Genomic DNA, 86,116 nt, shown 5'->3' with positions numbered 1-86,116 from the left:
AACTTGCATGTGTTAGGCACGCCGCCAGCGTTCATCCTGAGCCAGGATCAAACTCTCAAATAAAAGTTTATCAGGCTCAGATACTATTGTTATCTAAATATCTGGCTTTATGGTTTGTTTCTTGTTTATAAATTAACCTACTGTTTAATTTTCAAAGTTCTTTTGTCTTATTTTTGTGCTCCTTTTGGGCACTCATATATAATACCATCTATGTTATTCCAAGTCAACGCTTTTTTAACTTTTATTTTAATTATTTTTTTGTCAAAACAAAAATAGCTTATATTAGTGCATTTTTAAACACCTCAATACAAGCTATTTACATATTTAGACTTATTTTTATAATTATTTCAACTTAGATATTTCTGTATACCTATGTATATTGCCCATGCTATCTTTTCTTGATATGTTTCATCTGTCAAAAGTTTACATTCTTTTTCATTTGATAGAAAACCACATTCTATTAATACTGATGGAATATTATTTTCTTTCAAAAGGTATATGTCATCTCGTGGCTTAACTTCTCTGTTATTTGTTTTATCTACTACTCTTTTAAGTTCTTCTTGAATACACTTTGATAATTCCTTGCTATCTTGCTTATCTTTAGGATAAAATGTCTGAGCTCCATAGTATTTAGATTGTTCGAATGCATTTAGATGTATGGATACAAACATATTAGCATTGGAATTAGAGATTATTTCTTTTCTATTTTTCAAGTTCTCATTATATTTTTGTCTTGTTGTTTTATTATTTTCTTCTTTATAGAGGCTACTGTCATCTTCTCTAGTTAATATTACAAGACCTCCACTTGATTCTATAAGCTCTCTAAGCTTAAGTGTTATTGCTAAGTTGATATCTTTCTCAGATGTGCTCTTATCCTTGTTTAATGCGCCTGGGTCAATACCTCCATGACCAGCATCTAGAATTATTGTTTTATTTGTTATTGGCATATATTTAATAACATCTTCAGAAATATTTTTCACTTCAAATATTGATACTATTACTAGACATACCATAACAAAACTAAAAATTATATGTTTTATGTACTTTCTCACAACATCACCCTGTATATGTATACTTATAAAAACACTATAATATTCCAAATATTAGTACAAACATTTAAATTTCACTTTAGTATTTATCTATCTCTATTTTTTAATATTAATATATGATTACATAAGTATGCTATATTCACATATACTCTAAATTCCCATTTTTAATTAGTATCGTATAACAGGTATAATAAATTATGACAATTTACATTATGAATTATATTATTTAATAACCTAAATTCTATTACTTATAAAATGTAAAATTTTTAATTATATTTACTGTAAATTTCTTTATCCATTTCTCAATAGAACTATAATCTCAATAACTTTAACATATAATCTTTTATTACAATAAAAAGGATGTTTTTCAATAGAAAAACATCCTAATAAGATATCTTATTATTTTATTGTATATCAATCATTAACTTAAACCCAACATTTCAACATGCTTCCATATTTTCTGGATAACAGAAAATAAAGGATTTTGCTTTTCCAAAAAGATAAATAATTATCTTTTTGAGAATTGTGGAGCTCTTCTTGCTGCTTTTAATCCGTATTTCTTTCTTTCCTTCATTCTAGCATCTCTAGTTAAGAAACCTTCTTTCTTTAAAGCAGGTCTTAAATCTAAATCAGCTTTTAATAAAGCTCTAGATATACCATGTCTTATAGCTCCAGCTTGTCCAGTGAATCCTCCACCTTCAACTTTTACTATAACATCATATTTATTTTCATTACCAGTTAAAACTAATGGTTGTTTAACATCTCTTATTAATGTTTCATAGTTAAAATAATTTTCTAATGCTCTTCCATTTACTAATATATTTCCTTCACCTGCAACTAGTCTTACTCTAGCAACAGAACTTTTTCTTCTTCCAGTTCCATAATATTGAACGTTAGCCATTATAAACTCCTCCTTTCACCTATTAATCTTATTTAAAGTTTAAAACTTCTGGATTTTGAGCTGCATGAGTGTGTTCAGCACCTGCAAATACTCTTAATCTAGTCATCATTCTACTTCTTAATTTGTTTTTAGGTAACATACCATTTACAGCATGTGCTATAACTTCTTCTGGTTTTTTATCCATCATATCTCTATAAGATATTTCTTTTAATCCACCTACATAACCAGTGTGGTATCTGTAATATTTTTGATCTAATTTTTTTCCACTTAAAACTACTTTTTCTGCATTTACTACAACAACAAAATCTCCACCATCAACGTGAGGAGTAAATGTTGGTTTATGTTTACCTCTCAATACTGTCGCAATTTCTGTTGCTATACGACCTAATGTTTTTCCTTCAGCATCAACTAAGTACCATTTTCTTTGTACATCAGCTGGCTTAGCTATATAACTTTTCATAACTGTCCCTCCTTAACTACTTTTCATAAAAATTTTTTACCGTTTATGTCAAGTCCGGGGCAAGTGGACTTATTAACACATTCTCATATATTTTAATACATGTAGCCTGGTGTGTCAAGTTAATAATGAACTTTTTTAAGAAATAATCCTTGTGCTGGAGCTGTATGTCCACATCTTGATCTGTTTTTAGATTCTATTATATCTAAAAATGATTCATTAATTCTACCACGTCCTATATCAACAAGTGTTCCAACAATAATTCTCACCATATTATATAAGAACCCATCTCCACTAATTTCTAAAGTAATCAAATCATCTGTTTTTTTTATATTTATATCATATATTGTTCGTATTGTATCTTTTACAGATGAACCAGAACTCATAAAACCTTTAAAATCATGTGTACCCAATAGACTTTTTGATTCTATACACATTTTTTCAAAATCAAGTTCATACTTTACTTGATATGATATGCTGTTAAGTATTGGGTGTCTAAACTTACTGTTATATATTAAATATTTATATGTTTTTCCTTTTGCACTATATCTTGAATGAAAGTCATCATTAACTTCACATGCTTCTATAACTGATATGTCTTTTGGTAATTTAGCATTTAGTGCCATTGGTACACTTTCTATACTTATACTTGAACTAATTTTAAAATTTGCAGTTTGTGCAAGAGCATGAACCCCTGAATCAGTTCTACCTGAGCCTATAAGTTTAACTTCTTCATTCATTATCTCATATATAGCCTTTTCAATTGTACCTTGTATCCCTAGAGAATCTGGTTGCTTCTGCCATCCACAATAATTTCTACCATCATATTGGATTGTAATCTTTATATTTCTCATATTTTACCTCACCTATATGCTTCTATTAAATCGCTATAAATCTAGTAGCTATGATTAATCCTAAATAAATAACTTGAAACACACATGCTATATAATCTGCTTTTACTATAACAGACTCCCTCATTTTTGTTCTATTGTGTCCACCTCTATAACATCTAGCTTCCATGGCCATAGCCAATTCATCAGCTCTTCTAAATGCACTAACAAATAGTGGAACTAAAAGAGGTACTAGATTTTTAGCTCTATTTATAAGATTTTTACTTTCAAAGTCTGCACCTCTAGACATTTGAGCCTTCATTATTTTATCTGTTTCGTCTAATAATGTAGGAATAAAGCGCAAAGCAATTGTCATCATCATTGCAAGCTCATGAACTGGTAAACCAATTTTCTTAAAGGGATTCAATAATCGCTCTATACCATCTGTCAATTCTATTGGTGAAGTTGTTAAAGTAAGTAATGATGTCCCAATTACTAAAAATATAAGTCTTATTGCCATAAAAATTGCTTGTCTCAAGCCTTGACTTGTTATTGTTAAAAATCCAAATGACCATATCTCATCACCTGGTAAGAAAAATATATTTATAATAAATGTAAATAAAATAATCCACTTAAGAGGTTTTACACCCTTAACAATATACTTAACAGGTATATTAGCTAACTTTATCATACCTAATAAACATAATAAAACTATCATATAAGGCCAAAATTTATTTACTACAAATATAGATACCATAAATACAATTGTTGCTACAAGTTTTATCCTTGGATCTAATTTATGAATAGCAGAACTTGTTGGGTAGTATTGCCCTATAGTTATATCTTTTAACATAATCCTCGCCCTCTCACAACTCTTAATATTTCCTGTTTTGCTTCTTCTAAAGTCAATATGTCTTCACTAATGTCAAAACCTTGTTCTCTTAATTTCAATGCAAGCTCTAAAACCTGTGGAATATCTAAACCAATTTCTTTTAATTTAATAGCATTCGATTTAAATACATCTCTAGGAGTACCCATAAATTCTATTTTACCATGATTCATAACAATTAACGTTTGTGCCAACTTTGCCATATCATCCATACTATGTGATGACAATATTATAGTCATATTGTTTTTTTCATGTAAGTTTTTTATTAAATTAAAAATTTCATCTCTTCCACCAGGATCAAGACCTGCAGTTGGTTCATCTAATATAAGTACTTCTGGGTTCATTGCTATAACTCCAGCTATTGCAACTCTACGCTTTTGACCTCCTGATAATTCAAATGGAGATTTATCTTTAAATTCCTCATAGTCAAGTCCTACAGCTTCCATCGATGCTTTTACCCTATTATGTATCTCAACCTCTTCTAAACCTAAATTAGCGGGTCCAAAAGCTATATCCTTATCAATTGTTTCTTCAAATAATTGATATTCTGGATATTGAAATACAACACCTACTCTTTTTCTTATCTCAGTTAAGTTTAAATTCTTATCTGTTATGTTAAAATCATTTATAAAAATCTCTCCTGAGGAAGGTTTTAATAATCCATTTAGATGTTGTATCAATGTAGACTTTCCTGAACCTGTATGACCTATAAGTCCAACAAAATCTCTATCTTTAATCTCAAAAGATACATCATCAAGTGCTTTACTTGCAAAAGGCATCCCTTCATTATATATATGTGTTAAGTTCTTTACTATAATTGACATAATTCCATCACCATCTCATCCACAGTTAATATATCACTACTAATATTTATACCTTCTTCTATTAATAAACTAGACAACTCTGTCATACAAGGCACATCTAAACCGATTTCCTTTAACATCTCTATTTTACTAAATACTTCTTTAGGAGTCCCTTCTAAAAGTTTCTTACCTTTCTCCATAACGACAACTCTATCAGCTTCTACAGCTTCTTCCATAAAGTGAGTTATATGTAAAACAGTTATATTTTCTTCTTTATTAAGTCTTTTTATTGTTTTCATAACTTCTTTTCTTCCAGATGGGTCTAACATCGCTGTTGCTTCATCAAATATTATACACTTGGGTCTCATGGCAATTATGCCTGCTATTGCAACCCTCTGTTTTTGGCCACCTGATAACAAATGCGGTTGTCTACCTCTCAAATCATACATACCTACACTTTTTAAAGACTCTTCTACAATTCGTCTTATCTCTTTTGGCTCTATACCTAAGTTTTCAGGACCAAAAGCTACATCTTCTTCTACTATTGTGGCAACAATTTGATTATCTGGGTTTTGAAATACCATACCTGCTGTTTGCCTTATATCCCATAATCTTTCTTCTTCTTTGGTGTCCATTCCATCAATGAGAATATTTCCTTCTGTAGGCATAAGAATAGCATTTAAGTTTTTAGATAAAGTAGACTTGCCAGAACCATTATGTCCTATTATCGCAACAAATTCTCCCTTTTTAACATCTAAGCTTAAATTATCTATTGCTTTAAGTTTTGCTTCATCTGTAATATACTCAAATGAAATATTGTTTACTTTTATTATATTATCCATTAATTCATACTCCTTTTAGTAAGCAATAACTTATAAAAATCATTTTACACATTATTATATCACACCTTAGTCAAAAAAATAAAAAAAAGATTAAGCCATCAAGCCTAATCCTTTCCTTACTATACTAATTCTATAAAAGCCATTTCAGCAGCATCGCCTTTTCTTGGCCCTATTTTTATTATTCTAGTGTATCCACCATTTCTCTCAGCATATTTTGGAGCTAAATCTGTGAATAAGTTATTAACTACTGTTTCATCCATAACATAAGCTAAAACTTGTCTTCTAGCATGAAGATCTCCTCTTTTAGCAAGAGTTATCATCTTTTCAGCCATTCTACGAGTTTCTTTAGCTCTAGTTACTGTAGTTTCTATTCTTCCACTTCTTAGTAAACAAGTTACTAAGTTTCTTAACATAAGGTTTCTGTGAGCTGTTTCACGTCCTAATTTACGGTACTTAGCCATTCTTATCCCTCCTTTGCTCGCTATTCTTCACTTGGTTTTAATCCTAGCCCAAGTTCCTCTAGTTTTTGTATTACTTCTTCTAATGACTTTTTACCTAGGTTTCTAACCTTCATCATATCGTCTTCAGACTTATTAGCTAATTCTTCAACTGTATTAATTCCCGCTCTCTTTAAACAGTTGTATGATCTAACTGATAAATCTAATTCTTCTATAGTCATTTCAAGAACTTTTTCTTTTTGATCTTCTTCTTTTTCTACCATGATTTCAACACTACTTACATGTTCAGTTAAGTCTATAAATAGATTTAAATGCTCAACTAATACTTTTGCAGCTAATGATATACCTTCTTGAGGGTTTATACTACCATTAGTCCAAACTTCTAGTACTAATTTATCATAATCTGTTTTTTGACCAACTCTTGTGTTTTCTACATGATAACTAACTTTCTCAACAGGAGTATATATTGAATCCACAGGTAAAACACCTATTGGAACATTCTCTGTTTTATTTTCTTCAGCAGAAACATAACCTCTACCTTTATCTACAAATATTTCCATATTAAACTTGGCATTATCATCTAATGTAGCTATTGCTAAGTCTTTGCTTAATATTTCAACATCTGGAGGACAGATTATATCTGAACCTGTGATAGAGCATGGTCCTTGAGCCTCTATTTTAAGTGTTCTACTTCCTTCACCATCTATAGTTGCTGAAAGCTCTTTTAAAGTTAATATTATCTCTGTAACATCTTCTTTAACACCAGGTATTGTAGAGAATTCATGAAGAACTCCATCTATTTTTATAGCATTTACTGCTACACCTGGTAAAGATGATAATAATATTCTTCTTAGTGCGTTACCTATAGTTATTCCATATCCTCTTTCTAGAGGTTCTATAACAAACTTACCATATCTATAGTCTTCGCTAAGCTCAACTATATCTACTTTTGGCTTTTCTATTTCTATCATGGACAAAACCCTCCTTAAAATTCAGTAATCCACTGAGGGTAAACAAAATTTTAAAATAATTTTTAAAAGTGTGCTTATTATTTAGAGTAAAGTTCTATGATTAAGTGCTCTGCTATTTCAAGATCTATATCTTCTCTTGTTGGAACACCAACTACTTTTGCTGTCATTCCTTCTACATTAGCTTCTAACCATTTAGGAGCTATTCTTGAGTTAACTTCTACTAAATTTTTGAATTTTGCAGAAGATCTTGATTTTTCTTTAACTTCTATCACATCTCCAACTTTAACTGTTAATGAAGCTATATCTACTTTATTTCCATTTAAAGTGAAATGACCATGAGTTACTAATTGTCTAGCTTCTTTTCTAGAAGATGCTAGTCCCATTCTGTAAACTACATTGTCTAATCTTCTCTCTAATAAACTTAATAAATTCTCACCTGATTTTCCAGGCATGTTTTCAGCACGTTCGTATAAGTTTCTAAATTGAGTTTCTAAAACTCCATATATTCTTTTAACTTTTTGTTTTTCTCTTAATTGTAATCCATAGTTAGAAACTTTCTTTCTCCCTTGGCCATGTTGACCTGGAGCATAGTTTCTTTTAACTATAGCACATTTATCTGTATAACATCTATCACCTTTAAGGAATAATTTCATTCCCTCTCTACGGCATTGTCTACATGATGCACCTGTATATCTTGCCATTTATCTACACCTCCTATTTGTACTCTTATTAATTACACTCTTCTTCTCTTTGGTGGTCTACATCCGTTATGTGGGATTGGAGTAACATCTTTTATCATAGTTACTTCTAGTCCAGTTGCTTGTAAAGCTCTTATAGCAGCTTCTCTTCCTGAACCTGGCCCCTTTACGAATACCTCAACACTTTTTAATCCGTGTTCCATCGCAGCTTTTGCAGCTGTTTCAGCAGCCATTTGAGATGCAAATGGAGTTGATTTTCTTGACCCTTTGAATCCTAATTGTCCTGAACTTGCCCAAGATATAGCATTTCCATGAACGTCAGTTAAAGTTATTATTGTATTGTTGAAAGTTGACTGTATATGAGCATGACCACGTTCTATATTTTTACGTTCTCTTCTTCTAACACGTGTAACTTTCTTTTTTGGTTTAGCCATTTTCCTTTTCCCTCCTTCATCTAATTATTATTTAATTATTTTTTCTTTTTACGAGATACTGTTTTTCTAGGACCTTTTCTAGTTCTAGCATTAGTTTTAGTTCTTTGTCCTCTTAATGGAAGACCTTTACCATGTCTAATTCCTCTATAACATTTTATATCTCTTAATCTCTTTATGTTTAAAGCAATTTCTCTTCTTAAGTCACCTTCAACTAAGAAATCGTCATCTATAACTTTTCTTAACTCATTAACTTGATCTTCTGATAAATCTTTTATTCTTGTATCTGGATTTATCTCAGCTTTAGCTAATATTTCGTTAGCAGTTGCTTTACCTATACCATATATATAAGTTAAGCCTATCTCCGCTCTTTTTTCTCTAGGTAAATCTACCCCAGCTATTCTTGCCATGATCGCACCTCCTACACATAGTTTTTAGTGTTTAAAACTTCATATCATATATCAATCCTACGTCAGATTGTTCAACGATTTTAACGTTCTTTTGTTAACATCACAATATAGTATTATACTATAAAATTTAACAAAATACTAGTAATAATTTCTTATCCTTGTTTTTGCTTATGCTTTGGATTTTCACAGATAACCATTACTTTTCCTTTTCTTTTTATTACTTTGCATTTTTCACATATTGGTTTTACTGATGGTCTAACTTTCATTATTAATCCCTCCTTAGACTAAATATCAAGATAGTCTACTTCTTACGCCAAGTGATTCTTCCTCTTGTAAGGTCATATGGAGAAAGTTCAACATTCACCTTATCACCTTCAAGAATTCTTATGAAGTTCATTCTTAGCTTTCCAGAAATGTGGCATAATATCTCATGTCCATTTTCTAGTTTAACTTTAAACATAGCATTAGGTAAAGCTTCTGAAACTGTACCTTCTAATTCTATAACATCTTTTTTGGCCATTAACTAACCAGCCCTCCATTTCAATAAGTTAAATTATCTAATTTAACTTAGTAAGTTCAGCTCTTAAAAAAGAATCTGTAATCTCTTGTCCAGATACTACTCTTTTTCTAACTTCATCATTAATAAAATTATATTTTTTTAAGTGCTTAACTTTCTTTAACTTAGGTTTGTCAAGTTTTCTTTTCTTTCCATCAGCTATTAATACATATTCATTATTAATTATCTTGACTACGAAAAATAAATTTCCTTGATCTCGACCTAATGAAACCTTAACAACTTGACCTATACTTAAATTATCTGATAGCACTTTTTTCACCTACTTCTTAATTTACAACTTTGTCAATATCAAAGGTTCATGTTCAGTAATTGCTATCGTATGCTCATAATGAGCTGATTTTTTTCCATCTATTGTAACAGTCGTCCACCCATCTGATAGAGTCTTTACATGATAACGACCTGCATTAACCATTGGCTCTATAGCAATAACCATTCCTTCTCTAAGTCTTGGTCCTTTTCCTGGGAGTCCATAATTAGGTACCTGTGGATCTTCATGAAGATTTGCTCCAACTCCATGTCCTACCAAATCCCTAACTACTGAGAAACCATGTTTCTCAACGTGTGTTTGTACTGCGTGTGAGATATCCGAAAGTCTATATCCTAATTTAGCAAATTTTATTCCTTCATAGAAGCTTTCTCTAGTTACTTCTATTAATTTCCTATCTTCTTCAGATATCATGCCTACTCCATGAGTTTTCGCAGAATCACCATGATATCCTTTATAATAGGCTCCTATATCTAAGCTTACAATGTCTCCTTCCTTTAATAGAGTCTCACCTGGAATTCCATGTACAACTTCTCTATTGATAGAAGCACATATACTTCCTGGAAAACCTCCATATCCTTTAAAAGAAGGTTCAGCATTGTATTTTCTTATATTCTCTTCAGCTATTTTATCTAATTCTAAAGTAGATATTCCCGGAGAAATAGCTTTTCTTAAAACTTCATGAGTATCAGCAACAATTTTGCCTGCTTCTCTTAAAAGTTCTATTTCTTTCTTTGATTTCAAGATAATCATTTATTTTCCACTTCCTAAAGCTGCAACAATATCTTCAAATACTTTATCTATTGCTTGGTCACCTTTTATATCAGCTATTATACCTTGTTTGCTATAATAATCTACTAAAGGCTTAGTTTCATCTAGATAAACTTGTATTCTCTTAGATACAGTTTCTTCATTATCATCAGCTCTTTGATACAATTCTCCTTGGCATACATCACATACACCTTTTACTTTAGGAGGATTAAACTCAACATGATAAGTAGCTCCACAAGACTTGCATATTCTTCTACCAACTGCTCTAGATACTAATATGCTCTTATCAACTTCAATATTGACAACTTTATCCAGTACTATACCAGCATTTTTTAAGAATACATCTAAATGCTCACCTTGTGCTACATTTCTTGGAAATCCATCTAACATAAATCCATTTTTACAGTCTTCTTGAGATATTCTATCAGTAACTAAACCTACAGTTAACTCATCTGGTACTAATAAACCTTGATCCATGTATTCTTTAGCTTTTTTTCCAAGTTCTGTTCCCTCTTTTATATTCTTTCTGAATATATCTCCTGTTGATATATGAGGTATATTGTATTTTTCTACTATTCCTGCCGCCTGAGTACCTTTACCAGCACCTGGAGGTCCAAGTAATATTATTCTCATATTATCCATCTCCATTTTATTTTAAGAAACCTTGATAGCTTCTCATAACTAAGTTTGACTCTAACTGTCTCTTAAGCTCCAAAGCAACCCCAACAACGATTAGCAATGAAGTTCCAGCTAGACTCATATTGACATTCATATAATGTGTTGTAAGAGCTGGTACCATAGCAATTATTGCTAAGAAAGTAGCTCCAGCTAAAGTTAATCTTGTTAAGATTCTATTTAAATAATCCATAGTAGGTTCACCTGGTCTAATACCTGGTATAAATCCACCATTATTTTTCATATTTTTAGATATATCTTCTGTATTGAATGATACAGTTGTATAAAAATATGAGAAGAAAATTATAAGTAGAATTTCAATTGATCTGTATGTCCAAAATCCTTGTTCTGTTGCCATACTTAAGTATTTTTGAACAAAAGCTTGAGCATCTGCCCCCATAAACATAGCTATTGTTTGTGGAAAAGCTAAAAGTGAACTAGCAAAAATTATAGGCATAACTCCTGATTGGTTAACTTTCATTGGTATATGAGAACTTTGTCCTCCATACATTTTTCTTCCAACAACTCTTTTAGCATATTGTACAGGTATCTTTCTAGTCGCTTCTTGTATAAATGTAACCCCTGTAACTGTAAGTAATATAACTACAATTAGAAGTATTATTACCCAAGGTGCAACTTGACCAGATTTAACTTGTTGTGCGATTTTAATAACATCTGTTGGTATTCTTGATATAATACCTGCAAATATTATTACTGAACTACCATTACCAATTCCTTTTTCGGTAATTTTGTCCCCAATCCACATTACTAACATACTTGCTGAAACTAATGTTATTACAACAGTTGTGATAAAAAACACACTATTTGATATTAAAGCACTTCTTACAATTCCTAATGTAATTCCCAAAGCTTGTACAACTGCTAGAGCTAGTGCTGTATATTTAGTGTACTTATTGATTTTTTTCTTTCCTTCTTCACCAGATTTTTGAAGTTCTGCTAAACTTTCAAAACCTACTGTTAGAAGCTGTATTATGATTGATGCAGTAATATATGGACTTATACCCAAAGCAAATAGTGAAAAGTTACTAAATGCTCCACCAGTAAACATATTATACAGAGAAAGTAGACTATTGCCGCCTACCATCTTTTGTATAATACTAGTGTCTATACCTGGAACTGGTATTGTAGTACCTATTCTGAATATCACGATCATCATAAGTGTATACATTACTTTTTTTCTTACTGCTTTAATCTTCCAAGCTTGTTTTAATTTTGACAGCACGCTAATTCACCCCGCCTGTACTGGCTAGGAGATTAGCAGGTTATTATACTAACTCTGCTTTTCCACCAGCTTTTTCTATTTTTTCTTGAGCTGAAGCTGTAAATTTAGCAGCTTTAACAGTTAAAGCTTTTTCTAAATTACCTTCACCTAAGATTTTAATTCCATCTTTACCTATTTTGCTTATAGTTTTAGTAGATTTTAATAATTCTGCAGTTATTTCTGTTCCATTTTCAAATCTGTTTAAAACTTCAACATTAACTTCTGTGTAAACTTTCTTAAATATGTTATTGAAACCTCTCTTAGGAAGTCTTCTAGCTAGTGGCATTTGTCCACCTTCGAACCCTACTCTTACTCCACCACCAGAACGAGACCATTGACCTTTTTGTCCACGTCCTGCAGTTTTACCTTGTCCAGTTGCAGTACCTCTACCTAATCTTCTCTTAGCTCTCACTGCACCTTCAGCAGGTTTTAACTCATGTAACTTCATGGATTGCACCTCCTTGCACTACTTTTTAAAAATTATTCAGCTATTTCAGTTACTTCTAATAAATGACTTACTTTTTTTATCATACCTCTTACTTGAGCATTGTCTTCTTTTACAATAACTTGTTCTCTTTTTCTTAATCCTAACGCTTCAACATTCTTTTTTTGGTTAGGAGTAGTTCCTATAACACTTCTAACTAATTTTATTTGTAATTTAGCCATTTTACACTACCTCCTTACCCTAGAAGTTCTTCAACTTTTTTACCTCTAAGTTTAGCTATATCTTCAACTGTTTTTAGAGAATTAAGTCCTTCTATTGTAGCATTTACCATATTTCTTGGATTGTTAGATCCTAAAGATTTAGCTCTAACGTCTTTTAGTCCAGCTAACTCAAGTACGGCTCTAGCAGGTCCCCCAGCTATTACTCCTGTACCTTCTACAGCAGGCATTATTAATATATTTCCAGCACCAAAGTGTCCGCGTACTTCGTGAGGAATTGTAGTCCCAACCATTGGCACTACTATTAGATTTTTCTTAGCATCTTCAACTGCTTTTTTTATAGCATCTGGTACTTCCATTGCTTTCCCAGCACCTATACCAACGTGTCCGTTTTCATCTCCAACAACTACTAACGCTGCAAATCTGAAGTTTCTACCACCTTTTACAACCTTAGTAACACGTCTTACTTCAACAACTTTTTCTTGTAAGTCAAGTTGTCCTGCATCTATCGGCTTACGACGTAGCATGTATTTTTCCCTCCTTCGTATTAGAACTTAAGACCAGCTTCTCTAGCACTTTCAGCTAATTCTTGAATTCTTCCATGATATAAGTATCCACCTCTGTCAAATACAACTTCAGTGATTCCTTTTTCAACAGCTTTTTTAGCAACTAATTCTCCAACTTTCTTAGCTGCTTCCTTATTTCCTGTATGATTAACAGCACTCTTAACTTCTGCTTCTAAAGAAGATGCAGCAACTAGAGTTACTCTGTTTGTGTCATCTATTATTTGAGCATATATATTGTTAGCACTTCTAAATACACATAATCTTGGTCTTTGAGCAGTACCGCTTATTTTTCTACGAACTCTCTTATGTCTTTGAAGTCTATTAGCATTTTTATCAGCCTTTTTTAACACCTAGCTCACTCCTTTCTAGCGTTTAAGTTTTGGTATTATTTTTTACCAGTTTTTCCTTCTTTACGTCTGATTACTTCATCAACGTATTTTATACCTTTACCTTTGTATGGCTCTGGCTTTCTCCAAGCTCTTATTTTAGCAGCATAGTTTCCTACTAATTGCTTGTCTATACCTTTTACTATTAACTCAGTTTGGTTTGGAGCTTCAACAGTTATTCCTTCTGGATCTTCCATTTCAACTGGATGAGAGAAACCTAAGTTCATAACTAATTTTTTTCCTTGTTTTTGAGCTCTGTATCCAACACCTTTTAGTTCTAATTTCTTTTCGAAACCAGTATTTACACCTACAACCATATTATCTAATAAAGTTCTAGTTAATCCGTGTAAAGATCTGTGTTTTTTATTATCAGTTGGTCTTTCAACCATTATTGTATTTTCTTCTTTTTTTATATTTAACTCAGCACTTAATTGTTTAGTTAAAGTTCCCTTTGGACCTTTTACTGTAACTAAATTTCCTTCAGCTATAGTAACTTCAACACCTGCTGGTATTATTATTGGCTTAACACCTATTCTTGACATGGTCGCACCTCCTTACATTGTTCATATTAATTACCAAACGTAGCAGATTACTTCTCCACCAACATTTTCTTTTCTAGCTTGCTTGTCAGTTAATATTCCTTTTGAAGTAGATATTACTGATATTCCTAATCCATTTAATACTTTTGGTATTTCGTGGTTAGCAGCGTAAACTCTCATTCCAGGCTTAGATATTTTCTTAAGACCTGTGATAACTCTTTCGCCTTCTTGTCCGTACTTTAATTGTATTCTTATGATACCTTGTTTTCCATCTTCTATAACATCATAACCTCTTATGAAACCTTCTTCTAATAAGATTCTAGCTAACTCTTTCTTCATATTAGAAGCTGGAACATCTACAGTTTCATGCTTAACAACATTAGCATTTCTTATACGAGTAAGCATATCTGCAATTGGATCTGTCATTGTCATTTTGTAGCCCTCCTTCCATTCTAATCAAGCTTCTACCAGCTTGCTTTTCTAACACCAGGTATTTGACCTTTATAAGCTAATTCTCTAAAGCATATACGGCATATACCAAATTTTTTCAAAACTGAATGCGGTCTTCCGCATATAGTACATCTAGTGTATTCTCTAGTAGCGTACTTTTGCTTTCTTTGTTGTTTAACAACCATCGCTTTTCTAGCCACGGGAATCCCTCCTTTGCTTACTTAGAAAATGGCATTCCTAATAATTTTAATAATTCACGAGCTTCTTCGTCAGTTTTTGCTGTAGTAACGAATATTATATCCATTCCTCTTACTTTATCAATTTTATCATATTCTATTTCAGGGAATATTAATTGTTCTTTAACTCCTAAAGCATAGTTTCCTCTACCATCAAAAGCATTAGGGTTAACACCTCTAAAGTCTCTAACTCTTGGTAAAGAAACTGATACTAATTTGTCCATAAAGTAGAACATTTTGTCAGCTCTTAATGTAACTTTTGTTCCTATTGGCATTCCTTCTCTTAGTTTGAAGTTAGCAACAGATTTTCTAGCTTTAGTTATAACAGGCTTTTGTCCTGATATTATTTCTAATTCTTCAACGCCTTTTTCTAATCCTTTTGGATTTTCTCTAGCGTCACCTATACCCATGTTAATAACTATTTTGTTTAACTTAGGTATCTCCATTACGTTTTTATATCCAAATTTCTCCATTAAAGCAGGAGCAACTTCTTTCATGTATTTTTCTTGTAATCTAGAAGCCATTTAAGGTCCCTCCTTTCAAGCAATATTTATTATAATTCTTTTCCGCTCTTTGCTGATACTCTTACTTTTGTGCCATCTTTTACTTCATATCTTACTCTAACGCCTTTTCCTGTTTCAGGATCAAATGGCATTACATTAGATATGTGTATTGGGGCTTCTTTGTTTATTATTCCACCTTGTTGGTTCATAGCACTTGGTTTTTGATGTTTAGTTATTACGTTTACACCTTCAACTAATACTTTATCAGCTTTAGGGTATACCTTTAAAACTGAACCTTTTTTACCTTTATCTTTACCTGCTATAACTACAACAGTGTCACCTTTTTTAACACGCATCATGTCCTATTGCACCTCCTTAATTATAGTACTTCTGGAGCAAGAGAAACTATTTTCATGAATTCATTGTCTCTTAACTCTCTAGCAACAGGCCCGAATATACGAGTTCCTACTGGAGTTTTATCGTCCTTTATTATAACAGCAGCATTTTCATCAAAAGATATATAGCTTCCGTCATTACGTCTTACGCCTTGTTTGCTTCTTACTATAACAGCTTTAACAACCTTACCTTTTTTTACAACTCCACCAGGTGTTGCACTTTTAACAGTAGCAACTATAACGTCGCCTATGTTACCATATCTTCTTTTACTTCCGCCTAGAACACGTATACATAAAAGTTCTTTAGCTCCTGAGTTATCAGCAACTCTTAGACGTGATTCTTGTTGTATCATATCGTAATCCCTCCTTCTTCAAAAACTACTTAACTTTCTCAACAACTTCAACTAGTCTGAATCTCTTATCTTTAGATAAAGGTCTAGTTTCCATTATTTTAACTCTATCTCCGATGTTACATATATTCTTTTCATCATGAGCCTTAAATTTCTTAGTTCTCTTAACACGTTTATTATATAGTGGATGACGTACGAACTCTTCAACAGCTACTACTATTGTTTTATCCATCTTATCACTAACAACACGGCCTATTCTAACTTTTCTTCTTCCTCTTTCCATGTTTAAAAAGCCTCCTTTCCAAATTAAGCTCTAGTTTCGTATAACTTTCTTTCAGCAAGAACAGTTTTAACTTTTGCTATATCCTTCTTAACAAACTTTATTCTAGCTGTATTTTCTAATTGACCAGTAGCTAATTGGAATCTTAAGCTAAATAATTCACTTTTGAAGTCGTTTAATTTGTTCATTAGCTCTTCGCTTGTTAAATCTCTTAATTCTTTAGCTTTCATCCTATTCACCACCCTTTACTTCTAAATCTTCTTTTTTAACAAATTTACATTTGATTGGTAATTTATGTGCAGCAAGTCTCATAGCTTCTCTTGCTTTATCTTCAGAAACACCTGCTAATTCAAACATAACTCTTCCTGGCTTAACTACAGCTACCCAATATTCTGGAGAACCTTTCCCTGCACCCATACGAGTTTCTGCTGGTTTTCTTGTTACTGGTTTATGAGGGAATATTTTTATCCAAACCTTTCCCCCTCTTTTTATATATCTAGTCATCGCGATTCTGGCAGCTTCTATTTGATTAGAAGTTATCCAAGAAGCTTCTAAAGCTACTAATCCAAACTCACCATAAGTAACTTTGTTACCTTTATGAGCTTGCCCAGCCATACTTCCTCTATGAACTCTACGACGCTTTACTCTTTTTGGCATTAACATGAGTATTTTTCCTCCTTCCTTGAACCTAACTATTATTAATTTCCTTTGTTTTCAGTTCTTTGAGGTCTTGATCCACCTTGAGGTCTTTGTCCACCTTGAGGTTTTTGTCCTCTGTAGTTTCCTCTGTTATCGTTTCCTCTTCTATCGTTTCTTCTGTTATCTCTCTTGTTGTCTCTTCTGTCGCTCTTTCTGCTTTCTTCTCTTGGATTTACACCATCTCTAGTTGGTAAAACTTCACCATTACATATCCAAACTTTTATACCTATTTTTCCATAAGTAGTATCAGCTTCAGCGAAACCATAATCTATATCTGCTCTTAAAGTTTGTAGTGGCACATTTCCTTCACTATAACCTTCAGTTCTAGCCATTTCAGCTCCACCTAATCTTCCTGAAGCAGAAACTTTTATCCCTTTAGCACCAGATTTCATTGCTCTTTGTATAGCTTGTTTCATTGCTCTTCTGAAAGCAACCCTTCTTTCTATAGCTAAAGCTATATTTTCAGCTACTAATTGAGCATTTTTATCTGTACTTCTTACTTCTACTATGTTAACTATTATACTTTTCTTTGTCATTTTTTCTAATTCAACTTTTAATGCTTCGATTCCAGCACCAGCTCTTCCTATAACTACTCCTGGCTTAGCAACATGTAAGTCCATTTTTATTTTATTAGCTGATCTTTCTATTTCTATTCTAGCAACTCCAGCTGAGTATAATCTTTTCTTTAAGAATTTACGTATATTATGGTCTTCTAATAATAAGTTTCCGAACTCTTTTTTATCAGTAGCGAACCATCTTGAGTCCCAATCTTTTATAACACCGACCCTTAAGCCGTGTGGATTAACCTTTTGACCCATTACTTTCCCTCCTATCTATTAATTATTTTTTTTCTTTCACAACAACCTCTATATGAGAAGTTCTTTTTCTTATTGTAGTTGCACGACCCATAGCTCTAGGCATGAATCTCTTCATTGTTGGCCCTTGATTAGCAACTATTGATGCTATATATAATTTTTCAGTATCCATTTCGTGATTGTTTTCTGCGTTAGCTTTAGCTGACTTTACAACTTTAGCTATTATTGAAGCTGCTCCTCTTGGAGTGAACTTTAATATCGCTAATGCTTCATCAACATTCTTTCCTCTAACAAGGTCACAGATTTGGCCTGCTTTTCTTGGTGATACACGTACATATTTAGCAGTAGCTTTTGCTTCCATTGTTATTCCTCCTTTCTTAGTCATAATTTAATTATTTTCTCTTATTAGATTTTTCGTCATCCTTATGTCCTTTGAAAGTTCTAGTAGGAACGAACTCACCTAATTTGTGTCCAACCATATCTTCTGTTATATATACTGGAACATGTTTTCTTCCATCATGAACAGCTATAGTGTTTTCTACCATTTGTGGAAATACAGTTGAAGATCTTGACCAAGTTTTTATAACTTCTTTATTTCCGCTAGCATTCATAGCTTCTATTTTCTTTAAAAGTCTTGCATGGACAAAAGGTCCTTTTTTAGTTGATCTTGACATTTATATTCCTCCTTTCCGAGCAAAAATAAATTTACTACTTAGTTCTTCTTGATACTATTAACTTATTTGAAGCTTTGTTTTTCTTTCTAGTTTTGTATCCAAGAGCTGGTTTACCCCATGGAGTAACAGGAGATGGTCTACCTATTGGAGATCTACCTTCCCCTCCACCGTGTGGATGGTCATTAGGGTTCATTACAGAACCTCTTACAGTAGGTCTTATTCCCATATGTCTTTTTCTACCTGCTTTACCAATAACTACGTTACCGTGCTCTATATTTCCAACTTGTCCTATAGTAGCTTTACAGTTTATGCTTACTAATCTCATTTCACCTGATGGTAATCTTAATAAAGCATTTTTTCCTTCTTTAGCCATTAATTGTGCAGAAACTCCAGCAGATCTAACTAATTGAGCTCCTTTTCCTGGCTTTAATTCTATATTATGAATGATAGTACCAACTGGCATATCTTTTAATGCTAAACAGTTTCCTGGTTTTATATCAGCACCTAATCCTGATAAGATAGTATCTCCAACGTTGATTCCAACTGGAGCTAATATATATCTTTTTTCTCCATCAGCATAGTTTAATAATGCAATATTTGCAGTTCTGTTTGGATCATATTCTATAGTAGCAACCTTAGCAGGTATACCATCTTTATCTCTTTTAAAATCTATTATTCTATATTTTCTTTTTTGTCCTCCACCTCTATGACGAACAGTTATTCTACCATGTACGTTTCTACCAGCATTTTTCTTTAAGTTAACTAAAAGAGATCTTTCTGGTTGGTTACATGTTATTTCCTCAGAAACTAAAACTGTCATTTGTCTTAAGGCAGGAGAAGTTGGTCTAAACTTTTTTATAGCCATCTGTTTTCCCTCCTTCGTTTGTTATAATATTACATTCCTTGGAAGAATTCTATTTCTTTACTATCAGCAGTTAATTTAACTACTGCTTTCTTAAAGCTTGCTGTTCTTCCTTGAGTTCTACCCATTCTTTTAACTTTTCCATCGTAGTTTAAAGTATTTACTTTATCAACACTAACTCCGAATACTTTTTCTACTGCTTTTTTTATTTCAGTTTTGTTCGCATCTTTAGCCACAACAAAAGTGTATTTTTTTTCACCCATTTCAGCCATACTGTGCTCAGTTACAACTGGTCTTATTATTACATCATGTGGATTAGTCATTATGCGTACACCTCCTCCACTTTTTTAACAGCATCTGTAGTTATTATAAATGAATCATATTTTAATATATCATATACATTCATAGTATTAACTAATGCAGTTTGAACACCTTCTATATTTCTAGCTGATTTTATTACATTATCATTTTTATCAGCTATAACTACTAAAGCTTTTTTAGCAGCATTTATATTATTTAATATTTGAGCGAATTCTTTAGTTTTAGGAGCATCCATGTTTAATGCATCTAATACTATAACTTCACTATTTTGTATTTTTGAAGATAAAGCACTCTTCATAGCTAATCTTCTTACCTTCTTAGGTAATGTATATTTGTAACTTCTTGGTTTAGGTGCAAAAGCAACTCCTCCACCTACCCATTGTACAGATCTTGTAGAACCTTGTCTTGCTCTACCTGTTCCTTTTTGTTTCCAAGGTTTTCTTCCGCCACCTCTAACTTCTGCTCTAGTCTTAGCAGATTGAGTTCCTTGTCTCTTATTTGCTAATTGATTTTTTACAACTTCATATAAAACATGTCCATTAACTTCTACGCCAAATATAGAATCTGATAATTCTATTTCTCCAACGTTTTGTCCACTAACATTTAGTACATTTAATTTTGGCATTGTTATTCCTCCTTTCTCTAGGTTAGTCATTATTTAGAAACCTTTACAGCTTCTTTTATAGTTACTACTGAACCTTTAGCTCCTGGTATAGCTCCCTTAACTAATATAAGGTTCTTATCAGCATCTACTTTCACAACCTCTAAGTTTTGAACTGTTACCTTTACGCTTCCCATGTGTCCAGCTAATTTTTTGTTTTTAAATACTCTACCTGGGTAAGAACAAGCTCCCATTGAACCTGGTCTTCTGTGGTATCTAGAACCGTGAGATTCAGGACCTCTACTTTGTCCATGTCTTTTTATTGGACCTTGGAATCCCTTACCTTTACTTATTCCAGTAACATCTATTTTTGCACCTGCTTCAAATACATCAGCTTTTATTTCTTGTCCAACTGTGTATCCTTCTACAGAATCTACTCTAAACTCTTTTAAATGTTTCTTTAAAACATTAGCAGCAGCTAAGTGTCCTTTTTTAGGCTTGTTTAAAGATTTTTCTTTAGCATCTTCAAAACCTATTTGTATAGCATTGTATCCATCTTTATCAACTGTTTTTATTTGAGTAACGACCATAGGTCCTGCTTCAACAGCTGTTACAGGTATAACTACACCTTTATCAGTGAATATTTGAGTCATACCAACTTTTTTTCCTAATATTCCATTCATATTAGCACCTCCTATAATTCTTACAGCGGATTACATCATTTTAGAAGTAATCATTCTAAGATAGTTACCTATAGGATAATATCTTAGGGGTTCTTATAATTTTATTTCTATATCTACACCTGCTGGTAAGTCTAATCTCATTAATGAGTCAACTGTTTTAGGTGTTGGATTAGCTATGTCGATTAGTCTTTTATGAGTTCTTATTTCAAATTGTTCTCTAGAGTCTTTGTACTTATGTACGGCTCTTAATATAGTTACAATTTGTTTTTCTGTTGGTAGAGGCACAGGTCCTGAAACTTGTGATCCAGCCTTTTTAGCAGTTTCAACTATTTTACCTGCTGAAAAATCTAATAATTTGTGATCATATGATTTTAATCTTATTCTTATTTTTTCATTCTTAGCCATTTTGTTTTCCCTCCTTTATCACGTGTTTAATTTTCAAGTTGCGTACAACTAATACCGATACACTGCTCCGGGTGTGTTGTAACTTTCAAATCGACATCAGTTCGTATTTCACTAGGATTTAATTCTTATTTTCTTAATCTCTCAAGCACACTATTATATTTTATATCATCTGTTACATTTTTTCAAGTTTTTTTTATGTTTTTTTCAATTTTATTTTCTCTTACAACATTATAACCTTAAACTTGATTATGAATCTATCTCAAGGCACTAGTTTAGTATATATGCTTTATTGCTACTTGTCAACAAAAAACAAAAAAGAGAGGTTAAACCCCCTCTTTTTTTATATGAAATCAATTAGCTTAGTAAAAGATTATTCGATTATTGTAGCAACAACTCCTGAAGCTACTGTTCTTCCACCTTCTCTTATTGAGAATCTTAATCCTTCTTCTACAACTATTGAATTTATTAAGTCTACTTCCATTGTTACGTTATCTCCAGGCATTACCATTTCTATTCCATCTGGTAACTTACAAGCTCCTGTTACATCTGTTGTTCTGAAATAGAATTGTGGTCTATATCCATCAAAGAATGGTGTATGTCTTCCACCTTCTTCTTTTTTAAGTACATATACTTCTGCAGTAAATTTTGTGTGTGCTTTTACTGATCCAGTCTTTGCTAGTACTTGTCCTCTTTCTATTTCGTTTCTTTGTACTCCTCTTAATAATGCTCCTATATTGTCCCCTGCTTGTGCTTGGTCTAATAATTTTCTGAACATTTCTACTCCTGTTACTACTACTTTTCTTGGTGCTTCTGTTAATCCTACTAATTCTACTTCGTCTTGTACTTTTAATACTCCTCTTTCCACTCTTCCTGTTGCAACTGTTCCTCTTCCTGTGATTGAGAATACGTCTTCTACTGGCATTAAGAATGGTTTGTCAGTATCTCTTTCTGGTGCTGGTATATATTCATCTATTTGCTCGAATAATTCTACTATTTTATTTCCCCACTCACTCTTTGGATCTTCTAATGCCATTAATGCTGATCCTCTTACTATTGGAGTATCATCTCCTGGGAAATCATATTCTGTTAATAAATCTCTTACTTCCATTTCTACTAGTTCTAATAACTCTTCATCATCTACCATGTCACATTTGTTTAAGAATACTACTATATATGGTACTCCAACTTGTCTTGATAATAGTATATGCTCTCTTGTTTGTGGCATTGGTCCATCTGTTGCTGAACAAACTAATATTGCTCCGTCCATTTGTGCTGCTCCTGTTATCATGTTCTTAACGTAGTCAGCATGTCCTGGGCAGTCAACGTGTGCGTAGTGTCTGTTTGGAGTTTCATACTCAACGTGTGCTGTTGATATTGTGATTCCTCTTTCTCTTTCTTCTGGAGCTTTATCTATGTTTGCGAAATCTACTGCTTCTCCTAATTGGTATCTGTCATATAATGTTTTTGTTATTGCTGCTGTTAATGTAGTTTTACCATGGTCAACGTGTCCTATTGTCCCTATATTAACATGAGGTTTTGTTCTTTCGTATTTAGCTTTAGCCATTTTGAATTTCCTCCCTTTATCTTGTGCAAGACGAGACAAGTCTCGTCTTGCTGATTATTTTTTATATTTATATTATTAATTAATTTTTAAATTATTTTCCTTCAGCTATCTTTTTAGCAACTGAAGCTGGAACTTGTTCATAGTGATCGAATATCATTGTATAAGTTGCACGACCTTGAGTTGAAGATCTTAGGTCTGTAGAGTATCCAAACATTTCTGAAAGTGGAACAAATGCATTTATAACTTGTGCACCACTTCTTGCTTCCATTCCTTGGATTAATCCTCTTCTTGAGTTTAAGTCACCCATAACATCTCCCATGTAATCTTCTGGAGTAACAACTTCTACTTTAAAGTAAGGCTCTAAAAGAACTGCATTACCTTTCTTCATAGCATCTTTGAATGCCATTGAACCAGCCATCTTGAACGCCATTTCAGAAGAGTCAACTTCATGGTAAGAACCATCATATAACTCAACAGCAACGTCTACAACTGGATATCCAGCAACTATACCAGATTGCATAGCTCCTTGTATACCCATGTCAACTGGACCAACATATTCTTTTGGTACAGATCCACCAACAGTTTTGTTTGTGAATTTGTATCCTTCACCTGGCTCTTGAGGAGCAACTCTAATCTTAACGTGACCATATTGTCCTCTACCACCTGATTGCTTAGAGTACTTGTATTCAACATCAACTGGTTGAGTTATAGTTTCTCTATATGCAACTTGTGGAGCACCAACTTTAGCTTCTACTTTAAATTCTCTTAATAATCTATCTACTATTATCTCTAAGTGTAATTCACCCATACCAGATATTATAGTTTGTCCTGTTTCTTGGTCAGTTTTAACTGTGAAAGTTGGGTCTTCTTCAGCTAATTTTTGAAGAGCTATACCCATTTTTTCTTGAGCTGCTTTAGAACTTGGTTCTATAGCAACAGATATAACTGGCTCAGGGAATTCCATAGATTCAAGTATTATTGGATTAGCAGGATCACATAATGTGTCTCCAGTAGTAGTATCTTTTAATCCTACTGCTGCTGCTATATCTCCAGCATAAACTTTAGTTATTTCTTCTCTTGTATTGGCATGCATTTGTAGTATACGACCAATTCTTTCTCTCTTATTCTTAGTTGCATTTAAAACATAAGAACCAGATTCTAATGTTCCAGAGTAAACTCTGAAGAACGCTAGTTTTCCAACAAATGGGTCAGTCATTATTTTGAATGCTAATGCAGAGAATGGCTCTTCATCAGAAGAATGTCTTTCAGCTTCCTCTCCATCTTCCAATATACCTTTTATAGCTGCTATATCAGTTGGTGCTGGTAAGTAATCTAAAACTGCATCTATTACTAACTGAACACCTTTGTTTCTATAAGCTGTACCACAGAAAACTGGGTTCATCTCACACGCTATAGTAGCTTTTCTTATAGCAACTTTTAGTTCATCTATAGTAGGTTCTTCACCTTCAAGATATTTCATCATTAACTCTTCGTCAGTTTCAGCTACTGCTTCAACTAATTTTTCTCTCCACTCTGTAGCTAATTCTTTCATATCTTCTGGTATGTCTGTTTCTTCCATTTCAACACCTAAGTCGTCTTTGTATATAACAGCATCCATTTTTAATAAGTCTATTATACCTATAAATGAATCTTCTTTACCTATTGGTAATTGCATAGGAACTGCATTAGAATTTAATCTAGATTTCATCATGCTTACAACATTGTAGAAATCTGCGCCTAATATATCCATTTTATTTACAAAAGCTATTCTAGGTACTCCATAAGTTTCAGCTTGTCTCCATACATTCTCAGATTGAGGTTCAACCCCACCTTTTGCACAGAATACAGCAACTGAACCGTCAAGAACTCTTAGAGATCTTTCAACTTCAACTGTGAAGTCCACGTGTCCAGGAGTATCTATTATATTTATTCTATGGTCTTTCCATGAAGCAGTAGTAGCGGCAGAAGTTATTGTTATACCTCTTTCCTTTTCTTGCTCCATCCAGTCCATTTGAGAAGCCCCTTCATGAGTTTCTCCTATCTTATGAGTTTGCCCAGTATAAAACAGGATTCTTTCTGTAGTAGTAGTTTTCCCTGCATCTATATGAGCCATGATTCCTATATTCCTAGTTCTTTCCAAAGGAAACTTTCTAGCCATGGTTATCCTCCTTATGATATCCTCAATTTTATAAGATATCTATATATCCTACCATCTATAATGAGCAAATGCTTTATTAGCTTCTGCCATTTTATGAGTATCTTCTTTTTTCTTAACTGAAGCTCCTGTGTTGTTAGCTGCGTCCATTATTTCTTTAGCTAATTTATCAACCATTCCTTTTTCTCCACGAGCTCTAGTGTATTTTACTAACCATCTTAAACCTAATGTTTGTCTTCTTTCAGGTCTAACTTCGATTGGTACTTGGTAGTTTGCCCCACCAACTCTTCTTGCTTTTACTTCTAAAACAGGCATTATATTATCCATTGCCTTATTAAATACTTCTAAAGCATCTTCTCCTGTTTTTTCAGCAATAACTGTGAAAGCATCATAAACTATTGTTTGAGACTTTCCTTTTTTTCCGTCTACCATTAAATTATTTATTAATTTAGTAACTACCTTACTCCCATACATAGGATCTGGTAAAACTTCTCTCTTTGGAACATTACCTTTTCTTGGCATTTCGCTTCCCTCCTTAATTATTTAACTTAAATCATAGGTACTCGACATAAATTATTTAATGCCGTGATGCCATAAATATCTATATATTTAAAGCACCGAACTATAATCAATCATTAATTGTTTTTATTTTTTAGCGTCCTTAGGTTTCTTAGCACCATACTTAGATCTTGATTGTCTTCTCTTATCAACACCTGCTGTATCTAAAGTACCTCTTAGTATATGGTATCTAACCCCTGGAAGGTCTTTTACTCTTCCGCCTCTTATAAGAACAACACTATGCTCTTGTAAGTTATGTCCTTCTCCTGGTATATAAGCAGAAACTTCTATACCATTAGTTAATCTAACTCTGGCAACTTTTCTTAAAGCTGAGTTAGGTTTCTTAGGAGTAACTGTTTTTACTGAAGTACAAACCCCTCTTTTTTGTGGAGCACTAGCGTCAGTTACTTTCTTGTTTAAAGAGTTGTAACCTTTTTGTAATGCTGGAGCAGTAGATTTCTTTTCAACTGCTTTTCTACTTTTACGAACTAATTGGTTAATTGTTGGCATCATCTGCACCTCCTTCCAAATTTTCGATCTTATCAGTGACCGCCAACTACATCAATATGAATACTCATACTGACTGATTGTAACATTTGTTACTTACAATTTAATGTCTATAACACATGAATATGTGATATTAGCATTTTTCTAGCTTGATGCTTTTAGTTCTTGTTTATTGCCATTTAAAAGTCACTAAGAGCTCATATAAGCCCTTAGTGTACTTTTAAACAACACACTTTACTATTTTAACACCACAAATAATGGTTGTCAAGATTTCTTTACTCTATCTGCCATTAATCTTCAATTTTTTCAACAGCTATATTTCTATATTTCTTCATTCCTGTTCCTGCTGGTATTAGCTTACCTAATATAACATTCTCTTTAAGCCCTATTAGGTGGTCTTCTTTACCTTTTATTGCAGCTTCTGTTAATACTCTTGTTGTTTCCTGGAATGAAGCTGCTGATAAGAATGAATCAGTTGCAAGAGATGCTTTAGTTATACCAAGTAATACTCTTTTAGCAACTGCTGGTCTTAAGTCTTTAGCTATAGCTTCTTCGTTACATCTATTAAATGTTAATACATCTTCATATCCACCTGGTAATAAATCTGTATCTCCTGGGTCTTCAACTTTAACTTTAGATAGCATTTGTCTTACTATAACTTCTATATGCTTATCGTTAACATCAACCCCTTGAAGTCTATAAACCCTTTGAACTTCTTTAACTATATATTCTTGAACACCTTTAACACCTTTTACTCTTACTATATCATGAGGATTTATAAATCCTTGTGTTAAAGGATCTCCAGCTTCTAATATCTGTCCTTGCTTAACTTTTAATCTAGAACCATATGGTATCACATATGTTTGAGTTTCGCCTTCTTCTGGTATTACATTTACTTCTTTTCTCTTTCCAGTTTCATCTATTTCAACTCTACCAGATACTTCAGTTATTACAGCTAAACCTTTTGGTTTTCTAGCTTCGAATAATTCTTCAACCCTTGGAAGACCTTGAGTTATATCGGCTCCTGCAACCCCTCCAGTATGGAATGTACGCATTGTAAGCTGAGTACCCGGCTCACCTATAGATTGAGCTGCTATTATACCAACTGCTTCACCTATATTAACTTCTTTTCCTGTAGCTAAGTTTCTACCATAGCACTTAGAACAAACTCCATGATTAGTTTTACAGTTAAGAACTGTTCTTATCCTAATTTTTTCAATTCCTAAATCTACTATAGTTTCTGCTTCATCTTCTTGTATCATAGCATCAGCTTCAACTATAACTTCACCAGTTTCAGGATTTAATATAGGGTCTATAGTATATCTTCCTACAATTCTATCATATATTTCTTCTATAACTTCATTTCCTTCTTTTATAGCATAAATTTCTGTAGTATCTTCTGTTCCGCAATCTACTTCTCTTACAATAACATCCTGACTTACATCAACAAGTCTTCTTGTTAAGTATCCAGATTCAGCCGTACGTATAGCTGTATCGGCAAGACCTTTTCTGGCACCATGTGAAGATGTAAAGTATTCAAGTACTGATAAACCTTCACGGAAATTAGATTTAACTGGTATCTCAACTGTTTTACCAGATGCATTGGCCATAAGACCACGCATACCTGCTAGCTGTCTAATTTGGTTTTTAGAACCTCTGGCTCCTGAATGTGCCATTATATATATATTGTTTAATCTATCTAGTCCACCCATAAGAGCATCAGTAACCTTATCAGTTGTTTCTGTCCATGTCTCTATAACTTTTTCATATCTTTCTTCATTAGATATTAAACCTCTTCTGTATGCTTTTTCATATTTATCAACTTTTTCTTCTGCCTCAGCTATAAATACTTTCTTTTCTTCTGGAACACTCATATCAGCAACAGCAACTGTTATACCACCTAATGTAGAATATTTAAATCCTAGAGATTTTATATAATCTAGTAATTCCGCTGTTTCTGTATTTCCATGTTTTCTAAAGCACTTATCTATTATTTTACCAAGAGATTTTTTATCTGCTAAGAAGTCAACTTCTAGAGCAAATGGGTTTTCATTTCTATCTACAAATCCTAAATCTTGAGGTATGCTTTCATTAAATATAAATCTACCAACTGTACTTTCAACTAATGAACTTCTTCCATCTTCAAGAGTCACCTTTAGTTTTACTAACGCATGTAGATGAACTGATTTATTGTAATAAGCAAGTAATAGCTCATTAAAGTCTTTAAATACCATTCCTGTTCCTTTAGCATCATCTTGTGCTTCTATTGTTAGATAATAACAACCTAAAACCATATCCTGAGATGGAGTAGTTATAGGAGAACCATCTTTAGGAGCAAGAATGTTGTTTACAGAAAGCATTAAGAATCTTGCTTCTGCTTGTGCTTCTACTGATAAAGGTACATGGACTGCCATTTGGTCACCATCGAAGTCTGCATTGTAAGCTGTACACACAAGTGGATGTAGCTTTATAGCTTTACCTTCAACCAAGATTGGTTCAAATGCTTGTATACCTAATCTATGCAGAGTCGGCGCACGGTTAAGAAGAACTGGATGGCTTTTTATAACATCTTCTAAAACATCCCAAACTTCTGGCTTAACTTTTTCTACTATAGATTTTGCACTTTTTATATTATGTGCATATCCTTCTTTAACTAGTTTATCCATAACAAATGGCTTAAATAGTTCTAGTGCCATTTTCTTTGGAAGACCACATTGATAGAATTTAAGTTCTGGTCCAACAACTATAACAGAACGTCCTGAGTAGTCAACACGCTTACCAAGTAAGTTTTGACGGAAACGACCTTGTTTACCCTTTAACATATCTGATAAAGACTTAAGTGGTCTATTTCCAGGCCCTGTTACAGGTCTACCTCTTCTACCATTATCTATTAATGCATCAACTGCTTCTTGAAGCATTCTCTTTTCATTTCTTACAATTATATCTGGAGCTCCAAGCTCTAATAATCTCTTAAGTCTATTATTTCTGTTTATAACTCTTCTATATAAATCATTTAAGTCTGAAGTTGCAAATCTTCCACCATCAAGTTGTACCATTGGTCTTAAATCTGGTGGTATTACTGGTATCGCATCTAAAATCATCCATTCTGGTTTATTCCCAGATTTTTTAAATGCTTCTACAACTTCTAATCTTCTTATTGTTCTAACTTTCTTTTGTCCTGTACTGTCTTTTAATTCCGCTCTTAGGTCTTTGCTTTGTTGCTCTAAGTCTATGTTTTGTAACAATATCTTTACAGCTTCAGCACCCATACCTACAGTAAAAGTATATCCATATTTTTCAAGAGCAGTTCTATACTCTTTTTCTGTCAATAACTGCTTCTCATTCAATCCAGTTTCTCCTGGATCAACTACTACATATGAAGCAAAGTATAGTATTTTTTCCAATGATCTTGGTGACATATCAAGTAAAAGTCCCATTCTACTTGGTATACCTTTAAAGTACCAGATGTGAGACATAGGAGCTGCTAGCTCTATATGTCCCATTCTTTCTCTTCTTACTTTCGATTTAGTTACTTCTACTCCACATCTATCACAAACTACACCTTTGTATCTAACTCTTCTATATTTACCACAATGGCACTCCCAGTCTTTTTGTGGTCCAAATATTCTTTCACAGAAAAGACCATCTTTTTCTGGTTTTAAAGTACGGTAATTTATAGTTTCTGGCTTTTTAACTTCTCCTCTAGACCATTGTCTTATTTTTTCTGGAGAAGCCAATGCTATTTTTATCGACTCGAAATTGTTTAATTCAAACAAGGAGTTCTCTCCCTTCTATTTGAGATTTACATTAATTAAATTTACATATCAAAGTCATCACCATCAAAGTCTATTTCTTCTTCAAATAAATCTTCTTCAGCAAATTCTTCTAAATTCTCTATATCCTCATCTTCTACGGTTTCCGTAAAATCATCTTCAATTTCTTCTATTATATTACTTTCTTCAACTTCTCCCATGTTATTTACAACATCTAGTTCAAATTCACCTATTGTGTCATCTTCATCTACAGATTCTCTTACTTCTATTTCTTGATCTTCATCTGTTAATACTTTTACATCTAAGCATAAACTTTGAAGTTCTTTTATAAGAACCTTAAATGATTCTGGGATTCCTGGCTCAGGTATGTTTTCACCTTTAACTATAGCTTCGTAAGTTCTAACTCGACCTACAACATCATCAGACTTGACAGTAAGTATTTCTTGAAGTATGTGAGCAGCTCCATATGCTTCTAGAGCCCAAACCTCCATCTCTCCAAATCTTTGTCCACCAAATTGTGCTTTACCACCTAGTGGCTGTTGAGTAACTAATGAGTATGGTCCAGTACTTCTTGCATGTAGTTTTTCATCAACTAAATGATGTAGTTTTAAGTAGTACATATATCCAACAGTTATTCTATTATCAAAAGTTTCACCTGTTCTACCATCATATAAAGTTAATTTACCATCTCTAGGATATCCAGCTTCTTCAAGAGCATCCATTATATCATACTCATTGGCACCATCAAATACTGATGTTGCAACATACCATCCTAAAGTCTTAGCAGCAAGTCCTAAATGAACCTCTAAAACCTGACCGATGTTCATACGTGATGGTATACCTTGTGGGTTAAGTATTATATCTAGTGGAGTTCCATTTTCCATAAATGGCATATCTTCTTCTGGTAATATTCTTGAGATAACCCCTTTATTCCCATGACGACCAGCCATTTTATCTCCAACTTTTATTTTTCTCTTTTTAGCTATATAACATCTTACCAATTCATTTACTCCTGGAGATAAATCATCTCCATTTTCTCTAGTAAATACTTTTACATCAACTATTATACCAGATTCACCATGAGGTACTTTAAGTGAAGTATCTCTAACTTCTCTAGCCTTTTCACCAAATATTGCACGAAGTAATCTTTCCTCAGCAGTAAGTTCAGTTTCCCCTTTTGGAGTTACTTTACCAACTAGTATATCTCCTGAATCTACTTCTGCACCTATTCTTATTATACCTCTGTCATCTAAGTTCTTAATTGCACTATCTCCAACATTAGGTATATCTCTAGTTATTTCCTCTGGCCCTAGTTTTGTATCTCTAGCTTCACATTCATATTCTTCTATATGAATTGTTGATAATCTATCTTCTTTAACTAATCTTTCATTTATTAATATGGCATCTTCGTAGTTATAACCTTCCCAAGTCATGAATGCTATAAGACAGTTTCTTCCAAGTGCTACTTCTCCTAAATCAGTTGCTGGACCGTCTGCTATAACATCTCCTTGCACTATTTGCTCACCTTTAGTTATTATAGGTGTTTGATTTATACAAGTACCTGAGTTTGAACGTTTAAACTTAAGTAGATTATATCTATCTCTGTTTCCATCTTCTCTTTTTATAATTATCTCATCCGCTGTTACTCTTTCTGCTATACCAGAATTTCTAGCAACAACAACTGCTCCAGAGTCTTTTGCAGCTCTATATTCTATACCAGTTCCTATAATTGGTGCTTCTCTTCTAACTAGAGGCACTGCCTGACGTTGCATGTTCGCTCCCATAAGGGCACGGTTGGCATCATCATTTTCTAAGAAAGGTATCATAGCAGTGGCAACAGATACAACCTGCTTAGGAGATATATCCATATAGTCTACTCTGCTTTCAGGAACCATTTCAACAGCACCATTTACAGTTCTACAAACAACTCTATGGTTTAAGAATTTACCATTGTCTGTTAATGGCTCATTTGCCTGAGCTCTTACGAATAAATCTTCTTCATCAGCAGTTAAATAATGTATCTCATCAGTAACTGTTGATGTTACTTTATCAAATTTTCTATATGGTGATTCTATAAATCCAAACTCATTTATTTTTGCATAAGTTCCAAGAGAGTTTATAAGACCGATGTTTGGTCCTTCTGGAGTCTCTATCGGACACATTCTACCGTAGTGTGAATGGTGAACGTCACGCACTTCGAATCCAGCTCTTTCTCTTGAAAGACCTCCAGGCCCAAGAGCTGATAGTCTTCTCTTATGTGTTAACTCAGATAAAGGATTTGTTTGGTCCATGAACTGAGATAACTGAGAACTACCAAAGAATTCTTTTATTGCAGCTGAAACTGGTCTTATGTTAACTAACGCTTGAGGCGTTATAGCTTCCATATCTTGAACTGTCATTCTTTCTTTTATGACTCTTTCCATTCTTGAAAGACCAATTCTAACTTGGTTTTGTAATAATTCTCCTACAGATCTTATTCTTCTATTTCCTAAATGGTCTATATCATCAATGTTTCCTATATTATAGAAGATATTGAATTCATAACTTATTGAAGCTATTATATCGTCTAATAATATATGTTTTGGTATAAGTTCTTTAATTCTTGATTTTATAGCTTCTTTTATTTCTTCTTCATCACTATATCCATCTAAAATTTCTTTTAATGTTGGATAATGCACTTTTTCTTTTATGTTTAAATCATCTATGTCAAAATCAATATGAGACTTAATGTCTACAAAATTATTTCCTATAACTCTAACTTTCTTATCATCATCCATTAATAGATTTACTACATTTATACCTGCATTTTGTATATCTTTAGCTAACTCATAGCTTATTTTTTCTCCAGCTTTTACAAATACTTCTCCTGTTTCAGGATTTATTATGTCTTCTGCTGAAATTCTATTCATAATTCTATAGCATAAAGCAAGCTTTTTATTAAATTTGTATCTACCAACTTTTGCTAAATCATATCTCTTTGGATCAAAGAATAAAGCATTTAGTAAAGATGATGCACTTTCTACAGTAGGTGGTTCACCTGGTCTTAATTTTTTATATATCTCAACAAGACCTTCCTCTACTGTCTTAGTATTATCTTTTTCTAATGTGGCAGATAATCTTTCGTCTTCTCCTAAAAGGTCAATTATTTCTGCATCTGTCCCTATTCCTAAAGCTCTAAGTAAAACTGTAACTGGTTGTTTTCTTGTTCTATCAACTCTTACAGATATTACATCGTTAGAATCTGTTTCATATTCTAACCATGCTCCTCTATTAGGAATTACAGTAGATGAAATTAATCTCTTACCTGTTTTGTCTCTCTCTTCCGCATAGTAAACACCAGGAGATCTAACTAATTGACTTACGATAACTCTTTCTGCCCCATTTATAACGAAAGTTCCTCTTTCTGTCATTAAAGGGAAGTCACCCATAAATACTTCTTGTTCTTTTATTTCACCTGTTTCTTTATTTATAAGTCTTACCTTAACTTTTAGAGGTGCACAATATGTAGCATCTCTCTCTTTACACTCTTCTATATCGTACTTTGGTTTATCGTCTAAAGAGTAGTCAACAAATTCCAATATAAGATTACCAGTATAATCTTCTATTGGTGAAATATCATCAAACACTTCTTTTAAACCTTCTTTTAAAAACCACTCATAGGAATCTACTTGAATTTCTATAAGATTTGGCACATCAGCTATTTCCTTAATTTTAGAAAAGCTCATTCTAGTTCTTTTACCTATCGTGACAGGATGTGGCATTCACTTTTCACCTCTCAATAATTAAAAATAAAACAATAGTTCATTCTAACGCATCTAATAATTTTAGCATAATGTCAAGTATTTTTCAATATATTTTTTATCTTATATGTAAACTATGCATTATTTTTGATTTTTTGTAAATTATTTTAAGCATATATTATGTATTATGTACAATTCTCCAATATAAAATCCAATTTTTTCATTTATCGGTTTAATTTTCTAGAAAAAGTTACATTCTAATACCATACCCATATTTAATTATAATTTCATAAATAAGTACTAGTAAATAATTATATTTATACAAAAGCTGTTAAATATACAAAATAAAGACCATAAATGAATTTAATCTGGAGTTTTAAATCTTAAACTATTTCCATCATAAATTATATCTACAGTCTTTATAAAAATAGAATTTCTACTATAATTAAGTTTTTTATTTTTACTATTATATTAGTAATATAATTATCCTAATATATTATCTGCAAACTGTGGCGTAGGTAAACCAAATCCTCCAGCTACTTCAAGTAAGTCTCCTGTTATAAAGGATGAATCATCACTAGCATAGAATAAAACAGCTTTTGCTATGTCTTCTGGTTTCCCTATACGATTTAAAGGAACATGCTTTAGGAACTCCTTTATGAATTCTGGAGACATATTATCTAAAGCAGCTTTGGTTGCAATAAGGCCTGGAAGTACAGCATTACATCTAACATTGTCTTTTGCATATTGTGTTGCTATATTTTGAGTTAATGAGTTGATTGCTGATTTTGATACACAATAAGCTATTCTAGATAGGTCAGGCAATACTGAACCTATACTAGATATATTTATTATACTTCCCTTGCCATTCTTTATCATATGAGGAATAGCAGCTTTACATGGTAAATATACACTTTTTAAATTAGTATTTACTGTATCAAAGAAATTATCTGTATCTCCAGTTAAAAGGTCTTTATCAAGTGAGGGATTTGTCGAACCAAAATTATTTACAAGTATATCTATCTTACCTTCTTTTTTAACTACATCTTCTATCATTGAAGTAAACGTTTCTTCTTCACGAGCATTAAAATAAACAAACTTAGCACACCCGCCTTCTGCACTTATTCTGTCTATAACTTCATTAGCCAATTCTTCTGAACGAGCTGCTAAATATACAACTGCTCCATTTTGTGCCAATATTTCAGCTGATGCTAATCCAATACCTTTAGTTGCTGCAGTAACCACTGCAACTTTACCTTGTAATTTTTCCATTATTAACTCCTCCTTAAATGCATTTCTTAAAATCTACATATTTCGATTTTTAGAAGTATTTCACTCATTTTAAATTTGTATTTGTTAATTAATTATTTATTACATTTTATTTTTAAAGTATTTTTGTAAATTTTTAAAACAATATGTAGTTTTACATAATTTGTCTTTTATTATATCACCTTATATATGCACATTACAATAATTGTTTATATTTTAATTTAACATCTGTATTTAACATAGTAAAAACAGATTCTTTAATAGCATTAAATTAAAATCTCATTACACACTATATGATACCCTTAATTTAATACTATTATATAAATTTTTTTATTTTATAGAAATATTTTATTCACAATTTTTTATAAATAAAAAAAGATACCCAAATGGGTATCTTTTTAAAGAAACTACTTAACTTCTACTTTAGCTCCAGCAGCTTCTAATTTTTCTTTTATTTGATCAGCTTCTTCTTTAGAAGCTCCTTCTTTAACTGTCTTAGGAGCATTGTCAACTACTTCTTTAGCTTCTTTTAATCCTAATCCTGTTATTTCTCTAACTGCTTTTATAACTCCAACTTTTGAAGAACCAACCTCAGCTAATACTACATCAAACTCAGTTTTTTCTTCAGCAGCTGGTCCACCAGCAGCTGCACCAGCTACCATTACTGGAGCTGAAGCTGATACGCCGAATTTTTCTTCAGCAGCTTTAACTAATTCATTTAATTCTAAAACTTTCATATTTTCTATAGCTTCTAATATTTGTTCTATTGTCATTTTTAGCACCTCCGAATTTTCTTTTCAAATTAATATTTATAATTTTTTAGTTAAGCAATTAAGCTTCTTCTTGACCTTCTGCCTTTTTCGCTATTGCATCTATTAAGTATGCAAAGTTTGATATTGGAGCTTTTAAGCTACCAAGTAATTTAGCGATAAGAACTTCTCTTGATGGTATGTTAGCCATTTCAACAATCTTAGCTTCGTCATAGAATACACCTTCTACAACACCCATCTTTAATTTCATCTTTGGATGAGAATCCATGAATCCTTTTAATATTCTAGCTGGAGCAACTGGATCATCATATCCAAATGCTATAGCATTAGTACCAATTAATAATTCTTCATTGAATTGCTCTATACCAACTTCTTTAGCTGCTCTTCTAACTAAAGTATTTTTATATACTTTGTAATCTACACCAGCTTCTCTCATTTGTTTTCTTAACTCAGTTACTTCTTCAACTGTTAACCCTTTGTAATCAACAACAACGGCAGCAGAAGATTTTTGTAACTTTTCAACTATTTCAGAAACAACTTCTGATTTAATTTCTATAGCTTTTCTCATCTAGATGTGCACCTCCTTCACCAAATAGGCTTAGTATTTACCGCAACATTATAAAAAGCTTTTGTTGCCAAAAGTAGACATCAAAAGCTTTAGTAATCTCAATTTATCTAAAACCTCGGTGGGATATTAAGCTTTCGCACCCACTATCTACGGCAAATCTATTCTTTTTTACATTGACAAATGATATGATAACATTTTTGTCAACCTGTGTCAACAGTTTTATTATTCAGCTGTTCTTGCTGGGTTTATTTTAACTCCAGGTCCCATTGAAGAAGCTACAGTTATACTTCTTAAATATTGTCCTTTAGCAGCAGCTGGTTTAGCTTTTATTATAGCATCCATTAATGCAGCAAAGTTTTCAGATAATTTTTCTCCACCAAATGATACTTTTCCTACTGGAACGTGTATTATGTTAGTTTTGTCTAATCTGTATTCAACTTTACCAGCTTTTATTTCATCTATAGCTTTAGCTACATCAAATGTAACTGTTCCTGATTTAGGGTTTGGCATTAAACCTTTTGGTCCTAATACTCTACCTAATCTACCTACTACACCCATCATGTCTGGAGTAGCAACTACTATATCAAAATCAAACCAGTTTTCACCTTGTATTTTTTGAACTAATTCTTCAGCTCCTACAAAATCAGCACCAGCTTGTTCAGCTTCCTTAGCTTTTTCACCTTTAGCAAAAACTAAAACTCTTTTAGTTTTACCAGTTCCGTGAGGTAATACAACTGCACCTCTTACTTGTTGATCAGCATGTCTTGAGTCAACACCTAATTTAATGTGTGCTTCTACTGTTTCGTCAAATTTAGCTCCAGCTATATCTGAAACTAATGTTAATGCTTCTGATGCATCATAGAACTTAGTTCTATCTACTTTTTGTAATGCACCTGCATATCTTTTACCTTTTTTAGCCATTTTATTTTCCTCCTTGTGGTTAATCTCGGCTTTTCGCCTCCCACTTTATAAAAAAAAGTGTATCTTTTAATTAGTCTTCTACTACAACACCCATGCTTCTAGCAGTACCAGCTATCATACTCATAGCAGCTTCTACTGATGCAGCATTTAAGTCAGGCATTTTTAATTCAGCTATTTCTCTTACTTGAGCTGAAGTTATTTTAGCAACTTTCTTTTTGTTTGGTTCTCCAGAACCTGATTTTAAGTTTAATGCTTTTTTAATTAAAACTGCAGCTGGTGGAGTTTTTGTTATAAAACTGAATGATCTATCTTGATATACAGTTATAACAACTGGTATTATCATTCCAGCTTGATCTGCAGTTTTAGCATTAAATTCTTTTGTGAATCCCATTATATTAACACCATGTTGTCCTAATGCTGGTCCAACTGGTGGCGCTGGAGTAGCCTTTCCTGCAGGTATTTGTAATTTTATTTGACCTATAACTTTTTTAGCCATTTTGAGCGCACCTCCTCAGATTTTTCTATAATAATAGTATTAGATTTTTTCTATACCTTCAAGCTCTATTACAAATAGAGTCCTTTTACCAAATGCATTTATGCACACTTTAACTTCTCTGTTTTCTAAGTCAATTTCTTCTATGTTTCCTACTTGTCCACTAAATGGTCCTTGAGATACCTTTACTGTATCTCCTATTTCAAAGTCAATATCACTATTTACTACTTTAGGTTCAGTTGTATCTATACCCATAGCTTTAACTTCTTCTTCACTTAATGGTACTGGTTTTGAACCAGGTCCAACGAAACCTGTAACTCCCTTAGTATTTCTTACTACATACCAAGATTCATCAGTTATTATCATTTTAACCAAAACATAACTTGGATAAACTTTACGTTGTCTAGTTTTTTCTTTTCCAGTTTTAGTAGTTTCCACTACCTCTTCTGTTGGAACAACTACTTGTCTTATGCAGTCTTCCATACTTCTTGTTTTAACTGCTTTTTCTATTGTAGCTTTAACTTTATTTTCATGTCCCGAATAAGTATGAACTACATACCAACTTGCTTCTTGTAATTCTGACATTTAACTTACCTCTTTTCGTCTATTTTAGTAATAACGCTAGTGCACCAGATAATATAGTGTCTATACCCCATACTAATATAGTGCATGAAATAACTACAGTTAAAACTATACCTGTGTTTTTAAACAATTCTTTTTTTGTCGGCCATGTAACTCTTTTCAATTCTTGTTTAGTTTCTTTTAAATAACCAAATAAACTGAATCTCTTTTTAGTTTTTGCACCGTCATTTGTTTGGGCAGCCATTCCATACTCACATCCTTATAAAACTATTTTGTTTCTTTATGAGTTGTATGCTTTTTACAGAATCTACAATATTTTTGTAATTCTATTCTGTCTGGATTATTTTTCTTATTCTTAGTAGTGTTGTAGTTTCTTTGCTTACACTCTGTACATGCTAAAGTTACTTTAACTCTCATCTGATACACCTCCAACTTTGTAATACAATAATATATATTGTTAATATATGTGAATATAATATCTTTAAAATATGTATTTATTAAAAATCTACAGTATTTAAGATATTATTAACTTCCTATAATCATTACCTTGTATAAGTTATCACAAAATCCTATGCTGTGTCAATGTTTTTGTATTTCTATGTTAAAAAAAGAGGAGCATAACCCCTCTTTTTATTATTCTTTAATCCATCAGTTTAGTAATAAGAATTACTCTATTATTGTAGCAACAACTCCTGAAGCTACTGTTCTTCCACCTTCTCTTATTGAGAATCTTAATCCTTCTTCTACAACTATTGAATTTATTAAGTCTACTTCCATTGTTACGTTATCTCCAGGCATTACCATTTCTATTCCATCTGGTAACTTACAAGCTCCTGTTACATCTGTTGTTCTGAAATAGAATTGTGGTCTATATCCATCAAAGAATGGTGTATGTCTTCCACCTTCTTCTTTTTTAAGTACATATACTTCTGCAGTAAATTTTGTGTGTGCTTTTACTGATCCAGTCTTTGCTAGTACTTGTCCTCTTTCTATTTCGTTTCTTTGTACTCCTCTTAATAATGCTCCTATATTGTCCCCTGCTTGTGCTTGGTCTAATAATTTTCTGAACATTTCTACTCCTGTTACTACTACTTTTCTTGGTGCTTCTGTTAATCCTACTAATTCTACTTCGTCTTGTACTTTTAATACTCCTCTTTCCACTCTTCCTGTTGCAACTGTTCCTCTTCCTGTGATTGAGAATACGTCTTCTACTGGCATTAAGAATGGTTTGTCAGTATCTCTTTCTGGTGCTGGTATATATTCATCTATTTGCTCGAATAATTCTACTATTTTATTTCCCCACTCACTCTTTGGATCTTCTAATGCCATTAATGCTGATCCTCTTACTATTGGAGTATCATCTCCTGGGAAATCATATTCTGTTAATAAATCTCTTACTTCCATTTCTACTAGTTCTAATAACTCTTCATCATCTACCATGTCACATTTGTTTAAGAATACTACTATATATGGTACTCCAACTTGTCTTGATAATAGTATATGCTCTCTTGTTTGTGGCATTGGTCCATCTGTTGCTGAACAAACTAATATTGCTCCGTCCATTTGTGCTGCTCCTGTTATCATGTTCTTAACGTAGTCAGCATGTCCTGGGCAGTCAACGTGTGCGTAGTGTCTGTTTGGAGTTTCATACTCAACGTGTGCTGTTGATATTGTGATTCCTCTTTCTCTTTCTTCTGGAGCTTTATCTATGTTTGCGAAATCTACTGCTTCTCCTAATTGGTATCTGTCATATAATGTTTTTGTTATTGCTGCTGTTAATGTAGTTTTACCGTGGTCAACGTGTCCTATTGTCCCTATATTAACATGAGGTTTTGTTCTTTCGTATTTAGCTTTAGCCATTTTGAATTTCCTCCCTTATCTTTCGATATAAATTAATTTTGCTCACAATAAGCTTATGGTAAGTATTTTACTATTAATCATTTCTGTTTTCAAGATGTTTTTCTAATTTTCTCTTAACCCTTTGTAAAGCGTTATCTATTGACTTTACATCTCTTTTAAGTTTGTCCGCTATGAACTGGTATGACTTTCCATTCAAATACAATTCTAGGACTTCTAATTCCAAGTCGCTTAATAATTCGTTCATCTTTGATTCTATATTTTTTAATTCTTCTTTACTAATTATAAGTTCTTCTGGATCTGTTACTATACTTGTAGCTATTATATCTAAAAGTGTTCTGTCTGACTCTTCATCATATATTGGTTTATTCAAAGAAACATATGAATTTAAAGGTATATGTTTTTGTCTTGTTGCAGTTTTTATAGCAGTTATTATTTGTCTTGTTATACATATCTCTGCAAAACATTTAAATGAATTTGTCTTACTTCCATCAAAATCTCTAACTGCCTTATAAAGGCCTATCATTCCTTCTTGTATTATATCTTCTTTATCTGCTCCAATTAAAAAATATGACTTTGCTTTTGCCTTTACAAAATTTCTGTATTTGGTAATAATATACTCTAGTGCTATCTTATCCCCTTCACTTGCTCTTAATACAATGTTATACTCATCTTGCTGACAATTGTCTATTAACTCATAACTTTTTTCTTTTGCTACCAACATGTAAATCTCCCCCATATATAAAACAAATTTATAGGTATATTATAGTCTAAAGAACCTAGTAATTTCAACGCTTTCTACGAATGTTCTCAAGTTTCGACAATGTTTCTTCATCTAACCTTTCCTCCAACCAATTTCGCTGAATTTTTTTCCTTAAACCGCTATTTTTTTCCTTCATTTTATTCTTGGAACGATCTAATTCTAACTTTAATTCTCTAGCAGACATTCTCATAGCACCTTTTCCTAAAATCATTTGTTGCTCTGCATAGTCATTAGTAGCTACTTTTACATCATCATATTTTGATAGAGAAGTTATAAATTTTTCTATATAACTATCCGCTGTTTGGTGCTCTCTTGTATAAACTATTGTTATGTGTTTTCTTTTTTCAACTTTTTCTCGGGAATTCTTAACATTATAAGCATCAAAAACTATTATAGTCTTATATCCCATGAACTCAGAAAATTCTATAATATCATCAATAAGTTTTTCTCGAGAATCCTCTAAATCCTCTTTCGCCAGTTCTTTTAAGTTATCCCACGCATTTATAATATTATAGCCATCTATTATTAAGTAGTGATTTATGTTTCTTCTCATGCTTATTTACTTTTTATCCAGTCTTTGTCTGAATATTTCATATAAAAGTATACCACCTGCTACAGATGCATTTAAAGATGTAACATTACCTATCATGGGCATTTTTACTATAAAGTCACAGTTTTGTTTAACCAATCTAGATATTCCAAAACCTTCACTTCCAATTACTACACCTAGAGGTCCTGTAAGATTTTGTTTATAAAAAGTTTCTCCATCCATATCAGCAGCTGCAATCCACAGCCCTTCATCTTTCAGTCTTTTTATTGTATTGACTATATTGGTTACCTTACAAACTGGCATATACTCTACAGCTCCAGCAGAAGCTTTTGTAACTACAGGAGTTATGTGCACAGACCTTCTTTTTGGGATAATAACTCCATGTGCTCCTACTGCATCTGCTGTCCTTATTATTGAACCTAAGTTATGTGGGTCTGTTATTTCATCTAGTATAATAAAAAATGGGTCTTCATTTTTACCTTTTACTGAGCCTATTAACTCATCTAATTCATAATACTTATATTCACTTGCATAAGCTATTACACCTTGATGCGAATGACTTGTGCTTACTTCATCTAACTTATGTTTATCAACATATTGTATAATTATATTCTTCTCTTTGGCCATTCCTATTATTTTCTTAATTGAACCTTCTTTAGCTGAGTTTGCAATTAATATTTTGTCTATTTCTCTATCACTCTTTATAGCTTCTATTACAGGATTTCTTCCTTCAATACTTGCCAAACTATTCACCACCTACAAGGATTTAAATTTTTCTCTAACTTGAACTATATCACCACAAGTCATAGTTCCTTCTGGACAACTTCCATTTACACAGCTTGGACCAGTCTTTTTAAATAATATAGGAGCAACTTTTTTAACTTCTCTTAACATTTCTACAGCTAAGTTTCTTATTTCCCATTGTGCTCTTTCACAGCATCTATGTTCAAAGAAATTAAATAAACTTCTAGCGTTTATAGTAAATACCATTTTTGTTTCACATGCATTTGGAAATACATATCTAGCATCCTCTATTGCTTTTTTCTCAGCTTGTCTCTTTGCTGTTTTCTCATTTTTTCCTTCTTTTATTAGTTCATCATAATGCTTATCAAATAATATCTCCACTAATTTGTCATAATCTTCTTGGTCCTTTTTCATTGAGTTAACAAATAACTCTTTTGCTTTTTCTATTTTTTCTATTTCAGGAGGAATTATGTACTCAAATTGGTCTAATTTAACATACCTTTGACTTTGTTGTGAAAAACTAGCTATACGATGTCTAACAATTTGATGCGAACAAGCTCTTGAAATACCTTCTATTGAAAACGTAAAAGATGCATGTTCTAATATTGAACCATGCCCTATATTTAATAACATATTTAAAAATTTTTCTATACTTTCTTCTGTTAAGTCTTTTTCTATTTCGTCTGTCCCAACTGGTGAATAACATAACTTAGCTGCCATAGCTATTACTTTTTCGGGTTCAGGTGTATGTGATATTAATTTTACTTTCATAAATTTTTGTCCTTTCTTATTACTAATTTCTATATATTTATTATACATTAGTTATAAAAAAAGTGTTGCCTTATTAATTATTATTAAGACAACACTCTTTAATATTTACATATCTCTTTCAATAATTTTAATTCCTTTATTGATAATATATTGAAGTCTCTCTATTTCATTATTCAAATACAAATATCCAATTAATGCTTCAAATCCAGTTGCATGTTTATAGTCTATAATATCTGCATTTTTAGGAGAAGTGTTTGATTTTTGATTTCTTCCCCTTTTATAAATTTTACTCTCTTCCTCTGTTAATTCACTTTCGATTTCATGAATTATTGATGCTTGAGCTTTAGCCTTTACATACTTTATGGCTAACTTATGCAAATCATTAACTTTTCGCTGTGTATTTTGTCTAATCAAGTGTTCTCTTATATATGTCTCATACACTGTATCACCTAAATATGCTAAAACTAGTGGTGACATAGTAACTAATTCAGTTTTTTCCATTTTTATACCCTTTTCCACTTAACACCTTGTCTTGTGTCTTCTAGTACAATTCCCATATCTAATAATTGTTGTCTTATATCATCCGCTAATTGGAATTCTTTATTTTTCTTTGCGTCAGTTCTCTTTTGTATTAATTCTTCAATGTCTTTATCTAGCACAGTATCCTTTTTCTTATTTACAATATTCAATACTCCTGTAAGCTCATTAAATTCATCTAAACACTTCTTAGCTAACTCTAAAGAAGAATTTTCGTCTACATTAGAATTTATCAACTTAGCCAATTCAAATATAATACTTACTGCATCTGCTGTATTAACATCATCATCCATAGCATCTATAAATCTTTGTCTAAAGTTATCTAATTCTTTAACAAGCTCTACTTCTTTTTCTGTTAGAGATGATTCTTTTAAATTACTTAATGTAAACTCTAATTTTTCTTTGGTATTATACAATCTTTCAAGACCAGCTTTAGCTTGATTTAACATTTCATCACTAAAGTTTACTGGATTTCTATAATGTGCTGATAACATGAAAAATCTCACTATTTCTAAATCATATAGCTTTGATATATCTCTTACTGTAAAGAAATTCCCTTTTGATTTACTCATTTTTTCATCATTTATATTTATATATCCATTATGCATCCAATATTTTGAGAATGTTTTTCCACTTCTAGCTTCACTTTGTGCTATTTCGTTTTCATGGTGTGGGAATGTTAAATCTTGACCACCTGCATGTATATCAATTGTCTCACCTAAGTATCTCTTAGACATAACAGAACATTCTATATGCCACCCTGGTCTACCTTCTCCCCAAGGACTCTCCCATCCTGGTTCTCCTTCTTTTTTTGCTTTCCAAAGAACAAAATCCATAGGATGTCTTTTTTGGTCATTAACTTCAATTCTAGCTCCAGCCTCTAAGTCTTCTTGTTTTTGGCCTGAAAGTTTTCCATATCCTTCAAATTTATTTGTATCAAAATATACATCGCCATTTACTGCATATGCATATCCTTTATCTTCTAATTCTTTTATAAAATCTATAATTTGTTGTATATTATCTGTAACTTGAGGATGAACAGTAGCTCTCTTAATTCCTAATCCATCACAATCTACAAAATACTCTTTTATGTATTTAGTAGCAACTTCTTCTGGAGATATTCCTTCTTCGTGGCTTCTATTTATAATCTTGTCATCAACATCTGTAAAGTTTTGTACATAAGTTACGTCATATCCTCTATACTCTAAATACCTTCTTAGAGTATCAAATATTATAAATGGTCTTGCATTACCTATGTGGATATAGTTATAAACTGTTGGACCACACACATACATTTTTACCTTTCCTTCTTCTAATGGAACAAATTCTTCTTTTGCTCTAGTTAATGTATTATAAACTTTCACACTCATCACCTCACTGTATTTTTATAAATTATTTTCTTAACATCATATATTATATTATAGTTGAAAATTGCAATAAATAATAGTACTACTATCATTTTTCATACTATCCTTCAAATTACATAATAATACTATCACTATTTTCTATTGTTCCTCTAAAAATATCTTTTTTTGAGAAGAACATTTTTCAAAAGTCTCTTCTGTAATCATTTTTTCGTCTTTTAACTTTTCTAAAATTGTAACATATTCTAAGCATAGCTCCTTTAATTCCTTTTTAACATCATCAATATTACTATACATAGTAATTACCCCCTTAATAATTAAATCAAACTAAAATAATAGATTACCTTCTTCTATGCTTAATATTTTTATTAGTTTATTATTCATATTTTATTTATATTTTTGCTTTGCTTTTTATATATTAAATTTATTGACCTAAATACCTTCATTTTGTTAGCCATATCTTTTCACCAAATACTAACACAAAAAAAGTCCGCATCTAAATTAGCGGACTTTTATGACTATAATATATGATTTTTTACATAAGCTATTCTATTTAAGCAAGTTTCTTTTCCTAAAACTTCCATTACTTTTGGTAAATCTGGGCCATGCATTTGTCCTGTCAAAATTATTCTTGACCCCATAAATAAATTTTTCCCTTTTATTTTATACTCTTTTTGTATCTCTTTAAGCATTGTTTGACCAAACTCAGCATTTAATATTTCTGCTTTTTCTATTTTTTCTTGTAAGGCATCTATTAAAGTAGGTATATGTTCTAATTTTAGGAAGTCACTTCCTTCTTCAGTTTCTATCTCTACATTATCTCCAAAGAATATACTCGCATGCTCAGTAACTTCTTTTACATATTGTAATTTTTCTTTAAGCACTGATATCATACTCTTTAAAAATTCATACTTACTAGTAGCTTCTGCTTCTGTTATAAACCCATCTTCTATTAAAAATGGTATAGCTAAATCTGTTAGGTAAGCATCATCACCGTCTTTTATATAATGTTGATTAACCCAGTTTAACTTTTCAGTATCGAATACCCCTCCACTTTTAGATACTCTTTCAACAGAGAAAGCTTTTTCTAACTCTTCCATTGTAAATAACTCTTGATTATCTTCTGGAGACCAACCAACTAATGCTACATAGTTTACTAATCCTTCTGGTAAATATCCTTTTTTCTTAAAATCTTCAACTGCTACATCACCTTGTCTCTTACTTAATTTTTTCTTTTCTTTATTAAGTATATTTGGTAAATGTACAAATACTGGCGCTTCCCATCCAAATGCTTCATATAAATAAACATGTTTTGGAGTAGATGATACCCACTCTTCTCCTCTTATAACATGTGTAATTTTCATTAGATAATCATCTACCACTACTGCAAAATGATAAGTTGGGAATCCATCTGTTTTCATCAAAACTTGGTCATCTAAATCATTAGTATTGAATTCCATGTCTCCTCTAACTAAATCAGTAAATTTAATTATATGATTTTCTGGTAATTTTAATCTTATAACATATGGTACTCCTGCTTTTATATTAGCTTCTACCTCTTCTTTAGATAAGTTTTTGCAGTGACCATCATATTTAGCAGTTTCTCCTGCTGCCTTTTGAGCATCTCTTACTTCATCCAATCTTTCCTTTGTACAGAAACAATAATAAGCTTTTCCACTATCTAAAAGTTGTTTTATATATTCTTGATATATATCTAATCTTTGAGATTGAATATATGGTCCATATTCTCCTTTTTGTATTACTTTTTCATTATCATCTAATATAACTCCCTCATCATGATTGACGCCAGCCCATTTCATAGCATTAAGCATATTTTCTATAGCACCTTCTACCAATCTACTTTGGTCTGTATCTTCTACTCTTAATATATATTCTCCGCCCATTTTCTTTGCAAATAAATAGTTATATAAAGCAGTCCTTAAACTACCTATATGTACAAATCCTGTTGGACTTGGTGCAAACCTTACTCTTATATTCATTTTTACTTCCTCCTGATATTTTATTCAATATAACTATAATATTAAACTAGTACATTGTTTTGCAAGTTTATTTTTAATCAAACTTAATAATAATATCCTTTTTATTCAAAAATACACATGTTTATTATATCAGAAAATACTAGATTTAATTTCATAAATCTTTCTTTTAATCCATTTATTTTTCCAAAAATTAAAGGTATTATTTATAACTATTCATAAATGCTTATTATCAATTTTTTAGAAATCTATACAATAAATGTGCTATCAAAAATAGTAATATAGTTCCTATAATTTGAAAAATCAAAAATACATCTACTGTAAATTTCATAACATTTAAACTCCTAAATCTATATTCTCTTTCTACATTATCATCTGTAATATATATATTTTTCTTTCATAATTTCTAACAATCAAAAGTAGTTCACTTCCATCCTCTTTTTTTACATGCAAATAGTTATCACCTATGGATGTTTTTATAGGATAATTTCTAAATGCTTCTTCTATATGTTTCTTATGATTAGAATCGTCTTTAACATCACTTAAAGATAAAGTTTTACTTTTAAAATTTTTAACCTGCTCATTTATATTATTTATATTTTTATCATCTATACTATTACCTATATGTAAGTTTTTTATTTTATCAAATTTAGTATCTGAATATTTATAAATAATAAAACTTTCTCCATCTCCAAGGAAGCTTTCTTCTGATATTAATACTACCTTTTCCTCACTGGGTGAAGGTATTTTGATGTCCCAATATTCATTAAATTCCTTTGTAGCATTGGATAAATAAACTGAAACCCACATCAATATGCAAACAAGTAAAAAAGAGCCGATAATTGTGATAACAATAATATTCAATGTTTTTTTTATACATTTATTAATCATCTTAGCATACTCCTTTATTTTTTAGGCACATATATTACATATTCTACCATAAGAATAAAGTAAATTTAGATAATTATATTAAAATTATTATTAATCTTAACCGAATAGTAAAAAACAAAAAACTGGGATGTAAAGTATTAAATACTTTACATCCCAGTTTTTTGTTTTTACATTTATTTAAATATATGATTCTAGTATGCTTTTGCCATTACTACCATATGCTCTGCTTCTTTTCCACAATATACACACTTGTGACCTAAGTTTTCTTGTTCAAAAGGTAAGCATCTTATAGTTGCCCCTGTTTCTTCCTTAACCTTTGCCTCACATTCAGCATCTCCACACCACATAGTTTTTATGAATCCTGGTTTTTCTTCCAAAGCTGTTCTAAATTCATCCATATTTTCAACTACAGATGTGTTATCTTCTCTATGTTTTCTTGCTCTTTCAAACATATCATTGTGTATAATATCAAATAAATCATATACAGCATCAGCTAATCCTTCTAAAGGCATAGCACTCTTTTCTAGAGTATCTCTTCTAAATATCATAGCTTGATTATTTTCTATATCTTTTGGTCCAATTTCAATTCTTATTGGTACACCTTTCATTTCCCACTCATTAAATTTCCATCCAGTTGTATAGTTATCTCTATCATCAACCTCTACTGTTACTCCTTTAGCTTTTAAATCTGCATATATTTTATCAACAGTTTCCATTACATTGCCTTTTTTAGCAGCTATAGGAACTATAACAACTTGTATTGGAGCTACTCTTGGTGGTAATACTAAGCCTCTATTATCACTATGAGTCATTATAAGCCCACCTATAAGTCTTGTAGATGCTCCCCAAGATGTATGATATGGATTAGCTAAGTTGCCTTCTCTATCTGCAAAAGTAATATCAAACGCTTTTGTAAAGTGTTGTCCTAAGAAGTGACTTGTACCTGATTGTAATGCTTTCCCATCATGCATCATAGCTTCTATAGTGTATGTTCTCTCACCACCTGCAAATTTTTCACTTTCACTTTTTTGACCAGATACAACTGGCATTGCAAGCAATTCCTCACATAAAGCTTTATATATTTCTAATTGTTGTATTGTTTCTTGTTGTGCTTCTTCTGCTGTTTCATGTAATGTATGACCTTCTTGCCATAAGAATTCAGATGTTCTTAAGAAAGGTCTAGTTGATTTTTCCCATCTAACAACTGAACACCATTGATTATAAAGATATGGCAACTCTCTATATGATTTTAGCCATTTAGCATACATTGTACATATTATAGTTTCTGAAGTAGGTCTTACACATAGTCTTTCTTCTAGTTTTTTATTTCCTCCATGTGTTACCCATGCAACTTCTGGAGCAAACCCCTCAACATGCTCTGCTTCTTTGTTTAATAAACTTTCTGGTATCAATAATGGAAAATAACAGTTTTTATGTCCAGTTTCTTTGAATTTTTTATCCATAAATTCTTGCATTTTTTCCCATAAAGCATATCCATATGGTTTTACAACCATAAATCCTTTTACTGGTGCATAATCAACTAAATCAGTCTTAGTTATAACATCTGTATACCATTGTGGAAAATCATCTTCCATCTTTGTTATTTCTTCAACAAATTGTTTTTCATTTTTTGCCATCTTAATTACCTCCTCATTTATTATGTTTTTATACAAAAACACCCTTTTATCTTTTTATATAGATAAAAGGGCATTTATAAAGTACAACTCTGATTATCTATACAGTAGCTTTCTTTAAATTATTATCCTAACTTAACATTGTTTTTGATAAATTCTGCTTTTACTTTTTCACTTATTTCTTCTATTTTAATTAATTCTTTATCTTCTTCGTATCTAAGTTTAAATTCTACTTTACCTTCATCAATATTTTTACCTACTGTAATTCTCATAGGTATTCCTATTAATTCTGAATCATTGAATTTAACACCAATTCTTTCATCTCTATCGTCTAACAAGACTTCTACACCCATATCTTGTAAATCATTATATATCTTTTCAGCTAATGACATTTGTTCCTCATTTTTCATATTTGCTGGAACTATCACAACATGATATGGAGCTACTGATAAAGGCCAAATTATACCTTTTTCATCATTATGTTGCTCAATTATAGCTGCTGCTGTTCTTTCTACACCTATGCCATAGCATCCCATTATTATAGGTTTTGATTTACCATCTCTATCAATAAAGTTTGCATTCATAGCTTCTGAGTATTTAGTTCCTAACTTAAATATATGTCCTACTTCAACACCTCTAGCTATTTCAAGAGGTTTACCACATACTATACATTTGTCACCTTCTTGAACATTTCTAAAGTCTCCAACTATACCCTCAAAATCTCTTCCATAGTTAGCATTTCTTATATGATACTCAGTCTTATTAGCTCCAACAACTATATTTCTTTGCTCAACAATTTCTTTATCTATAAAGACATAATCAGCATTTACTCCTATTGGTCCAGCAAACCCAACCTCTGCATTAGTTACTTTTCTTACAACGTCGTCTGTAGCAAGTGCAAATTCTATAACAGAACCTATTGCATTAGATACTTTAACTTCATTAACCTCTCTATCTCCTCTTACAACAACTACAACTGTTTTCCCATCTGCTTCATATACTAAAGTCTTAGCAAATTTATCTGGAGAAGCATTTAGGAATTCTTCTAATTCTTTTATTGTAGCTGCTCCTGGTGTATGAACTTCTTCTAATTCCTTCATTTCTTCTTTTTCTGATACTGCATTACAAGACTCTGCTCTTTCTACATTGGCTGCATAATCACATCCACTACAGAATACAACTTCATCTTCTCCAACTTCTGATTTAACCATAAATTCAGCTGATGTAGAACCTCCTATAGCTCCTGAATCTGCTTGAACTGGACTGTTATCTAATCCACATCTATCAAATATACTTACATATGCATCAAACATATCTTGATATGATTTATCTAATCCTGCTTCATCTACATCAAAACTGTATGCATCCTTCATTGTAAAAGTCTTAGTTCTCATAACACCAAATCTTGGTCTTCTCTCATCTCTATACTTAACTTGTATTTGATACAAATTAAGTGGTAATTGTTTATATGAAGTAATCTCTTGTCTTATTATGTCAGTAAAAGCTTCTTCATGTGTTGGCCCAAGGCAGTACTCTCTTTCTGTTCTATCTTTTAACCTAAACATTTCTGCACCCATAGCAGTCCATCTTCCAGATTCTTTCCACAATTCTGATGGAAGTAAAGCCGCACATAGTATTTCTTGACAATCTTTTTTATTTAATTCTTCTCTAATTATTTGCTCAATTTTTTTAAATACCCTTAACCCCATTGGCAATTGATTATAAACCCCTGAAGTCATTTTTTTTATCATTCCTGACCTTACCATTAATTGATGGCTTGTAATTTCAGCATCTGCTGGAATCTCCTTCAATGTTGGCATAAACATTTTAGACATTTTCATTAATAAATTCCTCCTGAATATTGTTTTCCTGAAAATATAAAAAACCTCTCATCTCTATACAAGTATAGAGACGAAAGGTTTGATTTCCGCGGTACCACTCTAGTTAGCTATATAAATAGCTCTCTTTAGGGAATGTAACGGTTCCTACCGTAAAGATTTTTATACCTTTAAGCTAAAAGACAGGTTCAAAGACTTCCTCTTGAAAACTCTCACCTCTGTTTTCTCTCTGTGAAGATTTCATCATTTTACTATTTCTTTATCATAGCTAATTTTATATTTATATTAATTTTACTTAAATTCACATATTATAGATATTCTATATAGGCCTATTATTTGATATCCATTAAACTTATTACTAATAATATATTAATTATTCTGACTTGTCAATAATAATAAACAAATACTTTGTGAAGCTATTCCTTGTTTTGCACCTGTAAAACCAAGACCTTCTTCTGTAGTTGCTTTTATATTTATGTTTTCAATATCTGTATTTAAAACTTTTGCTATATTTTTTCTCATATTCTCAATGTGGGGAGCCATCTTAGGACTTTGAGCAATTATAGTACTATCTATATTTCCAATTTTATACCCTTTGCTTGTTATTAGATTATATACATGTTCTAGTAATTTCATACTATCTATTCCCTTATATTTTTTATCTGTATCTGGGAAATGCTTACCTATATCGCCTAAAGCTAGTGCCCCCAAAATAGAATCCATTATTGCATGTATCAATACATCAGCATCAGAATGACCTAGTAAGCCCTTATCATGTGGTATCTCTACTCCACCAATTATAAGTTTTCTTTCTTCTGCCAATTTGTGTACATCATATCCCAATCCTATTCTCATATAATTCTCCTTCTACTATTCACTTCATCTCTTTTTTCCATGTTTAATATTTGTTCTGCTATATTTAAATCTTCTGGACTCGTTATTTTTATATTTTCATAAGAACCCATTACCATCGTAACACTTTGCCCTATATTTTCTACTAGCATTGAGTCATCTGTTCCATAATAGTTAGTCTTATACGCTTGTTCGTAAGCATTTATTATAAGATTATATTCAAAAGTTTGAGGGGTTTGTGCCGCCCACAATAGTCTTCTTTCTGGAGTTTCTTGTACTGTACCATCAGATACTATTTTTATAGTATCACTTACTGGTACACCTACAACTACGGCCTTTTTTTCTTTAGCCATTTTTATAGATTCATTTATTATTCTGTGGTCTACAAAAGGTCTCGCTCCATCATGAATAAGTACTATATCACAATTTTTATCTAGTTTTTTTAATCCATTATATATTGAGTCTTGTCTTTCTTTTCCGCCATATGCTATTTTTATATTTTTAAAGTTATATTTATTTATTATATTTTCCTTAAAAAAATCTTCCTCTTCTTTTTTTATACATACCACAATTTCATCTATATTTATATTTTCGTAAAAAACTTGAATTGTATGCGCTATGATTTCTTTTTCTCTTAATTTTATGAACTGCTTATTTACGTCTAAGTTCATTCTCCTTCCACTTCCTGCCGCAACAATTATAACACTATACATGGTATCACCTCGTATTTTATTTTTACCTATCATTTATTAAAACTTTTAATGTTTTTATATTTTAACCATCTGATTAATTATATATTAAATTTTCAGTTGTATAAATAGGTAATATCCATTTTCTAACCTAAAATATGTGCATCTGTTGCAAATTATATTGATTTTTCAATAACTTCATCTTTTTATTTTACAACTTTGTAACAGTTTGTATATCTATAAAAAATGTTTAAACCTCTAGATTGATATAAAACAAGTTTATCAATCTAGAGGTTTTGTATTAGAATATTAAATTAATTAAATCTATGTAATTCGGATAATTTTCTAAAATATTGTTTTTTATTTCTTGTTTATCAAAATCTACTTCTATTAATTTATCCATATTGACTATACCATCTATACAAGAAATAAAACATTTTGATATTTTCCATTTATTAACATGTAAATTGATTTTCCTTCTATTGTCAATTGGTAAAACTATTTGAAACTTAGGCGTTTTATTATATATCCATTCTGTTTTTTTATATTTATCTTCTACCAGATTGTATACACTTTTGATATCATCATCGTCTAATTCAATTTCTTTTATATTTTTTATATTATTTTTTATATAATCAACACAATAATCTAAAAAATAGTTTATATCTTTTTTGAGTAGAAAATTAATATTTGTAACTTTACTTGAAACAGACTTAGTTGCCTTTGATTCTGTTGATTTATCTGAATTTAAATACTTAGTTAATTTATTTAAATCTGAATCATAAAGAAGAGTTCCATGATAAAGAGAATTTTGCCTTTTTATAGATTGTGCAGAACCAGAAATTTTTTTACCATTTAAAAATAAATCTTTTCTTTCTGTTATAGATACATTTAATCCCAATGATAAAAGCATACTTTGCATAAATTTAGTATGTTCTAAAAAATCGATTTCATGAAGATTCCTATTTTTTTGTATAAATGACATATTGATATTTCCTAAGTCATGATACACAGTACCTCCACCAGATATTCTTCTTAAAATGGGAATTTCACCATTTTCAATAACATCATAATGTATCTCCTGATATGGATTTTGATTTTTTCCTATAAAAATAGATTCTTCATTTCTCCATATGATTATGATATCATCATTATATTTCTCATTTAAAAATAGATACTCTTCTAGAGCTAAATTAAAGTAAGGATTGGTGTTTTTGTTTAATAAGTAATACATAAAAATTCAGACTCCTTTTATATTTTATCTTACTATTTATTTTAAATTAAAATAAGTTTATATAGTATTTAACTTTAAATTATTCTTTCTAAATCATTAAACCTATTATAACATAATACAACTCCTTACTATTACTGAACATCTGTGTTTTTTATTATTCTGAGAGTTTTATTAAATTTACTTATCCTGACCATACACATTAAGAAATACATTTCTAGCTCTTTGAACTTCTTCATCTGGTAATAATACTGGTGTCCCAATTGATTTTGCTAAATAATATACTTTTGCTGCATCTTCTAACATTACAGCTGCGGTAAGTGCATGCTTTACAGATGGACCAACTGCAATCACTCCATGATTTGCCAAAAGACATGCTCTCCTATTACCTATTACATCAATAACACATTTTCCCATCTGATTAGATGTTGGTGCTGAAAATTTTGCAACTGGAACTGAACCTCCTACCTCATTTGCAAGAGTTGTACTTGCACACTCTATAGACTCATTTAAAATTGCAAAGCAACTTGAATATGTAGAGTGTGTATGTATTATACTATTTATATCATCTCTATGTTTATATATATATAAGTGGTCTGGTGAATCTACTGATGCCTTCCATTTACCATCTACAGTATTTCCATCTATGTCTATTAAAACAATATCACTTGGTGTAAGATTTCTATAATCCATTCCACTTGGTGTGATTGCTATATATCCAGTTTCTTCATCTCTTCCACTTACATTTCCTCCTGTCAATGTAACTAAATTATAGTTTAGAAGGTCTAAAGACGCTTGTAATACCTCTTTTCTCAAATTTTCTAATAACATTAGCTAAATCCTCCCATTCATTAGAAACATAGTTCTATATGTTCCTGTTATATATCTTACACAATAAGATTTTATTTCCGCTATTTTGATTGAAAATTCTAAAAAACCTTTATAAGATTTAAACTTATCTCTTTATACTAAACATAAACCAATTTTAATTTGAAATTTTCATTTTTTATAGTTCATTACTCTTTAATCTTTTATTTCTAAATTTTAATGATTCTGGATGCAAACATTCTTCTAATTCAATAAAATAATTATATAGTTCTGTATTGTCATTAAACATGTTTGTTTTTATCCAATATCTCCCCTTAATAAAACTACCATCATTAATTTTTAGATACATTTTTTTGTCATGAAATTCTCTTATTCTTATTTTTTTTATATCTTTAATTTCATACTCATGTATAGAATTAAATGAACTAAAATATATATATTTATTGTCCATAGTAATCATGTTAGGATTACTTGAGGATACAAAAGTATTAAATATTCCATAAGTACAAATAACTATCATCAAGCTATATATATTAATACTAGGATTTATATAATTATTAAATAGTGCATAAATCAATATTAAAATCATAAAAATCCCTGGTATTGTTACACTAACTATATATCTTTTAGAATCATATATATATTTTTTCATAATTTATACACTCCTTAATAAAATTACATTTAAGCTTCATCTTGTGTAGATAATACTTTATTTTCCTTTATTATTCTACTTCTATTATAGATAGCCATCCCTAAAGCTATAACTGCCAAAATTATTCCTCCAATTACTTTGTAATTCATAATTTTTACAAATACCCAGCTTAATGGATTTGCTCCATCACAAATACTTGAAATCATAGTTGCTCCTTCAGGCATTTTAAAGCTTGCATTTAAAGCCATTTGAGTAAATAGTGGTGCTAAATTAGTTGCTATTAATAGCCCAGAAGTAATAATAACTATTCCTATTATTAAAGTTCTAAATACATTTCCTTTTGTAATTGGAACGATTAAAACAAGTGCAAATGGTATTACAGCTAAATCTGCAAATGGTAAAACTTTATTACCTGGTAATATAGCTGCTATAACTATAGTTAGAGGCACTAGTACTAATGCAACTGACAATGTAACAGGGTGTCCTATTCCTACTGCAGAATCTAAACCGATGTATATTTTACCTCTATTTTTAAATCTCTTTTCAATAAATTCTTGTGCTGCCTCTGATACTGGCAACAAACCTTCCATTAATAAAGCCGCCATTTTGGGAATTAGTATTAAAACAGCTCCCATAGTTATCCCTAACTGCAATATACCTTTTATGTCATACTTGGCTGCAATACCAATTATTATCCCTATTAAAGACCCCATTATTAAAGGTTCTCCAAATAGGCCAAATTTTTTTTGTAATGTATCAGCATTTATTTCAATTTTATTTATCCCTGGAATCAAATCTAATACTTTATTTACAACTATAGCAATTGGAACAAATGCTTGTGTAAATCCATGAGGAAGAGATATACCTGGCATCCCTAAGTATTCTTCTATCCCTGGGGCTGTTAAGTCTGCCATTACTAAAACAATTACCATATTTGCTACTGCTGCAAATACTCCCCACATAACACTTTGCGTAGCCCCTGCCACCAAAGCTCCTGTAAATGCAAAATGCCAGTAATCCCATATATCTACATCGACAGTTTGAGTTGTATTAGTAATTAACATAACTATATTTACTACAAGTCCTATTGGAATAATTAAAGCACCCACTGTTGATGCAAAAGCTATAGCTGATGCTGCTGGCCATCCAACATCTATTATGGATAGGCTTAATCCTAAGTTCTTAACCATTTGTTGTGTAGCTGGACCTAAGTTATCTGTTAACAAAGCTATAATAGTATTAAGACCTATAAATCCAACTCCTACTGTTAAACCAGCTCTTAAAGATTTTCCAAGCTTTGTACCTAATATCAAGCCAAAAATACATATTATTATTGGCATCATTACTTGTGCACCCAAACCAACAATGAAATTTAATATCGCCATCTAAATTTCCTCCTTCATTTAATTTTCAGTCTCTAAAACCGCAAGATTTTAGAGACTATTTCATTTAAAAATTCAAATTATAATTCTAATTTTTCAAGAACTTCTTTGATTAATTTATCCATTCCTACTCCAGTTAAAAAAGGCAGTCCATTTATTACAGGTGTTTTTATACTACTAGATATTTGTGTAGTACAGATTATTAAATCATAATCTGGTGCTTTTGAAGCTACCTCTACTACTTTACATTGTGTAATACTAACCCTATCTAATTTACCAGCTTCTTCTAATGCCTTCTTTAACTTGTTTATAGCAATTGTTGAAGTACATACTCCTGTTCCACATGCAACTAATATTTTTTTAGCCACATTATTCACCCCCATTAAAATTATTTTATTTTTAAAGATATCTGTAATTAGAAATCTTTGATAACTTTTTATATTTTTAATACTATTTTTGTATGTTTAATTATTCAACTTAGAATTTAATAAATTACTTAAACTTTCTTCTCTTAAATCAATAATATTATTTAACATATTTTCATCTTGGAATATGGTCATAAGTCTTTCTAATAGTTGTAATTGCTCTTGTGGCTCTTTAACTGCCAGCATAAATATAACCTTTACATCAATTTCAGTGTCATCTGTACCCATCATTATGAATTTTACAGGTTTATTTAATATGCCAATAGCTATCCCTGGTTCATTTACATGGACTATATCTGTATGCGGTATTGCTACTCCATAGATTCCTGTTGGCAGTCCTGTAGCATATTTTTTCTCTCTTGCTATAACTGCTTCTATATAACTTTCTTTTACATATTGTTCGTCAAACAAACGTTGTCCTAAAAACTTCAAAGCATCTTCATTACTTGATACCTCAATATCTTTAAAAATTAAATTACTACTGATTATTTGCATTGACTCCATCTAATATCATCTCCCTAATAAAATCTCTATCTTTAATGTTTTTAATTTTTTTAAATTCATCTGTTTCTATAAATGTAAGTAGAGTATTCAATGGATTAAAACATTTCTGGTCTACAGCTAGTAGAAGTATTATTTTTACTTTGTTTTTACTCCATACAATAGGATTTTTTAAGATAGCTATGCTTATTGCTGGTCTGATTACATCAATCCCATCTGTATGAGGTATTGCTATTCCGTCTGACAACTCAGTTGGAAATAAATTATCTCTTTCCACTACTTTTTTATAGAAATTTTTTGTTACATAGCCTTTTTCTCTAAGTTTTTTGCTCATGTATTTAAGTACTTCTTCTTTTGATTTAATTTCTAAATCTACAAATATGTCTTCTTTTTGGATTAAATCAGATAATTCATATTTTTTATTTGTTTTAGCAATTTGATTTGTATCAATTAAGTTATTTATTTGATTTAATTTTGTTTTATCATTAATGTCTACTAGGCTAAAAAATGGGATGTTTGGTATCTGAGGATCAATTGTTCCAACTATTGCGATTACATTTTTTTCATTACTTATTTGTTTTATCTCTAAATCAAGACTTGGATATTCAATCATACCAATAGTCTCTATATCAACCTTTTCATTTATCCCTTTAATGCTTTCCTCTAAACTTTGCTTTATCTTGCAAGCTCCTCCTAATCCAGTAATACATAATGTTACAATTATAGGCTTTCTATTGTCTACTTTTGAGTTGTTCTCTTTGCTAACTTTATCTTTTACTAATGGCTCTATATTTTTAACTTCATCAACTATCTCATCTATTGTTAAATCTGGTAGAACTGCTCTTCGTATGACTTCTATACAGAGTAATGTATCAAATCTAGATATTGTTCTTATATCAATCCCTGTTTTTCCAGAGATAATATCTCCAAAGTACGAAAGGGAACCCATATCAACTAATATAATTACTCCTCTTCCTTCATCAATATCTTTTATTACAGTAGTAGCTTCTTCAATCATTTCTTCTGGCTTTTTCTCAAATGGCATATCCAAATACCTTGCATGATTAATACCTAATAACTTATTGGTAACCTCACATACAGATGACGCAACTCTTCCATGAGCCATTAGAAGTACACCTATCTTTTTTTGTTCAGAAATTTCTCCTCTACTACTCATTTTAAAATATATTGCTATTATACCTATTTCTTCTTTTGGCAAATTTATATTGTATCTTTCCTTTAAATGTTGTGCTACCTTTTCTGCTACAGAATACTCTAATGGATAGTTTCCTATTATCTCTTTTAAATGAGCATTTGATATTACTTTTCCTTCTTTTAATCTTTCAAAAGCTGCTTTTAAATGAATTGCTAGACATAAGTGTAGATTTGGTTCTAATGAATTAAGATACTGTGATGCTATTTTGATTACTTCACAAGTTAACTCTACAATGTATTTTCCAACAATCGGACTTATATCAGGTAAATTCTCAGTGATAGAAACTTTCTTAACTTGTTTTATGTACTTCTGAATACAGCTTTCTAATTCTCCTCCAACAATCCTGTTAATAACATCAAAGTCTAAACCTTGTTCTAATAAATCAATGTGTCTCCTTTCAGTAAGCTTGTATATTTCATCTGGGAAAGTATATATATCTTCATTTTTCTTTTCTATCTCAACTTGAAGGTCTGAATCTATAATTAAATCTCCATCTACATAATTTTCTATCTTTCCTCTACAATTTCTTATCCTTATTAGACCTTGTTTCACATACCCAGGTACATCTGATATATTTATAGTTACTTCTTTTTGTTTATTTGTAAGTTGATTTAATAGTCCTCTAGCACAAGCTACTTGAATATCACTTCTAAGCTGACCTACATTTCCTATACAATCATAAAGCATAAGAGCTTTTAAGACATCTGATTTTATGTGTATGTTTGCTCCCATTCGTTGGGCTTCTATCAAGAAAAAATTGTTTATAATGTCAAATCTTTCGTTTAATGGTCTTGCAACTAATTCTGGGATTTCAATTGTCACAGGTATACGTCTTTTAAAGGTATTAAGTAAATGAGAATCTATTGGCTCAGAAGTTGCAGAAATAATCATTACATTTATTTTATTTGTAAGCTTTGTTTCTCCTAATTTTCTAACCATTCCTTTATCAATCAATTGAAAGAGTATTTCTTGACCTTCATAAGGCAATCTATGTATTTCATCTATAAACAATATACCCCCATCTGCTTTTGATACTAATCCTTCTTTAGTTTCATCAGCTCCTGTAAAAGCACCCTTAACATGACCAAATAATTGAGATAACAAAAGTTGTGGATTTTCTGAGTAGTCTGCTGCATTGAAAACTATAAACGGTGCATTTTTAGGAAATCTAGATGATTCTACTGCAAAGTTATACATGCACTCTGCTAACTCGCTTTTTCCAACACCAGTTGGACCCATAATAATAGTATGCAACCCATGGGGAGGATAAAGTATAGCTGCCTTAGCTAATTTGACGATTGTACTTAAACTTCCAGTACTTCCTATTAATTTATCAAAGGCCACATCTATTTTTTCTTCTTTAGCATTTAGTTCCTCTTTTTTATCATCATTTTCTTTATCATGTTTTAAATCACCAGAATCTTGGATTTCTTTTAAATACTGTATAACTGTAAATCTTGATACAGTAAATCCAATACTATTTAATCTTCTTGTTATATCATTTTTATTTATATTTTTTTCTTCTTTTACAATATCTTTTATAGCTTTAATCAAAACAACTTTTCTTCTTTGTCTAGAATCTTCTATTTTTAATTCATTTCTTAAAAAGGTAACGTCTTCTCTTCGAATATTTAACATACTTGAAATTGCTTCATCTGTTAAAGGATTTTTCTTATCTTCATTTTCAATTAAGCTTTTTATTCTTTGCCTCATTTCTAATTGTCCCTCCTTACTATTTATATAAGCAACTTACATGCCACATAGTGTTTTTTTTGTGCCATTTTTTACTTCATAAACTTATAACGTTTAAATTAAGCTATTCTTTTATTTAAATATTAAGAAAATTTTTTTATTTTTCACAAATAATACTTTCGTAAAAAACAAAAAAATCTTTTCTCTTAAATTTTTCTGTAATAAATCTAAAATGACACCCTTATTCTATATTACTATCTTTTTTGTACAACAAAAACTACAAATAACCTTATGATATATTTTTCCAAAAAGAAACCCCTTTTGTATAAATAAATACATTTATACAAAAGGGGTATGGCTAAGTGAGTTTTTAAAGATTTTATATATTATATAAACTTAGGTTAATAGCTTATTTTTTTGGTAAATGTAAGCATTCACCACTTACATCTGCTAAAGCTTCCATCAGAGCTTCTGAAGTACATGGGTGACCAAAAATCAAGTCACTAGCTTCATCAGCAGGTATTTCTAATGCTTTAAATGATGCTGCATGATTTATAAGTTCTGCTACACCATATCCAAACATATGCACACCTAAAATTTCCCCATACTTAGCATGTGATATTACTTTTACATATCCTTGCTCTTGTCCAGAAGCTAAAGCTCTTCCATTTCCAGCAAAGTTAAATTTACCAATTTTTATATTATATTTTTGTTTAGCATCTTCTTCTGTAAGTCCAACTGATGCAACCTCTGGAACTGTATAAACACAACTAGGTAATGCACTTAAATCTGCTTCTTCATCCATACCTAAAGCATTTGAAGCTGCTACTTCTCCCATTTTAAAAGCTGCATGAGCTAGCATTATACCTCCAGTAACATCACCTACTGCATATATACTTGGTACACTTGTTTCCATTTTGCTATTTACAACTATTGAACCTCTATCTATTTTAATATCTAAGTCTTCTACACCAGATAGATTAGCTTGTCTTCCTATAGCATATAGACCTAAATCTGCCTTTATTGGTTCTTCTCCTTCAATACATACTATTATTTTATTTCCTTCTTCTTTAAATTCAGAAACTTTCTTTTCAGTTAATATAGTTATTCCCTTTTTCTTAAGTGAATCTCTTAAAGACTGGCTCAATTCTTTGTCCATTCTTGGAATTATTCTGTCTTCCATTTCTATTATAGTTACTTTAGAACCTCTTGAGTTGAATATCTCTGCAAATTCACAACCTATTACTCCACCACCAATTATTACTAACTCTTCTGGTACTATGTCTAAATCTAAAGCTTCTGTACTAGTTATTATTAATTTTGATTCTATTCCTTTTATTGGTAAGATTCTCACCTTAGAACCAGTGGCAATTATTGTATTTTCTGTATCTAAAACTTTTCCATCTGATAATATTACTTTATGGGCTTCTTTAACAGTAGCTTTAAGATTGAAGACATCTACACCTCTGCTTTTTAACAATCCACCAACACCAGCTGTAAGTTTTTTTACTACTCTATTTTTATACTTTATAGCCTTTTTTATATCTTGTTCCTTATCAACAGATACTTTTACACCTCTTTTTGATAATTGTTCAATTTCTTCTAATATTTCTACTGTTTTTACATAAGTTTTTGTAGGAATGCAACCTCTATTTAGGCAAGTTCCTCCTAATGTGTCCTCTTCTACTAATGCAACTTTGCCTCCTAATATAGCTGATTTTAGTGCTGATAAATACCCTCCAGGTCCTCCACCTACTACTACCACATCATAATCATGATTACTCTCTTTTTTAATTGTCTTTTCTTCTTTTATTTCTATTTTTTCTGTTTCAACAATTAAATCTTCTTTTGATACGTTTCCAGATAAGTATTTAGCCTTTATTTCTTCTTGCTTTTCTCCCTTTTCTGCTATTACACCTATTACTGTAAATACTGGTAATACTTCTCCTTCTTCTTTATGTATAATTGCAGCAAGTATACCTTCTCCTTCTGATTCTATTTCCATGTTGACTTTATCTGTTGTTATCTCTAGTATAGGTTCTCCAATTTTTACTTCTTCGCCTTCTTGTTTTAGCCAAGATACTATAGTACCTTCTTCCATAGCTACTCCAGCTTTTGGCATTATGACTTCTACTGACATAGGCTATCCTCCTATTTATTTTCTATATATTTTAGTTAATCATCTTATATTCATACAGATATCTTTTACATACAATAATTTTAAATCTAGTAAAATTAAATACATCTTTTTATGTGGTCTATTCAATCTATTTACATAAAGAGTAAAATATCAAAACCTATACGAGCATTGCTAATGGATTTTCTAATAATTCTTTTAAATCTTTTAAGAATTTTGCTGCTACTGTACCATCTATTATTCTATGGTCTGATGTTAATGATAAATTCATTATAGGTTTTATTTTAGCCTCTCCATTTACTGGCACAAACTTATCTTGAGTTGCTCCTACCCCAAGTATCGCACTTGAAGGCATATTTATTATAGGTGTAAATGTCGTTATACCATACATTCCAACATTGCTTATAGTAAATGTATTACCTTCTTGGTCTGCTGGTAGAAGCTTTCCTGTTTTTACTTTTTCAGCAAGTTCTTTGCTTTCTTTAGCTATTTCTTTTAGCGATTTTTCATTTACATTTTTTACTACTGGGACATATAAGCCTTCATCTAGTCCAACAGCAATAGCTATGTTTATATCTTTATATCTAAATATTCCATTATCTGTCCATGCTGAATTTAATGCTTGATGCTTTGGAAGTACTCTAGATACAGCCATTACTATTAAATCTGTCATTGTTAATTTTACTCCAGTTGATTCTTTTACTGTATCTATTAATTTTGCTCTAAGTTCTTTAAGTTCTGTAGCATCTACCTCTATATTGAATGTAAATACAGGAGCACTGAAGTAGCTTTCTGACATTCGTTTTGCTACAGTTGCTCTCATTGGATTTGGCTTTTCGAACTCTCCTTCTACAGTATTAAATGTACTTAAATTCTCATGTTTTGATTTTATTTCTTTTGTTTCATTAGATTTAGATACATCAGTTGATACGATAGTCTCTTGTGTATGTGCCTTTTCTATATCTGCTTTTTTTATTTTTCTATTGTATCCAGTACCTACAACATTTTCTAAATCTATATTTAAATCCTCTGCTATTCTTTTTGCTAAAGGAGTTGCTTTTACTTTATTATTTTCTAGATAATTTAACACATCCACTAGATGTATTCTTCCATTTTCTCCACTTCCAATCAGCCTATCTAACTCTATATTGTCTTTTCTTGCTTGGTTTTTGGCTGCTGGTGTGGCTTTTACTTTATTTGCCACCATTTCTATCCCCCCTTATCTAACAATTAAAGATTTTATTGCATCTTCTATTTCATCAATTCTTGGGACTACTGCTTTTTCTAGCTCTGGATTATATGGTATTGGCACATCTTTTCCACATATTCTTTTTACTGGTGCATCTAAATAATCAAATGATTCACTTTCTGTTATTAATGCTGATATTTCTCCACCTAGACCACCAGTCTTAGCTGCTTCATGGCAAATTAAAACTCTACCAGTTTTACATACACTCTTTATGATTGTCTCTTTATCTAATGGATATAAAGTTCTTAAATCTATAATTTCTACATCTATATTTTCTTTTGATAGGTTTTCTGCAGCTTCTTCAACACTTTGTAACATCCTTCCATAAGTGATTACTGTAACATCAGAACCTTCTTTTTTAATATCTGCCTTTCCAATATCAATTACATAATCTCCCTCTGGGACAATTCCTTTTTTTCTATATAACAATTTGTTTTCAACAAATATTACTGGATTATTGTCTCTTATAGCTGCTTTTAATAATCCCTTAGCATCTGCTGGTGTTGAAGGTGCAACCACTTTTACTCCTGGTACATGACAAAACCATGCTTCCAAACTTTGTGAATGTTGTTCTGCTGAACCAGTTCCAGAACCTCCAGGACATCTAACAACCATTGGAACCTGAGCCTTCCCACCAAACATATATCTCATTTTTGCTGCTTGATTTACAATCGCGTCCATAGATATTGTAACAAAATCCATAAACATTACTTCCATAATCGGTCTTAACCCAGTTGCCGCTGCACCTGCTGCTGCACCTGCTATAGCTGCCTCTGATATAGGAGTATCTCTTACTCTTTCTGGGCCAAATTCATCTATCATTCCCACTGATACGCCAAATGCTCCTCCATATATCCCTATATCTTCTCCCATAAATATTACATTTTCATCTCTTCTCATTTCTTCTGACATTGCTTCTTTTATTGCTTGTGCATATGTTAATTCTCTTGTACTCATTTTTATTTTCCTCCTTTACTATTTTTAGTCTGCATATACATCATCTAATAAAGATTCTATTTTTGGATTTGGACTATTTTGAGCAAATTCTACTGCATCTTCTATTGATTTTTTAGCAAAATCTTCAATTATATCTAATTCATTTTCATTTGCCATATTATTTTCTATAAGATAATTTCTTAAAAATTTTATAGGGTCTTTTGCCTTCCACGATTCTATCTCTTCTTTCGTTCTATATACATTTGCATCTGATTTTGAATGACCTAGCCATCTATAAGTCCTACTTTCAATTAATACAGGCCCTTCCCCTCTTCTACATTTTTCAGCAGCTTTTTGTACTGTTTCATATACTTCTATTGGATTATATCCATCTATTGATATTCCTTCTATACCATAAGATGCTGCTCTTGTTGCAACACTATCTATATTCATGTGACGTTTTATACTTGTTGACATGCCATATAGGTTGTTTTCACAATAAAATATTATTGGTAATTTCCATATTGATGACAAGTTTATTCCCTCATGAAATGTACCTTCATTTGATGCACCATCACCAAAACTACATAAAACTATTTTTCCTGTCTTTTTATATTGTTGTGTAAGTGCAGCGCCAGGAGCTATAGTAAGACCTCCACCTACGACTCCATTTGCTCCTAAGTTACCTGACTCAATATCTGCTATATGCATTGAGCCTCCTTTTCCTTTACAAAATCCAGTTTCTTTTCCCATAAGCTCAGCCATCATTTTATTTAAATCTATTCCCATTCCTATAAATTGGCTATGACCTCTATGAGTTAATGAAACCAAATCTCCTTTTTCTAATGCCATTACTGCGGCTACACTTGAAGCTTCTTGACCTACTGATAAATGAGTTGTTCCATGTACCATACCTCTTGCAAAAAACCAACTAACTTTCTCTTCAAACTTTCTAGCTTGATTCATTCTCTTATACATTTCAAGTAATGTTTCTTTTGATAATGTCATATCAATTCCCTCCTATTAATTTTTATCTATATTTCTATTAGTCACAATCTTCTAATAATTCAAGTGCTAAACTGTGATTAATTGCTAAGCTATTTATAAATTTGGCTTTTAATGATGCTTTTATTGCTTCTATCTTTTCATCTCCTGAAGCAACACCTATTGTTCTTTTTATCTTTTTTAAATCATTTAGTTTTACCCCTAGTACCCTTTGATTAAATTCAAGTATAGAAGTTTTTCCTTCCTTATCAAAAGCTTGCAAACAAATTGCGCCTATTGAGTTATACTTTTTTAAATCATCTATATCTTCTTCATGCATATATCCAGAAGCCATTATTGTTGAGTTTAAACTCATAGGATTTCCTATACCTACAATTGCAATAGTTGTTTTATCTATTAAGTCTAGTACTTCTTTAATTTTTTCATCCTTACAAAGCTTTTCTTTTGTAGATAAATCAGACATCACAGCAGGAGCATGTAATAACTTAAAATCTCCTCCAAAAGCTCTTGCTAAACTTACAGCTATTTGATTTGCGTGTATATCTATTTCATTATCTCCAATTCCTCCTAGTAAAGGTATGAACGTAACATTTTTACAGTTGCTTTTTTCTACATATCTAGGAATTTCTTTTAGAGTTGTTCCTATGGAAACCCCAATTATATCATTTTCTTTTACTACTCTGGTAAGATATTCAGACACAGCTCTTGCTAATTCTTGTTTTTGTGTTAATGAGTCTTGTTTATCATCTACCACTATTACTTCTTTCAATTTATATTTTCTTTCTAAACTTCTTTCTATTTTTTGATAGTCATTTTTTAAAACATCAACTATTTGTATTTTTACTATTCCTTGCTCAAAAGCTTCTTTTAATATTCTTGATATTGTTGGTCTTGATATTCCCAATTGATTCGCTATTTCTTGTTGATTCAAATTATCTTCATAATAAAGTGAACAACACTTCATCATTAACCTTAAGTCTCCAATTTTTTTCATTTTCCTTCCTCCAAAATCAAGATTTTTCAATTATTTTTACATTTGTTCAATGATTTTACTTAATTTCAATAACATTATAGAAGGGGTTCGTATAAAAAGTCAACTGTTTTTTTTGTATAATTAAAAATAAGTTGTTACATTAAGTTAAGGAATACTTTTTTTATTTCTTGTTTGACTGCTTTACCTGATAATTTGCTCAATAAGTATTTTGTCTAAAGGAAATTATACAATCGCCAAAAAAGATTTTACTAAAGATGGTAAACTAAAATTGTACTATTTTATGTATAAAGAAATTATTATAAATATAAAGGCATTAAGCAATAAACTTTAAGAAACTGAGATTGAACGAGAATAACTTGAAGTTTCAAAAACTCATTGACTTGCTGATATATCACAGGATTTGAAAACACTATTATCATATATCACAGGATATTCATATCTAATGCTTAATAAAAACTACCGCTTTAGTGAAGAAGAAAGTATAATATTTTTAGATAATATATATAAAAAGTGAGTATATAATGAAAAGTTAATAGACAATTTAAGTCTGACATTTTTTATAGATTTTTCTGGAAAAATACAGCTTAAACATACACAATTTGAAATGATTGCCTTTCTTCAAAACCTTATTGCCAATGTTGCCAATAATCCAAAATCTGAAAAGCAGATATTTGGATTTCATACAGATTTAGAACATTTACATTAATACTACTGACAATGGTGTTGGAATAAACACGGAGAAAAGGTACATCATTTCAAATTACATTAAAACAAGATAAAGTTTAAATTATTATATAAAAATCCCAAGTTAAAATAAACTTGGGATTTTTGTGTAATAATTAATTTTTGTAAAATTTTTTCTTTAAAGTTATTTCGTCAAAATAAATTCAAATTAACATATCATCAATATTTATATAGAGACTATATGTAACTTATTCTTTTAATACTATCAGATTTATACTTAATATAATCATAGCTACAATTACATAAATAAAAGCTGTAGCTGATGACACAATTCCAGAATCATTTACTAAAAGAGTTACAAAGCATCCTGCTATTGACGCTATAAATCCTTTAAATACGACTGGGTATTCATCAATTAATTGTTTAAAGTATCTAATCTGATTAATCATAAGAACTAAAATTACTCCGATTCCAGTTAGTAGTATATTTACCCATGCACTGGTTTGAGCTAGCTTCAAGTTCATCTCTATCTTTCTGCCAAATGTTTGTATTATTTCTCCTGGTCCATTAAAGTAAACTTCTTTTACAAACATACCTAAATGTGAGTTACTTCCTGAAATCATATCTATAGCTACAAAGGCGCCTAAAACAAGCAATACTGCTACACCTAATAATACAACTTTTTTAAAGTCTATTTTTACATTATATATCAATAGTATAAATAGTAAAAATGCAACACATTCAGAAATAGCAGTTCCAACATTTGCACCCATAGCTGGAGATGCACTCGTAATTAAGATAACTAAAGAAAATACTATTACAGACCACTTTGGTATCTTTTTATATGTAAGCAAAATCGTAAATGTAAATATTGCACTACCTATTGCCACTCCTTGATATTCATTTCCTACTCCGTAGTATCTAGCCCCAATTATACAATCATAACTCATTACATTACTTTTCATTAAATATGAACCAAATGCAGAATCAATAACCATAATCAATATAGTTAAACCTGTAAAGAATAACATATTTTTTAAATCATTCTTTATCAGAACTTTGCTTATTAAGTATATAGTAAGTGTTATTATAATTATTCCTAAAGATATTGCTACTGGTGTTTTAAAATTCATTATTGGAGTTATCATAAATGATAATGGCATTACTATTCCTATTTTTAGAAATTCTTTTAATATAAAAAATATTGTTTCTTTGTGATTTTTCGATATATGCTTTCTAAATAGAATTAGAATCATAGCAACTATCCATGACAAAAATACTATACTTACAAATCCATTAAGTATTGTAGACCTTATGCTTGAAACAGATACTATCTTTTGGTATTCATCCATCAGATACTCTTTATTATCATCTCTGTTAATAAGTTCATACTTCTTTCCAACCATATTTTGATTTTTTATATCAAAGTTATTTAATATCTCAGCTCCAACATCTAGATTAGTAACAATACCTTCTCTTCTAGTAGTTGAAGATGATAACATCCCTTTTCCATTGCCATTTAATTTTATTATTGGAGAAAGCCTTCTTTTATTTTTATAATCTAAATCACTTGGAAATGCACTAGCTATGTAAACAGTATCATTTTCTCCAACCATAGAAAATATATTTTTTAAATATTCATCTATGTTTTTTTCTATCTTGTCTTTCATGTTTTTATATGTTTTTTCATTCAAGTTAGATTTATATAAATCTAACCTATATGTATCTCCAAGTTCTACAAAAACTACATCACTATTTTTATAAGCTTCTTTAGTTTCAGCAACAAGCTTAGTGTAATCAGTTGATATTCCATAAGGCATAGATAAATCTTTTTTATTGATATTATCTACATTTCCGTAAGAAATTCTACCATACTCATCCATAGCTGTTAGGCATAAGTTTCTATTTTTTACAAGTTTACCATTTTCAACTATATCTGCATTTCCTAATACAGATGTTTTTAATTTATTTTCAGATAAACTTTGACCTAATGAACCTAATGTAGAACCATATTCTCCAAAGTTTAGATTCTCATTTATTGACATATTTATAGTCAAATCATTTATACCTTTTGCTTTCTTACCTGTAGCTGATTCAAAAACTATATTTCTATCTTTGCTTGAGCTTTCAAAATTAATATCTTCTTCATTAGCTACATTGGCTCTTCCTCCAGCACCCATACTGGCATATGACCTTCTATCATCACTACCTTTATCGCCTCTTATGTTCATCAAGCCAATATATCCTCTATCTTCTAGCTCTTCTCTCAATGATTTTATTCTTAACATATTGTTCATACTAGTTCTATTCATATCTATAAATATTACTTTTCCATGCGTTGGTATATCATCTGCAAAGCTATACTGGCTCATCGATGTTAATATTATGATAAATGTTGCTAAGAAAGATATAATCTTTTTTCTCATAAATTCTCCCTGCTTTCTGATTTAAATCCTCACACTTAAGAATACATTAAACATTGTCGTTATAAACAAATAAATTTGGACCATCTATTTATAATAAACAGCCCAAATTTTAGGTTTATTTGAATATATCAATTTTTAGGTTTTGCAAATATCATTCTACCAGCAGGAGTTTGAAGAACAGAAGTTACTAAAACTTTTATAGTCTCATTCATATGTTTTCTTCCTCCATCAACAACTATCATAGTTCCATCATCTAGATATGCAACACCCTGTTGAGCTTCTTTTCCTTCTTTAACCACTTGGACAACCATATCTTCACCTGGTATTGCAACTGGTTTTATAGCATTAGCCAACTCATTTATATTTAATACTTCAACACCTTGAAATTGAGCAACCTTATTTAAGTTATAATCATTAGTAACAACTTTTCCATTTAATACTTGGGCAAGCTTTAATAATTTACTATCAACTTCTGCTATATCATCAAAGTCCCTTTCACTTATTTCAACCTCTATATTTAATTCTTTCTGAATTATATTTAATATATCCAGACCTCTTCTACCTCTTACTCTTTTCAAATCATCTGAAGAATCTGCAATATGTCTTAATTCTTCCAAAACAAAAGCAGGAATAATAAGTTTTCCTTCTATAAATCCTGTTTTACAAATATCAGCTATCCTTCCATCAATTATTACACTTGTATCTAATACTTTTGGAGGTATCGCCTTTACTTCTTTTTTATTATCTTTATCCTTATCCTTATCTTTAATAGGATTTGCCAATCTTCCTAATTTTCCAATATTAAATAAATCATTTTTACTTTTAAGCGCAACTTTCATTCCAAGATATCCTAGGAATAAATATAATAGTAATGATAATATTCCACCTACTATTGGTATTCTATTTACTAGCCCACTTAATAAATATGCAATTACAAATCCTACTATAAGACCCATAGATCCTAATAATATATCTGTTTGAGGATATTTTGATAGTTCTTTATCCACAACTTTAGCAATTTCTTTTGTTCTATTCACAACCCATGGCTCTATAAGATATCCTAAAATAGCTATTACTATACCTGCTACTACAGCTGCTATATAACCATAAGTTTCTTTTCCAAATGTTAATATTTCAAAATCTCTCATCAATGTTAAATAGGTCGTTATACCTATCGTAAATCCAAGTAAAATAAACAATATCCTTGTTACTTTCCTTATCAATGCTTCACCCCCTAGTTATACTTATCTATTATAGACCAAAGTGTATATTATATTCAAGAAAAAAGTAGTAAAATTCACTTAAAATTCATTATATGTGTCTATCTAATAATACTAATTGTTTCATTTTTATAAGTCCATTTTTTATATATGTTGCTCTTATTTCACCTATTCCTTCAACTTCATCTAACTCTTCAATAGACGCATCCAATATTTCTTGAAAGTTTTCAAAATAATTTACTAAGTTTTCTATTATTGCTGTTGGTAGTCTATGTATTTTGCTAAGAATTCTATAGCCTCTTGTTTTTATAGGCATATCCATACTTTCTGAAAATCCACTATACCCTAATAGTTTTGCCATATTAAATAATTCTATTAGTTCTTCTGAATTTAAATTTTTAACTTTTTTCATAAGTTCTTTTATTTCAGTATTTTCTTTGTTATAATCTTTGAATATTAATTTCTGATCTATTCTAGTTGTACCCATTAATTCCTCTAATTGCATGCTTACTAAAGTTCCTTCATCCCCCAATTCTATCACATATTTTTCAATTATACTTGTAACTCTCATTACCATTTCCATTTTCTGCATGACTAACGCTACATCATAAATAGTTACCAAATCATTAAACTCTAAAGCATTTAAATTAGTTATAGCTTGATCTAATACTGTTTTATATTTTTCTAAAGTTTGTATTGCTTGATTTGCCTTAGTAAATATCTTAGATATATCTTCGACCACATACTTCTCATTTCCTCTATAAACTGTTATAACATTTCTTCTTTGTGAAATTCCTATAACTATAGCACCAGTTTGTTTTGCTACTCTTTCTGCCGTTCTATGTCTAGTTCCAGTTTCTGACGTTTCTATAAAGTAATCTGGTATAAGTTGTGCATTAGCAAATAATATTTTCTTTACATCACCACTTAAAACTATCGCTCCATCCATTTTGGCTAATTCATATAGATATGATGGTGAATACTCTGCATTTATAGCAAATCCTCCATCTACTATTTTCATTACATCTTCATTTGTTGCAATTACAATTAAACCGCCAGTCTTAGCTCTTAGCACATTGTTTAGGCCTAATCTAAGAGGGGTTCCAGGAGATATCATTTTTAATGCATATAGCATATTTTTGTTATCCAAAAAATTCTCCATATTTATTGATTCCTCCCAAGTACTATATTTATAGCTTGTCTTAAGTTGTCTACTGGCCATATTTCTATACCTTTAGTATCTTTTACAACATCATAATTACTTCTAGGAACTACTATCTTTTTAAAGCCAAGTTTTTTGCACTCAGCAATTCTTTTTTCTATAAAACTTACTGATCTAACTTCTCCTGTAAGTCCTACCTCTCCTGTAACAGCTATATCTTCATCTATAGGTATATTTCTAAAGCTAGATGCTACAGAAATAGCTATTCCTAAGTCAATCGAAGGTTCATTTATCTTTATACCTCCAACTATATTTATATATACATCTTGGTTTTGTATTTGCAGACCAACACGTTTTTCTAAGACTGCTAATAACATACCAACTCTATTATAATCTACTCCTGTAGATGTTCTTCTTGCTATACCAAAACTTGTTGGTGAAACTAATGCTTGTAATTCAAGTAGCATTGGTCTTGTACCTTCTACAGTGGATATTATGACTGAACCTGCTACATCTTTTGGTTTTTCAGATATCAAAATCTTAGATGGGTTATCAAGCTCTACTAATCCCAAGTCCCTCATTTCAAATACTCCAAGCTCATTTGTTGAACCAAATCTATTTTTAACAGCCCTTACTAATCTATATGTATTATATCTTTCACCTTCAAAATATAAAACAGTATCAACCATATGCTCTAATAATTTTGGACCTGCTAGTGAACCTTCTTTGGTTACATGACCAACTATGAATGTTGAAATTCCCATTTTTTTAGAAATCTTCATGAATTTTGAAGTACCTTCTTTAATTTGGCTGACAGTGCCTGGTGCTGAAGATATTTCTGGACTAAAGACAGTTTGAATTGAGTCTAGAATTATTAATTGTGGATTTACACTTTCTAAATAAGATTCAATTATACTCAAATTATTTTCAGCAAATATATATAAATTTTCTGAATTAATACCTAATCTTTTTGCTCTCATTTTTATCTGTGATTCTGATTCTTCTCCAGTTATATATAAAACAGTCTTTCCTAAATTAGCTACATTACTAGAGACTTGAATTAAAAGTGTGGATTTACCTATACCAGGGTCTCCACCAACAAGTACTAGAGAACCTTTAACTATCCCTCCACCAAGAACTCTATCTAATTCTTTTATGTCTGTTGTAAACCTTTCTTCTTCTTTACTCTCTATTGAAGTTATACTAACTGGTTTAGATGAAGATTTATCTATTATAAAGACCTCTTTTTTTGTGCTTTTTTGATCTACTTCTTCTACAAATGTATTCCATTTTGTACACTCTGGACATTTTCCAAGCCACTTAGCTGTTTCATATCCACAAGATTGACATACATATTTAGTTTTTATTTTTGCCATATTTTAATCATCCTTAATTTATTATTATATACTATAATTTTAGCATATGTGAAAGATAATAGGTAAAGATTAAAAAAAATAATTAAGGGCAATGAATTATTTTAGATTCATTGCCCTTAAAATTTTCTTTAAACCCTAAAGCTTATATCTATAAGATTTTAAAATGCAACTCTATTGAATTATTTAGTTTCAAAAACTATTTTTTCATCTTTAACTTTTGCTATTATATTACTTCCTTTTTTTACATCGCCTCTTAAAATCGCTTCAGATAACTCATCTTCTAGTTCTTTTTGTAAGGCTCTTTTAAGAGGTCTTGCTCCATATTCCAAATCAAATCCAGATTTAGAAATTAATTTTATAGCTTCATCACTCATTTCTAGTTTTATATCCATATCTTTTAGTCTTTCTTGTAATTTATCTACCATTAAAATTACTATTTTAGATATATGCTCTGTATTTAATGAATGGAAAACTATTATATCATCTATTCTATTTAAAAACTCTGGTCTGAATCTTTGCTTTAATTCACCCATTATGTTTTCTTTCATTTTTTCATATTGAGACTTTTCTTCTTCATCTCCTTTAGCTATACTAAACCCTAAAGTTTTTTGTCTACCAATTGTAGATGCACCAACATTTGATGTCATTATCACAATCGTATTCTTAAAATCAACAGTTCTTCCTTTTGAATCTGTTAATCTACCATCATCTAGAATTTGTAATAGAATATTAAACACATCTGGATGAGCTTTCTCTATCTCATCAAATAAAATAACTGAATATGGGTTTCTTCTTACTTTTTCAGTTAATTGACCTCCTTCATCATGACCTATATAACCAGGAGGTGAACCTATCATTCTTGATACAGCATGTTTTTCCATATATTCAGACATATCAATTCTTATTATTTGATTTTCATCTCCAAATTGCACTTCTGCTAATGCCTTAGATAACTCTGTTTTCCCTACTCCTGTAGGTCCTAAAAATAAGAATGAGCCGATTGGTCTATTAGGGTCCTTAAGACCTGCTCTTGACCTTCTTATTGCCTTGGAAATAGATTTTACTGCTTGCTCTTGACCTATAACTCTATTGTGTAAGATTTCTTCAAGTTTTAAGAGTCTATCAGCTTCTTCCTCAAGAATTTTATTAACAGGTATTCCTGTCCATAAACCTACTACTTCAGCAATGACTTCTCCATCAACTAAATCAGAATGTTTAGATGACTTATTCCATCTTTCTCTAACATCTTCTAATTGTTTTTTAAGTATGCCTTGTTCATCTCTTATTTTTGCTGCTTTCTCAAAATCTTGGCATCTTACTGCCTCTTCTTTTTCTTTATCTATATTTTCTATTTCTAATTCTAATTTTTTTATTTCGGCTGGAGGAGTATTTTCCTTTAGCCTCACTTTTGATGCAGCTTCATCAATCAAATCTATAGCTTTATCTGGTAGATATCTATCTGATATATATCTAGTTGATAATTCTACAGCTGTTTTTATAGCATCATCAGTTATTTTAACTTTGTGATGAGCTTCATATTTATCTCTCAATCCTTCTAATATTTTTATTGAATCTTCTTTACTTGGTTCATCCACCATAACTGGTTGGAATCTTCTTTCTAGTGCAGAGTCTTTTTCAACATGCTTTCTATACTCATCTATTGTTGTTGCACCTATAACTTGTATTTCTCCTCTAGCTAATGCAGGTTTTAATATATTTGACGCATCTATAGATCCTTCTCCTGTAGACCCAGCTCCTATTATTGTATGCATCTCATCTATAAATAAAATTATATTTCCATTTTTAACAACTTCATCTACAACTTCTTTAATTCTTTCTTCAAATTCTCCTCTATATTTAGCACCAGCTAATAATGAACCCATCTCTAAAGAATACAAAGTTTTACTTTTTAGTGTTTCTGGAACATTTCCTAATGCTATATTTGTTGCTAAACCTTCAGCTATAGCTGTTTTACCTACTCCTGGGTCTCCTATTAGCACAGGGTTGTTTTTAGTTCTTCTACTTAATATTTGTATAACTCTTTGTATTTCTTTTTCTCTTCCTATAACAGGGTCTATTTTATTTTGTTTTGCATATAGTGTAAGATTTCTTCCATATTTATCGAGAATCTTGGACTCTGTTTGATTTTGGTTGCTCGTGTAACTATTTTCTGATTTATATTGATTATTATCACTCATACCCATCATATCAATTGTTAATTGGGCTAGAGTTCTGTCATTTACACCTGCATAGTTCAAAACTTTATTAGCTATTCCTTCTCCTTCTTGAATAATAGCTAATAATATATGCTCAGTTCCTATATAATTTGTTTTTAATTTATTTGCAAACATTCCTGATAGTTCCAATATTTGTTTACTTCTTGGGCTTAATACTATGTCTTCTGGAATTCCTTCGCCCTTACCTTCCATATCAATTATTTTGCCTTCTAAATAAGCCTCTGTAAATCCAACTTTACTTAGAACTTTGGCAGCTATTCCTTCTTCTTCTTTTAAAAGCCCTAAAAGTATATGCTCGCTTCCAACAATATTATGCCCTAAGTTTTTAGCAGACTCAAACGCTAAATCAATTGCTTTTTTAGCTCTTTGTGTAAATCTATTGAAGTTCATAATTTATCCCTCCTCTTAATTTTTCCAAAGTTTCTCTAATGTATGTTGCTCTATTTATATCTCTATTTTCAACATCATCACTCTTATACATTATTGACTGATGTGCTGGTTGTATACCTATCATAAGTTGTTCTATAGCTTTTAAATCTAGTTTTTTTATATAGTTCATTTCTATTCCCATTTTTATATTTGATAGATGACTCATTGCCTCTGAACTACTCATTACCCTTGAATTTTCAAGTGTTCCTATTGACCTAAATATTTTATCTTCTAATTTTATACCCAATTTTTTTTGTAATATTTCTCTGGCTTTCACTTCTTTTGAAATTGCATCCTTTGTAAGACCACTTACATTCTCTATAATATTAGACTCTGTTCTTCCAAGCGTAAGCTGATTAGATATTTGGTATATATTTCCCAATGCTTCTGTTCGCTCTCCATATATACCTCTTATTGCTATACCTATTTGTGATGAAATCTTATAAAGTTCATCCATATAGCCTAATTGACTCAATGCAGGCAAGTGCATCATTACAGAAGCTCTCATTCCAGTTCCCGTGTTAGTTGGGCAAGATGTTAGATAACCCAACTTTGTGCTAAATGCATACTCTAAATTTGATTCTAATAAATCATCTATCTCATTTGCTATGTTATAAGCATTTTCTAAATTTAAATCATCACACATAGTTTGTATTCTTATATGGTCTTCTTCATTTATCATTATACTTACAGTTTTATCTTTTTTTACTATAACAGCACTTTTATCATTTTCTGCTAAGTCTGGACTTATCATATGCTCTTCAACCATAAGCATCTTTTTAGATTGGTCTAAATCTTCAATCTTATAGAAATCAAACTCTTCTTTATGTTCTAAACTAGAATTCATAAATGCATTTTTTACCTTTTCTATTATTTCCATAGCACACTCTTTATCTAACCTATTTGGAAAAGGATAATTGCTCAAGTTCCTAGCCAGCCTAACTCTTGATTTCATGACTATATTCTCTTTCATAATATCACTCCAATCTTAGTCAATAGAGCCTTTCAAATACTTAATCTTATCTCTAAATTGAGCAGCTAATTCATACTCTTCATTTTTTATAGCTCTATCCAAATCTTCTTTTAATTCTCTAATCTCATTTTCTACACTTATTTTATAAAAAGATTTTTTAGGTGCCTTACCTATATGTTCTATATGACCATGTATATTTTGAAGCATTGGATTTACTTGACTACTAAATGCATTATAACATTCACTGCATCCAAATCTTCCATTATTCTTAAATTCACTATATGTCATATTACATTTTTGGCAAACTAACTTTTCTTCAAGCTCTTTTTTAGGTTGAAATCCTAAGTTGGAAAATATATCCATCATTGAAAAAGGCATATCTAAATTAAAATTCATCTCTGTATTTTCTTTAGCACATTCACTACACAGATACATTTCTGTCTTTTCTCCATTGACTATTTTATTATAATATACAGATGCTTTATTTTTATTGCATTTTTGACATAGCATAAATTATCACTCCTCTATACTAAATACTCCTATTATTATATTCTTTAAAACATTAGACCTTACCTTCTCTTTTAATTCATATACTGGCATACATAATGATTTATCATCTATTGCATATAATATTAGTTTTAATTCTCTTTCACTAATTAAGTCTGATTCTCTCAAACTTTCCACCAACTCTTTTGCTTTCTTATAGGATATTTGGCTTCCTATTCTTTCGTTTAGTATTTCTCTAATATGTCCATCTTTGCTTCTTCGTATTTTTTCTATCTGAACATATCCTCCGCCACCTTTTTTGCTTTCTATATAATAACCTTTATCTATGGTAAACCTTGTTGTTAAAACATAATTTATTTGTGATGGTGCACAACTAAACAAGTTTGCTAGTTCATTTCTTTGAATCTGTATACTATTATCCTCTTCCATCAAATCTTTAATAAATTTTTCAATTATATCTGTCATAGTTGCCATTTATATCACCACACACCTTTTTATTTTGACTTTCTTTGACTACTATTTTACACCTATTATTTAAATTTTTAAAGCCCTAAATTGTGTAAATTTATTTTTTTCATAATAATTTAAATAAGGTGTCCATCTTTTGTTAAATATAATCTTCTACTTCTTACATTTATAACAATTAAGTCTTAAAATTATTGGTTATTAATTGATTTTTAATGTATCTATACCTTGTATTTGTAAATATACCTTCATATCATTATTATTAAACATTTCTAAAAATAATAATATAAAAAGATACTTTCTTTTATTAAAACAGTTTAAGAAAGTATCTTTTATTCTTCACATTTTTTATTACTTTAATTTGGTTTTTTCTTGTTTTTTATAAAAACACATAAAAACTAGATATACACTTCTTTAAAATAAGTATATACCTAGTTTTAATTACAAAATTATTTTACATAATAGATGGATATTAATTATTTAATGTTCTATCTTCTTTATTACTTTGCAGTAGCTAGTCCAATTATTTTTTCTGCAAATTGTGATGGAACCTCTCCATATCTTTCTAATTCCATTTCAAAATACCCTCTACCTTGTGTCATTGCTCTTAAATCTATTGCATATTTAAATGTTTCTGCTTGTGGAGCCTCTGCAAATATTATTTGTTTTCCTTTATTATCTGGCTCCATACCAAATATTTTTCCTCTTCTCTTGTTTATATCTCCCATAACATCTCCCATATATTCTTCTGGAACAGTTATCTTAAGTTTCATAATAGGCTCTAATAATATTGGATGAGCTTCCTCCATACCTTTTTTAAATGCTGCACTTGCTGCCATCTTAAAAGCCATTTCAGAAGAGTCTACATCATGGTATGAACCATCATAAAGTGTAGCCTTTATATTTGTAACAGGGAAACCAGCCAATACTCCTTTTTGCATAGAATCTTTTAACCCTTTTTCTACTGCTGGTATATATTGTTTTGGTACAGACCCACCAAATATTTCTTCTGTAAATTCAAAATCAGATTCACATCTTTCAAATCTTATCTTTACATCTCCATATTGACCATGGCCACCTGATTGTTTCTTATGCTTACCTTGTACATCAGCTGTTTCCTTTATAGTTTCTCTATAAGGAACTTTAAGGTCATTTAATTCAACATCTACCCCGAACTTATCTTTCATTTTATTTTTAATTGTTTTTATATGAAGCTCCCCTTGTCCTCCTAAAAGAGCTTGTTTTGTCTCTGTATTTCTATACCAATGTAATGTAGGGTCTTCCTCTACAAGTTTGTTTAATACAGCAGCTACCTTTTCTTCATCACCCTTATTCTTAGGATTAACAGCATAATATATTTGTGGTTTAGGGAAGTCTATCTTATCTAAAGCTTCTGCATCTTTATCTACAGATATAGTATCTCCTGTCTTTAGAGAATTAACTTTAGTTACAACTACTACATCACCAGCCTTAGCTTTGTCTATTTCAACTAACTCACTATTTCTCAATGTATATATGTTAGCTATTTTTTCTTTTATGTTTTTGTTTATATTAAAAACTTCTTTATCTTTAGAAATTGCACCTTGAGTAATTTTTATATATGACATTTTTCCTACAAATGGGTCAACCATAGTTTTAAATACTAATCCTTTAAATGGCTTACTCTCTTCTGTAAATATAGGTTCTAGATAATTTGATATTGTATCTAAAATTTCTTTTGTTCCTATATTATTTATAGTTGAACCACATATTACAGGTATAATATCTCCTCTTTGTATACCTATAACAATACCTTTTTGGATTTCTTCTGTAGTTAACTCTTCTCCATTAAAATACTTATCTAATATTTGATCATCTGTTTCTGCTATAAGTTCCATTAAAGCTTCTTTTACACTCATAGCTTGTTCTTTAAATTCACCTTCTAAATCATCTATATTTTCAAATACATTATGTAACTTGACAAAGTTTTTATCTTTGTATATAGGACTTATCATTGGAACTATCTTATTATTGTATTTTTCTCTTAACATTGCTATTGCATCTTTATATCTTGCTTTTTCATTATCTATTTTATTTATAAACATTATCTTAGGAATACTCTCAGTTAGTTCTAATGATTTCTCTGTACCAACTTGAATAGGTGCTGTTGCATCTATTACTATTATTGCTGCATCACTTGCTCTAAGAGATGATACAACGTCTCCGCTAAAGTCAAAATATCCTGGTGTATCCAATAAGTTAAACTTATAGTCATTATATTCTATAGGTATTAATCCCATACTATAAGTCATATTTACCTTGTCAGTTAATTTAGGTATCTTATTAGTGTTTGCTGTGTAAGCTATAGTTTCGATTAGATTTGTTTTACCACATCCGCTATGTCCTAATACTGCTACATTTCTCAACATATTACTATCATAAACCTTCATATAAGCACCCACCTTTTAAATTTATGTATTTTCTCTTAGCTGTTATTTCCTAAGAAATAGTCTAGAAAATGTTTATTATTTTTAGAATTTTTAGATAACATTTTCCTTACTAGCTTTATTTCTACATAGGGATATAATTTTCCTCTTTTTTTTAACAAATATTTAATTTAAACAAATAAAAACACTCTAAATATTTAATAAAAATATTTTAGAGTGTTTTATAAGTTGTTTCAATTCAATTATTTCATTATCATTAATAGTTGTTTATCTTCAACCATATCATCTTCTTTTACTTTAATTGATTTAATTACTCCATCAGTTTTAGCAACTATTATAGTTTCCATTTTCATTGCTTCTATAACTATTAATGGTTGATTTGCTTTTACTTCATCTTCTTCTTTAACCATTATTTTTATAACTTTTCCTGGTATACTTGCTCCGATTTGAAGTGGATCATTCATATCAGCTTTCTCAACATTAGTAACTTTTCCAGAGAAGTTTCTATCTTTTATTTCCACTTCTCTAACCATTCCATTTAATTCAAAGCCTATAGTTCTAAATCCATCTTCTTTAACTTCACCAATTTCAACTAATCTTATTGTTAATACTTTACCTTCTTCTATTTCTACTTCACATTCTTCATTTTTATTTAATCCATAGAAGAATACATCACTTTCAAGTTTAGATATATCATTATAATGTTGTAAATGTTTAATATAGTCTTCATAAACTTTTGGATATAAAGCATAACTTATAACATTTCTTATATTTGCATTTATATCATATTTTTCATTTAGATATTTTGCTATGTCATCAAAATCTTCTGCTGGTAATAGTGAACCAGGTCTTACTGTAATAGCTTCTTCGCCTTTTAAAACTACTTCTTGTAAATCTTTTGGGACTCCACCTTCTGGTTGACCAATCATACCTTTACAGTAGTCTACAACAGAATCTGGGAAGGATAAGTTCTTACCTTCTTCTATTATATTATTTTTATCTAATTTATTTTTAGTCATAAAGATAGCTAAATCTCCTACAACTTTTGAAGATGGTGTTACTTTTATTATATCTCCTACAACTTCATTAGCTTCTTTATATTTTTCTTTAACTTCATCAAATCTATTAACTAATCCTAAACTATCAGCTTGAGGTTTTAAGTTTGTATATTGACCTCCTGGTATTTCAAAATTGTATATTTCTGCACAAGAGTTAGTTAAGTCACTTTCAAATTTATTATAGACTTTTCTTAAATCTTTATAGTATTTTCCTAACTCATCATATCCAAATAAATCTATACCTGTATCTCTTTCTGTATTTTTAAGAGCTTCTACTATTGCATTAAGTGATGGTTGACTTGTAAGTCCTGCCATAGATTCTAATGCAGCATCAATTATATCTACACCAGCTTCTGATGCCATCAAACAAGTTGCCACACCATTTCCACTTGTATCATGAGTGTGTAAATGTATTGGTGCTTTTACATTTTTCTTTAGTTCTTTAACTAATGTATAAGCAGAATATGGTTTAAGAAGTCCTGACATATCTTTTATTGCTATTATGTCTGCTCCTAAACTTTCTAACTCTTTTGCCATCTTAATATAATATTCTAAGTCATATTTAGTTTTAGTCTTATCTAATATATCACCTGTATAACACATAGTTGCTTCAACTATTTTTCCAGTTTCTAGAGCTGTATTAATAGATGGTTTCATATTTTCAACCCAGTTTAATGAGTCAAATATTCTAAATACATCTATTCCTTGTTTAGCAGACTCTTTTGTAAATTCTTCTATTACATTATCTGGATAGTTTTTATATCCAACTCCATTTGATGCTCTAAGCAACATTTGGAACATTATACTTGGTATTTCTTCTCTTAGTTTTTGTAATCTACGCCAAGGTGACTCTTTTAAGAATCTATATGCAACATCATAAGTAGCTCCACCCCACATTTCAAGTGAGAATAAATCTTTTTGATATTTTTCTGTTGGTTTAGCAGCTTTTAATAAATCATATGTTCTTAATCTTGTTGCCAATAATGATTGATGTGCATCTCTCATTGTTGTATCTGTTAATAATAGTCTTTTATCATTTTTTATTTTTTCTATATATGCAGATTTACCTAACTTATCAAAAAGTATCTTACTTCCTTCTGCCTTTGAACCATCTTTATTCATTCTTGGTTCATGTAACGCATCAAATAATGGTTTTTCTTGACAAGCGTTATCATTTACAATTACATCACCTATAAATTGAAGTAATTTTGTTCCTCTATCTTTACTTTCTGTTATTTCAAATAAATCTGGATTTTCATCTATAAATTTAGTACTACATTTACCATTTGAGAATATAGGATTATTTAAGACATTAACTAAGAATCCTACATTAGTCTTAACACCTCTAACTCTAAGTTCTTTTATAGATCTTATAGTTTTGTTTATTGCTCCTTGGAATGTTCTATCCCAAGATATTGTCTTAACCAGTAAACTATCATAGTGAGGACTTATGTTTGCTCCTGTAAATCCATTTCCACCATCTAGTCTTATACCAAATCCTGAACCAGTTCTATAAACTTGAATTTTACCTGTGTCTGGCATAAATCTATTTTTAGGGTCTTCTGTAGTTATTCTACATTGGATAGAATACCCTCTTATTTCAACATCATCTTGTGATTTTATATTTATTTCTTCACTATCTAGGCTGTATCCTTGAGCTATTAATATTTGACTTTGAACTATATCTATTCCTGTAACCATTTCTGTTACAGTATGCTCAACTTGTACTCTTGTATTCATTTCTATAAAATAATGACCACCATTTGCATCTACTAAGAATTCTAGTGTCCCTGCATTAGAATAGCCTACATATTTTGATAACTTGACTGCATCATCACATATTTCTTTTCTTACTTTTTCATCTAATGAAAATGCTGGTGCATATTCTATTATCTTTTGATGTCTTCTTTGAACAGAACAATCTCTTTCGTATAAATGAACTATATTTCCATAGTTATCCCCTAATATTTGAACTTCTATATGTTTTGGGTCAGCTATATATTTTTCTATGAATATAATATCTTCACCAAAAGCTTTTCTTGATTCACTACAAGCAGTTTCATATTCAAGCTCTAAATCTTTTTCATGATGTACGATTCTCATACCTCTACCGCCACCACCATTAGATGCTTTTATCATAACAGGATAACCTATTTTATTTGCAACTTCTTTTGCTTCTTCAGTACTTCTTATTGCTTTTTCCACCCCTGGTATAGTTTGAACATTAACTTCTTTTGCAATTTTTTTAGAGTTTATCTTATCCCCCATCATATTCATTACTTTAGATGATGGGCCTATAAAAGTAATTCCATTTTCTTCACATTTACGAGCAAATTCTGCATTTTCTGCTAGAAAACCATATCCTGGATGTATAGCGTCAACTTTTTTTCTCTTTGCTAAGTCTATTATTCCATCCATATCTAAGTATGCATCTATTGGACCTTTGCCTTCCCCTATTAAATATGATTCATCTGCTTTTGTTCTAAATAATCCGTATTTATCTTCTTTACTATATATACCAACACTTTTTATCCCCAATTCTGAACAGGCTCTAAATATTCTTATAGCTATTTCGCCTCTATTAGCTACTAGTATTTTATTAAACTTTTTAAGCATACTCTATTCTTCTCCTTTATTGTTTGTGTAATATTAAAGATTATAGACTAAAATACTTTATTTTTGAAGATGTTTAAGCAAGTTCCTTAATTAATAAGATAAATTTATAAATATATATAATTTTTAGACTGTATAAACTCAATTTACCTCACTAAAATTAAGGGGTTTTTTATGGGATTTCAGACAAACTTGTGTGAAAATTTCTACAATTGACCTTATTTTATACTATTTTTTTCTCTGTTTACATAATTATTTTCATCTTTACGTAATATTTCACATACTTTTCTCAATATAGTTCATATCTTAATCTATCTGTCTTAACAAACGTTTTATTACATCAGAAAGTTTTAGATGACCTAAATCTGCATATGCTATAACTAGTATTATTTTTACTACTCCTTCTACCTCATCTAATTTATATGCTCTAGCATTTATTATTGTGTACTTTGGCATAAGTTCTTCTAAACCTAGTGCAAGTTCATCAGATAAAGTCATATATTCATCAAATTTTTCCTCATCAGATAAGGTGATATATTCATCTTGCTCACTTATAATAGTATCTAAATAATCCATATTTATACTTAATTGATAAGCTATTATGTCCTCTCTTTTTGTGCTTTTACTCAAATCCTTTTCAACTTTGAACTTACTATTCTTATCTATTATTATTTTAAGTTCTTCACTATCAACTATTTCATTTCCTATAATTATATACAAACTTTTTACCTCCTAAATATAAATCTTTTTTAATCAAAAATAAAACCTCTAGTAAAATTACTAGAGGTTTGCACTGGTGGGATTAACAGGGCTCGAACCTGTGACCCCCTGCTTGTAAGGCAGGTGCTCTCCCAGCTGAGCTATAATCCCTCGATGTTTATATGGTGCGCCCAAAGGGACTCGAACCCCTAACCTTCTGATTCGTAGTCAGACACTCTATCCAGTTGAGCTATGAGCGCATTTTATTGGAGGCGACACCCAGATTCGAACTGGGGATCAAGGAGTTGCAGTCCACTGCCTTACCACTTGGCTATGTCGCCACCTTTTTGGTGATCTATCCGCGACTCGAACGCGGGACACCCTGATTAAAAGTCAGGTGCTCTACCGACTGAGCTAATAGACCATATTAGTTGGGGTGGATAATGAGAGTCGAACTCACGACCTCCAG

The 86,116-nt window shown here is 30.8% G+C and carries 90 protein-coding genes, 4 tRNA genes, 1 rRNA gene and 2 other annotated features; all 95 genes read right to left on the bottom strand.

What is annotated here, in order from left to right; translation table 11 throughout:
• A 16S ribosomal RNA gene (locus IC175_RS18285) occupies positions 1-63 on the bottom strand; the annotation flags it as partial.
• A 284-nt stretch (positions 64-347) separates the two neighbouring features.
• Positions 348-1,052, bottom strand: coding sequence for an N-acetylmuramoyl-L-alanine amidase CwlD (gene cwlD, locus IC175_RS18280; protein ID WP_227436991.1), 705 nt, complete (start codon positions 1,050-1,052; stop codon positions 348-350).
• A gap of 505 nt (positions 1,053-1,557) precedes the next feature.
• Positions 1,558-1,950: a 30S ribosomal protein S9 gene (gene rpsI / locus IC175_RS18275; protein WP_003421105.1), complete on the bottom strand. Its 393-nt coding sequence runs from the start codon at positions 1,948-1,950 to the stop codon at positions 1,558-1,560.
• Between the two features lie 28 nt (positions 1,951-1,978).
• Positions 1,979-2,410 (bottom strand): 50S ribosomal protein L13, encoded by a 432-nt coding sequence (gene rplM / locus IC175_RS18270; RefSeq protein ID WP_227436993.1) that lies wholly within the window; start codon positions 2,408-2,410, stop codon positions 1,979-1,981.
• A 119-nt stretch (positions 2,411-2,529) separates the two neighbouring features.
• Positions 2,530-3,261: a tRNA pseudouridine(38-40) synthase TruA gene (gene truA / locus IC175_RS18265; protein WP_227825413.1), complete on the bottom strand. Its 732-nt coding sequence runs from the start codon at positions 3,259-3,261 to the stop codon at positions 2,530-2,532.
• Between the two features lie 25 nt (positions 3,262-3,286).
• Positions 3,287-4,090, bottom strand: a complete 804-nt coding sequence (locus IC175_RS18260) for an energy-coupling factor transporter transmembrane component T family protein (protein ID WP_227436997.1) — start codon at positions 4,088-4,090, stop codon at positions 3,287-3,289.
• Positions 4,084-4,950, bottom strand: coding sequence for an energy-coupling factor transporter ATPase (locus IC175_RS18255; RefSeq protein WP_227436999.1), 867 nt, complete (start codon positions 4,948-4,950; stop codon positions 4,084-4,086). Before IC175_RS18255 ends, IC175_RS18260 begins: the two co-directional genes overlap by 7 nt.
• The gene (locus tag IC175_RS18250) at positions 4,938-5,771 is read right to left on the bottom strand and encodes an energy-coupling factor transporter ATPase (protein ID WP_227825412.1); all 834 of its coding nucleotides are present in this window, start codon (positions 5,769-5,771) and stop codon (positions 4,938-4,940) included. The genes IC175_RS18255 and IC175_RS18250 overlap by 13 nt, the downstream gene beginning before the upstream one ends.
• 119 nt (positions 5,772-5,890) lie before the next feature.
• The gene (gene rplQ / locus IC175_RS18245; protein WP_003421117.1) at positions 5,891-6,232 is read right to left on the bottom strand and encodes a 50S ribosomal protein L17; all 342 of its coding nucleotides are present in this window, start codon (positions 6,230-6,232) and stop codon (positions 5,891-5,893) included.
• Between the two features lie 20 nt (positions 6,233-6,252).
• Entirely contained in the window at positions 6,253-7,200 is a 948-nt protein-coding gene (locus IC175_RS18240) for a DNA-directed RNA polymerase subunit alpha (protein ID WP_227437003.1), read from the bottom strand.
• Positions 7,201-7,277: 77 nt separating this feature from the next.
• On the bottom strand, positions 7,278-7,901 hold the full coding sequence (gene rpsD, locus IC175_RS18235; protein ID WP_227437005.1) for a 30S ribosomal protein S4: 624 nt from the start codon (positions 7,899-7,901) through the stop codon (positions 7,278-7,280).
• A gap of 32 nt (positions 7,902-7,933) precedes the next feature.
• Positions 7,934-8,332 carry a 30S ribosomal protein S11 gene (gene rpsK / locus IC175_RS18230; RefSeq protein ID WP_227437007.1) on the bottom strand — a complete coding sequence of 133 codons (399 nt, stop codon included), beginning with the start codon at positions 8,330-8,332 and terminating at the stop codon, positions 7,934-7,936.
• A gap of 35 nt (positions 8,333-8,367) precedes the next feature.
• Positions 8,368-8,739 carry a 30S ribosomal protein S13 gene (rpsM, locus tag IC175_RS18225; protein ID WP_227437009.1) on the bottom strand — a complete coding sequence of 124 codons (372 nt, stop codon included), beginning with the start codon at positions 8,737-8,739 and terminating at the stop codon, positions 8,368-8,370.
• A gap of 152 nt (positions 8,740-8,891) precedes the next feature.
• Positions 8,892-9,005: a 50S ribosomal protein L36 gene (gene rpmJ, locus IC175_RS18220; RefSeq protein ID WP_002509257.1), complete on the bottom strand. Its 114-nt coding sequence runs from the start codon at positions 9,003-9,005 to the stop codon at positions 8,892-8,894.
• 35 nt (positions 9,006-9,040) lie between these two features.
• Positions 9,041-9,259, bottom strand: coding sequence for a translation initiation factor IF-1 (infA, locus tag IC175_RS18215; RefSeq protein ID WP_003421127.1), 219 nt, complete (start codon positions 9,257-9,259; stop codon positions 9,041-9,043).
• A gap of 37 nt (positions 9,260-9,296) precedes the next feature.
• Entirely contained in the window at positions 9,297-9,566 is a 270-nt protein-coding gene (locus tag IC175_RS18210) for a KOW domain-containing protein (RefSeq protein WP_227437012.1), read from the bottom strand.
• A gap of 21 nt (positions 9,567-9,587) precedes the next feature.
• Complete coding sequence (map, locus tag IC175_RS18205; RefSeq protein WP_227437013.1) at positions 9,588-10,334, bottom strand: type I methionyl aminopeptidase; 747 nt, start codon at positions 10,332-10,334, stop codon at positions 9,588-9,590.
• On the bottom strand, positions 10,335-10,985 hold the full coding sequence (locus tag IC175_RS18200) for an adenylate kinase (RefSeq protein ID WP_227437015.1): 651 nt from the start codon (positions 10,983-10,985) through the stop codon (positions 10,335-10,337).
• Between the two features lie 16 nt (positions 10,986-11,001).
• Positions 11,002-12,270, bottom strand: coding sequence for a preprotein translocase subunit SecY (gene secY / locus IC175_RS18195; RefSeq protein WP_227437017.1), 1,269 nt, complete (start codon positions 12,268-12,270; stop codon positions 11,002-11,004).
• Between the two features lie 43 nt (positions 12,271-12,313).
• Positions 12,314-12,757 carry a 50S ribosomal protein L15 gene (gene rplO, locus IC175_RS18190; protein ID WP_003421135.1) on the bottom strand — a complete coding sequence of 148 codons (444 nt, stop codon included), beginning with the start codon at positions 12,755-12,757 and terminating at the stop codon, positions 12,314-12,316.
• 32 nt (positions 12,758-12,789) lie between these two features.
• A complete protein-coding gene (gene rpmD, locus IC175_RS18185; protein ID WP_227437019.1) occupies positions 12,790-12,975 on the bottom strand; it encodes a 50S ribosomal protein L30 in 186 nt (61 codons plus the stop codon).
• A gap of 14 nt (positions 12,976-12,989) precedes the next feature.
• The gene (rpsE, locus tag IC175_RS18180) at positions 12,990-13,499 is read right to left on the bottom strand and encodes a 30S ribosomal protein S5 (RefSeq protein WP_227437021.1); all 510 of its coding nucleotides are present in this window, start codon (positions 13,497-13,499) and stop codon (positions 12,990-12,992) included.
• Between the two features lie 20 nt (positions 13,500-13,519).
• The gene (gene rplR / locus IC175_RS18175; protein WP_227437023.1) at positions 13,520-13,888 is read right to left on the bottom strand and encodes a 50S ribosomal protein L18; all 369 of its coding nucleotides are present in this window, start codon (positions 13,886-13,888) and stop codon (positions 13,520-13,522) included.
• Positions 13,889-13,923: 35 nt separating this feature from the next.
• Complete coding sequence (gene rplF, locus IC175_RS18170; RefSeq protein ID WP_003435668.1) at positions 13,924-14,466, bottom strand: 50S ribosomal protein L6; 543 nt, start codon at positions 14,464-14,466, stop codon at positions 13,924-13,926.
• 30 nt (positions 14,467-14,496) lie between these two features.
• Positions 14,497-14,895 (bottom strand): 30S ribosomal protein S8, encoded by a 399-nt coding sequence (gene rpsH, locus IC175_RS18165; RefSeq protein WP_003421148.1) that lies wholly within the window; start codon positions 14,893-14,895, stop codon positions 14,497-14,499.
• Positions 14,896-14,927: 32 nt separating this feature from the next.
• On the bottom strand, positions 14,928-15,113 hold the full coding sequence (locus IC175_RS18160) for a type Z 30S ribosomal protein S14 (RefSeq protein ID WP_003421149.1): 186 nt from the start codon (positions 15,111-15,113) through the stop codon (positions 14,928-14,930).
• A 17-nt stretch (positions 15,114-15,130) separates the two neighbouring features.
• Positions 15,131-15,673: a 50S ribosomal protein L5 gene (gene rplE, locus IC175_RS18155; RefSeq protein ID WP_003421151.1), complete on the bottom strand. Its 543-nt coding sequence runs from the start codon at positions 15,671-15,673 to the stop codon at positions 15,131-15,133.
• Between the two features lie 29 nt (positions 15,674-15,702).
• Positions 15,703-16,008 carry a 50S ribosomal protein L24 gene (gene rplX, locus IC175_RS18150; RefSeq protein ID WP_227437031.1) on the bottom strand — a complete coding sequence of 102 codons (306 nt, stop codon included), beginning with the start codon at positions 16,006-16,008 and terminating at the stop codon, positions 15,703-15,705.
• Between the two features lie 23 nt (positions 16,009-16,031).
• Positions 16,032-16,400, bottom strand: a complete 369-nt coding sequence (rplN, locus tag IC175_RS18145; RefSeq protein ID WP_003421155.1) for a 50S ribosomal protein L14 — start codon at positions 16,398-16,400, stop codon at positions 16,032-16,034.
• Between the two features lie 25 nt (positions 16,401-16,425).
• Positions 16,426-16,680 carry a 30S ribosomal protein S17 gene (gene rpsQ / locus IC175_RS18140; RefSeq protein ID WP_003421156.1) on the bottom strand — a complete coding sequence of 85 codons (255 nt, stop codon included), beginning with the start codon at positions 16,678-16,680 and terminating at the stop codon, positions 16,426-16,428.
• Between the two features lie 23 nt (positions 16,681-16,703).
• Positions 16,704-16,907 carry a 50S ribosomal protein L29 gene (rpmC, locus tag IC175_RS18135; RefSeq protein ID WP_003421158.1) on the bottom strand — a complete coding sequence of 68 codons (204 nt, stop codon included), beginning with the start codon at positions 16,905-16,907 and terminating at the stop codon, positions 16,704-16,706.
• Position 16,908: 1 nt separating this feature from the next.
• Positions 16,909-17,340, bottom strand: coding sequence for a 50S ribosomal protein L16 (rplP, locus tag IC175_RS18130; RefSeq protein ID WP_003421160.1), 432 nt, complete (start codon positions 17,338-17,340; stop codon positions 16,909-16,911).
• Positions 17,341-17,375: 35 nt separating this feature from the next.
• A complete protein-coding gene (rpsC, locus tag IC175_RS18125) occupies positions 17,376-18,194 on the bottom strand; it encodes a 30S ribosomal protein S3 (protein WP_227437025.1) in 819 nt (272 codons plus the stop codon).
• Between the two features lie 22 nt (positions 18,195-18,216).
• Positions 18,217-18,552 (bottom strand): 50S ribosomal protein L22, encoded by a 336-nt coding sequence (rplV, locus tag IC175_RS18120; RefSeq protein WP_009887891.1) that lies wholly within the window; start codon positions 18,550-18,552, stop codon positions 18,217-18,219.
• 31 nt (positions 18,553-18,583) lie between these two features.
• Entirely contained in the window at positions 18,584-18,865 is a 282-nt protein-coding gene (gene rpsS, locus IC175_RS18115) for a 30S ribosomal protein S19 (protein ID WP_003421166.1), read from the bottom strand.
• Positions 18,866-18,899: 34 nt separating this feature from the next.
• Positions 18,900-19,730 (bottom strand): 50S ribosomal protein L2, encoded by an 831-nt coding sequence (rplB, locus tag IC175_RS18110; RefSeq protein WP_227437027.1) that lies wholly within the window; start codon positions 19,728-19,730, stop codon positions 18,900-18,902.
• Positions 19,731-19,759: 29 nt separating this feature from the next.
• Positions 19,760-20,050 (bottom strand): 50S ribosomal protein L23, encoded by a 291-nt coding sequence (gene rplW, locus IC175_RS18105; RefSeq protein WP_003421170.1) that lies wholly within the window; start codon positions 20,048-20,050, stop codon positions 19,760-19,762.
• A complete protein-coding gene (rplD, locus tag IC175_RS18100) occupies positions 20,050-20,673 on the bottom strand; it encodes a 50S ribosomal protein L4 (RefSeq protein ID WP_227437028.1) in 624 nt (207 codons plus the stop codon). The genes rplW and rplD overlap by 1 nt, the downstream gene beginning before the upstream one ends.
• A gap of 29 nt (positions 20,674-20,702) precedes the next feature.
• Entirely contained in the window at positions 20,703-21,332 is a 630-nt protein-coding gene (gene rplC / locus IC175_RS18095) for a 50S ribosomal protein L3 (protein ID WP_227437029.1), read from the bottom strand.
• 93 nt (positions 21,333-21,425) lie between these two features.
• On the bottom strand, positions 21,426-21,737 hold the full coding sequence (rpsJ, locus tag IC175_RS18090) for a 30S ribosomal protein S10 (protein ID WP_054268679.1): 312 nt from the start codon (positions 21,735-21,737) through the stop codon (positions 21,426-21,428).
• Positions 21,738-22,107: 370 nt separating this feature from the next.
• Positions 22,108-23,301 carry an elongation factor Tu gene (gene tuf / locus IC175_RS18085; RefSeq protein ID WP_227437055.1) on the bottom strand — a complete coding sequence of 398 codons (1,194 nt, stop codon included), beginning with the start codon at positions 23,299-23,301 and terminating at the stop codon, positions 22,108-22,110.
• A gap of 91 nt (positions 23,302-23,392) precedes the next feature.
• Positions 23,393-25,459 carry an elongation factor G gene (gene fusA / locus IC175_RS18080; RefSeq protein ID WP_227437035.1) on the bottom strand — a complete coding sequence of 689 codons (2,067 nt, stop codon included), beginning with the start codon at positions 25,457-25,459 and terminating at the stop codon, positions 23,393-23,395.
• Positions 25,460-25,507: 48 nt separating this feature from the next.
• The gene (gene rpsG, locus IC175_RS18075; protein ID WP_227437037.1) at positions 25,508-25,978 is read right to left on the bottom strand and encodes a 30S ribosomal protein S7; all 471 of its coding nucleotides are present in this window, start codon (positions 25,976-25,978) and stop codon (positions 25,508-25,510) included.
• A 123-nt stretch (positions 25,979-26,101) separates the two neighbouring features.
• Complete coding sequence (rpsL, locus tag IC175_RS18070; protein WP_227437039.1) at positions 26,102-26,524, bottom strand: 30S ribosomal protein S12; 423 nt, start codon at positions 26,522-26,524, stop codon at positions 26,102-26,104.
• 287 nt (positions 26,525-26,811) lie between these two features.
• The gene (gene rpoC / locus IC175_RS18065) at positions 26,812-30,297 is read right to left on the bottom strand and encodes a DNA-directed RNA polymerase subunit beta' (RefSeq protein ID WP_227437041.1); all 3,486 of its coding nucleotides are present in this window, start codon (positions 30,295-30,297) and stop codon (positions 26,812-26,814) included.
• A gap of 41 nt (positions 30,298-30,338) precedes the next feature.
• A complete protein-coding gene (gene rpoB, locus IC175_RS18060) occupies positions 30,339-34,055 on the bottom strand; it encodes a DNA-directed RNA polymerase subunit beta (RefSeq protein ID WP_227851843.1) in 3,717 nt (1,238 codons plus the stop codon).
• Between the two features lie 462 nt (positions 34,056-34,517).
• On the bottom strand, positions 34,518-35,306 hold the full coding sequence (locus IC175_RS18055; protein WP_227437045.1) for an SDR family NAD(P)-dependent oxidoreductase: 789 nt from the start codon (positions 35,304-35,306) through the stop codon (positions 34,518-34,520).
• A 404-nt stretch (positions 35,307-35,710) separates the two neighbouring features.
• Positions 35,711-36,076: a 50S ribosomal protein L7/L12 gene (gene rplL, locus IC175_RS18050; RefSeq protein ID WP_021382505.1), complete on the bottom strand. Its 366-nt coding sequence runs from the start codon at positions 36,074-36,076 to the stop codon at positions 35,711-35,713.
• A gap of 58 nt (positions 36,077-36,134) precedes the next feature.
• Positions 36,135-36,641, bottom strand: a complete 507-nt coding sequence (gene rplJ / locus IC175_RS18045) for a 50S ribosomal protein L10 (RefSeq protein ID WP_227437047.1) — start codon at positions 36,639-36,641, stop codon at positions 36,135-36,137.
• Positions 36,642-36,683: 42 nt separating this feature from the next.
• Positions 36,684-36,812, bottom strand: a sequence feature (ribosomal protein L10 leader region).
• Between the two features lie 51 nt (positions 36,813-36,863).
• Positions 36,864-37,562 carry a 50S ribosomal protein L1 gene (rplA, locus tag IC175_RS18040; RefSeq protein WP_227437049.1) on the bottom strand — a complete coding sequence of 233 codons (699 nt, stop codon included), beginning with the start codon at positions 37,560-37,562 and terminating at the stop codon, positions 36,864-36,866.
• Positions 37,563-37,632: 70 nt separating this feature from the next.
• Positions 37,633-38,058, bottom strand: coding sequence for a 50S ribosomal protein L11 (rplK, locus tag IC175_RS18035; RefSeq protein WP_054268674.1), 426 nt, complete (start codon positions 38,056-38,058; stop codon positions 37,633-37,635).
• A gap of 39 nt (positions 38,059-38,097) precedes the next feature.
• Positions 38,098-38,640, bottom strand: coding sequence for a transcription termination/antitermination protein NusG (gene nusG / locus IC175_RS18030; protein WP_227437051.1), 543 nt, complete (start codon positions 38,638-38,640; stop codon positions 38,098-38,100).
• A gap of 19 nt (positions 38,641-38,659) precedes the next feature.
• The gene (gene secE, locus IC175_RS18025) at positions 38,660-38,881 is read right to left on the bottom strand and encodes a preprotein translocase subunit SecE (protein WP_227437053.1); all 222 of its coding nucleotides are present in this window, start codon (positions 38,879-38,881) and stop codon (positions 38,660-38,662) included.
• A gap of 23 nt (positions 38,882-38,904) precedes the next feature.
• Positions 38,905-39,054 (bottom strand): 50S ribosomal protein L33, encoded by a 150-nt coding sequence (rpmG, locus tag IC175_RS18020; protein WP_003421192.1) that lies wholly within the window; start codon positions 39,052-39,054, stop codon positions 38,905-38,907.
• A gap of 249 nt (positions 39,055-39,303) precedes the next feature.
• The gene (tuf, locus tag IC175_RS18015) at positions 39,304-40,497 is read right to left on the bottom strand and encodes an elongation factor Tu (protein WP_227437055.1); all 1,194 of its coding nucleotides are present in this window, start codon (positions 40,495-40,497) and stop codon (positions 39,304-39,306) included.
• 73 nt (positions 40,498-40,570) lie between these two features.
• Complete coding sequence (sigH, locus tag IC175_RS18010; protein ID WP_021382468.1) at positions 40,571-41,218, bottom strand: RNA polymerase sporulation sigma factor SigH; 648 nt, start codon at positions 41,216-41,218, stop codon at positions 40,571-40,573.
• Positions 41,219-41,282: 64 nt separating this feature from the next.
• Positions 41,283-41,810 carry an NYN domain-containing protein gene (locus tag IC175_RS18005; protein ID WP_227437059.1) on the bottom strand — a complete coding sequence of 176 codons (528 nt, stop codon included), beginning with the start codon at positions 41,808-41,810 and terminating at the stop codon, positions 41,283-41,285.
• 6 nt (positions 41,811-41,816) lie between these two features.
• Positions 41,817-42,551: a 23S rRNA (guanosine(2251)-2'-O)-methyltransferase RlmB gene (gene rlmB, locus IC175_RS18000; protein ID WP_227845188.1), complete on the bottom strand. Its 735-nt coding sequence runs from the start codon at positions 42,549-42,551 to the stop codon at positions 41,817-41,819.
• A gap of 12 nt (positions 42,552-42,563) precedes the next feature.
• Positions 42,564-43,322: an FAD-dependent thymidylate synthase gene (gene thyX / locus IC175_RS17995; RefSeq protein WP_227483630.1), complete on the bottom strand. Its 759-nt coding sequence runs from the start codon at positions 43,320-43,322 to the stop codon at positions 42,564-42,566.
• A gap of 105 nt (positions 43,323-43,427) precedes the next feature.
• Positions 43,428-43,823, bottom strand: a complete 396-nt coding sequence (locus IC175_RS17990; RefSeq protein WP_227437065.1) for a Mini-ribonuclease 3 — start codon at positions 43,821-43,823, stop codon at positions 43,428-43,430.
• Positions 43,824-43,825: 2 nt separating this feature from the next.
• The gene (gene cysS, locus IC175_RS17985) at positions 43,826-45,223 is read right to left on the bottom strand and encodes a cysteine--tRNA ligase (protein ID WP_227483629.1); all 1,398 of its coding nucleotides are present in this window, start codon (positions 45,221-45,223) and stop codon (positions 43,826-43,828) included.
• A 141-nt stretch (positions 45,224-45,364) separates the two neighbouring features.
• Positions 45,365-45,520: a hypothetical protein gene (locus IC175_RS17980; protein ID WP_003421202.1), complete on the bottom strand. Its 156-nt coding sequence runs from the start codon at positions 45,518-45,520 to the stop codon at positions 45,365-45,367.
• Positions 45,521-45,741: 221 nt separating this feature from the next.
• Complete coding sequence (gene gltX, locus IC175_RS17975; RefSeq protein WP_227437069.1) at positions 45,742-47,223, bottom strand: glutamate--tRNA ligase; 1,482 nt, start codon at positions 47,221-47,223, stop codon at positions 45,742-45,744.
• 360 nt (positions 47,224-47,583) lie between these two features.
• Positions 47,584-48,111: a hypothetical protein gene (locus IC175_RS17970; protein ID WP_227831905.1), complete on the bottom strand. Its 528-nt coding sequence runs from the start codon at positions 48,109-48,111 to the stop codon at positions 47,584-47,586.
• 191 nt (positions 48,112-48,302) lie between these two features.
• Positions 48,303-49,748 (bottom strand): proline--tRNA ligase, encoded by a 1,446-nt coding sequence (gene proS, locus IC175_RS17965; protein ID WP_227831906.1) that lies wholly within the window; start codon positions 49,746-49,748, stop codon positions 48,303-48,305.
• Between the two features lie 122 nt (positions 49,749-49,870).
• Positions 49,871-51,586: a proline--tRNA ligase gene (locus IC175_RS17960; RefSeq protein ID WP_227437074.1), complete on the bottom strand. Its 1,716-nt coding sequence runs from the start codon at positions 51,584-51,586 to the stop codon at positions 49,871-49,873.
• A gap of 63 nt (positions 51,587-51,649) precedes the next feature.
• Positions 51,650-51,858, bottom strand: a binding site (T-box leader).
• Between the two features lie 94 nt (positions 51,859-51,952).
• Positions 51,953-52,438, bottom strand: a complete 486-nt coding sequence (gene ispF / locus IC175_RS17955) for a 2-C-methyl-D-erythritol 2,4-cyclodiphosphate synthase (RefSeq protein WP_227437075.1) — start codon at positions 52,436-52,438, stop codon at positions 51,953-51,955.
• On the bottom strand, positions 52,435-53,148 hold the full coding sequence (gene ispD / locus IC175_RS17950; protein ID WP_227437077.1) for a 2-C-methyl-D-erythritol 4-phosphate cytidylyltransferase: 714 nt from the start codon (positions 53,146-53,148) through the stop codon (positions 52,435-52,437). Before ispD ends, ispF begins: the two co-directional genes overlap by 4 nt.
• A 277-nt stretch (positions 53,149-53,425) precedes the next feature.
• Entirely contained in the window at positions 53,426-54,358 is a 933-nt protein-coding gene (locus IC175_RS17945) for a biotin/lipoate A/B protein ligase family protein (RefSeq protein ID WP_227437079.1), read from the bottom strand.
• Positions 54,359-54,535: 177 nt separating this feature from the next.
• The gene (locus IC175_RS17940) at positions 54,536-55,186 is read right to left on the bottom strand and encodes a class II aldolase/adducin family protein (protein ID WP_227437081.1); all 651 of its coding nucleotides are present in this window, start codon (positions 55,184-55,186) and stop codon (positions 54,536-54,538) included.
• A gap of 175 nt (positions 55,187-55,361) precedes the next feature.
• The gene (locus IC175_RS17935) at positions 55,362-55,835 is read right to left on the bottom strand and encodes a hypothetical protein (RefSeq protein WP_227437083.1); all 474 of its coding nucleotides are present in this window, start codon (positions 55,833-55,835) and stop codon (positions 55,362-55,364) included.
• Positions 55,836-55,864: 29 nt separating this feature from the next.
• Positions 55,865-57,220 (bottom strand): PTS galactitol transporter subunit IIC, encoded by a 1,356-nt coding sequence (locus IC175_RS17930; protein WP_227437085.1) that lies wholly within the window; start codon positions 57,218-57,220, stop codon positions 55,865-55,867.
• 77 nt (positions 57,221-57,297) lie between these two features.
• Positions 57,298-57,600, bottom strand: coding sequence for a PTS sugar transporter subunit IIB (locus tag IC175_RS17925; RefSeq protein WP_227437087.1), 303 nt, complete (start codon positions 57,598-57,600; stop codon positions 57,298-57,300).
• A gap of 81 nt (positions 57,601-57,681) precedes the next feature.
• On the bottom strand, positions 57,682-58,146 hold the full coding sequence (locus tag IC175_RS17920; RefSeq protein ID WP_227437089.1) for a PTS sugar transporter subunit IIA: 465 nt from the start codon (positions 58,144-58,146) through the stop codon (positions 57,682-57,684).
• Positions 58,121-61,072 carry a sigma 54-interacting transcriptional regulator gene (locus IC175_RS17915; RefSeq protein ID WP_227437091.1) on the bottom strand — a complete coding sequence of 984 codons (2,952 nt, stop codon included), beginning with the start codon at positions 61,070-61,072 and terminating at the stop codon, positions 58,121-58,123. The genes IC175_RS17920 and IC175_RS17915 overlap by 26 nt, the downstream gene beginning before the upstream one ends.
• A 388-nt stretch (positions 61,073-61,460) precedes the next feature.
• Positions 61,461-63,191, bottom strand: a complete 1,731-nt coding sequence (gene lpdA, locus IC175_RS17910; protein ID WP_227851842.1) for a dihydrolipoyl dehydrogenase — start codon at positions 63,189-63,191, stop codon at positions 61,461-61,463.
• 157 nt (positions 63,192-63,348) lie between these two features.
• Positions 63,349-64,395, bottom strand: coding sequence for a 2-oxo acid dehydrogenase subunit E2 (locus IC175_RS17905; RefSeq protein WP_227851841.1), 1,047 nt, complete (start codon positions 64,393-64,395; stop codon positions 63,349-63,351).
• Between the two features lie 12 nt (positions 64,396-64,407).
• Complete coding sequence (locus tag IC175_RS17900) at positions 64,408-65,394, bottom strand: alpha-ketoacid dehydrogenase subunit beta (RefSeq protein WP_227483621.1); 987 nt, start codon at positions 65,392-65,394, stop codon at positions 64,408-64,410.
• Between the two features lie 24 nt (positions 65,395-65,418).
• Positions 65,419-66,381 (bottom strand): thiamine pyrophosphate-dependent dehydrogenase E1 component subunit alpha, encoded by a 963-nt coding sequence (locus tag IC175_RS17895; RefSeq protein ID WP_227437098.1) that lies wholly within the window; start codon positions 66,379-66,381, stop codon positions 65,419-65,421.
• A 37-nt stretch (positions 66,382-66,418) separates the two neighbouring features.
• Positions 66,419-67,372, bottom strand: coding sequence for a sugar-binding transcriptional regulator (locus tag IC175_RS17890; protein WP_227437100.1), 954 nt, complete (start codon positions 67,370-67,372; stop codon positions 66,419-66,421).
• A gap of 932 nt (positions 67,373-68,304) precedes the next feature.
• Positions 68,305-70,482, bottom strand: a complete 2,178-nt coding sequence (locus IC175_RS17885) for a hypothetical protein (RefSeq protein WP_227851840.1) — start codon at positions 70,480-70,482, stop codon at positions 68,305-68,307.
• 128 nt (positions 70,483-70,610) lie between these two features.
• Complete coding sequence (locus tag IC175_RS17880) at positions 70,611-71,705, bottom strand: PIN/TRAM domain-containing protein (protein ID WP_227437104.1); 1,095 nt, start codon at positions 71,703-71,705, stop codon at positions 70,611-70,613.
• 88 nt (positions 71,706-71,793) lie between these two features.
• Positions 71,794-72,864, bottom strand: coding sequence for a DNA integrity scanning diadenylate cyclase DisA (gene disA, locus IC175_RS17875; protein WP_227437106.1), 1,071 nt, complete (start codon positions 72,862-72,864; stop codon positions 71,794-71,796).
• Positions 72,865-72,866: 2 nt separating this feature from the next.
• A complete protein-coding gene (gene radA, locus IC175_RS17870) occupies positions 72,867-74,240 on the bottom strand; it encodes a DNA repair protein RadA (protein WP_227437108.1) in 1,374 nt (457 codons plus the stop codon).
• A gap of 179 nt (positions 74,241-74,419) precedes the next feature.
• Entirely contained in the window at positions 74,420-76,867 is a 2,448-nt protein-coding gene (locus tag IC175_RS17865) for an ATP-dependent Clp protease ATP-binding subunit (protein WP_227825400.1), read from the bottom strand.
• The gene (locus tag IC175_RS17860) at positions 76,854-77,879 is read right to left on the bottom strand and encodes a protein arginine kinase (RefSeq protein WP_227825399.1); all 1,026 of its coding nucleotides are present in this window, start codon (positions 77,877-77,879) and stop codon (positions 76,854-76,856) included. Before IC175_RS17860 ends, IC175_RS17865 begins: the two co-directional genes overlap by 14 nt.
• 15 nt (positions 77,880-77,894) lie before the next feature.
• Positions 77,895-78,389 carry a UvrB/UvrC motif-containing protein gene (locus IC175_RS17855; protein WP_227437113.1) on the bottom strand — a complete coding sequence of 165 codons (495 nt, stop codon included), beginning with the start codon at positions 78,387-78,389 and terminating at the stop codon, positions 77,895-77,897.
• A 6-nt stretch (positions 78,390-78,395) separates the two neighbouring features.
• Complete coding sequence (locus IC175_RS17850) at positions 78,396-78,860, bottom strand: CtsR family transcriptional regulator (RefSeq protein ID WP_227437114.1); 465 nt, start codon at positions 78,858-78,860, stop codon at positions 78,396-78,398.
• Positions 78,861-79,351: 491 nt separating this feature from the next.
• Positions 79,352-81,280: an elongation factor G gene (locus IC175_RS17845; RefSeq protein WP_227437116.1), complete on the bottom strand. Its 1,929-nt coding sequence runs from the start codon at positions 81,278-81,280 to the stop codon at positions 79,352-79,354.
• A 239-nt stretch (positions 81,281-81,519) separates the two neighbouring features.
• Positions 81,520-84,951 (bottom strand): pyruvate carboxylase, encoded by a 3,432-nt coding sequence (locus tag IC175_RS17840; RefSeq protein ID WP_227483617.1) that lies wholly within the window; start codon positions 84,949-84,951, stop codon positions 81,520-81,522.
• A 303-nt stretch (positions 84,952-85,254) separates the two neighbouring features.
• A complete protein-coding gene (locus IC175_RS17835; RefSeq protein ID WP_227437120.1) occupies positions 85,255-85,668 on the bottom strand; it encodes a hypothetical protein in 414 nt (137 codons plus the stop codon).
• Between the two features lie 74 nt (positions 85,669-85,742).
• Positions 85,743-85,818 (bottom strand) — tRNA-Val (locus IC175_RS17830).
• 12 nt (positions 85,819-85,830) lie between these two features.
• Positions 85,831-85,907 (bottom strand) — tRNA-Arg (locus tag IC175_RS17825).
• A 7-nt stretch (positions 85,908-85,914) separates the two neighbouring features.
• Positions 85,915-85,988 (bottom strand) — tRNA-Cys (locus tag IC175_RS17820).
• 7 nt (positions 85,989-85,995) lie between these two features.
• Positions 85,996-86,071, bottom strand: a tRNA-Lys gene (locus tag IC175_RS17815).
• Between the last annotated feature and the right edge of the window lie 45 nt (positions 86,072-86,116).

Origin of the sequence: Clostridioides sp. ES-S-0123-01 (genome assembly GCF_020658415.1) — a bacterium.
Classification (GTDB): domain Bacteria; phylum Bacillota; class Clostridia; order Peptostreptococcales; family Peptostreptococcaceae; genus Clostridioides.
The sequence above is the reverse complement of the archived record's forward strand: the minus strand, read 5'-3'. Positions and strand labels throughout refer to the sequence as shown.

Coding starts and splice junctions, on each gene's coding strand:
- rpsI (WP_003421105.1), bottom strand. CDS start 1,950: ATGGCTAACGTTCAATATTATGGAACTGGAAGAAGAAAAAGTTCTGTT.
- rplM (WP_227436993.1), bottom strand. CDS start 2,410: ATGAAAAGTTATATAGCTAAGCCAGCTGATGTACAAAGAAAATGGTAC.
- truA (WP_227825413.1), bottom strand. CDS start 3,261: ATGAGAAATATAAAGATTACAATCCAATATGATGGTAGAAATTATTGT.
- IC175_RS18260 (WP_227436997.1), bottom strand. CDS start 4,090: ATGTTAAAAGATATAACTATAGGGCAATACTACCCAACAAGTTCTGCT.
- IC175_RS18255 (WP_227436999.1), bottom strand. CDS start 4,950: ATGTCAATTATAGTAAAGAACTTAACACATATATATAATGAAGGGATG.
- IC175_RS18250 (WP_227825412.1), bottom strand. CDS start 5,771: ATGGATAATATAATAAAAGTAAACAATATTTCATTTGAGTATATTACA.
- rplQ (WP_003421117.1), bottom strand. CDS start 6,232: ATGGCTAAGTACCGTAAATTAGGACGTGAAACAGCTCACAGAAACCTT.
- IC175_RS18240 (WP_227437003.1), bottom strand. CDS start 7,200: ATGATAGAAATAGAAAAGCCAAAAGTAGATATAGTTGAGCTTAGCGAA.
- rpsD (WP_227437005.1), bottom strand. CDS start 7,901: ATGGCAAGATATACAGGTGCATCATGTAGACAATGCCGTAGAGAGGGA.
- rpsK (WP_227437007.1), bottom strand. CDS start 8,332: ATGGCTAAACCAAAAAAGAAAGTTACACGTGTTAGAAGAAGAGAACGT.
- rpsM (WP_227437009.1), bottom strand. CDS start 8,739: ATGGCAAGAATAGCTGGGGTAGATTTACCTAGAGAAAAAAGAGCGGAG.
- rpmJ (WP_002509257.1), bottom strand. CDS start 9,005: ATGAAAGTTAGACCATCAGTAAAACCAATATGTGAAAAATGCAAAGTA.
- infA (WP_003421127.1), bottom strand. CDS start 9,259: ATGGCCAAAAAAGATGTTATAGAATTAGAAGGTACAGTTTCAGAAGCT.
- map (WP_227437013.1), bottom strand. CDS start 10,334: ATGATTATCTTGAAATCAAAGAAAGAAATAGAACTTTTAAGAGAAGCA.
- IC175_RS18200 (WP_227437015.1), bottom strand. CDS start 10,985: ATGAGAATAATATTACTTGGACCTCCAGGTGCTGGTAAAGGTACTCAG.
- rplO (WP_003421135.1), bottom strand. CDS start 12,757: ATGAAGTTACATGAGTTAAAACCTGCTGAAGGTGCAGTGAGAGCTAAG.
- rpmD (WP_227437019.1), bottom strand. CDS start 12,975: ATGGCTAAATTACAAATAAAATTAGTTAGAAGTGTTATAGGAACTACT.
- rpsE (WP_227437021.1), bottom strand. CDS start 13,499: ATGCTACGTCGTAAGCCGATAGATGCAGGACAACTTGACTTACAAGAA.
- rplF (WP_003435668.1), bottom strand. CDS start 14,466: ATGTCAAGAATAGGTGTTAAGCCAATAATAATACCAGCAGGTGTTGAA.
- rpsH (WP_003421148.1), bottom strand. CDS start 14,895: ATGACAATGACAGATCCAATTGCAGATATGCTTACTCGTATAAGAAAT.
- rplE (WP_003421151.1), bottom strand. CDS start 15,673: ATGGCTTCTAGATTACAAGAAAAATACATGAAAGAAGTTGCTCCTGCT.
- rplX (WP_227437031.1), bottom strand. CDS start 16,008: ATGCGTGTTAAAAAAGGTGACACTGTTGTAGTTATAGCAGGTAAAGAT.
- rplN (WP_003421155.1), bottom strand. CDS start 16,400: ATGATACAACAAGAATCACGTCTAAGAGTTGCTGATAACTCAGGAGCT.
- rpsQ (WP_003421156.1), bottom strand. CDS start 16,680: ATGGAAAGAGGAAGAAGAAAAGTTAGAATAGGCCGTGTTGTTAGTGAT.
- rpmC (WP_003421158.1), bottom strand. CDS start 16,907: ATGAAAGCTAAAGAATTAAGAGATTTAACAAGCGAAGAGCTAATGAAC.
- rplP (WP_003421160.1), bottom strand. CDS start 17,340: ATGTTAATGCCAAAAAGAGTAAAGCGTCGTAGAGTTCATAGAGGAAGT.
- rpsC (WP_227437025.1), bottom strand. CDS start 18,194: ATGGGTCAAAAGGTTAATCCACACGGCTTAAGGGTCGGTGTTATAAAA.
- rplV (WP_009887891.1), bottom strand. CDS start 18,552: ATGGAAGCAAAAGCTACTGCTAAATATGTACGTGTATCACCAAGAAAA.
- rpsS (WP_003421166.1), bottom strand. CDS start 18,865: ATGTCAAGATCAACTAAAAAAGGACCTTTTGTCCATGCAAGACTTTTA.
- rplB (WP_227437027.1), bottom strand. CDS start 19,730: ATGGCTATAAAAAAGTTTAGACCAACTTCTCCTGCCTTAAGACAAATG.
- rplW (WP_003421170.1), bottom strand. CDS start 20,050: ATGACTAATCCACATGATGTAATAATAAGACCAGTTGTAACTGAGCAC.
- rplD (WP_227437028.1), bottom strand. CDS start 20,673: ATGCCAAAATTAAATGTACTAAATGTTAGTGGACAAAACGTTGGAGAA.
- rplC (WP_227437029.1), bottom strand. CDS start 21,332: ATGAATGGAATATTAGGAAAAAAAGTTGGTATGACTCAAATATTCACT.
- rpsJ (WP_054268679.1), bottom strand. CDS start 21,737: ATGGCTAAGAATGAAAAAATAAGAATAAGATTAAAATCATATGATCAC.
- tuf (WP_227437055.1), bottom strand. CDS start 23,301: ATGGCTAAAGCTAAATACGAAAGAACAAAACCTCATGTTAATATAGGG.
- fusA (WP_227437035.1), bottom strand. CDS start 25,459: ATGGCTAGAAAGTTTCCTTTGGAAAGAACTAGGAATATAGGAATCATG.
- rpsG (WP_227437037.1), bottom strand. CDS start 25,978: ATGCCAAGAAAAGGTAATGTTCCAAAGAGAGAAGTTTTACCAGATCCT.
- rpsL (WP_227437039.1), bottom strand. CDS start 26,524: ATGCCAACAATTAACCAATTAGTTCGTAAAAGTAGAAAAGCAGTTGAA.
- rpoB (WP_227851843.1), bottom strand. CDS start 34,055: ATGCCACATCCTGTCACGATAGGTAAAAGAACTAGAATGAGCTTTTCT.
- IC175_RS18055 (WP_227437045.1), bottom strand. CDS start 35,306: ATGGAAAAATTACAAGGTAAAGTTGCAGTGGTTACTGCAGCAACTAAA.
- rplL (WP_021382505.1), bottom strand. CDS start 36,076: ATGACAATAGAACAAATATTAGAAGCTATAGAAAATATGAAAGTTTTA.
- rplJ (WP_227437047.1), bottom strand. CDS start 36,641: ATGAGAAAAGCTATAGAAATTAAATCAGAAGTTGTTTCTGAAATAGTT.
- rplA (WP_227437049.1), bottom strand. CDS start 37,562: ATGGCTAAAAAAGGTAAAAGATATGCAGGTGCATTACAAAAAGTAGAT.
- rplK (WP_054268674.1), bottom strand. CDS start 38,058: ATGGCTAAAAAAGTTATAGGTCAAATAAAATTACAAATACCTGCAGGA.
- nusG (WP_227437051.1), bottom strand. CDS start 38,640: ATGTCAGAATTACAAGAAGCAAGTTGGTATGTAGTTCATACTTATTCG.
- secE (WP_227437053.1), bottom strand. CDS start 38,881: ATGGCTGCCCAAACAAATGACGGTGCAAAAACTAAAAAGAGATTCAGT.
- rpmG (WP_003421192.1), bottom strand. CDS start 39,054: ATGAGAGTTAAAGTAACTTTAGCATGTACAGAGTGTAAGCAAAGAAAC.
- tuf (WP_227437055.1), bottom strand. CDS start 40,497: ATGGCTAAAGCTAAATACGAAAGAACAAAACCTCATGTTAATATAGGG.
- sigH (WP_021382468.1), bottom strand. CDS start 41,218: ATGTTGGTAGCAAAAGAAAAAAGTTATGAGTTAATAGACAATTGTCAG.
- IC175_RS18005 (WP_227437059.1), bottom strand. CDS start 41,810: ATGAGAAGAAACATAAATCACTACTTAATAATAGATGGCTATAATATT.
- thyX (WP_227483630.1), bottom strand. CDS start 43,322: ATGAAAGTAAAATTAATATCACATACACCTGAACCCGAAAAAGTAATA.
- IC175_RS17990 (WP_227437065.1), bottom strand. CDS start 43,823: ATGGAAAAAACTGAATTAGTTACTATGTCACCACTAGTTTTAGCATAT.
- IC175_RS17980 (WP_003421202.1), bottom strand. CDS start 45,520: ATGTATAGTAATATTGATGATGTTAAAAAGGAATTAAAGGAGCTATGC.
- gltX (WP_227437069.1), bottom strand. CDS start 47,223: ATGAATATAAGAGTAAGGTTTGCACCAAGTCCAACAGGATTTGTACAT.
- IC175_RS17970 (WP_227831905.1), bottom strand. CDS start 48,111: ATGATTAATAAATGTATAAAAAAAACATTGAATATTATTGTTATCACA.
- proS (WP_227831906.1), bottom strand. CDS start 49,748: ATGGCAAAAAATGAAAAACAATTTGTTGAAGAAATAACAAAGATGGAA.
- IC175_RS17960 (WP_227437074.1), bottom strand. CDS start 51,586: ATGAAAATGTCTAAAATGTTTATGCCAACATTGAAGGAGATTCCAGCA.
- ispF (WP_227437075.1), bottom strand. CDS start 52,438: ATGAGAATAGGATTGGGATATGATGTACACAAATTGGCAGAAGAAAGA.
- ispD (WP_227437077.1), bottom strand. CDS start 53,148: ATGTATAGTGTTATAATTGTTGCGGCAGGAAGTGGAAGGAGAATGAAC.
- IC175_RS17945 (WP_227437079.1), bottom strand. CDS start 54,358: ATGTATTACTTATTAAACAAAAACACCAATCCTTACTTTAATTTAGCT.
- IC175_RS17940 (WP_227437081.1), bottom strand. CDS start 55,186: ATGTTATTAGAAAATTTGAGAAAAGAGGTATTACAAGCGTCTTTAGAC.
- IC175_RS17935 (WP_227437083.1), bottom strand. CDS start 55,835: ATGAAAAAATATATATATGATTCTAAAAGATATATAGTTAGTGTAACA.
- IC175_RS17930 (WP_227437085.1), bottom strand. CDS start 57,220: ATGGCGATATTAAATTTCATTGTTGGTTTGGGTGCACAAGTAATGATG.
- IC175_RS17925 (WP_227437087.1), bottom strand. CDS start 57,600: ATGGGGGTGAATAATGTGGCTAAAAAAATATTAGTTGCATGTGGAACA.
- IC175_RS17920 (WP_227437089.1), bottom strand. CDS start 58,146: ATGGAGTCAATGCAAATAATCAGTAGTAATTTAATTTTTAAAGATATT.
- IC175_RS17915 (WP_227437091.1), bottom strand. CDS start 61,072: ATGAGGCAAAGAATAAAAAGCTTAATTGAAAATGAAGATAAGAAAAAT.
- lpdA (WP_227851842.1), bottom strand. CDS start 63,191: ATGTCAGTAGAAGTCATAATGCCAAAAGCTGGAGTAGCTATGGAAGAA.
- IC175_RS17905 (WP_227851841.1), bottom strand. CDS start 64,395: ATGGTGGCAAATAAAGTAAAAGCCACACCAGCAGCCAAAAACCAAGCA.
- IC175_RS17900 (WP_227483621.1), bottom strand. CDS start 65,394: ATGAGTACAAGAGAATTAACATATGCACAAGCAATAAAAGAAGCAATG.
- IC175_RS17895 (WP_227437098.1), bottom strand. CDS start 66,381: ATGACATTATCAAAAGAAACATTACTTGAAATGTATAAGAGAATGAAT.
- IC175_RS17890 (WP_227437100.1), bottom strand. CDS start 67,372: ATGAAAAAAATTGGAGACTTAAGGTTAATGATGAAGTGTTGTTCACTT.
- IC175_RS17885 (WP_227851840.1), bottom strand. CDS start 70,482: ATGAGAAAAAAGATTATATCTTTCTTAGCAACATTTATCATAATATTA.
- disA (WP_227437106.1), bottom strand. CDS start 72,864: ATGGAGAATTTTTTGGATAACAAAAATATGCTATATGCATTAAAAATG.
- radA (WP_227437108.1), bottom strand. CDS start 74,240: ATGGCAAAAATAAAAACTAAATATGTATGTCAATCTTGTGGATATGAA.
- IC175_RS17865 (WP_227825400.1), bottom strand. CDS start 76,867: ATGAACTTCAATAGATTTACACAAAGAGCTAAAAAAGCAATTGATTTA.
- IC175_RS17860 (WP_227825399.1), bottom strand. CDS start 77,879: ATGAAAGAGAATATAGTCATGAAATCAAGAGTTAGGCTGGCTAGGAAC.
- IC175_RS17855 (WP_227437113.1), bottom strand. CDS start 78,389: ATGCTATGTCAAAAATGCAATAAAAATAAAGCATCTGTATATTATAAT.
- IC175_RS17850 (WP_227437114.1), bottom strand. CDS start 78,860: ATGGCAACTATGACAGATATAATTGAAAAATTTATTAAAGATTTGATG.
- IC175_RS17845 (WP_227437116.1), bottom strand. CDS start 81,280: ATGAAGGTTTATGATAGTAATATGTTGAGAAATGTAGCAGTATTAGGA.
- IC175_RS17840 (WP_227483617.1), bottom strand. CDS start 84,951: ATGCTTAAAAAGTTTAATAAAATACTAGTAGCTAATAGAGGCGAAATA.